The organism is Amycolatopsis sp. NPDC102522 (assembly GCF_055584485.1).
This window is the reverse complement of the sequence record NZ_JBVJLY010000007.1, coordinates 277,427-364,076: the sequence shown is the minus strand read 5'-3', so window position 1 is coordinate 364,076 and position 86,650 is coordinate 277,427. Positions and strand designations below refer to the sequence as shown.

General features: G+C 70.2%; 83 protein-coding genes (1 of these 83 only partly in view). 52 read left to right on the top strand and 31 right to left on the bottom strand.

Features of this window, described 5'->3' with window-relative positions; translation table 11 throughout:
- Positions 1-154 precede the first annotated feature (154 nt).
- From ACZ6YV_RS20110 to ACZ6YV_RS20090, 5 genes are all read right to left on the bottom strand, one after another.
- Positions 155-703 (bottom strand): hypothetical protein, encoded by a 549-nt coding sequence (locus tag ACZ6YV_RS20110; protein ID WP_465511016.1) that lies wholly within the window; start codon positions 701-703, stop codon positions 155-157.
- A gap of 68 nt (positions 704-771) precedes the next feature.
- A complete protein-coding gene (locus ACZ6YV_RS20105) occupies positions 772-2,307 on the bottom strand; it encodes an alpha/beta hydrolase (protein ID WP_465511015.1) in 1,536 nt (511 codons plus the stop codon).
- The gene (locus ACZ6YV_RS20100) at positions 2,307-2,612 is read right to left on the bottom strand and encodes a hypothetical protein (protein ID WP_378247678.1); all 306 of its coding nucleotides are present in this window, start codon (positions 2,610-2,612) and stop codon (positions 2,307-2,309) included. The genes ACZ6YV_RS20105 and ACZ6YV_RS20100 overlap by 1 nt, the downstream gene beginning before the upstream one ends.
- 70 nt (positions 2,613-2,682) lie before the next feature.
- Positions 2,683-3,297: an NAD(P)H:quinone oxidoreductase gene (wrbA, locus tag ACZ6YV_RS20095; protein WP_465511014.1), complete on the bottom strand. Its 615-nt coding sequence runs from the start codon at positions 3,295-3,297 to the stop codon at positions 2,683-2,685.
- A gap of 48 nt (positions 3,298-3,345) precedes the next feature.
- Complete coding sequence (locus ACZ6YV_RS20090) at positions 3,346-4,155, bottom strand: lysophospholipid acyltransferase family protein (protein ID WP_465511013.1); 810 nt, start codon at positions 4,153-4,155, stop codon at positions 3,346-3,348.
- Positions 4,156-4,453: 298 nt separating this feature from the next.
- Here ACZ6YV_RS20090 and ACZ6YV_RS20085 point away from each other — a divergent pair, with 298 nt between their 5' ends.
- From ACZ6YV_RS20085 to ACZ6YV_RS20070, 4 genes are all read left to right on the top strand, one after another.
- Positions 4,454-6,796 (top strand): FtsK/SpoIIIE family DNA translocase, encoded by a 2,343-nt coding sequence (locus ACZ6YV_RS20085; RefSeq protein WP_465511012.1) that lies wholly within the window; start codon positions 4,454-4,456, stop codon positions 6,794-6,796.
- A gap of 85 nt (positions 6,797-6,881) precedes the next feature.
- Entirely contained in the window at positions 6,882-8,120 is a 1,239-nt protein-coding gene (locus tag ACZ6YV_RS20080; protein ID WP_465511011.1) for an AAA family ATPase, read from the top strand.
- Positions 8,117-8,692 carry an RloB family protein gene (locus tag ACZ6YV_RS20075; protein ID WP_465511010.1) on the top strand — a complete coding sequence of 192 codons (576 nt, stop codon included), beginning with the start codon at positions 8,117-8,119 and terminating at the stop codon, positions 8,690-8,692. The genes ACZ6YV_RS20080 and ACZ6YV_RS20075 overlap by 4 nt, the downstream gene beginning before the upstream one ends.
- Positions 8,693-8,735: 43 nt before the next feature.
- Entirely contained in the window at positions 8,736-9,215 is a 480-nt protein-coding gene (locus ACZ6YV_RS20070) for a hypothetical protein (RefSeq protein WP_378237082.1), read from the top strand.
- On the opposite strand, the gene ACZ6YV_RS20065 is transcribed toward ACZ6YV_RS20070, so the two are convergent.
- On the bottom strand, positions 9,212-9,853 hold the full coding sequence (locus tag ACZ6YV_RS20065) for a nitroreductase family protein (protein WP_465511009.1): 642 nt from the start codon (positions 9,851-9,853) through the stop codon (positions 9,212-9,214). The genes ACZ6YV_RS20070 and ACZ6YV_RS20065 overlap by 4 nt on opposite strands.
- 10 nt (positions 9,854-9,863) lie before the next feature.
- A complete protein-coding gene (locus ACZ6YV_RS20060; RefSeq protein ID WP_465511008.1) occupies positions 9,864-10,712 on the bottom strand; it encodes an alpha/beta fold hydrolase in 849 nt (282 codons plus the stop codon).
- 58 nt (positions 10,713-10,770) lie between these two features.
- Here ACZ6YV_RS20060 and ACZ6YV_RS20055 point away from each other — a divergent pair, with 58 nt between their 5' ends.
- Positions 10,771-11,304: an ABATE domain-containing protein gene (locus tag ACZ6YV_RS20055; RefSeq protein ID WP_465511007.1), complete on the top strand. Its 534-nt coding sequence runs from the start codon at positions 10,771-10,773 to the stop codon at positions 11,302-11,304.
- On the opposite strand, the gene ACZ6YV_RS20050 is transcribed toward ACZ6YV_RS20055, so the two are convergent.
- Entirely contained in the window at positions 11,301-11,828 is a 528-nt protein-coding gene (locus ACZ6YV_RS20050; protein ID WP_465511006.1) for an amino-acid N-acetyltransferase, read from the bottom strand. The genes ACZ6YV_RS20055 and ACZ6YV_RS20050 overlap by 4 nt on opposite strands.
- 88 nt (positions 11,829-11,916) lie before the next feature.
- On the opposite strand from ACZ6YV_RS20050, the gene rimO reads away from it, so the two are divergent.
- The 4 genes from rimO (at position 11,917) to ACZ6YV_RS20030 (ending at position 15,009) form a co-directional block, all read left to right on the top strand.
- Positions 11,917-13,365 carry a 30S ribosomal protein S12 methylthiotransferase RimO gene (rimO, locus tag ACZ6YV_RS20045; protein ID WP_465511005.1) on the top strand — a complete coding sequence of 483 codons (1,449 nt, stop codon included), beginning with the start codon at positions 11,917-11,919 and terminating at the stop codon, positions 13,363-13,365.
- A complete protein-coding gene (pgsA, locus tag ACZ6YV_RS20040) occupies positions 13,362-14,003 on the top strand; it encodes a CDP-diacylglycerol--glycerol-3-phosphate 3-phosphatidyltransferase (RefSeq protein ID WP_378237089.1) in 642 nt (213 codons plus the stop codon). Before rimO ends, pgsA begins: the two co-directional genes overlap by 4 nt.
- The gene (locus tag ACZ6YV_RS20035; RefSeq protein ID WP_465511004.1) at positions 14,000-14,461 is read left to right on the top strand and encodes a CinA family protein; all 462 of its coding nucleotides are present in this window, start codon (positions 14,000-14,002) and stop codon (positions 14,459-14,461) included. Before pgsA ends, ACZ6YV_RS20035 begins: the two co-directional genes overlap by 4 nt.
- Positions 14,462-14,562: 101 nt before the next feature.
- Entirely contained in the window at positions 14,563-15,009 is a 447-nt protein-coding gene (locus tag ACZ6YV_RS20030; RefSeq protein ID WP_378237092.1) for a helix-turn-helix domain-containing protein, read from the top strand.
- 62 nt (positions 15,010-15,071) lie between these two features.
- Here the strand turns inward: ACZ6YV_RS20030 and ACZ6YV_RS20025 are convergent, their stop codons facing one another.
- The gene (locus ACZ6YV_RS20025) at positions 15,072-15,557 is read right to left on the bottom strand and encodes a carboxymuconolactone decarboxylase family protein (RefSeq protein ID WP_465511003.1); all 486 of its coding nucleotides are present in this window, start codon (positions 15,555-15,557) and stop codon (positions 15,072-15,074) included.
- Positions 15,558-15,728: 171 nt separating this feature from the next.
- Here ACZ6YV_RS20025 and ACZ6YV_RS20020 point away from each other — a divergent pair, with 171 nt between their 5' ends.
- The 4 genes from ACZ6YV_RS20020 (at position 15,729) to ACZ6YV_RS20005 (ending at position 21,074) form a co-directional block, all read left to right on the top strand.
- Positions 15,729-16,610: an RNA polymerase sigma-70 factor gene (locus tag ACZ6YV_RS20020; protein WP_465511002.1), complete on the top strand. Its 882-nt coding sequence runs from the start codon at positions 15,729-15,731 to the stop codon at positions 16,608-16,610.
- A gap of 220 nt (positions 16,611-16,830) precedes the next feature.
- The gene (locus ACZ6YV_RS20015) at positions 16,831-17,673 is read left to right on the top strand and encodes a PspA/IM30 family protein (protein WP_364036970.1); all 843 of its coding nucleotides are present in this window, start codon (positions 16,831-16,833) and stop codon (positions 17,671-17,673) included.
- A gap of 73 nt (positions 17,674-17,746) precedes the next feature.
- Complete coding sequence (pspM, locus tag ACZ6YV_RS20010; protein WP_465511001.1) at positions 17,747-18,727, top strand: phage shock envelope stress response protein PspM; 981 nt, start codon at positions 17,747-17,749, stop codon at positions 18,725-18,727.
- A 712-nt stretch (positions 18,728-19,439) separates the two neighbouring features.
- Positions 19,440-21,074: an amidase family protein gene (locus tag ACZ6YV_RS20005; protein WP_465511000.1), complete on the top strand. Its 1,635-nt coding sequence runs from the start codon at positions 19,440-19,442 to the stop codon at positions 21,072-21,074.
- On the opposite strand, the gene ACZ6YV_RS20000 is transcribed toward ACZ6YV_RS20005, so the two are convergent.
- From ACZ6YV_RS20000 to ACZ6YV_RS19980, 5 genes are all read right to left on the bottom strand, one after another.
- Positions 21,034-22,083: a quinone-dependent dihydroorotate dehydrogenase gene (locus ACZ6YV_RS20000; RefSeq protein ID WP_465510999.1), complete on the bottom strand. Its 1,050-nt coding sequence runs from the start codon at positions 22,081-22,083 to the stop codon at positions 21,034-21,036. The two genes, ACZ6YV_RS20005 and ACZ6YV_RS20000, sit on opposite strands and share 41 nt — an antisense overlap.
- A 23-nt stretch (positions 22,084-22,106) precedes the next feature.
- Positions 22,107-22,667 carry a GNAT family N-acetyltransferase gene (locus tag ACZ6YV_RS19995; RefSeq protein WP_465510998.1) on the bottom strand — a complete coding sequence of 187 codons (561 nt, stop codon included), beginning with the start codon at positions 22,665-22,667 and terminating at the stop codon, positions 22,107-22,109.
- 380 nt (positions 22,668-23,047) lie between these two features.
- Positions 23,048-24,097 (bottom strand): adenosine deaminase, encoded by a 1,050-nt coding sequence (add, locus tag ACZ6YV_RS19990; protein ID WP_465510997.1) that lies wholly within the window; start codon positions 24,095-24,097, stop codon positions 23,048-23,050.
- A gap of 124 nt (positions 24,098-24,221) precedes the next feature.
- The gene (locus tag ACZ6YV_RS19985) at positions 24,222-25,025 is read right to left on the bottom strand and encodes a DNA-formamidopyrimidine glycosylase family protein (protein WP_465510996.1); all 804 of its coding nucleotides are present in this window, start codon (positions 25,023-25,025) and stop codon (positions 24,222-24,224) included.
- Between the two features lie 5 nt (positions 25,026-25,030).
- Positions 25,031-25,897, bottom strand: a complete 867-nt coding sequence (locus ACZ6YV_RS19980; protein ID WP_378237104.1) for a ParA family protein — start codon at positions 25,895-25,897, stop codon at positions 25,031-25,033.
- A 109-nt stretch (positions 25,898-26,006) separates the two neighbouring features.
- Here ACZ6YV_RS19980 and ACZ6YV_RS19975 point away from each other — a divergent pair, with 109 nt between their 5' ends.
- The 3 genes from ACZ6YV_RS19975 to ACZ6YV_RS19965 all read left to right on the top strand — a co-directional run bounded on the left by ACZ6YV_RS19975 (position 26,007) and on the right by ACZ6YV_RS19965 (position 28,708).
- Positions 26,007-26,741, top strand: coding sequence for a methyltransferase domain-containing protein (locus ACZ6YV_RS19975; RefSeq protein ID WP_465510995.1), 735 nt, complete (start codon positions 26,007-26,009; stop codon positions 26,739-26,741).
- Between the two features lie 132 nt (positions 26,742-26,873).
- The gene (dinB, locus tag ACZ6YV_RS19970) at positions 26,874-28,091 is read left to right on the top strand and encodes a DNA polymerase IV (protein WP_465511035.1); all 1,218 of its coding nucleotides are present in this window, start codon (positions 26,874-26,876) and stop codon (positions 28,089-28,091) included.
- Positions 28,092-28,288: 197 nt separating this feature from the next.
- Entirely contained in the window at positions 28,289-28,708 is a 420-nt protein-coding gene (locus tag ACZ6YV_RS19965; protein ID WP_465510994.1) for a DUF3040 domain-containing protein, read from the top strand.
- A gap of 359 nt (positions 28,709-29,067) precedes the next feature.
- On the opposite strand, the gene ACZ6YV_RS19960 is transcribed toward ACZ6YV_RS19965, so the two are convergent.
- Genes ACZ6YV_RS19960 through ACZ6YV_RS19950 form a run of 3 tightly spaced genes read right to left on the bottom strand, consistent with a single transcriptional unit; the run spans position 29,068 to position 33,953 of the window.
- Complete coding sequence (locus ACZ6YV_RS19960) at positions 29,068-31,578, bottom strand: transglutaminase TgpA family protein (RefSeq protein ID WP_465510993.1); 2,511 nt, start codon at positions 31,576-31,578, stop codon at positions 29,068-29,070.
- Complete coding sequence (locus ACZ6YV_RS19955; RefSeq protein WP_465511034.1) at positions 31,575-32,849, bottom strand: DUF58 domain-containing protein; 1,275 nt, start codon at positions 32,847-32,849, stop codon at positions 31,575-31,577. Before ACZ6YV_RS19955 ends, ACZ6YV_RS19960 begins: the two co-directional genes overlap by 4 nt.
- A gap of 15 nt (positions 32,850-32,864) precedes the next feature.
- The gene (locus ACZ6YV_RS19950) at positions 32,865-33,953 is read right to left on the bottom strand and encodes an AAA family ATPase (protein ID WP_465510992.1); all 1,089 of its coding nucleotides are present in this window, start codon (positions 33,951-33,953) and stop codon (positions 32,865-32,867) included.
- 286 nt (positions 33,954-34,239) lie between these two features.
- Here ACZ6YV_RS19950 and ACZ6YV_RS19945 point away from each other — a divergent pair, with 286 nt between their 5' ends.
- From ACZ6YV_RS19945 to ACZ6YV_RS19850, 20 genes are all read left to right on the top strand, one after another.
- The gene (locus ACZ6YV_RS19945) at positions 34,240-34,593 is read left to right on the top strand and encodes a hypothetical protein (RefSeq protein ID WP_378237110.1); all 354 of its coding nucleotides are present in this window, start codon (positions 34,240-34,242) and stop codon (positions 34,591-34,593) included.
- A gap of 40 nt (positions 34,594-34,633) precedes the next feature.
- Positions 34,634-35,152 carry a DUF3558 domain-containing protein gene (locus ACZ6YV_RS19940; RefSeq protein WP_465510991.1) on the top strand — a complete coding sequence of 173 codons (519 nt, stop codon included), beginning with the start codon at positions 34,634-34,636 and terminating at the stop codon, positions 35,150-35,152.
- A gap of 11 nt (positions 35,153-35,163) precedes the next feature.
- Positions 35,164-35,742 (top strand): PE-PGRS family protein, encoded by a 579-nt coding sequence (locus tag ACZ6YV_RS19935; RefSeq protein WP_378237112.1) that lies wholly within the window; start codon positions 35,164-35,166, stop codon positions 35,740-35,742.
- Positions 35,739-36,491 carry an ESX secretion-associated protein EspG gene (locus ACZ6YV_RS19930; RefSeq protein WP_465510990.1) on the top strand — a complete coding sequence of 251 codons (753 nt, stop codon included), beginning with the start codon at positions 35,739-35,741 and terminating at the stop codon, positions 36,489-36,491. Before ACZ6YV_RS19935 ends, ACZ6YV_RS19930 begins: the two co-directional genes overlap by 4 nt.
- A gap of 53 nt (positions 36,492-36,544) precedes the next feature.
- Positions 36,545-37,072 carry a YbaB/EbfC family nucleoid-associated protein gene (locus ACZ6YV_RS19925; RefSeq protein WP_465510989.1) on the top strand — a complete coding sequence of 176 codons (528 nt, stop codon included), beginning with the start codon at positions 36,545-36,547 and terminating at the stop codon, positions 37,070-37,072.
- Complete coding sequence (locus ACZ6YV_RS19920) at positions 37,069-37,392, top strand: type VII secretion target (protein ID WP_465510988.1); 324 nt, start codon at positions 37,069-37,071, stop codon at positions 37,390-37,392. The genes ACZ6YV_RS19925 and ACZ6YV_RS19920 overlap by 4 nt, the downstream gene beginning before the upstream one ends.
- On the top strand, positions 37,389-38,447 hold the full coding sequence (locus ACZ6YV_RS19915) for a WXG100 family type VII secretion target (RefSeq protein ID WP_465510987.1): 1,059 nt from the start codon (positions 37,389-37,391) through the stop codon (positions 38,445-38,447). Before ACZ6YV_RS19920 ends, ACZ6YV_RS19915 begins: the two co-directional genes overlap by 4 nt.
- On the top strand, positions 38,447-39,019 hold the full coding sequence (locus tag ACZ6YV_RS19910; protein WP_465510986.1) for a hypothetical protein: 573 nt from the start codon (positions 38,447-38,449) through the stop codon (positions 39,017-39,019). The genes ACZ6YV_RS19915 and ACZ6YV_RS19910 overlap by 1 nt, the downstream gene beginning before the upstream one ends.
- A 486-nt stretch (positions 39,020-39,505) precedes the next feature.
- Positions 39,506-39,937 carry a division/cell wall cluster transcriptional repressor MraZ gene (gene mraZ, locus ACZ6YV_RS19905; RefSeq protein WP_091616769.1) on the top strand — a complete coding sequence of 144 codons (432 nt, stop codon included), beginning with the start codon at positions 39,506-39,508 and terminating at the stop codon, positions 39,935-39,937.
- Between the two features lie 204 nt (positions 39,938-40,141).
- The gene (gene rsmH, locus ACZ6YV_RS19900; RefSeq protein WP_465510985.1) at positions 40,142-41,101 is read left to right on the top strand and encodes a 16S rRNA (cytosine(1402)-N(4))-methyltransferase RsmH; all 960 of its coding nucleotides are present in this window, start codon (positions 40,142-40,144) and stop codon (positions 41,099-41,101) included.
- Positions 41,098-41,823, top strand: coding sequence for a cell division protein FtsL (ftsL, locus tag ACZ6YV_RS19895; protein WP_465510984.1), 726 nt, complete (start codon positions 41,098-41,100; stop codon positions 41,821-41,823). The genes rsmH and ftsL overlap by 4 nt, the downstream gene beginning before the upstream one ends.
- On the top strand, positions 41,823-43,751 hold the full coding sequence (locus tag ACZ6YV_RS19890) for a peptidoglycan D,D-transpeptidase FtsI family protein (protein WP_465510983.1): 1,929 nt from the start codon (positions 41,823-41,825) through the stop codon (positions 43,749-43,751). The genes ftsL and ACZ6YV_RS19890 overlap by 1 nt, the downstream gene beginning before the upstream one ends.
- Positions 43,752-44,255: 504 nt before the next feature.
- Positions 44,256-45,761: a UDP-N-acetylmuramoyl-L-alanyl-D-glutamate--2,6-diaminopimelate ligase gene (locus ACZ6YV_RS19885; protein WP_465511033.1), complete on the top strand. Its 1,506-nt coding sequence runs from the start codon at positions 44,256-44,258 to the stop codon at positions 45,759-45,761.
- On the top strand, positions 45,758-47,290 hold the full coding sequence (locus ACZ6YV_RS19880; protein WP_465510982.1) for a UDP-N-acetylmuramoyl-tripeptide--D-alanyl-D-alanine ligase: 1,533 nt from the start codon (positions 45,758-45,760) through the stop codon (positions 47,288-47,290). The genes ACZ6YV_RS19885 and ACZ6YV_RS19880 overlap by 4 nt, the downstream gene beginning before the upstream one ends.
- Positions 47,287-48,372, top strand: a complete 1,086-nt coding sequence (mraY, locus tag ACZ6YV_RS19875) for a phospho-N-acetylmuramoyl-pentapeptide-transferase (RefSeq protein WP_465510981.1) — start codon at positions 47,287-47,289, stop codon at positions 48,370-48,372. Before ACZ6YV_RS19880 ends, mraY begins: the two co-directional genes overlap by 4 nt.
- 3 nt (positions 48,373-48,375) lie before the next feature.
- The gene (murD, locus tag ACZ6YV_RS19870) at positions 48,376-49,779 is read left to right on the top strand and encodes a UDP-N-acetylmuramoyl-L-alanine--D-glutamate ligase (RefSeq protein WP_465510980.1); all 1,404 of its coding nucleotides are present in this window, start codon (positions 48,376-48,378) and stop codon (positions 49,777-49,779) included.
- Positions 49,766-51,253, top strand: coding sequence for a putative lipid II flippase FtsW (gene ftsW, locus ACZ6YV_RS19865; protein WP_465510979.1), 1,488 nt, complete (start codon positions 49,766-49,768; stop codon positions 51,251-51,253). Before murD ends, ftsW begins: the two co-directional genes overlap by 14 nt.
- Positions 51,250-52,377: an undecaprenyldiphospho-muramoylpentapeptide beta-N-acetylglucosaminyltransferase gene (gene murG, locus ACZ6YV_RS19860; RefSeq protein ID WP_465510978.1), complete on the top strand. Its 1,128-nt coding sequence runs from the start codon at positions 51,250-51,252 to the stop codon at positions 52,375-52,377. The genes ftsW and murG overlap by 4 nt, the downstream gene beginning before the upstream one ends.
- Positions 52,370-53,779 (top strand): UDP-N-acetylmuramate--L-alanine ligase, encoded by a 1,410-nt coding sequence (gene murC, locus ACZ6YV_RS19855; protein ID WP_465510977.1) that lies wholly within the window; start codon positions 52,370-52,372, stop codon positions 53,777-53,779. The genes murG and murC overlap by 8 nt, the downstream gene beginning before the upstream one ends.
- Before the next feature lie 26 nt (positions 53,780-53,805).
- On the top strand, positions 53,806-54,651 hold the full coding sequence (locus tag ACZ6YV_RS19850) for a cell division protein FtsQ/DivIB (protein WP_465510976.1): 846 nt from the start codon (positions 53,806-53,808) through the stop codon (positions 54,649-54,651).
- A 23-nt stretch (positions 54,652-54,674) separates the two neighbouring features.
- Here the strand turns inward: ACZ6YV_RS19850 and ACZ6YV_RS19845 are convergent, their stop codons facing one another.
- The gene (locus tag ACZ6YV_RS19845) at positions 54,675-55,424 is read right to left on the bottom strand and encodes a TetR/AcrR family transcriptional regulator (protein ID WP_465510975.1); all 750 of its coding nucleotides are present in this window, start codon (positions 55,422-55,424) and stop codon (positions 54,675-54,677) included.
- 96 nt (positions 55,425-55,520) lie between these two features.
- Here ACZ6YV_RS19845 and ACZ6YV_RS19840 point away from each other — a divergent pair, with 96 nt between their 5' ends.
- The gene (locus ACZ6YV_RS19840) at positions 55,521-56,354 is read left to right on the top strand and encodes an NAD(P)H-binding protein (RefSeq protein WP_465510974.1); all 834 of its coding nucleotides are present in this window, start codon (positions 55,521-55,523) and stop codon (positions 56,352-56,354) included.
- A gap of 271 nt (positions 56,355-56,625) precedes the next feature.
- Here the strand turns inward: ACZ6YV_RS19840 and ACZ6YV_RS19835 are convergent, their stop codons facing one another.
- Together ACZ6YV_RS19835 and ACZ6YV_RS19830 are read right to left on the bottom strand one after the other, a co-directional pair.
- Entirely contained in the window at positions 56,626-57,408 is a 783-nt protein-coding gene (locus ACZ6YV_RS19835; protein ID WP_465510973.1) for a hypothetical protein, read from the bottom strand.
- 129 nt (positions 57,409-57,537) lie between these two features.
- The gene (locus ACZ6YV_RS19830) at positions 57,538-59,592 is read right to left on the bottom strand and encodes a PASTA domain-containing protein (RefSeq protein WP_465510972.1); all 2,055 of its coding nucleotides are present in this window, start codon (positions 59,590-59,592) and stop codon (positions 57,538-57,540) included.
- A 184-nt stretch (positions 59,593-59,776) separates the two neighbouring features.
- Here ACZ6YV_RS19830 and ACZ6YV_RS19825 point away from each other — a divergent pair, with 184 nt between their 5' ends.
- On the top strand, positions 59,777-60,145 hold the full coding sequence (locus tag ACZ6YV_RS19825) for an Rv2175c family DNA-binding protein (protein WP_465510971.1): 369 nt from the start codon (positions 59,777-59,779) through the stop codon (positions 60,143-60,145).
- Here ACZ6YV_RS19825 and ACZ6YV_RS19820 read toward each other — a convergent pair.
- Complete coding sequence (locus tag ACZ6YV_RS19820; RefSeq protein WP_465510970.1) at positions 60,114-61,292, bottom strand: MFS transporter; 1,179 nt, start codon at positions 61,290-61,292, stop codon at positions 60,114-60,116. The two genes, ACZ6YV_RS19825 and ACZ6YV_RS19820, sit on opposite strands and share 32 nt — an antisense overlap.
- A gap of 22 nt (positions 61,293-61,314) precedes the next feature.
- On the opposite strand from ACZ6YV_RS19820, the gene ACZ6YV_RS19815 reads away from it, so the two are divergent.
- Positions 61,315-61,875 (top strand): CGNR zinc finger domain-containing protein, encoded by a 561-nt coding sequence (locus tag ACZ6YV_RS19815; RefSeq protein ID WP_465511032.1) that lies wholly within the window; start codon positions 61,315-61,317, stop codon positions 61,873-61,875.
- Between the two features lie 59 nt (positions 61,876-61,934).
- Here the strand turns inward: ACZ6YV_RS19815 and ACZ6YV_RS19810 are convergent, their stop codons facing one another.
- The 5 genes from ACZ6YV_RS19810 to ACZ6YV_RS19790 form a co-directional block, all read right to left on the bottom strand.
- Positions 61,935-62,720, bottom strand: a complete 786-nt coding sequence (locus ACZ6YV_RS19810; RefSeq protein ID WP_465510969.1) for an LLM class F420-dependent oxidoreductase — start codon at positions 62,718-62,720, stop codon at positions 61,935-61,937.
- Positions 62,717-63,646 (bottom strand): phytoene/squalene synthase family protein, encoded by a 930-nt coding sequence (locus ACZ6YV_RS19805; RefSeq protein ID WP_465510968.1) that lies wholly within the window; start codon positions 63,644-63,646, stop codon positions 62,717-62,719. The genes ACZ6YV_RS19810 and ACZ6YV_RS19805 overlap by 4 nt, the downstream gene beginning before the upstream one ends.
- The gene (crtI, locus tag ACZ6YV_RS19800; RefSeq protein WP_465510967.1) at positions 63,643-65,118 is read right to left on the bottom strand and encodes a phytoene desaturase family protein; all 1,476 of its coding nucleotides are present in this window, start codon (positions 65,116-65,118) and stop codon (positions 63,643-63,645) included. Before crtI ends, ACZ6YV_RS19805 begins: the two co-directional genes overlap by 4 nt.
- Positions 65,118-66,209 (bottom strand): polyprenyl synthetase family protein, encoded by a 1,092-nt coding sequence (locus ACZ6YV_RS19795; protein ID WP_465510966.1) that lies wholly within the window; start codon positions 66,207-66,209, stop codon positions 65,118-65,120. The genes crtI and ACZ6YV_RS19795 overlap by 1 nt, the downstream gene beginning before the upstream one ends.
- 68 nt (positions 66,210-66,277) lie before the next feature.
- Positions 66,278-66,826 (bottom strand): CGNR zinc finger domain-containing protein, encoded by a 549-nt coding sequence (locus tag ACZ6YV_RS19790; protein ID WP_465510965.1) that lies wholly within the window; start codon positions 66,824-66,826, stop codon positions 66,278-66,280.
- Between the two features lie 48 nt (positions 66,827-66,874).
- On the opposite strand from ACZ6YV_RS19790, the gene ACZ6YV_RS19785 reads away from it, so the two are divergent.
- Together ACZ6YV_RS19785 and ACZ6YV_RS19780 are read left to right on the top strand one after the other, a co-directional pair.
- Positions 66,875-67,543, top strand: coding sequence for an AzlC family ABC transporter permease (locus tag ACZ6YV_RS19785; protein ID WP_465510964.1), 669 nt, complete (start codon positions 66,875-66,877; stop codon positions 67,541-67,543).
- Positions 67,540-67,845: an AzlD domain-containing protein gene (locus tag ACZ6YV_RS19780; RefSeq protein ID WP_465510963.1), complete on the top strand. Its 306-nt coding sequence runs from the start codon at positions 67,540-67,542 to the stop codon at positions 67,843-67,845. Before ACZ6YV_RS19785 ends, ACZ6YV_RS19780 begins: the two co-directional genes overlap by 4 nt.
- Here the strand turns inward: ACZ6YV_RS19780 and merB are convergent.
- Entirely contained in the window at positions 67,842-68,519 is a 678-nt protein-coding gene (gene merB, locus ACZ6YV_RS19775; RefSeq protein ID WP_465510962.1) for an organomercurial lyase, read from the bottom strand. The genes ACZ6YV_RS19780 and merB overlap by 4 nt on opposite strands.
- Positions 68,520-68,656: 137 nt before the next feature.
- Here merB and metF point away from each other — a divergent pair, with 137 nt between their 5' ends.
- From metF to ACZ6YV_RS19760, 3 genes are all read left to right on the top strand, one after another.
- The gene (gene metF, locus ACZ6YV_RS19770) at positions 68,657-69,541 is read left to right on the top strand and encodes a methylenetetrahydrofolate reductase [NAD(P)H] (RefSeq protein WP_465510961.1); all 885 of its coding nucleotides are present in this window, start codon (positions 68,657-68,659) and stop codon (positions 69,539-69,541) included.
- Between the two features lie 42 nt (positions 69,542-69,583).
- Positions 69,584-71,269 carry a DUF885 domain-containing protein gene (locus tag ACZ6YV_RS19765; protein ID WP_465510960.1) on the top strand — a complete coding sequence of 562 codons (1,686 nt, stop codon included), beginning with the start codon at positions 69,584-69,586 and terminating at the stop codon, positions 71,267-71,269.
- Between the two features lie 304 nt (positions 71,270-71,573).
- Positions 71,574-72,455 carry a DMT family transporter gene (locus ACZ6YV_RS19760; RefSeq protein WP_465510959.1) on the top strand — a complete coding sequence of 294 codons (882 nt, stop codon included), beginning with the start codon at positions 71,574-71,576 and terminating at the stop codon, positions 72,453-72,455.
- Here the strand turns inward: ACZ6YV_RS19760 and ACZ6YV_RS19755 are convergent.
- Positions 72,452-73,015 carry a GNAT family N-acetyltransferase gene (locus ACZ6YV_RS19755; RefSeq protein WP_465510958.1) on the bottom strand — a complete coding sequence of 188 codons (564 nt, stop codon included), beginning with the start codon at positions 73,013-73,015 and terminating at the stop codon, positions 72,452-72,454. The two genes, ACZ6YV_RS19760 and ACZ6YV_RS19755, sit on opposite strands and share 4 nt — an antisense overlap.
- Complete coding sequence (locus tag ACZ6YV_RS19750; RefSeq protein WP_465510957.1) at positions 73,012-73,542, bottom strand: YbaK/EbsC family protein; 531 nt, start codon at positions 73,540-73,542, stop codon at positions 73,012-73,014. The genes ACZ6YV_RS19755 and ACZ6YV_RS19750 overlap by 4 nt, the downstream gene beginning before the upstream one ends.
- A gap of 232 nt (positions 73,543-73,774) precedes the next feature.
- On the opposite strand from ACZ6YV_RS19750, the gene ACZ6YV_RS19745 reads away from it, so the two are divergent.
- From ACZ6YV_RS19745 to ACZ6YV_RS19730, 4 genes are all read left to right on the top strand, one after another.
- A complete protein-coding gene (locus ACZ6YV_RS19745; RefSeq protein ID WP_465510956.1) occupies positions 73,775-74,257 on the top strand; it encodes an SAV_6107 family HEPN domain-containing protein in 483 nt (160 codons plus the stop codon).
- A gap of 187 nt (positions 74,258-74,444) precedes the next feature.
- Positions 74,445-75,209, top strand: a complete 765-nt coding sequence (locus ACZ6YV_RS19740; RefSeq protein ID WP_378246112.1) for a maleylpyruvate isomerase family mycothiol-dependent enzyme — start codon at positions 74,445-74,447, stop codon at positions 75,207-75,209.
- A gap of 124 nt (positions 75,210-75,333) precedes the next feature.
- Positions 75,334-76,017, top strand: coding sequence for a VOC family protein (locus tag ACZ6YV_RS19735; protein ID WP_465510955.1), 684 nt, complete (start codon positions 75,334-75,336; stop codon positions 76,015-76,017).
- Positions 76,018-76,128: 111 nt separating this feature from the next.
- A complete protein-coding gene (locus ACZ6YV_RS19730) occupies positions 76,129-77,214 on the top strand; it encodes a GNAT family N-acetyltransferase (protein WP_465510954.1) in 1,086 nt (361 codons plus the stop codon).
- 46 nt (positions 77,215-77,260) lie between these two features.
- Here ACZ6YV_RS19730 and def read toward each other — a convergent pair whose 3' ends face one another.
- Positions 77,261-77,764, bottom strand: a complete 504-nt coding sequence (gene def / locus ACZ6YV_RS19725) for a peptide deformylase (RefSeq protein WP_378246118.1) — start codon at positions 77,762-77,764, stop codon at positions 77,261-77,263.
- A gap of 201 nt (positions 77,765-77,965) precedes the next feature.
- A complete protein-coding gene (locus ACZ6YV_RS19720; protein ID WP_465510953.1) occupies positions 77,966-82,588 on the bottom strand; it encodes an ATP-dependent helicase in 4,623 nt (1,540 codons plus the stop codon).
- Between the two features lie 172 nt (positions 82,589-82,760).
- Between ACZ6YV_RS19720 and ACZ6YV_RS19715 the strand changes: the two genes are divergently transcribed.
- The 4 genes from ACZ6YV_RS19715 to ACZ6YV_RS19700 all read left to right on the top strand — a co-directional run.
- Positions 82,761-84,659 (top strand): Hsp70 family protein, encoded by a 1,899-nt coding sequence (locus tag ACZ6YV_RS19715; RefSeq protein WP_465510952.1) that lies wholly within the window; start codon positions 82,761-82,763, stop codon positions 84,657-84,659.
- Between the two features lie 164 nt (positions 84,660-84,823).
- Positions 84,824-85,018 (top strand): DUF3046 domain-containing protein, encoded by a 195-nt coding sequence (locus tag ACZ6YV_RS19710; protein ID WP_093938916.1) that lies wholly within the window; start codon positions 84,824-84,826, stop codon positions 85,016-85,018.
- A gap of 206 nt (positions 85,019-85,224) precedes the next feature.
- Positions 85,225-86,265 carry a recombinase RecA gene (gene recA / locus ACZ6YV_RS19705; RefSeq protein WP_061984048.1) on the top strand — a complete coding sequence of 347 codons (1,041 nt, stop codon included), beginning with the start codon at positions 85,225-85,227 and terminating at the stop codon, positions 86,263-86,265.
- A gap of 81 nt (positions 86,266-86,346) precedes the next feature.
- A protein-coding gene (locus ACZ6YV_RS19700) for a regulatory protein RecX (RefSeq protein WP_378246175.1) crosses the window boundary here: on the top strand, positions 86,347-86,650 show its 5' portion. The gene runs 224 nt beyond the window's last position; the window shows 304 of its 528 coding nt (coding positions 1-304); the start codon lies at positions 86,347-86,349; the stop codon falls past the right edge of the window.

Below are 86,650 nucleotides of genomic sequence, written 5' to 3'. Positions count from 1 at the left end.
TTTTGGGGGCCTTTCTAGTTTTTTGGGGGGGCCGGGGCCGCGGCGGTTGGGGGGGGGGGGGGGGGGGTGTTGTGTTCGGCCCATCAACACCCAAAAAACCCCCCCACGACCCAAGTGAGGGGCGCGGCCTGGAGCCACGTCCGGAACCCCGCGGTCAGTAGGAGGTGCCGCCGTCGGTCCAGTCGGTCTGGGCGAAGTCCTCGTCGTCGACGGGAGCGCGACGCGGCTTCGGCGCCGGGGCCGGTTCCGGGGGTGCGGCGACTGGCTGCTCGGCTTCGGTGGCTTCGAGCGCTTGGGGCTCGGGTGTGCCGTTCGGCCACACGCAGGGTGAGGTCGCGCCGACATAGAACTTGCCGAGATCGTTCGCCTTGATCGACATGTCGAAGGCGTCGCCGGTGTTGCGCGCGAAGACGTACTGATCCGTCGGCCGGGAGTCGGTGAGCACCTTGAACGCGTGCGATTCCCACCATTGGATGACAGCCGTGAAATTCTCGGCGAAGTGGGCCGGGTCCAAGCCGGTGATCTCGTAGGTCGCGGAGATCTCGAACCGGCCCTGCGGGCCTTTGTCGGTCGGGTCCGTGCACTCCGAACGGTTGCGGGTGAACGGCTTCAGTTCGGCTGCGGCGGGCAGCGCCGACAGCGCACCCTGGATGTACTGCTCGACCTTGTCGCGAGCCTGCCGTTCGGTGATCGTCGCTTTCATGTCGTCTCCAGATGAGCAGGCCGCCGAGAGCATCAGCAGGACGAGGATCGAGGGAAGTGCCCGGCGATTCACGTCGTCGGTTTCCCGGCGATGATCTGGCCGAGATTGTTCAGCGACGGGTTGTTGTCTTCCCAGTATTCGCTGTGCGCTTCGGTGCTGTACCCGCCCCACCCGTCCGTGCCCGGCGCCGACGTGAACACCTGCCCGCCGAAGTCCTTGTCGGTCGGGTCCTGGCCGAGGATCGGGTCGTAGCCGGCGATCTCGACATTGGCCAGGTTGATCACGTCGTGTTCGGCCACGGTCGAGTGCACATGCTTGCCGGTCTCGCCCGGATCCACCCCGTCGAGGTGCAACTGGCTCACGTCGTGCGCGCCGACGCCGGGGCTCGCCACGAAGACGAGTTCGTCCGCGGCGAGACCGCCGTCGCGGGCCGCGTGGCCGACGACGGTGGTGCCGTAGCTGTGGCCCATCACCGTGTTGTGCGAAGGCGGTCCTTGGTGTGTTTCCCGCAGCCCGTCTTGGAATCCGGCGAGCGCGGCCTTCCCGCCGTCGGCGTACTTGTCGTTCGCGGCGTCGGTGATCTCGTTCGGCGCGTCGTAGCCGAGCCAGGTGATCACGGCGGTCGACGGGGAGCCCGAGGTCGTCGCCGCGGCCCACATCTTGTCGGAACGGTTGAGATCGCCGCCGATCTTCGACAGTTCCGAACCTGTCCCCGGCACGTACGTCGCGACATTCGCCGCCGTGTCGGGATTCCCCGCGGAAACGATCGCCTTCCCGTCGCCGCCGGTGTCCAGCCCCAGCAGGAACGCCTGGGGTTCCGTGCGTTCGAGCCGGTCGCGGATGGCTTCCAGGCCCTTGAGCTTGGGATCACCTTGCAGCCGTGCGATCTCGCGGGCGAGGACGGCGCGGTTGGCGGCGTCGCGATCGGTCGCCGGGATGCCGTCGAGGTTGCCGACGAGCCCTGGGTTTCCTTGCAGCAGAGCGACTTTCGCCGTGTCCGACAGGCTGGCCCACCAGGCCTTGTTGTCGCTGGGGGAGCCGTTCTCCGGCGGGCCGATGATCGACAGGCCGCTTTGCGCGGCTCCGGCGTCCGCGGCCTGGGCGAGGGTGCCGCCACCTTGTTCGGTGATCTCGCCGCGGAGGGCCCGACGCATGATGGCGGCGAAATCGGCGTCGACGTCGGTCGCGCGGCGCAGGATCTGTTCGACCCGGTCGGCGAGTTCCGCTGTCACACGCGGCTGGTCGGGCAGGACGGGGCCGGATAGCCGGATATCACCCCCGGCGCTGATGAGAAGGCCGTGCCGCGAAGCGAGTTCGTCGGTCTCGCGCACGAACGCGACGATCCGGTCCAGCGCGATCTGCACCTCGTGCGCGCCCCGCCGGACAGCGGACGCCTCGGCGACGAGCTGTTCCAAGGTGGAGGTCAGCGATCCGCCCCGCGTCGAGGCGGCGGTGGCGGCGTCGCCCGCCCAGCCCGTGAAGCGGGCCATGGCTTCGACGTCGTCGTTCGCGGCGATGATCCGGGAGCAGCCGTCGTTGAGCGCGTCGGCCACCCGGCCGATCGCGGCCGGATCCCACCGGCGCACGTCACCCCAGGTGAGCATCAGACCGGCGTCCCGGCGGCGCGCAGATCCCGCGACGCCTCCTGCTCGTTCGAGCGGTAGCGGACGGCCGCTTCGCCGAGCCGCTCGGCGTAGTCCGAGGTGTTCGCGGCCCAGCCCGGCACCGCGCGGCCCCAGGCGTCCGCGAGCAGCCGGGCCGCTTCGCCGGACACGCCACCCGGCAAACCCGCCGCGACGCCGGCGAGCGTGACCGCGAGGTCCACTTGCCCGACGTCGTCCGAAGCCCGTTTCGCCGCGCTTGACGCGGAGCCGATCGCTTCCAGGACCACCTCGTACCCGCCGGCCATCCCGCTTCCTCCCCGTGGAGTGACGCTGTGTGACCACTCTACGACGCGGGAGACGGCCGCGCGGTTCCCTTCACCCGTCCTTGAAAAGGCCGTCGGCGATATAGCGCGAGACGGTGGCGAGCCGCCGCCCCTGCAGCCGGAGCGCGTCCAGGGCGAGCTCGTCGGGTTCGGCGGATTTGCGCGAGACGAACGAGCCGCCGTACGGATTGCCCGATTCGAGCAACCGGGGGTCGGTGTAGCCGAGCGGCAGGACGATGGCGCCCCAGTGGTAGAAGATGTTGTTCGTCGCCAGCAGCGTCGCTTCGAGGCCGCCGTGCGCGGTGGACGCGGTGGTGAACGACGTCGCGACCTTGTTCGCCAGCTTTCCCTTGGCCCACAGGCCGCCAGTACTGTCCAAAAAGGACTTCAACTGGGCGGCGGGGCCACCGAAGCGGGTCGGGCTCCCGGCCGCGAAACCGTCGGCCCACTCCAGGTCTTCGAGCGTCGCCGTCTCGTGGTGCGGCCCCGCGTCCACCCACGCCTGCCAGCGCGGATTGCTCGCCACCGCACCGGGCGGGGCGGTTTCGGGAACCGTGCGGACGCGGACGTCGGCTTCGGCCTCACGCGCGCCGTCGGCCAGCGCCGACGCCAGTTTCGCGGTGTTGCCTGTCGCGCTGTAGTAGACGACGAGGATGCGGGTGCTCACGTCCGCCGACCCTAGGCGAGCGTGAGCACCCGTCTCAGAATCCGGGACTCAGTACTTCTTCCAGGGACTGACCGTGTCCGTCGGCCGCGTCGGGTCGTGGAACCGCGGCTTGTCCAGCTCGCCGCGGCGCAGCGGGACCATGCCGTCGGTGATCGCCTGCATGATCTTGGCGTGCGCGCGGACCCCGGCGCCCGGGCGCTCCGGCTCGACCTCCGACAGGTCCACCGGGTCGCCGAAGTGCACCTGGAACCGCGGCCGTCGCATGGGCGCGCTCAGCCCGGACTTGGCGAGCGGCAGCAGGTCGGCGGGCCCGTTGACGGTCTCCGTCCCCCAGTACACGGCCTCGTGCGCGCCCCACTGGCTGATCGGGATCACCGGCACCCCGGCCGCCAGCGCGAGCCGTGCGGCGCCGGTCTTGCCCCGCTCCGGCCACAGACCGGGATCGTGGCTGATCCGGCCCTCGGGATAGACGATCAGCGGGTCACGGGTGGTCCGGAGCGCTTCGGCCGCTTCGGCGAACTGGCCGATGGCCGTCGAAGACTCCTTGCGGTCGACCCGAAGGTGGCCGCTGACCCGCAGCGCGGGGCCGATGACCGGCGCGTCGAGGATGCCGCCCGCCAGCATGAACCGCGGGTTGATGCCGATCCGTTTACAGGCCGCCATCAGCACGAACGCGTCGAACACGCCGATGTGGTTGGCAGTCATGAGCAAGGGCTTCCGGCGCAGTTCCGCCGGCACACCGCCGGTCACGGTGAGTTTGCCGACGAAGTTGACCAGCCCCCGGTCGATGTTCAGCATCGTGCGCCAGATTGCCGGGGCGCGGCGAGCCGAATTTTCATCCTGATGCAGCGCGAACATGGGGCAGAGCATGTCATGAACCGCTTTTCACCCGGATGGCCGCTCAAGCTGTGACCTGAGACGAATGTTCCGCATGTGCTCCGAGTGGCAGCCGGGGCTGGAGGGTCGAGGCGGTTACCGTGGAGACATGGCTAGCGGGTCGACGACCAGGAAGCGGAGTACGGCGCGAAGCGGCGGCAGTAAGGGGCCGGCGCGAAAGCCGCGTACCCCGGCGAAGCCCAGGTCAACGGCTGCGAGGAAGCCCGCTCCACGGCGTCCGGCACCCCGGAAGAAGTCGTCCGGCACATTCTCCAAGGGCGTGCGCGGCACCTGGAACCTGCTCGCGAAGGGTCTCGGCACCCTGGCGCGGACGGTGGGCCGCGGCCGCGAACTCGAACCCGAACACCGCCGCGACGGTCTCGCGCTCGGTCTGATCGCGCTGGCGCTGGTGATCGCGTTCGGCGTCTGGTGGCGGGCCGCGGGCCCGATCGGCGGCTGGGTGGAGGTCGGCACCCGCTCGCTGCTGGGGGCGGGGGCGGTGACGTTGCCGCTGGTGCTCACCGTCGTCGCCGTCGCGCTGATGCGCTCGGAACCGGTGCCGGAGGCCCGGCCGCGGATGGTCATCGGCACCATCCTGGTCATCCTGGCCGTGCTCGGCATGCTCCACATCTTCACCGCGCTGCCCGAGACCAACGACGGGCGCATGTACGCCGGCGGGGTGATCGGCGCGTTCTCCGGCGGCCTGCTGACCATGGGCGTCACGACGTGGGTCGCCGTGCCGCTGCTGGTGCTGGCGCTGCTGTTCGGCACGCTCGTGTTCACCGGCACCCCGGTCCGCGAGATCCCGCACCGGCTGCGCAACTGGGGCCTCGACCCCGAAGAGATCGAAGAGGCCGAGGCCGAGCGCCAGGCCATCCACGACGAACGCAACGCCGTCACCGAAGCCGACCCGAAGGCGGTGCGCCTGCGGAAGCCGTCGCGGCGCCGTCAGGCCTCAGGCGACCAGGAGGGCGAGCAGCTCGACATCGAGGCCGCGCTGGCCGAAGCGCCGACGCCGCTGCGCCCGCCGAAGCCCGCACCGCAGAGTTCATCCAAAAACGCTGTCGAGGAGAAGAAGCCGAAGAAGGCCGAGGCGCCGCTGGCGGTCACCAGGACCGTCGAGGGCGACTACAAGCTGCCGTCGCCGGATCTGCTGAAGCTCGGCGACACGCCGAAGTCCCGCAGCAAGGCCAACGACGCCATGATCGAGGCGATCACCGGCGTGCTGGAGCAGTTCAACGTCGACGCGCAGGTCACCGGCTTCACGCGGGGCCCGACGGTCACCCGGTACGAGGTCGAACTCGGCCCCGGCGTGAAGGTCGAGAAGATCACCGCGCTGACCAAGAACATCGCCTACGCGGTGGCGACCGACAACGTCCGGCTGCTGGCGCCGATCCCCGGCAAGTCCGCGGTCGGCATCGAGGTGCCGAACTCCGACCGCGAGATGGTGCGCCTCGGCGACGTGCTGCGCGCGCCGTCCACGGTCAAGGACAACCACCCGATGGTCATCGGGCTCGGCAAGGACATCGAAGGTCATTTCGTCACCGCGAACCTGACGAAGATGCCGCACCTGCTGGTGGCGGGGTCCACCGGTTCCGGTAAATCGAGCTTCGTGAACTCGATGCTGGTGTCGCTGCTCGCGCGGGCGACGCCGGACGAGTGCCGGATGATCCTGATCGACCCGAAGATGGTCGAGCTGACCCCGTACGAGGGCATCCCGCACCTGATCACGCCCATCATCACCCAGCCGAAGAAGGCCGCCGCCGCGCTGGCCTGGCTGGTGGAGGAGATGGAACAGCGCTATCAGGACATGCAGGTCAACAAGGTCCGGCACATCGACGACTACAACAAGAAGGTGCGCTCGGGCGAGATCACCGCGCCGCCCGGCAGTGAACGCGTCTACGCGCCGTATCCGTACATCATGGCGATCGTCGACGAGCTCGCCGACCTGATGATGACCGCCCCGCGCGACGTCGAGGACGCGATCGTCCGGATCACCCAGAAGGCGCGTGCCGCCGGTATCCACCTGGTGCTGGCGACGCAGCGGCCGTCGGTCGACGTCGTGACCGGCCTGATCAAGACCAACGTTCCCTCGCGGCTGGCGTTCGCGACGTCTTCGCTCACCGACTCGCGGGTCATCCTCGACCAGCCGGGCGCGGAGAAGCTCATCGGTATGGGTGACGCCCTGTACCTGCCGATGGGCGCCGGGAAACCGGTCCGTATCCAGGGCGCCTTCGTCGGCGACGAAGAGATCGCCGCCGTGGTGAACTTCGCGAAGGAGCAGGCGCAGCCGGATTACCAGGACGGCGTCACCGCGGCGAAGGCGGGCGAGAAGAAGGAGATCGACTCCGACATCGGCGACGACCTCGACGTCCTGCTGCAGGCCGCCGAGCTGATCGTCACCTCGCAGTTCGGCTCGACGTCGATGCTGCAGCGGAAGCTGCGGGTCGGCTTCGCCAAGGCCGGGCGCCTGATGGACCTGCTGGAAAGCCGGGGGGTCGTCGGACCTTCGGAAGGTTCGAAAGCGCGGGACGTGCTGATCAAGCCGGAAGAGCTGGAGTCGGTGCTGTTCATGATCCGCGGTGGCGGGGACGCGAACGGTGGGGACGTTTCCGGCGACTGAACCCGGCCCTGGATGATGCTTCAGGCCGTTCTGTGCGGTTTACTGGTACGGAATGGCCTGAAACTTTGCCAGGGAGGTGGCCAGGATGCTGCGCAGCTTCCGGCTGGGCAACCATCGCTCGTTCCGTGACGAGCAGGAGCTGCTCCTGATGCCCGCCATGCCGGGGGACGACCGCCAGGCGGTTCCGGTGGCCGCGATCTACGGGGCGAACGCTTCCGGCAAGTCGAACCTGCTCGACGGGCTCGCGTTCATGTACGGACTCGTCGTGGCGCCGGAGTCGTGTGGTGTGGCCGACCGAGACGGCTTCCGGCTGGGTGGGCACGATGCGGAGCGGCCGTCGACTTTCGTGGTGGAACTCGTCGCGGAGGGAGTTCGCTACACCTACGGCTTCACGATCGACGACCGCACGGTCTCGGAAGAATGGCTGTACTCGTACCCGGAGAAGCGTCGGCGGGTGATCTTCGAACGGCGCCCTGAAGAGGTCAAGTTCGGCTCGACCACGACCGAACTGGCGAACAAGTTCACGGCATTGGAAGAGTTGATCCGGCCGAACGTCCTCTTGCTGAGCTTCGGTTCCACTCTGGACCTGGGGCCTCTGATGCCCGTTTTCCGCTGGTTCGAGTCAGCGTTGCGGATCACGCAGTCCGACGGTTTCTGGTCCTCGGACGGCCTCGCCGATCGAGTCGGCGAGTATCTCCAGCGCGATCCGCGCAACGCCCGGCGACTGGTGACGCTGTTGTCGGCCGCCGATGTCGGGATAACCGACGTTTCCGCCGAACTGATCTCCGCGGACGTCCGTTCGGAGTTCCGGCTGCGCCGGGCAAGGCCCATCCCGCATCCGTCCCGGCCTCCGCGGGGCATGCGGTGGCGGCTGCGGTTCCAGCACCATGATTCCCGAACGCCGTTCGAACTGAGCGACGAGTCCGCGGGCACGCGTAACTGGCTCGAACTCGTCCCGACCGTCCTGGACGTCCTCGACGGAGGTCAGGTGCTCCTGGTCGACGAGATCGACTCGAGCCTGCATCCGATGCTGACCGCGAAGCTCGTCGGTCTCTTCCGGTCCGAAGAGACCAATCCCAACGGCGCTCAGCTGATCTTCACCACCCACGACACGAGCCTTTTGGGCACCATGCTCGGCGACGACGTGCTGGATCGTGACCAGATCTGGTTCGTCGACAAGAACGCCGAAGGCGCCAGCGAGTTGTACCCGCTCACCGACTTCAAACCGCGCAAGGACCAGAACACCGAACGGCGCTATCTCGCCGGTGGTTACGGGGCCGTTCCGGTGCTGGGCGACTTCGCCGAGGCAGTGCTGGCCAGATGACCCGCCGGGAGAACAGCGGCCGAAGGCGGCCGGCGTTTCGGGAACAGCGAACGTCGATCCTCGTCGTCTGCGGTGCCGAGGCCACGGAGCCCGCGTACTTCGAAGGACTCAAACGGGCTCGTCGGAATCCGGCCGTGACGATCAAGATCAAGGCGAAACGTGGCGACCCGGCCGCGGTGGTGAAGTACGCGGCGGGGATGCGCGACCGCGCCGAGGGAACGCACGATGACGTGTGGTGCGTGGTCGACGTGGACGAGTTCGACCTCGACAAGGCGGTGGCGACCGCTCGCGAACTCCGCGTCGACCTGGCGATCTCGAATCCCTGTTTCGAGTTCTGGTTGCTGCTGCGTTTCGAGGCCTGCGCGGCGCCGTTGACATGTTACGGCGACGTGGTGAAACGCCTGGTCAAGCACGTGCCGGGGTACAGCAAGACAGGCTTGCGTTTCACCGACTACGAGAGCGGGGTCGGGGCCGCGGTCGAGCGGGCACGAAGGCAGAACCGCGAGCCGGGGGCGGAGCACGGCCGTAACCCGTCCACCGGCGTCTGGGCCCTGGTCGAAAAGATCACCTGAAACCCGATGCAACGGACCGGAGCCTCCGTTACGTCCAGACTCCGTGGACCCCAAGAAGCTGCTCGTCGTCCTCTGCGCTCTGGTCGGCCTCGCCTGCGGAGCGGGCAGCTCCGCCGCGCGCGAAGAACCCACGGCGACCCTGCCCACTTCGGTCCAGCCCGCGCCGGCGCAGCAGCCGGTCCCCAAGCCTCAAGAAACGCCCCAGAGCACCGTCGAGCTGGGGGAGACCGTCGTCCTCAAGGCCGGTGACACGACCGAGGTCGCGTCGAAGGACGTCAGTATCCGCTTCGCCCGCCTGGTATCCGATTCCCGCTGCGCGGAGGGCATGGTCTGCGTCTGGGAAGGGGAGGCCGTGGTCGAGCTGACCTTGGCCGAACCAGGGCGCGGTGAGCGGACGTCGGCGGAAGTCGCCTCCACCGCACGTGGCGGCAGGCAGTCCGTCGAGTTCGCCGCCTGCCGGGTGGACCTGGTCGCCGTGAGTTCGGGGGGCGACCAGGTCACCCTGCGGGTGTCCAAGGCCTAAAGCGCGTTGCCCCAGCCGTCGAGATACGCGACTTCCGGCAGCGGCACGCGCGACGCGGGTTTGAAGTCCGGCACCGTCGTGTAGGCGACCGGCAGCAGCCCGACCTGCGTGACGTCCGCCGGGATGCCGAGGATCTCGGCCGCCTCCGCCTCGTGGGTCAGGTGATACGTCGTGAGCGTCGAGCCGAGGCCCCGCGACCGCAGCGCCAGCTGGAAGTTCCACACCGCCGGGAAGATCCCGCCGTAGAACGCGGCGTCGGTCGCGTTGTCGCCGCTCGGCCTGCCGGTCAGGCACGGGATGACGTACACCGGCACCCGGTCGATCACGTCGATCAGGTGCTGTCCCGAAGCGAAAGCCCGCGCCACGGAAGGCTGGTTGATCGCCTCACCCAGCGCGGCCGCGTTCGTCTCCAGGTACGCCTTCCCGACCCGGCGGAACAGCTCGGCCAGCCGGTCCTTCACACCTTGGTCACGGACGACGAGCCAGCGCCACGACTGCGCGTTGCCCGGCGTCGGCGCCTGCAGCGCGAGCCGCAGGCACTCGTCGAGCACCTCCGGCTCGACAGGCCGGTCCAGGTCGAGTTTGCGCCGGACCGACCGTGTCGTGCTGAGCAGGTGGTCGGTGACCGAGGTGTCCATGTCCCGCCTTTCAGTGCCGCGCCGCCAGGAAGCGGTCGATCAGCTCGCTGATCGGTTCGACGTCCTCCTCCAGCGCGAAATGCCCGGTGTCGAAGAAGTGAACCTCCGCCGAGGGGACATCATTCCGGAAGGCTTCGGCTCCCGCCGGGACGAAGAACCGGTCGTTGCGGCCCCAGACGGCGAGCACCGGCGGCTGCGTCTCCCGAAGCCACGCCTGGAACTTCGGGTACACCGGCGGATTGTTCCGGTAGTCCCACAGGAGGTCCTGCATCGCCTCCGTCCGGCCGGGACGGTCGAGGAAGTACCGGTCCAGCAGGTAGTTCGACGGATCGATGGTCTCCGGATCGCGGGCGCCTTCGGTGTACTGCCACTTGATCTGGTCCAGCCCGAGGATCTCCGCGAACCCGCACCGCGCCTCGGTCTCGTCGGTCAGGGAAGCGAAGTCCGGCATCGCCGGGCCGAGGCCTTCGACGTAGGCGTTGCCGTTCTGGGTGATCAGCGCCGTGACCTCGGACGGCCGCGAGACGGCCAGCCGCAGGCCCGCCGGGGCACCGAAATCGAAGACGTAGAGCGCGTATCGGCGCAGCTCCAGCGCCTCGACGAAGTCGCCGAGCACCTCGGCGAGCCGGTCGAAGGTGAACGTGAACCCCTCGGGGGTCACGGTCTCGCCGAAGCCCGGCAGATCCGGAGCGATGAGCCGCCATCTTCCGGCGAGCCGCCGCATCAGCCGCGTGAACTGGTGCGACGACGTCGGGAAGCCGTGCAGCAGGAGCAGGACGGGCGCGTCGGGATCGCCGGCCTCGCGGTAGAAGACGTCGACGTCGCCGAGCTGGACCGAACGGTGCCGGATGGTCGCCATGAACACTCCCTAATGGTTTGAACTGTTTCTAACCATTAGTACCTGATAGTGTCAAGTCATGCTCGATCTCGACTCGCTTCCCGGTGACGATCTCGCGGTGAACCTCGCCGACACCGTCCTGCTGGCCGTCTCGCCGTCGATCGACCTGCTCGACGACGGTCACGACAGGTTCTGGTCGGCGCAGGCGTCCCGGCTGCCCGAAGGCGCCCTCCCTCCGTCGCCCGAGCGGACGAGGCGGCTGCGGTCCGCGGTGCGTGAGGTGCTGGAAGCGCTGGTGGCCACCCGGGAGCCCGAGGCGTGGGCGGTCGAGCGGGTCAACGCGGCCGCGGCCGCCGTCCCGGTCAGCCCGCGGCTCACCGCGCGGGGAGCCGAGACGATCTGGCATGGCGAGGACGGCGGTGAGATCGCCCTCGCCGCGGTCGCGACGGCCGCGATCGAGCTCGTCTCGGGGCCGCGCGCGGAACGGCTCAGGCGCTGCGGCGCGCACGACTGCTCGATGCTGTTCGTGGCGGCCAACAGCAGGCGGGTCTGGTGCACGCCGTCGCTGTGCGGCAACCGCGTGCGGGTCGCCCGCCACGCGAAGAAGGCCTAAAGCTCCAGCAGCATCCGGCTGTTGCCCAAGGTGTTGGGCTTCACGTACGGCAGGTCCAGGAACTCCGCGACCCCCGGATCGGCCGAGCGCCGCATTTCCTCGTAGACCTCCTGCGACACCGGGGTCCCGTCGATCTCGACGAACCCGTGGCCGGCGAAGAAATGGGTCTCGAAGGTCAGCACGAACAGCCGCTTCAGGCCGATCTCGCGGGCGAAGTCGATCAGCTGCCCCACCAGCGCGTGCCCGATGCCACGCCCCCGGGAGGTCTTGTCGACCGCGATGGTGCGCAGCTCGGCGATGTCCTCCCACAGCACGTGGAGCGCGCCGCAGCCGAGCACGTCGTCACCGTCTTCGACCACCCAGAACTCCTGGACGTTCTCGTAGAGGGTGACGAGGTCCTTCTCCAGCAGCACCGTCCCCGCGTCGGAGTCGACCAGCGCCTTGATCTTGCGGACGTCCGCGATCCGCGCCCGGCGGACGGTGGGGCGGCGGTGAAGGAGAGGGTCTGACGGCACGTCCACCATTAAGCCATCCCGGGGGCCGCGGCCGGTCGAGGGCTCGCCCGAGCGAGCGATCGCCGACCCCGAGAGCAGGCCAGCTACCCTAAGGCACGTGTCTTCTCCCACCACTGATCCTGTCGCCACCCGTCGCGTTTCCTTGCTGACCCTCGGTTGCGCCCGCAACGAGGTCGATTCCGAGGAACTCGCCGGACGGCTGGCGGCGGGCGGCTGGGAGCTCGCCGCCGAGCCCGAGGACTCCGACGTCGTGGTCGTCAACACCTGCGGCTTCGTCGAGTCCGCCAAGAAGGACTCGGTCGACACCCTGCTCGCGGCGGCCGACACCGGCAAGAAGGTCGTCGCCGTCGGCTGCATGGCCGAGCGCTACGGCAACGAGCTGGCCGAGAACCTGCCCGAGGCCCACGCGGTCCTGGGCTTCGACCACTACGCCGACCTCGCCGACCGCCTCGACGACGTCGTGGCGGGCCGCAAGGTCGAGTCCCACACCCCCTCCGACCGCCGCAAGCTGCTGCCGATCAGCCCGGTCCAGCGCCCGACCGCCGCCGAGTCGGTCGAGGTGCCGGGGCACGCGCAGCACGGCTGGGGCCCGCGGGTGCTGCGGACCAGGCTCGACACCTCCCCGGTGGCCGCGCTGAAGATCGCCTCCGGCTGCGACCGCCGCTGCTCGTTCTGCGCGATCCCGTCGTTCCGGGGTTCCTTCGTGTCCCGGCAGCCGGACGAGATCGTCGCCGAGGCCATGTGGCTCGCGGAGAACGGCGTCAAGGAGGTCTTCCTCGTCTCGGAGAACTCCACCTCCTACGGCAAGGACTTCGGCCGTGACGGTGCCCGCGCGCTCGAACTGCTGGTCCCGCGCCTGGCCGCGGTGCCCGGGATCGAACGCGTCCGCGTCTCCTACCTGCAGCCCGCCGAGACCCGCCCCGGCCTGGTCAAGGCCATCGCGACCACCCCGGGTGTCGCCGACTACTTCGACTTGTCGTTCCAGCACTCCAGCGAGACCGTGCTGCGCCGCATGCGCCGTTTCGGGTCCACGGACTCGTTCCTCGCGCTGTGCGACCAGATCCGCGAGTACTCGCCCAACGCCGGCATCCGCACCAACGTCATCGTCGGGTTCCCCGGCGAGACCGAGGAGGACGTCGCCGAGCTGGAGCGCTTCCTGAACGGCGCGCGGCTGGACGCGGTGGGCGTCTTCGGCTACTCGGACGAGGACGGCACCGAAGCCGAGACCTTCGACGGCAAACTCGACGAGTCCGTGGTGAACGAGCGGGTCGCGCGGATCTCCGCACTGGTCGAGGAGCTGACGTCGCAGCGGGCCGAGGACCGCATCGGCGACTTCGTCGACGTCCTGATCGAGCAGGCCGAGGACGGCGAAGACCCGATCGGCCGCGCCGCGCACCAGGCCCCCGAGGTCGACGGCGAATGCGTCCTGATCGAGACGGACGACCTGCCCTCGCTGGCGGTGGGTGACTTCGTGCGCTGCGAGGTCGTCGATTCCGAGGGCGTCGACCTGATCGTGCGGCCCGCACCTCCCGAGGCCGACCGGTGAATGCCGCCCCGAGCGACGCCGGGGCCGGTGAGGGGACGGGCGGTGAGCACGCCCGGGTGCCCGAGGCCACCCCGGTCCCGACCCTGAACCTGGCGAACCTGCTCACGATGTCGCGGCTGGTGCTGGTGCCGCTGTTCGTGATGGCGCTGTTCACCGGGGACGGGACGGACACCTTCTGGCGCGCGATAGCCACCGCGCTGTTCGCGATCGCGTCGTTCACCGACCAGGTCGACGGCTGGGTCGCGCGCAAGTACGGGCTGATCACCGACTTCGGCAAGATCGCCGACCCGATCGCGGACAAGGCCCTGATCGGCGCCGCGCTGATCGGGCTGAGCGTGCTCGGCGAACTGGGCTGGTGGGTCACCATCGTCATCGCGATCCGCGAGATCGGTGTGACGCTGCTGCGGTTTTGGGTGATCCGGCACGGCGTCATCCCGGCCAGCCGAGGCGGCAAGGCCAAGACGCTCGCGCAGATCGCGGCCATCACCGCGTACCTGCTGCCCCTGCCCGCCTCCGCCGAGCCGGTGCGGTGGATCCTGATGGGTCTCGCGCTCGTGCTGACCGTCGTGACCGGCCTCGACTACGTCGTGCGCGCGGTGCGGCTGCGCTCGGCCGGACGGCGTGCCGCGGGCGCATGAAAGCTGAGACCTTGATCACTCACCTGATCGAGCGAGGGGAGACGGTGGCGACCGCGGAGTCGCTGACCGCCGGGCTGGTCTGCGCGACGTTGACCGAGGTCCCCGGATCGAGTGCCGTCGTCCGGGGCGGCCTGATCGTCTACGCCACCGACCTCAAGGCGTCGCTCGCCGGGGTCGACGCGGACCTCCTCGCCACCCATGGCGCGGTGCATCCCGAGGTCGCGGCGCAGTTGGCCGCCGGCGCCAGGGACCGCTGCGGCGCCACTTGGGGCCTCGGCCTGACCGGGGTCGCCGGTCCGGCCGGACAGGACGGCGTCGCACCCGGCACCGTCCATGTCGGGCTCGCCGGGCCGGACATGCTCACCGTCCGTACGCTGGGCTTGAGCGGCGATAGAGCCTCGGTCAGGGCGGGTGCCGTCGGTGGCGCGTTCGCCCTGCTGGGGGAACATCTCGCATGATCGCCGCGTTCGCCCTTGGCGTATTGCCGTGTCAACACCTGCGCCCGGGGCACCGCTCTGGGTAACGTAGGGGGTAGTCAGTCCTGGAAGGGAGGCGCGTGATGACCGTGCTGTTGCGCGAGGCGATCGGCGACCGGCTCCGACACGCCCGCACGAACCAGCGTCGAACGCTGCGGGACATCTCCCGCGCCGCCAGGGTGAGCCTCGGCTACCTCTCCGAGGTCGAGCGTGGGCAGAAGGAGGCGTCCAGCGAGCTGCTGGCGTCCATTTGCGATGCCCTGGAGCTTCCGTTGGGCGAACTCCTGCACAAGGTCGCGGCGGACGTTTCGGCGATGGACAACGTCGAGGTCGCCCCGGTGAACGAGAAGGTCGAGGCGGGCAAGCGGCGCGCTCCGGAGCGGGAGAGTGCCGAAGCGGGCCTCGAAGGTGGCCGTCTGGTGTCCGAGCTGATCGGCAACGACCTGGCCGACCTGCGGATCTCGCCGCCGCCGCGGATGAGCCCCGCGCTGCGGACGACGATCTCCGCACCGAAGATGGTCGCCGCTTAGCGAGTCGTGAACGCCGAGAGGCCCCAGGCAGTCCGCCTGGGGCCTCTCGGCGTTTCGCCGGATCAGTTCGCGGCGGCGTCGAACGTGCCCGCCTGGTAGGAGCCGCCCTTGGTGCGGGTGATCACCAGCAGGCGGTTGGCGGCGTTGATCATCGCGACCAGGTAGATCAGCGCGGCGACCTGGTCGTCGTCGTAGTGCTTCCGCACCTGGGACCAGGTCTCGTCGGAGACGCCCTGGTGCGCGTCGGCGAGGCGGCTGCCTTCCTCCGCGAAGGCCAGCGCTGCCTGCTCGGCCTCGGTGAACACGGTCGATTCGCGCCAGGCGGCGACCAGGTTGACGCGGACCGCGGGTTCGCCCACGGCCGCCAAGTCCTTGGCGTGCGCGTCGACGCAGTAGCCGCAGCCGTTGAGCTGGCTGGCCCGCAGCGACACCAGCTCCTGGACGACCTTCGGCAGTGTCGAGCCTTTGATACCGACACTGACTGCTGCGAAGCGCTTGCCGAGCTTGGCGCCGAGTTCGTTGCTGTTCAGGTCGAAACGGGAATCCATGATCTCGCCCTCATTCGTGGTCGTGTGCTGAACCGGACGACCACCAGATGCCGGTGGGCGGGAAGCGCTGACAGTACGAGGACGTGACGTGCGCCACGCTCGCGAAGTGTCAGAAACCGGCGAGGTCCGGTGTCTGGTGGGGGACACCGTCCCCAGGAACAGGAGCAGTCCATGTCCGACACCGCCGCGGAGGCGTTCGTCGCCCACCGGAACCTGCTCTTCACCGTCGCCTACGAGATGCTCGGCTCGGCCGCCGACGCGGAGGACGTCCTCCAGGAGACCTGGCTGCGCTGGGCGGGCGTCGACCTCGGCGTCGTGGAGAACCCGCGGGCCTACCTGGTGCGCATCACGACCCGGCAGGCGCTCGGCAGGCTGCGCACGCTCGGGCGCCGAAAGGAGTCCTACGTCGGCCCGTGGCTGCCCGAACCGCTGCTCACCACACCCGACGTGGCCGACGACGTCGAACTGGCCGACAGCGTCTCGATGGCGATGCTGCTGGTGCTGGAGACGCTCACGCCGACCGAGCGCGCGGTGTTCGTGCTGCGCGAGGTGTTCGACGTGGCCTACGCCGAGATCGCCGAAGCCGTCGGCAAGACCCCGGCCGCGGTCCACCAGATCGCGCACCGGGCCCGGGCGCACGTCGCGGCACGGCGGCCGCGTGGCGCCGCGACCCCGGGCGAGACCCGGGACGTGCTCGACGCGTTCCACCGGGCGGTCCGGACGGGTGACCTGCAAGGGCTGCTCGACGTCCTCTCGCCCGACGTCGTCTTTCTCGGCGACGGGGGCGGCGTGGTGCAGGCCGTGCTGGAACCCCTGGTCGGCGCCGCGGTGGTCGCGCCGCTGCTGGCCGCGAGCCGTCCGATCCGGGACGACGCCGCGACGATGCGGACGGCACAGGTCAACGGCCATCCGGCGCTGATCCTGCGGCTGGGCGGCGAGGTCGACACCGTCATCGCGCTGCGCGTCGAGGACGGCCTCATCACCGGGCTCTACGCCGTGCGCAACCCCGAGAAGTTGTCACGCATGGAAGAGGAGACCGCTCTGCGCCGCTGACTCCGGCCGTTTTCACCCAGGGTCACCGGCCGGTGAACCCGAAAGGTCGTGGACATCACAGTCAGGGGGATCCCTGAATTCCGTCGGGGTCGCCTGGAACGCGGGACGCCGACCTGACACGATGGAACTCAACGCCGGGGTCGGGACGTTGCAACATCACAGAGGGGACGCCCCACCTCGAGGTAACAGCCCGTGGGATGCGAGAAGGCAGGCGGAGGAGATGGCCAACCCGTTCGTGAAGTTCTGGAAGTACATGATGGCGGCGTTCTCGTCGAAGATCGACGAGCACGCTGACCCGAAGGTACAGATCCAGCAGGCCATCGAGGAGGCACAGCGCAATCACCAGGCGCTGACCCAGCAGGCCGCCTCGGTGATCGGTAATCAGCGTCAGCTGGAAATGAAGCTGAACCGCCAGCTCGGCGACGTGGAGAAGCTTCAGGCTTCGACCCGCCAGGCGCTGGTGCTCGCCGACGAGGCGCGTGCCAAGGGCGATGAGCAGAAGGCGACCGAGTTCGAGAACGCGGCGGAGAGCTTCGCCGCGCAGCTCGTCACCGCCGAGCAGAGCATCGAGGACCTGAAGACCCTGCACGACCAGTCGCTTCAGGCTGCGGCGCAGGCGAAGAAGGCCGTCGAGCGCAACGCGACCATGCTGCAGCAGAAGCTGGCCGAGCGCACCAAGCTGCTCTCGCAGCTGGAGCAGGCGAAGATGCAGGAGCAGGTCTCCGCTTCGCTGAACCAGATGAGCCAGCTGGCCGCACCGGGCAACACCCCGTCGCTGGAAGACGTTCGCGACAAGATCGAGAAGCGCTACACCACGGCGCTCGGCTCGGCCGAACTCGCACAGAACTCCGTCCAGGGCCGGATGATGGAGGTCCAGGCCTCCACGACGCAGCTCGCGGGACACTCGCGGCTGGAGCAGATCCGCGCGTCCATGAAGGGCGACTCCGTCGCTCAGGTGACCGACGGCAAGACCGCCGCCGCGCCGAAGGCGTCGGGCGGTGCGGACATCCAGCGTGAGATCCAGGCACGGGTTCAGGCCGAACAGGGCAAGAACCCCGCCTGAAACACCACTCAGAGCCGGTCCCGCACCCTCGCGGGTGCGGGGCCGGGCTCATCTGACGACAGGGGCGAGGGCAATGGGTCAGGGCAGGCGCAAGGACTTCGGGGAGTTCACCGCCAAGCTTGAGAAGCACATCGAAAAGCTTCCCGACTACGCCCAGCGCGCGCAGGAGAAGCTGCAGCGCTACATCCCGCCTTCCGAGCAGGGTTCTTCTCCGCGACCCGCTCGGCCCTCGCGGCCGCGTCCGCAGATGCCCCAGATGCCGCCCATGCCGAAGATCTCGCAGCAGCTGTCGTCGATGGCGACGGGGCAGATCCCGGTGGTCGCCGAGGCGAAGGCCAAGTGGGCCCGCTGGAACGAGCCCGCCGCCAAACTGGAGAGACAGAAGCGCCGCACGTCCCGTGCGCTGACCTTCTGGATCCTCCTCACCATCCTTTGTGGACTGTTCGCCTTCGTCGCGGGCGCCGGTCTGCTGAAGTCGGGTCAGGCCGACGTCCTCCAGGCCATCGCGGGCGGCGCGTTCACCGTCGTCTTCGGCACCTTCGGGGTCAAATCGGGACTGCGGCTTCGGTCGCTCAAGCGCACCGTGCTGCCCGCCGCGCCCGCCGCCCCGGCGCCGCTTCCCCCGGCGCGGTCCGTCGCGCGGGAGCCGATGGAGCGCCTCGCCGAGAGTGAGGCTTCGCTGGCGGAGCTGCTCCGCCAGCTTTCGCAGCCGACGTCGCTCGGCACCATGCCGGTGTCGGAGATCGCCGTCGCGGACGCCCGGACCACCGCCGGCGAGGCGGCACAGGCCCTGCGCGGGCTGGCGGGCCGCATCCAGGCCATCGAACGCGGACGCGACGCGGCGCCCGAGCGGGAACGCGGCGCCCTCGACGCCGCCATCAAGCAACTGCGCGAGCAGCTCGACGACGGACTCGACGGCTACGGCGGTCTCGTCGCGGCAGCCGGGCACACCGTCGCCGCCAGCTCGGACGGCATGACGTCGTCCAAGGAATCGCTCTCCGACGCGACCGACAAGCTCGCCGGGCTCGCGATGGCACTCCGAGAGCTGTCTTAGCCACGGGGCGGGCGCAAAGGGCGTCCGTGCCGCGTGGGTCCAGCTGGTCGTGAGTGGCGATTCGGGTTCTAACCGTGCTTGCCACTCACGAGGCCCTTGGCCCGCTACGGTCCGGCACCTTGGTCGTCTGAAGTACGTGAAGGCCCTTCGCGACACCGAGCCCACCGACCCCTGAAAGTCTCCAATGTGGCGTTGGGGACGCTCAACGTCCCCAACGCCACATTGGGCGCACAGCTCAACGACGTGACACGGTTGCCCTACCCGCCAATAGTCCGAATCGCCACTCACGACCAACGCGCCCCAGCACAGTCCGGCACTTGGTCACCTGAAGTACGTGAAGGCCCCCTTCATTGCGCTAGGCGCAATGAAGGGGGCCTTCACGGACTTGCGACCACCAGGACCGACCCAGGCGTAGAGTCCGCAAGTGGACTGTCCTGAGCAGGCGCTTTCCTGGACAATCGTCCCATTCGTGGTCGCTAATACTCCATTGAGTAACGACTCTCTCACTGTGCGGTACCGAAACGCTCGCATAACCCGAAACCGCTGGTTACGGCAACCCGCGATGCCTAACGTTTCTCTCATGCACGCAGTGCTTTTCCCAGCTCGGGCCTGAACCCAGCCCGCGTGAGCGGGCGTCCCAGGGTGGCGGACCGGACACAGTGGATCTCGCGCAGTGGTCTTTCTCGTCCCCCCACCGAGGAAAGGACGCCCAGTGACGACGCTTCCCCCGGAACCAGAGCCGATCCCCGCACCGCCTCCCAGCTCCTACCAACGTGTCATCGCGGCCTACGACAGGATCTCCGAGGTCGACCGGCCCGATGTCTGGATCACCCTCCGTCCCGTGGAAGACGCCCTCGTCGAGGCGAAGGCGGTCGATGAGCGGGTTCGCGCGGGCGCGGATTTGCCGCTCGCCGGAATCCTGGTGGCGGTCGCCGACGTCATCGACGTCGCCGGTCTTCCCACGGCGGGGGGCGAGCCCTGCTGCGCCGGTGCCCCGGCCGTGTCCCGGCTGGCCGAGGCCGGGGCGGTGGTGATCGGCAAGACCAACTGCGACAGGTTCGGCAGCGACCTCGAACACACCCACAGTCCGTACGGCGTCGTGAGCGCCGCGCTGAACACCGCCCGCGTGTCCGGGAGCGCGAGCAGCGGGGCGGCCGTCGCCGTCGCGCTCGGCCTGGCCGATCTGGCGGTGGCCACGGACACGGCGGGAGCGGGCCGGGTGCCCGCGTCGCTCAACGGGATCGCCGGCTTGAAGCCGACCTTGGGCCTCGTGCCCAAGACCGGGGTCGCGCCGTGCGGCGGTGTCGCCTTGTTCGCGCGCAGTCTCACGCTGGGGCAGCGCGCGCTGGGGCTGATGACCGGTCCCGACGGGGCCGACCCGCTCGCGCGTGACTGGCCTCCCGACGTCCGGCTTTCGGCGGGGGACCGGCCGCGAGTGGCGATCCCGGGCTCCGAAACACTCACCGCCCTTTCGCTGCAGTCCCGGTCCGCTTTCCTCGGCGCGGTTTCGGCGCTGCGGGCGTCCGGCGCCCTCGTGGAGACGGTGGAGGTCTCGGCACTGTTGTCGGTGGGTGAGCTGATCCACGACGACGGCTTCACCGCCGACAGGCAGCGCGTCGCCGAGGCCGGGATGCTCGCGCTCCGGACGCTGTCCGAGTACGACGCCCTGGTCCTCCCGACCGTCGCGGACCATCCCGAGGTCTCCGAGGCACTGTCCGATCCCGACGGTGTCACGAGACGGCTGGAGCGGTTCACGGCGTTCGTCAACCTGCTCGACCTCGCCGCGGTCACGGTGCCGTCGTCGCCGTCGGATCTCGGGCCGTACGGGGTGTCGGTGGTGGTCCGGCCGTTCGACGACCAGGTCGCCATCGACCTCGCCGCGGTGCTCACCGACGAACAGGCCGATTTCCCTTACCCCGCACCAGGGGCGGATCTCGTGGTGTTCGGTGCGCATCTGCGCGGGCAGCCGTTGAACGAGGGGCTGGTCACCGCGGGGGCACGGTTCACCGGGCTGGTCCAGACCGCCGAGGGCTATCGGATGCTGTTGCTGCCGACCGATCCGCCCCAGCCGGGCGTGGTGCCGGTGAGCGCCGCGGGCGAGCGCACGATGCTGTCGGGCGAACGTTGGCGGCTCTCACCCGCCGCTCTCGGTGCCTTCGCGGCGACCTTGCCCGCTCCGTTCGTCCTCGGCCGGATCCGGCTGGAGAACGGGGAGACACCGCTGGCCGTCCTTTGTGACCAGGCGGCCACGGCGACGGCGACTGAGCTGACGCGCTACCAGTGCTGGCGGGCCTACCTGAGGTTCGTCAGTACGGCCGGGCCGCGAGACCTCGGGCGACCCGCTTGACCAGACCGGGACCGTGCAGGGCGAAACCGGTGTAGAGCTGGACGAGACCGGCGCCGGCGTCGAGCATCCGGGCGGCGGCGCCGGCGTCGAAGACACCGCCGACGCCGATGATCGGCAGCTCGCCGCCGGTTTCGTCGTGCACGAATCGCACCACTTCGACCGAGCGCGCCGTGAGCGGGCGGCCGGAAAGCCCGCCCGCCTGCTCGCCGACGGCGGCCTCGGGCGGCGCGATCCCTTCGCGTGACAGCGTCGTGTTGGTCGCGATCAGCCCGGCGACACCGTGATCCAGGCAGACCTGAAGCAGTTCCGCGAGCGCCTCGTCGGTCAGGTCGGGGGCGACCTTCACCAGCACCGGCGTCGGCTTCGCGTCCCCGGCGAGTTCGGCCGAGGTCTTCCGGAGCTCGCCGAGCAGTTCGGCCAGCGCCGACTTGTCCTGCAGTGCCCGCAGTCCCGGCGTGTTCGGCGAACTGACGTTGATCGCGAAGTAGTCGGCGTAGGGGTACAGCGCCCGCAGCGAGAACCGGTAGTCCTCGACGGCCTCGCCGAGCGGGGTCACCTTGGACTTGCCGATGCTGACGCCGAGCGGCACCGGCGGCTTCCCGCTCGCGGCGAGGCGGGCGGCGAGCGCTTCCGCGCCTTCGTTGTTGAAGCCCATCCGGTTGATCACCGCGTCGGTCTCGGCGAGGGTGAACAGCCGCGGTTTGCCGTTGCCCGGCTGCGGATGCCGGGTGACCGTGCCGACTTCGACGAAACCGAAGCCGAGCGCGGGCCAGGCGTGCAGCGCGCGGCCGTTCTTGTCCATCCCCGCGGCGAGGCCGACCCGGTTCGGGAAGCGGAGCCCGAGGAAGGTGACCGGATCGTCCGTCCGGTAGACGCGGCCGAGCGCGCCGAGAACGGGGGAGACCCGGCTCAGCCTGGCGAGCGTGCCGATGGTGCGTTCGTGCACGGTTTCGGGGTCGCTGCCGGAGACCCGGTAGAGAGCGGGGCGGACGATCTTGTCGAAGAACACGCGCCCATCATGCCCGGTGAGCTCTAGCGGCTCGCCTTCCACTCGTCTTCGAGCATCGCGAAGACGAGTTCGTCGGTCCATTCGCCCTTGACGACCTCGTTCTCGCGCAGATGCGCTTCCTTGCGCATGCCCAGGCGCTCCATCAGCGTCGCCGACGCGGTGTTGCGTCCGTCACAGCGGCCGATGATCCGGTGCAGTCCCAGCTCTTCGAAGCCGAGCCGCAGCAGTTCGGTGGCGGCCTCCGCGGCGAACCCCTTGCCGTGGTGATCGGGGTGGAAGACGAAACCGATCTCGCCCTGGCGGTGCTCACTGCTGAGGTATTCGAGGTTCAGGTCGCCGATCAGCTGTCCGGTCTCGGTCAGTTCGACGGCGATCGCGAGGAGCTGGCCTTCCTTCGACAGGCTGCTGCTGTGCACCCGTTTGGCGAGTGCCGCGGCGGATTCGGCCCGGCTGCGCGGCCCCCAGTAGAGATAGCGGGCGACGTCGGCGCGGGACTGGAAGGAGTTGAGTTCGTCGAGATCCGCCGAGGTGAAGGCGCGGAGGGTCAGGCGCTGGGTGGTGATCGGGAAGTCGGGACTCAACATGGCGTCAGGTTATCCAGTCGGCGGGGTTCCCGGGGCGGGAACGGCGGCGGACGGTCATCCGGGGCGGCGGGTGGTACCCGCCGAGCTCGCAAAAGGGCCCATAACCCGGAAATGAGGGTACCCCGAGGTGGCTCCCGGACGCCGGAATCGGCGGCCGGGCCCGAGCCGGACCGGTGCTCGGGAACCTCGGGGGCCCGGTGACTGCCTGGTATTCGCTATCAGGCATCACGCGAAGCAGAGACGACGAGCCGAAGGTGGCTCCAACTTGCGTTGTATCGCTGCTCGAAAGTCCTACGCGTGCCGTCCGCTAGCGGACAGTCACCTCACGAGTCCTGTTGGAATACAACTTTGGACCACCTCCTCTCTCGTGTACCGCCACGCTAGGCGAGGAGTTCGGGGTCCTGCAACAAGATTTCTTCGATCTCCGCCAGCAGGACGTTCTTGTCCGCCGAGGGCAGAAAAGACGCTTCCACCGCGTTCGTCGCGAATCGGGCGATTTCGGCCGCTGTCAGGCCCAGTGTTTCGGCGACCGCCAGGTACTCGCCGTCCAGGGTGGCGCCGAACATCGGCGGGTCGTCGGTGTTGAGCGTGACCACCACACCATGGTCGAGCAGCCGTCGCACGGGATGCGCCGCGATCGACAAGACCTGCCCTGTGCGTAGATTCGACGTAGGGCAGACCTCCAGCGGAATCCGGTGCACGGCAAGGTGTTCCAGGAGTGCCGGATCGGTGTGCGCGCCGACGCCGTGCCCGATCCGCTCGGCGCCGAGATCGTGCACCGCAGACCAGACGGTGGCGGGCCCGGTGGTCTCGCCCGCGTGCGGGACGCTGTGCAGCCCCGCCTCCCTGGCCGTGGTGAAGAACGGGGCGAACTGCGCGCGGCCGACACCGACCTCGGGGCCGCCGAGCCCGAAGGACACCAGGCCCTCGGGGCGTTCGCGGAGCGCGAACACGACCGTCTCGCGTCCGGCGACGATCCCCTTCTCGCCGGGAATGTCGAAGCACCAGGCCAGTTCCACGCCGTGGTCCGCCCGTGCCGCCGCCCGGCCGGTGGCGAGCCCGGTGAGGAGATCATCCGGCCGCATGCCGTCGAGGACGTGGTTGTACGGCGTCACGGTCACTTCTGCGTAGCGGGCGTTCTGCGCGGCCAGATCGGCCGCCAGCCCGGTGACGAGGGTGTGGATGTCGCGGGCGTCGCGCACCAGCGACGTCACTGCCAGGTAGTTGCGGAGGAAATGCGGGAAGTCGCGGAAGGTGAAGAAGTCAGCGAGTGCCGCGGGCTCGGTCGGCACCCCCGCGGCGGGACGGCGGCGGGCCAGTTCCAGCACCGTGGGCAGGCTCGCCGAACCGACGAGGTGAACGTGGAGTTCGACCTTGGGCAGGGCGTGCACGAACGCGCGCAGCACCTCGCCCGTGAGGATTCCGGGCATGACAAAGCTCCCTGGGAAAGAAAGTGAAGGGTGACGTGCGGAGCGGACGACTCAGGGAGCGAGGTCGCCGCGTTCGGTGTCGGCCCCGTAGAGCGGGAGCTTGAACAGCGTCACGCGGCCCAGTCTAGCGGCTGGGAGCGGGCCCTGACTGGCATTTCGGGCAGAACCAGGTCGGCCTCGCTTGGTGCCCGGGGCCCTGGGAAGCGACCCTGAGCCGCCCACCGCAGCGGAAACAGCCCTGTTTGGTCCGCTCGTACACCCAGTGTTCACGGCCGCGGCCCAGATCCCCGGTGGTGGTCTGCGAGGTACGCCAGGCGTTGGCCTTCAGCAGTTTGCGGCCGAGCGCGACAGCCTTGGCCGTGTCCACTTCGGACACCGGCGTCCATGGCGTGACCCCGAGCAGGAAGCACATCTCGACCTTGTACATGTTCCCGACGCCCGCCATGATCCGCTGATCCAGCAGGGCGTCACCCAGTTCGCGATCCGGATCCGCGGCCAGCGCGGCCGCCGCCCGCTCCGCGAGTTCGTCCGTCCACTGTGGATCGAGTAGATCCGGGCCGAGGTGGCCTACCAGGCGGTCTTCTTCGTCCGTGGGCACGAGTTCGAGGTCGTGCACGCGGAAACCGATCGCCTGCAGGTCCTCGGTGGTGAGGATGACGCGGGCCTGGTGCGCCGGATGCCGCCAGCGCGCGCCCGCCCGGTAGACGTCCCACTTGCCGTCCATGCGCAGGTGACTGTGCAGGGTGAGATCGCCGGAGAACCGCGTCAGAAGATGTTTGCCGACCGTGCCGACGCCGAGCACGTCGCGGCCCGCGAGATCCGTCGTCGCCAGCTGCGGGACCCTGAACTCGCCTCGCAGCAGGGTCTTCCCGGCCAGTGCCTTGTCGAGGACCTTGCCGGCGAGGAAGACGGTGTCGCCTTCGGGCATCGGCGCTAACCCGTGCCGGTGTCGCTCAGCTTGGCGGACTCTTCGGTGGTCTCGGGTCCTTCGTCGCCGCGGACGCGATGGCGCCCGGCCCGGCTCGAGCGGAGGACCTTCGCCAGCACCATGTTGAAGGTGAGCGCGATCTCCTGCGCGCCGGGGGAGTGCCACTCATGGATCGGGCTGCACGCGCCCTGCGCCTGCTGCACCGCGAGCCTGTCCGGGATGGCCGTCGGCATCACCAGCGGGCCGAAGTTCTCCCGCAGCTCCGCCACGCGGAACTGGTGCTCGTAGGAGCGCACGCGGAGCTTGTTGACCACGACGCCGATCGGCCGCAGCCCCGGGTTCTGCTCCTCGCGGATCTTCTCGATCGCGTCGAGGGCGCGGCGGGCGCCGGAGACGGCGTACATCGTCGGCTCGGTGACGATCAGGGCGCTGTCCGCGGCCACCAGCGCGGAGCGGGTCAGCCTGCCGAGTGACGGCGGGCAGTCGAGGATCACCAGTTCGTACGGTTCCTCGCGCAGCGGGTTCGTGTGCAGTTCGTCGAGCGCGCGGGAGAGGTTCTCCAGGCGGCGGATGTCGGCGTCGGGCTCGTTGAGCATCTCCAGCTCTTCGGCGCCGACGAGGACATCTATCTGGTCGCTCCACACGCTGGGCGCGATCGCGCGTTCCAGCACCGAGCGCACCGGCGTCTCCAGGACGTCGGCCAGCGTGCGGTCGGTGAGGGGCGGGTCCAGCGAGGTGGTGGCGTTGCCTTGCGGGTCGAGGTCGGCCACGAGAGTCCGGGCGCCCCTACGCAGCGCGGCGGACGCGACACCGAGGGCTACCGTCGTTTTACCGACGCCACCCTTCAGGCTGAGAACAGCGACCGTGTGCACTCGATACAGCCTACGGGCAGTCGGCGGGGCGGCTCCTTGGCAAGGTGTCGAACACCGCATCGGACTACACCCGGCGGCGCCCGGACGGCGGGCATTACGCTGTGCGTTCATGAAGACGGACACCGTGGCCACGCGGGGATCGGGGGCGGTTCGCCGGGTTCTCGAAGCAGAACTCCGGGCCGCACGGGCGCGAGGCGCACAACAGCCGCACGTCGTCGACGTCGGCGGCGGCAGCGGGGGCTGGGCGGTACCGCTGGCCTCGGCGGGTTGCCTGGTGACCGTGGTCGAACCGAACCCCAACGCGCTGGCGACCCTGCGCCGCCGCGCCGAGGAAGAGGGCGTCTCCGGCAGCATCAAGGTGATCGCCGACGACTCCGACGCGCTCGGAGCCCACGTCGCGGCCGGGTCGGCGGACCTCGTGCTCGCGCACGGGCTGCTCGAGGTCGTCGACGACCCGGAGCTGGTGCTCGCCGCGCTGGCCGCCGCGGTCAAACCCGGCGGCGCGGTCTCGGTGCTGGTGGCGAACCGCCACGCCGCGATCCTGCAGCGCGCGCTGGCCGGACGGCTCGGCGAGGCGCGGGAACTGCTCGCGGCCGAGAGCGGCGTGCTCGGCGGCGGCCGGGAGACCGTGCTGCGGCGCTTCGACGCCGAAGCCCTTCGCGCGCAGCTGACCGAAGTGGGCCTCGAGGTGACCTCGCTGCAGGGCGACGGCGTCGTGGCGGACTTCGTGCCCGGTGGGGTGCGGGAAGAGGACCTGGCGGAGTTCGAGTTGGCGGCCGCGTCCGTTTCGCCGCTGCGGGACATCTCCAGCCGGCTGCACGTGCTGGCCCGCCGTCCTGCCTGAGCGCTGCTATGAAAGGCCCGTTACTTGCACAATTTGCAAGTAACGGGCCTTTCATGTCACGCGGCGGAGGGAACTGTCGGTGGTCCCGGCTAGCGTCCACCCGTGGGACGAAATGCTGAACTGCCCGGTGGGATGGCCCGCTACCGGGTGACCACCGGGGCCACCACCTGGCCCGACGACACCGGGTGCGGTCTGCTGCACGTCGACATGGACGCCTTCTTCGTGTCCTGTGAACTGCGCACGCGCCCGGAACTGGAGGGCAAGCCGGTGGTCGTCTCCGGCGGCGGCCCGAGGTCGGTCGTGGCGGCCGCGAGTTACGCGGCGCGCGAGTTCGGCGTGCGGTCGGCCATGCCGTTCTCGACCGCCAAACGGCTCTGCCCGCAGCTGATCTGCATCACCCCGACATTCGGCCTCTACGGCGAGGTGTCCCAAGGTGTCATGGCGATCTTCCGCGAGCTGACGCCTCTGGTGGAGCCGCTGAGCCTGGACGAGGCCTTCCTGGACGTCAGCGGGGCGCTCAAGCGGCTCGATTCCTCGCCCGCGCGGCTCGGCGCCTGGATCCGGGAGCGGGTGGCCGCCGACTTCGGGATCAGCTGCTCGGTCGGCGTCGCGAAGGTCAAGTTCGTCGCCAAGCTGGCGTCCGGGATGGCGAAACCGGACGGCATGGTCGTCGTCCCGGCGGCCGAGACGCTCGCGTTCCTGCGGCCCTTGCCGGTGTCGGCGCTGTGGGGCGTCGGCAAGCGCACCGAGGAGCACCTGCGGCAGCAGGGCCTCGACACCATCGCCGACGTCGCCGCCGCGCCGCTGGCCCGGCTGCGGCGCTCACTGGGCCGGGCGCTGGGGGAGCACCTGTGGGCGCTCGCGAACGGGCACGACGAGCGCGAGGTGATCCCGGAGACGCCGGACAAGTCGATCGGTGCCGAAGTGACCTTCGACGTCGACCTCCACGACCGCTCCGTGCTCGGGCTGGAGCTGCTCCGGCTGTCGGAACGTGTCGCCGCCACCCTGCGCCGTCGCGGGCTGCGCGGGCGGACGGTGTCGATCAAGGTCCGGTTCGCGGATTTCAAGACCATCACCCGCGCCAGGACGACCGCCGTCGGGGTGGACGTGGCCCGAGACATCCACCGCACCGCCGTCGAACTCCTCACCGAGCACGCGCCGGCGGGCGCAGTCCGCCTGATCGGCGTAAGAGTCGAGGGATTGGACACGGAGAGTAGCGGAGAGCAGCTACTTTTCGACTCACCCGAACCCCGTTGGCGGGATGCGGAAGTTGCCGCCGACGTCGCGAGGTCGAAGTTCGGCGCCGCCGCGGTGCGGCCCGCGTCACTGCTGACCCCCCGTGACCAGTGACATTGCCTGTTCGGCCGTCTTCGAGAGAGCCGAGTCGGGTGGTTTCGGCCAATTCGATCCCTTCTGGATACGGGATCGGGTAGTCGGACGAGCGCGGGGCTCGTATCCTGGACAGAGACACCCCGCCTGGGGTTGTCTGTTGGGTCCATGACGTTGCGCGGCCCGGCGCCCGCGACAGCTGTGCCGGAGGAGGAAAGATGCCACTCTCCGAGCATGAGCAGCGGCTGCTCGATCAGATCGAGCGCGAGCTCTATGCCGAGGACCCCAAGTTCGCATCCACGGTGCGAGGCACCCGGTTGCGCCGCCCCGCTCGCCGACGGCGTTTGCAGGGCATCGCCCTGTTCGTAGTGGGCGTCGCACTGTTGGTGCTCGGCGTGGTGGTCAACATCCGGGTGGCCGAGATCCCAGTGATCAGCGTGCTCGGGTTCCTCGTGATGTTCTTCGGAGTCATGATGGCCGTCACGTCGATTCGGCACGGAGCCGAATCGGAAGGCGGTAAGGACAGCGGTGGCCAAGGAGCAGGCGGAGGTGGTGGCGGCGGCAAGTCGTCGCCGCGCCGGAGCTCCTTCACCCAGCGCATGGAAGAGCGCTTCCGGCAGCGCTTCGAGGAGCAGTAGCTCTCACACACGCGAACATGCCGACGGGGCCATGCCCCGTCGGCATGTTCGCGTTGTCATGCGCGTCGGACGGCCACGCACGAGGCCGGTGGTCGTGAGTGGCGATTCGCGTTAGGGCCGAGAGTGTCTTAGGTACCTACTGCCGGGCGGTTTCGTGTGTCGTCCACTCGGTCATACGGCACCACCGGCTCGGGTCCAGGTGGTCGTGAGTGGCAAGTGGGGTTAGAACGACACTTGCCACTCACGACCAACCCGACCCACTCGCCACCGCCGCCCTGGTCGCCTGAGTACGTGAAGGACCCCTTCATTGCGCTAGGCGCAATGAAGGGGTCCTTCACGTACCTCGGCAAACCCGTCGGCTACTTGTCCCGTCGCCGAAGCGATCGCGGGAACAGCCGGCCCTTCCACGACATCGGCGCGTTCCGCTTCAGGCTCTTGCGGACCTCGTCGAAGGCCGGGCCCAGCGCCTGGTCGTCCGCCGGCTTGTCGGAGTACCAGGACGTCTCCACGACGCCGATGACCGTCCGCAGCCCGGAGCGGCCTTCCTCGTCCAGACGGTGCTTCTCGACGACCTTCCGGCCCGCGACTCGCACCGTGTCGCCGTCGGAGAGCGGCAGGCCGCGGTCCGCGCACTCGTCCAGCAGCTCGCGCCACGCCGCGTCGGCTGCGGCGGGGGAGTGGGACGCGATCTTCTGCAGCCGCAGCCGTCGCTTGACCTCCCGGATCGCCGTCGGCGTGCCGAGCCCGCCGAGGACGACCACCAGCACGAGCGCGAACCACCACGACACCCACGCCGCCAGGAACGCGAACGCCGCCACCCACAGCCCGATCGCGATCAGCGGCAGCCAGTTCGTCACGTTCTGGTTGTCCAGGAACCCGTGATCCGAAGCGGGTGAGTCCGGCGAAGGCGCCGAGCGCATCAGCGCCCGGTATCTCAACCGTGACCGCACGATCGCGACCACGGTCAGCGCGGCCGCCAGCCCGCCGAGGATCCCGGCGAGGATCGCGGGCCACAGCGGCTCCTCGTCCTGTTGGTCCCCGTTGCCGTCCGCGCCGGAGTCCGCGCCCGGGTCACGGGGTGTACCGGTCGCGGGGATGCTCGACGCGGGCGCGCTCGGCACTTCCTGGGTGTCGTTGGCCGCGGAGCTGCTCGTGTCGCCCTGCAGGTACGGCGGGACGACCGCGCGGCCGTCGACCAGCGGGGTCGGGTCGAAGCTGACCCAGCCCTTCGTCTGGAAGTAGACCTCGACCCACGCGTGCGCGTCTTCGGAGCTGATGGAGAGGTGATCGCCCTTCGGCGTACCGGAGGTGAAGCCGATGGCGACCCGCGACGGGATGCCGACCGCCCGCAGCATCACGGCCATCGCGGACGCGAACTGCTCGCAGAACCCGCGTTTGCCGTTGAGGATGAAGTCGGCGAGCGCGTCGGGGTCCTTGGAGTCGGCGGTCTTCGTGTCGTAGACGAAGCCGTTCTGCGCGGTGAAGAACGACCAGAGCGCCTGGGCCTTGTCGAAGTTGTTGGTCTCGTTCTCCGTCAGCTGCTTGGCCTTCGCGGCCACCCGGGGGTCGACGCGGTCGACCTGGACGAACTGCTGAGGTACGTCGCCCGGGAGGGCGTCGTCGTTCCGGAGTTCGTTCTTCGACGGTTCCTTGATGGCCGCGGTCTCGGTGTAGGCGGGCGCGTTCTGCTTGGTCGTGGTGAACACGGCCCCGCCGACGGGGTCGTACAGCCAGTTTTCGGCCAGCCCGTTGAGCGTCCGGGGCACCCCGTAGATCGGCAGCCAGTTGTCGACCCAGTTCGTCGGCTCGATCCGGATCTCGCGGCTGGGACCGGTGCCGTCGTCACCCGTGACGGGCGGGAGCGGCTGGTTGGCCTGCACACCCTGCTGGGCGCGGCCGTTCTGCGCCAGGCCCCAGCCCTTGTTCGGCGTGTAGGTGTCGAGGGTGAACGCGCGCAGCAGCCGCTTGTCCGCGCCCATCCCGTAGACCTTGAACAGCTCGACCTTCTCGCCCTGGTCGAGCAGGCCGCGAAGCTGCGTGAACGGCTCGACGCCGAAGCCGCCCGCCCCGCCGCGGCCGGATCCATCGGCGCCGGGGAGCCTGCCGACCGTGCCGACGCCGGTGACGGCCGTGCCGATGACCAGGCCCATCGCGATCGCCGCGGCCACCACGCCGACGGGGGCGGACAGCGTGCTCGCCGAGTTGCCGAGTCCGGGCGCGTCCCGGTTGCGCCAGCGGCGATGCCGGTGGTTCCCGTCGACGGCGAGCAGCCCGGCGAAGGCACCCGCGCCGAGCAGGAACGTCCACCACGGCAGCATGTCCTCGGCCAGCGCGGCGGGGACGGCGTACACGCACAGCAGCACCAGACCGGTCGCGGCGGGCGCGGCCGCGGCCACGGCCAGGGTGTCGACCAGGACCGCGACCAGGCCGATCGCGATGGTGATCAGGCAGAGGATCGGCGGCGTGCCCTCGACCGGCGGCAAGCCGATGCGGATCTGCTCGGCCGCCGCGGCGAGCACGCCGCGCAGTTCGTCGAGCGCGGCCGGGCCGGGGATGATCTTCAGGATCCCGCTGGTGGTGAACGCCCCGGTGATCAGGAACAGCAGCACCAGCAGCTGTGCCAGGCCGACGACGATGGTCGGCGCGCGCAGCGAGCGCAGGGCGAGCCCGGTGGAGGCGATCAGCACGACGGCGACCAGCAGGTAGCCGAACCACGCCCAGCCGGAGACGACGCCGGTGAGCGAAGTCGAGGCGAACAGCGTGGCGAGCCCGGCGGCGACCGGCGCGAGCACGCTGCTCGTCCAGACCGGGGGCTGCGCCGCGGGACGGGGCTGGGGGGTGTGCGGCCGGGGTGGCGCGGTCGCGGTCACAGGCCGCCTCCGATCAGCGTGCCCCGGCGGGTGGCGGTCTGGCAGAGCTCGGCCCAGACCTGCGGCATGGGCGAACCGGGGCCGGCGACGACGACGCCCCAGCCCGCGGCGCGCAGCAGCGCCACCGATTCTTCGGTGGCGGCGGCGCGGTTTTCGGGCCGGTTGACGCCGGAGGACCAGCCGGGGGTGTCGAGCAGCACGGCGAGGCTCCGGATCCCGCGCGGGCGGTACCGGGACAGCTCGTGCACGGATTCGTTGCTGACGGTGCCGAGCACCGCGATGAGTTCCTGTCCCTCGGCCGGGTCGTGGCCGAGGGTGATGTCGCGCTGGTGCGCGGGCTGGAGCGCGGCGAGGACGTCGAGCACGATGTTGTCGTAGTGCTCGCCGCCCTCACCGGGGGTGTCGGCCAGGGTCTGGCCGTGTTCGGTGATCAGCCGGACGCGGTGACCGGAGCGGCGCAGGTGCAGCGAGACGGAAGCGGCGAACGAGACGGCCCATTCGAGGCTCGCGGCGGGACCGGTGCCGTGGTGCGCGGCCGCGCGGTGGTCCAGCAGCACCGTGGTGCCGCCCCGCCACGGCCGCTCCTCGACGCGGACCATGATCTCGTCGCGGCGGGCGGTCGAGCGCCAGTGGACCTTCCGCAGGTCGTCGCCCTGGCGGTACTGCCGGACGATCACGTCCGACTCGCCCTGCCCGGCGTGCAGGCGGATGCTGCCGTCGTCGCCCGCGCCGATCCCGGCGCCGCTGGGCAGGCCCCACAGGCCGACCGCTTTCGGCACGACGACCAGCCGGGAATGCGCGATGAGCTCGCGTTCGAACTCGCACAGCCCGAACGGGTCGGTGATCGTCGCCCGCAGCGGGCCGACCTGCTGGATCCCGCGCAGCACCGGCTGCAGCGGGTACCGCAGCACGACCCGCCTGTCGTGGGGCAGCCGTTCGACGACGAACCGCGGCCGTGAGCCCAGCGCGTAGGGCACGCCGTCTTCGAGCAGCACCTCGCCGGCCGGGAGCCTGCCGTTCCGCCAGAGTTCGAGCTGGACCTCCCCGGGCGAGCCGACCGAGACCCGGTCCGGGCGCAGCGTGCGGGCCGCGCCCAGCTTCAGCCGGGTCGCCGAGATGAAGTAGGCGACCAGCAGGGGCAGGGCGATGACGAACACCGCGACCCGCAGCAGGTCCCGTTCGTTGAGCACGAACGAGCAGACCGCCGCGGCGACGCCGGCGGCGAGGAGGCAGCGGCCGCGTGTGGTCAGGCCGGACAGAGCACGCAGCATGGCGCCGGAATCCAATCAGCGATGGTTCGTGCCCGAAGAGCCCTGCGGAACGGGAACACGGTGCAGGATCGCGCGGACCACGTCCGTGGCCGAACGGCGGGCGGCGTGCGCCTCGGTGGTGAGCACCATGCGGTGCGCCAGCACCGGGACCGCGACCGTGTGCAGGTCGTCCGGGACGACGAACTCACGACCGGACAGCGCGGCCTGCGCACGGGCGGCGCGGACCAGCTGCAGGGTCGCCCGCGGCGAGGCACCGAGCCGGATCTCCGGCACCTGGCGGGTCGCGGAGACCAGGTCGACGGCGTACCGGCGGACCTCCGGCGACATGTGCACCGACCGCACCGTCTCGATCAGCCGCTGCACCGCCTCACGGTCGGAGACGGGCTCGAGATCGGCCAGCGGGTTGTGCCCGGCGTGCTCGTCGACCATGGCCAGTTCGGCCTGCTGGTCGGGGTAGCCGATGGACACCCGCGCGGTGAACCGGTCCCGCTGGGCCTCGGGCAGCGCGTAGGTGCCCTCCATCTCGATCGGGTTCTGGGTGGCGATCACCATGAACGGCTCTTCGAGGTGATACGTCGAGGTGTCGACGGTGACCTGGTGCTCTTCCATGCATTCGAGCAGCGCCGACTGTGTCTTCGGCGAGGCGCGGTTGATCTCGTCGCCGACCACGATGTTCGCGAACACCGGGCCGGGCCGGAACTCGAACCCGCCGCTCTGCCGGTTGTAGATGGACACCCCGGTGACGTCGCTGGGCAACAGGTCGGGGGTGAACTGGATCCGGCTGACGGTGCAGTCGATCGAGCGGGCGAGCGCCTTCGCGAGCGAGGTCTTGCCGACCCCGGGGACGTCTTCGACGAGAAGGTGGCCTTCGGCGAGGAGGGTCACGAGCGCGATGCGGATGACTTCGGGTTTTCCGACCAGTACCCGCTCGACGTTGGCGGCGATCCGCCGCGCCGTCTCGTGCAGTTCGTCCAGCGACGCACGGCCAGCACGGCCGTTCTGCGCTTCGCTGACCGAGCCCGCGGCCGTGGGGTACGGCGCTTGCCCGGTTGCCTGCTCGCCCTGCTGTTCGCCGGGCGTCGCAGACTGGATTCTCGACGTCACTCGACCTCCTGATGCCGCGTGGCTGGATGTCCGCTTTGGTCCGCTGAAGGCCAGCATTTCCACACCCGAGCAGTCCCTCGGGCAGCGGTCAGCCTCCCACGAAGTGTGTCAAACTCGGGCGAACTCGTGGGGGGAACCCCGCCAACCCCAGTCGATGACTCTGTGCAACCAGAGACCTTACCTCGATCGGGTGAGTTGAGCGTGTTTTCAGGTGCTCCCGCTGACACCGGGTTTTATCGTATGCTCCGTTGCGAGATCGTCCGACTACGGAGAGGCGTAATCGCATATGAGCGAGGTGAGTACCGCCAAACCCCGGTTCGATCTGAGCGGCTTCGCGGTCGCGCCGGAACTGGCGTCCGATGCCCACGTGAAGATCTCCGCCCTGCAAGACGTGGTCGGCCAGATGGTCCGTGAGGCCAAGGTCCTCGGCCGCACGGTTCCCCTCGGCGGGGGATACGCGGACGAGGTCGGCAAGTTCATGGCGCAGTACGGGATCGGCGCCGACGGCTCCGCTGTCGAAGCGCTCACCGCGTTCGGCAGGGAACTCGAGGCGCTCAAGAACCGGATCGAGAAGGCGCTGGCCCGCTACACCCGACAGGATGAACAAGCGGCGGCGGACGTGGACTGTGTCGGCGGCTGATCCCATGCGCTCACGCCTCCCTCTTCCGGCCCTCTTCGGCGTGCTCTCCCTCCTTACAGTGTCCGCTTGTGGGCAAGGGGCCGCAGGCCAGGCCCGGATTCCCGCCGCCGACGACGGTGCGGGCCCGGCTCCCTCGGCTTCGGCGTCTTCGGCGGCCGTGCCGGACGACAGGGTGGACCCCTGCTCGCTGCTCGACCCGCAGGACCGGTCGACGGCCGGGCTGAACGTGCTCGGCGTCCCGAAGGAGATCAACGGCGCCCGCGCCTGCGACTGGACGGTGCCCGCGACCTTCGGCCTCACCATCACCGTGGACGAGCGGAACGGGCTGGCGGACCTCGAGATCGCGCGGAAGACCGCCACCAAGACCAAGGTCGGTGACCGGGAAGCGCTCAAGGTCGCCGACAAGAAGGCCGCCGACGGGACCTGCGCGGTCCTGCTCGGCATGGGGAAGAAGGCGAGCGTCCAGATCGACGTGAGCAACACGAACTTCACCGACACCCCGCTCGCCTGCGAGCGCGCGGTGAAGGTGGCGGGACTGGCCGAACCCAAACTGCCTTAGGAGAAGGTGCCGTGCCTGAAGGAGAAACGCCGGGCCGCGAGATCCCGGTCGCGGCCACGCGGTACGAGGCCTACAGCCATGAGGCGCTGGCCGCCGAAGTCGAAGCGGGCAACGACCCCGAGGCGGCGGGCGGCATCGGCGCCGCCTGGGACGCGCTCGCGGGACGCATGCACGACGCGACGTCCGAGCTGGCCGGGCTCGTCGGCAGCAGCGAAGAGAACTGGCGGGGCGAAGCGGGTGACGCGCTCCGAGGCGTGCTGGCCACGGCGTCCGGCTGGCTGACCTGGTCCGCCGACCTCTCGTCCGCGCTCGGGCAGGCGGTCTCCGGGCAGGCCGAGGCCGCGGCGCGGGCCCGTGCGGACATGCCGCCGCCGGTGGACTACGACCCCGGCTCGATGATCCGTGGCGCGGCCGCGGGCGGGAACCTCGCGCTTCTCGCCGCGCTCGCCGACGAGATGGAGGCCAAGCACGCGGAGGCCGAGGCCGCCCGGCGCAAGGCCGTCGACGTGATGAACACCCGAGATGCGTCGCTGCACTCGCTGACCCCGCAGGTCTCCTTCGGGAAGCCACCCGAGCTGGGGCGGTCTTGATCCGCGTTTCCGCGTCGGCGTTCGACGTCCTCTGGTCCGACCTGGGGCACGGGCCCCCGCCTTGGCCCCTGTCCGTCCGCAGCGTCGGAATCACGGAAGCGGAACGCGCCGAGATCCGCGGCGCGGTCTACGAAAACCTCGCCGAACGAGGCCTCTACGACGGGGACCGGCTCGACGCCGCCCTGGAAGCGCGGCTGGACCTGCTCGCGCGTGCCGAGGTCTACGTCGAATGCGAGGCGCTGGCCGACATGACGGCCGAAGCCCCGTTCCGCGCGGTCGCGGCCGCGCGCGGGCGGCACGGCGTGCTGGCCACCCAGCCCGAGCAGACCATCGCGCTTTCCGGGATCGGCGACGGCGAGGTGTTCGCCGCGATCGTCGACGTCCTGCCGGAACTGCGGCCCGGCCCGGGCTACGGGATCAGCCTGCCCGCGGCGCGCTTCGGCGGCGACCTGGAGGATCCGGTGTTCGGCGACGGCGGACGGTCGTCGGCCTCGGACAATCAGCTGCGCGAGGTGCTCGCGATCCAGGCGAGGCCGGTCTACAGTGCGGGCCAGTTCACCGTGCGGACCCGCGACCGCGACGGCCGGGCGCACCGGGCAGGCGGCCTGACCTGGTTCGACACCGACGTCGGCGCGTACTGCGCGGCGCGGACCGAGGGCCGCGGCGGGCAGGCGTGGGTGAACGTGTCCCCTGTGGACGGTCCCAGGCTGGCCGCGCGCCTGGCTTCGCTGCTGGACGCGGACCGCTAGGTTTTGACGAGTCGAGTGCCCGAGGGGGGACTTCGGGAGGAGGGGGTTACGGGATGACCGTGCCGTTCGGTGGCCAGGTGCGCGATCCGCAGGAGTGGATGCGCGAACAGGAACAGCGCAGTGCCGCGCTGCTCGCCAAGGCGGAACAGGCGAAGGCCGACCTGGAGAACAACGTCGTCACCTTGAGCAGCCCGGACCGGATGGTCACGGTGACGGTCAACCCCGGCGGTGGCCTGACGTCGCTCGCGCTTTCCCCGCAGGCGCAGGAACGGCCGCCCGCCCAGCTCGCATCGCTGATCATGAGCACCTACCGCAAGGCGACGACGAAGGCCGCGGACCGGACCCTGGAGATCATGGCCGGGCTGACCGGCGAAGACTCCGACGCGGTCGACTTCATCAAGAGCACGCTGCCGCCGCGGGAAGAGCCCCAGGCCGCTCCGGAACAGAACGACTCCGCGCGCTTCGTGGTCCCCGAAGAGGAACCCGCGCCCGAAGCGCCGAAGCGCCGGCCTTCCCGTCCCGCGTCCGGTGAGGACGACGGCGAAGACTTCCAGAACGTCGACTGGACCGGCCGCTCGTGAGCGGGCCGGGATACGGCGTCTCGCCGGACCGTCTCAAAGCACACGCGGACCAGGTCTCCGACCTCGCCGAGCGCATCCGCGGCGCGGCCTCGGCGGCGAACCAGGTCGGGATGGGCGGCTTCGCGGGCTACGGCCTGCTGTGCGCGGTGCCCGTCGGAGGTGTGCTGCAGATCGCCCAGGGGGACGCGGACGAACTGATGACCAGTGCGGCGAACCTCGGCGACGCGTTGTCCGATGCGCTGAAAAAGGCGGGCACGGACTACGCGAAGATCGACGACGACGCGGCGCAGCTCAGCCGGGATCTGGGGAAGAAGCTGTGAGCGAAGACCTGATCGCGCAAAAGGAAGACAAGTCCGAGCCGTTCAAGGGCGGAGGCGTCTTCGACAGCGGCTCGAGCGTGGTCGGCGACATCTACAAAGGGGCGAAGGGCGAAGATCTCGACGCGTTCGCGGTCGCGATGGACGGCGTCTCCTTCGGCCTGGACGTCTTGTCCATGGTCCTGAACCCGCTCGGTGAGCTGGTGAAGGCCGGCGTCGGCTGGCTGATGGAGAACCTGGACTTCATCCGCGAACCACTGGAGATCCTCACCGGTGATCCCGAGCTGGTCCAGCAAGCGGCTCAGACCTGGAACAACATCGCGGCCGAACTCGAAGCCGTGGCAGGCGACTACGAAGGCTCCCTGAGCACGACATCCGGATGGGACGGTGACGCGGCCATCGCCTACCGCCGTGTCGCGCTGCAGTACACCCAGTCTTTGCGTGACGTCGCCGCCGAAGCGAAAGACTCGGCACAGTGGATCACCACCGGCGGCATGGTGGTGGCCACCGCGCGGGCACTGATCTTCGACATCATCGCCGGTTTCATCAGCGATGTGATCACCCGCGCGCTGCTGGCCCTGGCCTCGTCGTGGTTCACTCTCGGCGGTTCGGTCGCCGCGTTCACCGCGAGCATCTTCGCCGACGCGGTCAAGGTCATGGCGAAGATCCAGAAGAAACTCGGCAAACTGCTCGGCGCCATCCAGCGGTTCGTGAAGCGGTTCGAAGGTTCGAGCGGGCGTGCCAGGGAAGCGACACGGGCACTGGGCCGGAAGTCGTCCGAGCTGGGACGCGAGGCGAACAAAGCGATCAAGGCCGGCGACAAGACGCTGGACGGACTCAAGGGCGACAACCTCAAGTACCTCCGTGGCGCGAAAGACCGGTTGGAGAACACCGTCGGCGGCAAGATCGCGGAGAACGCCGGCCTCAAGGTCGCCAAGGAAGCGGGGAAGGCGGCCGCCGCGGACCACGATCAATACGACGGCGGCTCGCCCGGGCGCGGCCAGGTCGTCCCGCCCAAGACCGGCCGGATCAGCGGCTCGCTCGACGACGATGACTGATGACCGGACAAGGTGACAGTGCCCGCCGCACGCGATGGTGGCCTCCTGGCGTGATGGGCGCCCTCGGCGTGCTTCTCACGCTGTGGCTGATGTTCTCCCTGCAATGGGTGGCCGGTTTCGAGCCGTGGGGCACGCTCACCAGGACCGGTACCGCGCAGGTCGGGCAGTGCGGGAGGAGCGCGGTCCACACCTGGATGACGTACTCGTGCGAGGCGGAAGTCCGGTGGGACAACGTTTCCCCTGGTGAAGCACAGGTCTCGACCACGACCGTCACCTCGGTCTCCGCGTTGGCGGGCAGCGTGGCTGTCGAGGAATTCAAGTACCGGAAGAAGAACAGTTCGCGGGGTGGATCTTCCGTGGTCCCGGTCGACCGGCCGTCGTGGCCGGTCGCCGACGGCTGGTGGATCCTTCTCGTCTTCGTGAGCGTGATCCCCGGCTGGCTCGCCGGGTTCTGGGCAGGCGGCCGTCTCGGCCGGTTGCTGCCCGAGCCGAAGGAGAAGCCCAAGGACTGGCGCGGCGTCAGCCGTCGTGCCACGTCCGGCATGAACGGACGCCGCAAGCGCAAACGCTGAGGTGTCCGATTAGGACAGCCGGATACCTGGGATGAATCGACGCGCCGTGGCTGGATAGCTCGTGAGTGAAGAGGACGGTAAGAACCGTCATTACCACTCACGAGGCTCGTTGGGAAGTACCGCCAGGTACGGAATCCGTCGCGGATGACGCTCCACAATGCCCCCACCGCGCCCCACCGGATTCCCCACTTTCACCCCCACTCCGCCCCACAGCAGGGTTCCGGCTGCCGTTATCCGGACGCATCAGGCATGGATGAGGTTGCTTCGATACCCGCCCAGGGGGATCTTGGCCACCGTCCCCCACCGCGCCCCCACCTGGCCCCACCTGGCTGACCAGCGAAAACGTCTGACACGACGGAGTGGTCGCGGCTTTTGCCGCGTTGACTGTGGTGAAAAGTGGGGTACGGTGGTGCGCAGTGGGGCAGAAGGGAGCCCCGTGGCCGACCTTGGTTGTTCACAGCCAGGATCGGTAGGGAGGTGGAGCCGATGTTCCTCGGCACCCACACCCCGAAACTGGATGACAAGGGGCGGCTCACGCTGCCCGCGAAGTTCCGCGACGCGCTCGCCGGTGGGCTGATGATCACCAAGGGACAGGATCACTGTCTCTTCGTCTTTCCCCGGGCCGAGTTCGAGCAGATGGCGAGGAAGGTCGCCGACGCCCCGTTCACGAACGAGGCGGTCCGGGCCTATCAGCGCTACCTCTTCGCCGGGACGGACGAACAACGCCCGGACGGGCAAGGACGTATCGCGATCGCGTCCGAGCTCCGACGCTATGCCGGGCTGAACAAGGAATGCGTGGTGATCGGGGCGATCACCAGGCTGGAGATCTGGGACGCCCAAGCGTGGCAGGGCTACCTGGACGAACACGAAGACAGCTACGCGAAGGCTCGAGAGGAAGTTCTGCCGGGCGTCTTCTAGACGTGACCGAGGAAGCACCCACGCCGTCGGGGGGCGCGGGTTCACGCTTCGGGAACGCCGGAAACCGCCCACACGGATGCCGTGAGGCCTCTGTCCGCTCAGTGGCCCTGGTACACCTTCCCCGGTACCAGGTCAGCAGGCGGGCGGACAGGGACCTGACGGCATCCGGCATCTTCCCCGGCACTACAGGAAAGGGGGGAAGACATGGCAGGCGAACACGAGCACGTACCGGTGCTTCTCGACCGCATCGTCGAGTTGTTCGCGCCGGTCTTCTCCGACCGCGAGGCCGTGCTGGTCGACGCGACCGTCGGACTCGGCGGTCACTCGGACGCGCTGCTCACCGCGTTCCCCACGCTGCGCTTGGTCGCGCTCGACCGCGACCCCAACGCGCTGGAACTCTCCGCGAAACGCCTTGCGCCGCACGGTGATCGCGTCGACTTCGTGCACGCCGTCTACGACGAGATGCCGTCCGCGCTGCAGGATCTCGGACTGTCCAGAGTGGACGGGATCCTGTTCGACCTCGGTGTCTCCTCGATGCAGCTGGACCGCGCCGAGCGTGGGTTCGCCTATTCCAAGGACTCCCCGCTCGACATGCGGATGGACCCGACCACCGGGATCACCGCGGGCGACGTGCTCAACACCTACACCCCGGGCGAGCTGATCCGGATCCTGCGTGACTACGGCGAGGAACGATTCGCCCAGCGGATCGTCAAAGCCGTTGTGGCGGAACGAGAGAAGGAACCCTTCACACGCAGCGGGCGGCTGGTGGAACTGCTGTACGACGCGGTCCCCGCGGCGAGCAGGCGCACCGGCGGGCATCCGGCGAAACGCACCTTCCAGGCGTTGCGGATCGAGGTCAACGGCGAACTGGAGGTCCTGCGGAGGGCGATGCCGCGGGCACTGTCCTCGCTCGCCGTCGGCGGCCGCATCGTCGTCGAGTCCTATCAGTCCCTCGAAGACAGGCTGGTCAAGCAGGCCTTCGCGGAACTGGCGAAATCCCGGACCCCGGAAGGGCTTCCGGTCGAACTGCCGGGCCACGGCCCGGAACTGAAACTGCTCACCAGAGGGGCCGAGAAGGCCGGCGAGGCGGAGACCGAGCAGAACACACGGGCCGCCTCCGTGCGGCTGCGAGCCGCCGAACGGATCGGAGACCGAGCACGATGACCGCTCCCGCGAAGTCCCGCGGCCGCCGGACACCGGCGCCCGGACGGCGTGCCCGCGCGACCGGCACGGTCGAGGAAACGCCGGACACCACCGAGACCACGAAGTCCACCCGCGCCTCCCGCGGCCGGACGTCGGCGGCGGAACGCGCCTACGCCCGTCGCGCCCAGCGCGCCGATCTGCTGCAGCGAGACCAGCAACGCAACCGTCCTGACGCCGAAGGCGGCGCGGGCAAGGAAGAGCCGAGGAAGAAGCTCAAGCTGCGCTGGCCGCGCTCGCGCGCGTCGTTCGTGCTGATGATGATGGGCATGCTGGCCGTCGGCGTGGCGTGCACCCTGTGGCTGACCACGCAGGCCATCGCCGACTCCTACCGGCTCGAACAACTCCGCACGACCAACGCCGGACTCGCCGAGTCGAAGGAACGGCTGCTGCGCGAGGTCGCGAAGGCCGAGTCGCCCGCTTCGTTGGCGCCCAAGGCCAGGGAACTGGGCATGGTGCCCGGCGGTGACCCCGCGCACATCGTGGTCGGGCCGGATGGGCAGTCCACTGTGGTCGGTGACCCGAAGAAGGCCACGGGCGACGCCCCGGTCGCCCAGCCCCAGCCCGTGCCGCCCGCCGAGGGCACCCAGCAGGGCGCGCCGATCGAGGGCGACCAGCCCGCGGTCCCGCAGGAGAACGCGCCGCCGCCGGCGCCTCCCGTACCCCCGGCGCAGGGAGGACAGTGATGTCCCCCGGCCGTCCGGCGCAGGCCCGGTCCCGATCGGCGGGGAGCGCTCGGCGGACCTATGCCGCCGGGACCCGTCGTGCCACCGCCCGGCGGGGCAACGGCGGGAATCCGAGCCGGTTCACCGGCGTCCGGATCCTGCTGATCATCGTGATGGTGCTCGCCGGCCTCAAACTGGTGCAGGTGCAGTGGTTCGAGGCCGGTGCGCTGTCCGAAGCCGCGGAACGGCAGCGGGCGTCGGTGATCGAAAGCCCCGCGCAGCGCGGGTCCATCCTGGACCGCAACGGGACGAAGATCGCGTTCAGCGTCGAGGTGCGGACCCTCTCGGTGAGCCTGAACTGGCTCCACAAGACGATGGACGACCTCGCCGCCAAGAACCCGGCCAAGGGCAAGAACTTCGAGACCGAGGTGGCGGGCGCGGCGAAGCTGATCGCGGCCAAGCTGCCCGGGGTGATCACCGAGCAGGAGCTGCTGGACAAGCTCCACAAGCCGGACGGGTTCACCTACCTGGTCCACGACATCGAACCGTCGGTCGCCGACGCGATCGTCAAGGTGTATCCGTGGATCAGCGTCGAGAAGCGCTCGAAGCGGGAGTACCCCGGTGACTCGGTGGGCGCGAACATCATCGGTTACGCGAACTGGCGCACCGACGACAAGGACCTCTCCAAGCACAACCTGCACGGTGGCTACGGGCTCGAAGCCTCCCGGGACTACGACCTGGCCGGAACGCCGGGCCGCAAGATCGTCAACACCCGCAACGGCAACGACAACCTCGTCATCCCCGGTACCGAGCGGGACATCCAGAACGCCGTCCCGGGTTCGGACCTGCAGCTGACGATCGACACCGACCTGCAGTACGAACTGCAGCGGCAGCTGAGCGAGTACGTCGTCAAGTCGAAGGCCAAGGGCGGCCAGGCCGTCATCATGGACGCGAAGACCGGCGAGGTCTACGCGCTGGCCAACGACAAGACGGTCAACCTCAACGACCCGGCTTCGCGCAGTGAGACGGAGAACCTCAACAACCGTGCGGTGACCACGCCGTTCGAACCCGGTTCGGTGAACAAGATCGTCACCGCCGCGGGCGCGATCGACGACGGCATCACCACCCCGGAGTCGTCACTGGCGGTACCGGGATCGCTGCAGGTCGCGGACAAGATCGTCAAGGACGCCTGGCACCACGGCACGCAGCAGTTCACCACCACCGGCATCTTCGCGAAGTCGTCGAACGTCGGGACCCTGTTGCTGGCGCAGAAGCTCGGCGAGGACAAGTACGCGGACCTGCTCAAGAAGTTCGGCCTCGGCCAGCGCACCGGTCTCGGCCTCCCCGGCGAGAGCCCGGGCGTCGTGCCGCCCCGGAACCAGTGGTACGCCACGACTTTCGGGAACCTGCCGATCGGACAGGGGCTTTCGATGACCGTCGTGCAGATGGCCGGGATGTACCAGGCCATCGCGAACGACGGACTGCGCGTGGAACCGCGGGTGGTCAAGGCGAAGGTCAACCCGGACGGGACCGTCGTCCCCGAGCCGGCGCCGAAGACCGTGCAGGTCATCAGCCCGCAGGCGGCGAAGACGGTGCGCGACATGATGCGCGCGGTGACGCAGAGCGGCCGCGGGCTGCAGAGCGGCACCGGACCGAAGGCCGCGCTGGAGGGCTACCAGATCTCGGGCAAGACGGGCACCGGCCAGCAGGTCGACCCGCAGACGAAGAAGTACAGCAACCAGCTGTACAACATCACCTTCGCCGGGATCCTGCCCGCAGACAACCCGCGTTTCGTGGTCGGCATCCGGCTCGACGCGCCGGACACCTCCCTGCCGGGCGGGGGCTCGTCCGCGCCGCTGTTCCACTCGGTGGCCGCCTACCTGGCGCAGCGGTTCCAGATCCCGCTTTCGAACGGTCCCACGCCCCAGGTCCCGCTGGTGCTTTCCTGACGTACCACGCGTGCTTGAAGCCGGAACTCGCGTGCTTGAAGCCGGAACTCGCGTGTCTGGAGCCGGATCTCGCTCATCCGGCCCGAGACACGCGAGATCCGGCTCCAGACACAGGAGATCCGGCTTCAAACACGCGAGATCCGGCTCCGGGCACCGCGCTGGAACGTGATCGTCGCTGTCCGTGAACGGTTCTCCGCGCCGAGCCGTGTCCGGAAACCCGGGACCGCTCGCCCCCGAAGTCCTCAAGCGACAGTCGGAAGCCCTTGTGTGCCAACGAGAGCTCATGAAACCCATTACCACGAGCATGATCGCCGCGCTCACACCCCGCACCGCTTCAGTCACCCGAATGCCACGCCGGTAACCTCCTTTGCTGTGTCGGTGCCTACTTCAGATCCCAGCAGCGGTCCCGCCGTCGAAAGCGGGTCCGGCGGGACGGCTGCCCAGGTCCCGGACAGTCCGGTCAAGGCCGTCGCCGCGCCCCCTCGTCCGGCCAGGATCGAGCCGATGCCACTGGGCACGCTGCTCGCCAGGGCGGGCGCGCGGCTCGTGGTGGACGGCGACGACTATCCGGCCGCGGCCGAGCTGACGGTCACGGGCAGCACGCTGCGCGCGCAGCACGTCCTCCCCGGCGACCTCTTCGCCGCGCTTCCCGGAGCCCGTGCCCACGGCGCGGACTTCAGCGACCAGGCCATCGCCGCCGGCGCGGCCGCCGTGCTCACCGACGAGGCCGGCGCCGAGCGCCCGGTGCTCCGGGACGCCGGCGTGCCGATCCTGGTGCACCAGGACCCGCGTGCCGCCCTCGGCGAGATCGCCGCCTGGATCTACGGCGAGCCGTCGCTGGAGCTGTCCGTCCTGGGGATCACCGGCACCTCCGGCAAGACCACGACGTCGTACCTGGTCGACGCCGGGCTCAAGGCGGCCGGGCTCACCACCGGGCTGATCGGCACGGTCGAGACCCGGATCGCGGGCGAGCGGCTGGCCAGCGGGTTCACCACTCCCGAGGCGCCGGATCTGCAGGCGCTCCTGGCGGTGATGGTGGAACGCGGGGTCACGCACGTCCCGATGGAGGTCTCCAGCCACGCGCTGTCGCTGGGCCGGGTCAACGGCACGCGCTTCGCGGTCGGGGCCTTCACCAACCTTTCCCAGGACCACCTGGACTTCCACAAGGACATGGAGGAGTACTTCGCCGCCAAGTCGCTGCTGTTCGACGGCCGCTCCACCGCCGAGGTGGTCGTCGTCGACAGCGCCTGGGGCCAGGCGCTCCTCACCCCGCACACGGTGACCGTCTCCACCGAGCCGGGCACGGACGCGCTGTGGCGCGCCACCGACCTGACGCCGACCCCGGCGGGGGAGCAGACCTTCACCCTCCACGGCCCCGACGGCCTCGCCGCGTCGGCGAAGATCCCGCTGCCGGGCGAGTTCAACGTGGCGAACGCCGTGCTCGCCGCCGCGATCCTCACCACCGCCGGTGTCCCGCTTGAAGCCATCGTCGCCGGGCTCGCCTCGGTCGAGGTGCCGGGCCGGATGGAGCGGGTCTACCTCGGCCAGCCGTTCACCGCAGTGGTCGACTACGCGCACAAGCCCGCCGCGGTCGCGCAGGGGCTCGACGCGCTGCGTGCCCGCACCGAGGGCCGGATCATCACCGTCCTCGGTTGCGGCGGTGACCGTGACACCGCGAAGCGCCCGGTGATGGGCGAGGCGGCGGTCCGGCGCAGCGAGGTGCTGATCGTGACCGACGACAACCCGCGGTCGGAGGATCCGGCCGCGATCCGGGCGGCCATGCTGGCCGGTGCCCGCAACGCCGGACCGGCCCAGGGCGGCGAGATCCTCGAGATCGCCGACCGCCGGGACGCCATCGTCCACGCGGTCGAACTCGCCCGGCCCGGCGACATCGTGCTCATCGCGGGCAAGGGCCACGAAACCGGTCAGGAGATCCAGGGTGTCGTGCACCCGTTCTCCGACCGGGAGGAGCTGGCCTCCGCCATCCGCAGACGTCTGGAGACAGTGTGATCGTGCTCAGCCTGGCCGAGATCGCCGCCATCGTCGGCGGCAGGCTGCATCGGACCGACGGGACCACCGAGGTCACCGGAAGCGTCGAATTCGACACCCGTGAGATCACGCCCGGCGGCCTGTTCGTCGCGCTGCCCGGGGCGAAGGTCGACGGCCATGACTTCGCCGCGCGGGCCGTCGAGTCCGGCGCCGTCGCGGTGCTCGCGGCCCGTGAGGTCGACGCCCCGGCCGTGATCGTGCCGCCGCTCGACGCCGGTGTCGCCCACGACCGGGCGTTCGCGCTGGTCTCGGACAAGGACGGGGCGGGTGCCGCGGTGCTGGCCGCGCTGGCGAAGCTCGCCCGGCACGTGGTCCGGAAGCTCTCCGGTGACCACCTGACCGTCGTCGGGGTCACCGGCTCGGCCGGCAAGACCTCGACCAAGGACATCATCGCCCAGCTGCTGGAGCCGCTCGGCCCGACGGTGGCGCCGCCGGGATCGTTCAACAACGAGCTGGGCCACCCCTGGACGGCGCTGCGGGCCGACGACTCGACCCGGCAGCTGGTGCTGGAGCTGTCCGCCCGCGGGCCGGGCCACATCGCCGAGCTGGCGGCCATCGCGCCGCCGCGGATCGGGGTGGTGCTCAACGTCGGCACCGCGCACGTCGGCGAGTTCGGCTCACGCGAAGGCATCGCGAAGGGCAAGGGCGAGCTCGTCGAGGCCCTGCCGAGCGCGGAAGACGGCGGTGTCGCCGTCCTCAACCTCGACGACCCGTACGTCGCGGCGATGGCGAGCCGGACCACCGCGCGGGTGGTGTTCGTCGGCGAGAGCGCGTCCGCGCAGGTCCGCGCCGTGGACATCACCCTCGACGACGAAGCGCGCGCGTCGTTCCGCCTGGTCACCCCGGACGGCGAGGCGCCGGTGAAGCTGCCGCTCTACGGCGAGCACCAGGTCGGCAACGCGCTCAGCGCCGCCGCCGTGGCCCTGGAGATGGGCTCGTCGGTCGAGGAGGTCGCGGCCCGCCTGTCGAGCCTCGAACGGCGCTCGGACCGCCGCATGGAGGTCACCACCCGCGCCGACGGCGTCACGGTGCTCAACGACTCCTTCAACGCCAGCCCCGAGTCGATGCGGGCCGCGCTCAAGGCGCTCGCGTCGATGAGCGCGACGCGCCGTTCCTGGGCCGTGCTCGGCGTGATGGGCGACCTCGGCGAGGACTCGGTCACGGCGCACGACGGCATCGGCAGGCTCGTCGTCCGGCTCAACATCGACAAGCTCGTGGTCATCGGCCAGGCGGCCGCGGCCACGCATCAGGGCGCCCAGCAGGAGGGTTCCTGGGGCGAGGAGTCGGTACTGGTACCCGACGTCGAGGCCGCCATCGCCCTGCTGCATGATCAGCTCCGCGCGGGAGACGTGGTGCTGGTGAAGGCGTCCAAGGCCGCCGCACTGTGGCGAGTGGCCGACGCCGTGCTCGCCTCCCCCGAAACGAACGCAGAATCCCCTGTAGTACCCCCTTCCCCCTCTCAAGAACGCTCGAACGGTGGTGACGCGTGATCAGCATTCTGATCGCGGCCGGCGCGGGCCTGCTGGTCTCCATCCTCCTCACTCCCTATCTGATCCGGGTCTTCTCCCGGCAGGGCTTCGGCCAGGAGATCCGGGAGGAAGGACCGCAGGGACACAAATCCAAGCGCGGTACCCCGACGATGGGTGGTGTCGCGATCATCGTCGCGATGGTCGTCGGGTATTTCGTGGCCCATCTGATCAGCGCGCTCAGCGGCGGCAACGGCACCGGCGGCCCGTCCGCTTCGGGCCTGCTGGTCCTTGCCCTGGCGGTGGGCCTCGGGATCGTCGGGTTCCTCGACGACTTCATCAAGATCCGCAAGCAGCGCAACCTCGGGCTGAACAAGACCGCGAAACTGGTCGGCCAGCTGGTGGTCACGATCGCCTTCGCGATCCTGGCGCTGCAGTTCGCCAACGAGAAGGGGCTGACCCCGGCGTCGGAGAGCCTGTCCTACGTGCGGGACCTCGCGCTGATCACCTTCCCGTCGGTGTTCTTCGTGATCTTCTGCTACATCGTCATCTCGGGCTGGTCGAACGCGGTGAACTTCACCGACGGCCTCGACGGTCTCGCCGGTGGCACCGCGGCGATGGTCCTGGCGACCTACGTCGTCATCGCCTTCTGGCAGACCCGCCTCTCGTGCGCGGTCTCCCCGCAGACAGCCTGTTACGACGTCCGTGACCCGCTGGACCTGGCCGTGGTGGCCGCCGCGGCGACCGGAGCCTGTGTCGGGTTCCTGTGGTGGAACGCGGCCCCGGCGAAGATCTTCATGGGTGATACCGGTTCGCTGGCCCTCGGTGGCCTCGTCGCCGGTCTGTCGATGACCACCCGCACCGAACTGCTCGCCATCGTCATCGGCGGTCTGTTCATGGTCGAGATGATCTCGGTGGTCGCGCAGATCGCGGTGTTCCGCACGACCAGGCGGCGGCTGTTCCGGATGGCCCCGTTCCATCACCACTTCGAGCTCGCGGGCTGGGCGGAGACCACGGTCATCATCCGGTTCTGGCTGCTCTCGGCCATCTGCTGCATGTTCGGTCTCGGCCTGTTCTACAGCGAACAGCTCAGCTTCGGGGGTTAAGAAGTGGAGCTAGCCGGGCGTCACGTCCTAGTCGCCGGAGCCGGGGTCACCGGTAAATCCATCGTCCCCGTCCTGGCCGACCTGGGTGCGCGGATCACCGTCACCGACGGCGACGCCGAACGGCTGGCGGAACTCGAAGGGCTCGGCGCGGAACTCGTGCCGGGCCTGTCGGAGCCGCCCGAAGGTGTCGAGCTGGTCGTGACCAGCCCCGGCTGGAAGCCGACGTCGCCGCTGCTGGTGGCGGCGGCCGACGCGGGCATCGAGGTGATCGGCGACGTCGAGCTGGCATGGCGCGTCGGGCAGCTGCGCGACAGGCCGCCGGTCTGGCTCGCGATCACCGGCACCAACGGCAAGACCACCACCGTCGGGATGCTGGAGTCGATCCTGCGTTCCGCCGGGGTCGACGCCGTGGCCTGCGGGAACGTCGGTTTCGCGGTACTCGACGCGGTGCGGGCCGGGCACGAGGTGCTCGCCGTGGAGCTGTCGAGCTTCCAGCTGCACTGGTCGTCGACGCTGGCCCCGCTCGCCTCGGTGGTGCTGAACCTGGCCGAGGATCACCTCGACTGGCACGGCTCGATGGAGGAGTACGCGGCCGCGAAGGGACGGGTCCACACCCACTCCCGGAACGTGGTGCACAACGTCGGCGAAGAGTGGTCCATCCGGCTCGCGGACCAGCACGCGCCCGCCGACGCTCGCCGCGTCGCGTTCGGCATGGACACCCCGCGCCCCGGTGAACTCGGGATCGTGGAAGACCTGCTGGTCGACCGCGCCTTCGTCGCCGACCCGGCGAACAGCGCCGACGAACTCGGCACACTGGCCGACGTCCGTCCCGCCGGTCCGCACAACGTCGCCAACGCGCTGGCCGCGGCCGCGCTGGCCCGCGCGTACGGCGTCACCGGCGAGGACGTCGCCAAGGGCCTGCGCGAGTACCGGCCCGCCCCGCACCGCGCCGAGGAGATCGGCGAGATCGACGGCGTCCGGTACATCAACGACTCCAAGGCGACCAACCCGCACGCGGCGAGCGGTTCGCTGCGCGCGCATCTGAACGTCGTCTGGATCGCCGGTGGCCAGCTCAAGGGCGCTTCCGTGGACGAACTCGTCGGCTCGATCGCCGCGAGGCTGCGCGGAGTCGTCCTGTTCGGTGTGGATTCACCCGTGATCGCCGCCGCTGTTGCGCGACACGCGCCGGATGTCCCGGTCAACAGCCTCCCTTCGGGTGACGATGACACCATGACTGCGGCGGTGAAGGCGGCCCGCGCCCTGGCGCGCCCTGGAGATGTGGTGCTGCTGGCCCCCGCCGCGGCGTCGTTGGACATGTACCGCTCCTACGGCGAGCGCGGCGACGCGTTCGCCGCTGCGGTCCGTGTCCTGCGCGACGGTGCGGGGGAGACCAGTGACGGCGGTTGAGGACAGGAAGAGCGAGCCTTCTCCGAGGCCGCCTCGTAAACGGCGGGAGCACAAGGAAAGCCCGTTCGTCGCTTTCCGCACCGCGCTGACGGCGTGGCTTTCGCGGCCGCTCGCCTCGTTCCACCTGGTGCTGGCGCTCACCGGCGTGCTGACCGTGATCGGCGTCGTGATGGTGCTGTCGGCCTCGTCGGTCGCTTCGTACAACCCCAAGACCGGTACCGGGGTGTACGCCCAGTTCAGCAAGCACATCATGTTCGTCGCGATCGGCGCGGTGGTGTTCTGGGTCGGGCTGCGGGTCCCGCTGGAACGCGTCCGGCGACTGTCGGCGACGGCGACCGTGGTCTGCCTCGGGCTGCTCTTCCTGGTGCTGACCCCGCTCGGATCCGAGTTCAACGGCTCACGGGGCTGGTTCCGGCTCGGCGGGTTCGCCTTCCAGCCGGTCGAAGCGGCCAAGGTCGCGCTGGCCTTCTGGGGCGCGCACATCCTGGTGATCAAGTACAACATCATCAACCAGTGGCGCCACCTGCTCGTCCCCGTCGTGCCGATCGCGCTGCTGATGTTCGCGCTGGTCATGATGCAGCCCGACCTCGGCGGCACGGTCACCCTCGCGGTGGTGCTGATGGCCCTGCTGTGGTTCGCGGGCGCGCCGAAACGGCTGTTCGGCGTCATCCTCGCGGGTGGTCTCGCCGGGGTCCTGGTGCTGGCCATCATCGAGCCGTACCGGCTCGCGCGGGTCTTGTCGTTCGTCTCCGGCGACCCGGACACCAGCGCGGACGGCTTCCAGGCCAACCAGGCGAAACTCGCGCTCGCCGACGGCGGCCTGTTCGGCAAGGGCCTCGGCCAGGGCCAGTCCAACTGGGGCTACCTGCCCAACGTGCAGAACGACTTCATCTTCGCCCTGATCGGCGAGGAACTCGGCTTCATCGGTTGCGTCGTGGTGCTGGGGCTGTTCGCCGGGGTCGCCGTCGTGGGCCTGCGGATCGCCACCCGGAACCTCGACCCGTGGATCCGCATCGTGTCCGGCACGCTGACCGTCTTCCTGGTCGCGCAGGCGGGTATCAACATCGGTTACGTCGTCGGCCTGCTGCCGGTCACCGGGGTCACGCTGCCGCTGATCTCCTACGGCGGGACGTCGCTGGTGATCACCATGCTCATCATGGGGATCCTCGCGAACGCCGCCCGGCACGAACCGGAGGCGGTGGCCGCACTGCGCTCACAGGGGCCAGGTAAATTCGGACGCCTGCTGAGGCTCCCCGCCCCCGAGCCGTACCGCCCGCCCGCCAAGCGCAAGGGTGCCGCGGCCAGGGGCGGTGCCGCCAAGGCGGCGAGGCCCGCGCCGAGGACGGCGAGGCCTTCGACCGCCCAGGAACGGCGCCGTTCGGTGCGGGAACCCGGCAGGAGGACGGCCGCGCGAACCGCGGTGAACCGCGGTACCGCGAAACGGGGTACCGCAAACCGGAGAGGTCATAGGTGAACAACCCCGTCAGAGGCGGCGCCGCAGCCGAGGTCGAAGGCAAGGCGCCGGTGGTCGTGGTCGCCGGCGGCGGTACCGCAGGGCACATCGAACCGGCTCTCGCCCTCGCCGACGCGGTGATGCGCCTGCGTCCCGACGCGAAGGTGATCGCGCTGGGAACCCAGCGCGGGCTGGAGAACAAGCTCGTCCCGGCGCGCGGCTACCCGCTCGAGCTGATCCCCCCGGTCCCGATGCCGCGCAAGCCGACACCGGAACTGCTGAAGATGCCGCTGAAGGTCCGCGACGCGGTCAAGCGCACCCGCGAGATCCTGGAGCGGGTCGGCGCGGACGTCGTCGTCGGCTTCGGCGGTTACGTCGCGCTTCCGGCGTACCTCGCCGCGCGCGGGCGTACGCCGATCGTGGTGCACGAGGCCAACGAGAAGCCGGGCCTGGCGAACAAGGTCGGCGCGCGGTTCGCTGTCCGCGTCGCCGTCGCCGTCCCGGGGACGCCGCTGGCGAAGGCCGAGGTCGTCGGTATCCCGCTGCGCCGTTCCATCACTTCGCTCGACAGGGCCGCGCTGCGCGCCGAGGCCCGCGAGTTCTTCGGGCTCGACCCGGACGCCCCGACGCTGCTGGTCTTCGGCGGCTCGCAAGGAGCGGTGTCGATCAACGGCGCCGTCTCCGGCGCGGCCAAGGAGTTCGCGGACGCCGGCGTCGGTGTCCTGCACGCCCACGGGCCGAAGAACACGCTGGTCGTCCAGGAGTTCCCCGGACGGCCCGCGTACGTCCCGGTGCCGTACCTGGAGCGTATGGACCTGGCCTACGCCGCCGCCGACGCGGTGCTGTGCCGGTCCGGCGCGATGACCGTCGCGGAGGTCTCCGCCGTCGGCCTGCCCGCGGTGTTCGTCCCGCTGCCGTACGGCAACGGCGAACAGGCTGTCAACGCCCGGCCCGCGGTCGACGCGGGTGCCGGGCTGATGGTCGCCGACGCCGACCTCACTCCTGCCAAGGTCGCGGAACTGGTGATCCCGCTGGTGTCCGACGCCGACCGGATCGCGAAGATGAGCGCGGCCGCCGTCGGTCTCGGCCACCGAGAAGCCGACGAGACCCTTGCCAAGATCGTGCTGGAGGCCGCCGGTGCCTGACAACCTTCCCGACACGCTCACGCGTGCCCACCTGATCGGGATCGGCGGTGCCGGGATGAGCGGCATCGCCCGCATCCTGCTGGCCCGCGGGGCCCAGGTCTCCGGTTCCGACGCCAAGGAGTCGCGCGCGTTCCTTTCGCTGCGTGCCCAGGGCGCCGAGATCGCCGTCGGCCAGAGCGCCGAGAACCTCGACGCGTTCCCGGAGGGCCCGTCCTCGGTGATCGTGTCGACCGCCATCAAGGACGACAACCCGGAACTGGTGGCCGCACGGGAACGCGGGATCACCGTGCTGCACCGCGCGCAGGCGCTGGCCGGGCTGATGGAAGGCCACCGCGTCGCTTGCATCGCCGGGACGCACGGCAAGACGTCGACGACGTCGATGCTGACCGTCGCGCTGCAGCAGTGCCGTCTCGACCCGTCGTTCGCCATCGGCGGCGACCTCAACGAGTCGGGCGCGAACGCGCACCACGGCGAGGGTGGCGTCTTCGTCGCCGAAGCCGACGAGAGCGACGGGTCGTTCCTGGCCTACTCGCCGTCGGTCGCCGTGGTGACCAACGTCGAGCCGGACCACCTGGACCACCACGGCACGGCCGAGGCGTACGTCTCGGTGTTCACCGACTTCCTCGGCCGGATCGAGCCGGGCGGGCTGCTCATCGTCTGCGGTGACGACGAGGGGGCCGACGCGCTGGGTGCGCGGGCCTCGGCGCAGGGCATCCGCGTCCGCCGCTACGGGCGTTCGGTCACCGGACCGGACGACGCCAAGATCCTGGACTTCGTGCCTGCCCCGGACGGCGGTGTGGTCCGGATTTCCTTGCAGGGCGAGGAAATCGTCCTCCGGGTCGCGGTGCCGGGCGAGCACATGGCGCTGAACGCGGTCGCCGCGCTGCTGGCCGGGATCGAGCTCGGCGCGCCGGTCGAAGGACTGGCCGAAGGGCTCGCCGCGTTCGGCGGTGTCCGGCGGCGGTTCGAGTTCAAGGGCCGCTCGGGCGACGTCCGGGTGTACGACGACTACGCGCACCACCCGACCGAGGTCGACGCGCAGCTGCGCGCGGTGCGGACGGCCGCCGGCACGGGCCGGGTCATCGTGGTCTTCCAGCCGCACCTGTACTCGCGCACGAAGACGTTCTCGACGGAGTTCGCGGCCGCGCTGGCGCTGGCCGACGAGGTCGTCGTGCTGGACGTCTTCGGGGCCCGCGAGAAGCCGGAGCCCGGGGTGAGCGGCGCGCTCATCGCCGACCAGATCTCCGGTGTCCCTGTGCACTACCAGCCCGCTTTCGACGTCGCGGCGAAGCTCGCGGCGGATCTGGTCAAACCCGGCGACCTGCTGGTGACCATGGGCGCCGGTGACGTCACGCAGCTCGGCCCGGAGATCCTGGCCGAGCTGGACCGGCGGGCGGGCTAGCGCATGACATCGGCCGGCGGGCAGCCATGACACAGACCGGGGAACGCCGCCGCCCGGCCGAACCCGGTCGGCGTCCGCGCTCTGAACGTTCCGAACGGGTCAAGCGGACTCCGCGGGCCGAACGGACTCAACGGCTGAAGGAGCGGCGCGGCAGGCGGTCCGTGTACGACCGCCGCCGCACCAACCGGCCGTCGCGGCACAAGGAGATGCGGCGGCGCTGGGTCGCGCTGCTTTCGGTGCTGACCGCGGCCGCCCTCGTCTACCTGCTGTGGTTCAGCTCGATGCTGGGCGTGCAGCAGGTCGACGTCATCGGGGCGAACTCCGTGCCCGCGGAGCAGATCCGCGGCACGGCGGCGGTGCCGGACCAGAAGCCGATGCTGCGCCTGGACACCGACGAGATCCGTGACCGGGTGGCGCAGATGCCCGGCATCGCCACCGTCGACGTCTCGCGGTCGTGGCCGGACACCCTCGAGATCACCGTGACCGAACGCGCCGCGATCGCGTTCTTCGACAGCGGGCCCGGCGGCGACGGCATGCACCTCGTCGACGGCGCGGGAGTGGTGTTCAAGACGGTCAAGGAGCGGCCCGCCGGGCTGCCCGAGCTCAAGCTGCCCTCGGTGTCGGCCGACGACCCGGTGACCCGCGCGGTGACCGGCGTCCTCGGCGTGATCCCGCAGCAGCTGCTCAAGCAGGTCACCACCGCGACGGCGAAGACGCCCGGCAGCGTCGAGTTCGCGCTGGCCGACGGGAAGACCGTGCGGTGGGGGACCTCGGCCGACACCGAACGCAAGGCGAAGGTCCTGGCCGCGCTGCTCACCCGCGAGGGCAAGGTCTTCGACGTCTCCGCTCCCGATCTGCCCACCGTCTCCTGACGCGTTTCGTCCTCTGAACGTGCTCAGAGGGAGACGAGGGCTTCGATGCCGTCCAGCATGCGCTCCAGGCCGAAGGTGAAGGTCTCGTCGGCGGCTTCGCAGGTCTCGGCCTCGTAGCCGCCGCTTTCCCACATCCGCGTCATCGCCGGATGCCGCTCCACGTCGAAGTACTTCTCCCAGAACACCGACCGCTGTCCCCACCAGGCGTCCGTCGACTGCCCGGTCTCCTGTTCGACCTGCGCGGTCTCGGCGAACAGCGTCGCGTTCGCCTGGACGTAGATCTCGATGCTGTTCGCGGCCGCGGCCGCCTTGCGCGGCACCAGCCCGATGTCCGACACCGCCGCGATCAGGTACTCCTGGCCCGCCATCAGCCCGGGACCGAGCACCGGCCGCACCATCGACGTCGAGCGCAGCCAGGGATGCGCCCGGAAGACGGCCAGGGTGCGCTCGGCGTAGAGCCGCACCTGCTCGCGCCAGCCGTCCGGCCGGGGATCGCCGGGGCCGGGGAGGTCCCGTTCGGCGAGCACCGAGTCCACCATGAGGTCGAGCAGTTCCGTCTTGCCCGGCACGTAGGTGTACAGCGTCATCGTGCCGACGCCGAGCTCCTCGGCGATCCGGCTCATCGACACGGTCGCCTCGCCCGCGCCGTCGGCGAGCGCGACGCCGGTGGCGATCACCTGGTCGAGGGTCAGTTTCGGCTTCCGCCCCCTGGTCGGTTGCCGGGCCTCGCCGCGGTCACGCCACAACAGATCGAGACTGCGCTCGAAGTCCATCCACACTCCCACTCGGCCGTGAAGCTGGATTCTACATTCTCGTATCGGGTACGGTTAAACTATTCCCGTAGGACGTACGAAAAGGAGTGGGGAATCGTGACGATCCTGGTGACCGGTGCGACCGGAAGCGTCGGCAGGCTGCTGGTCGACGAGCTGGTGAAGGCCGGAGCGCCGGTGCGGGCGCTGACCGTCAACCCGGCGAAGGCGGCGCTGCCCGAGCAGGTGGAGGTCGCCAAGGGCTACCTCGGCAAGCCGGAGACCCTGCCGGAAGCCCTCGAAGGCATCGAGACCGTGTACCTGGCGCCGCTGGCGGACACGGTGGACGACTTCGTGAAGCTCGCGAAGGAGGCCGGAGTGCGCCGCGTGGTGGCGCTGTCGGGCAGCAACGCCGACGACCCGGTGGAGAACTCGAGCGGGGTGGCTTACGCGATCATCGAGAAGGCGATCCTGGCGGCGGACTTCGACTGGACGTTCCTGCGGCCGGGCGCGTTCATGAACAACACCCTCGGCTGGGCCGAGATGATCAAGGCCGAGCGGGTGGTCCGCGAGGCTTACGCCGAAGCACGCATGACGCCGATCGACCTCGGGGACATCGCCGCCGTCGCGGCGCACGTCATCCTGACCGAGGGGCACGTCGGCAAGAAGCACACGCTGAGCGGGCCGACGGCCATCAGCCAGCGCGAACAGGTCGCCGCCATTTCGGCCGCGCTCGGCGAAGAGGTGACCTTCCAGGAGCTCACCCGGGAGGAGGCGAACCGGCAGTGGGCCGGCGCCGGTATCCCGGTGGAGATCGCGGAGTGGCTGCTCGACGGCTTCGCGTACTTCACGGAGAACCCAGACAAGCCGACGGGTGTCGTCCAGGAGCTCACCGGACGGCCGGGTGTCACCTATGCGGAATGGGCCGCGGCGAACGTCGACTCGTTCCGCTGAGTCGGTCCGGTTAGGCACCGGCCTGGTTCGGTCCCGTAGTCGCCTGAAGTACGTGAAGGACCCCTTCATTGCGCTAGGCGCAGTGAAGGGGTCCTTCACGCGCGGCCGCTGTGACTGCTGGTGCGTGTGGGGCGCATGTGGCGATCTTGGAGGTAGTGAAGGCCTCTTTCTCTACCTTCAGGGTAGGCAAGGAGGCCTTCACGGACCGGACCCGCGATCAACTGCGGCCAGAATCCGGCAGGTACCGAAGACGCCCTCGGCGCGACCGGCGTCAGCGCGCCCGGCGGGGAAGGCGCGTAGGCAGCGGCGCGCCCTTCCGCGGCTGGTCCGCCGTAGCCGGAGCGGGTGGTTGGGGCTGTCGTTTCGGCTGGGGCAGCGGAGGCGGGGCCTGCGACTCGCGGGGCCAGGCGGGGGTGATCATCGCCTGCGCCCCGACCCGGCGGACCGGCAGCCCGTGCGCCTCCCTGGCGCGCAGGCCGGGCCAGATCTCGCTCGCCTCCTTGGCGGCGTCGCGGAGCGCGGTGCCGTCGAGCGAGGTGTGCGTCTCCTCGATGTCGCGGTCGAGCCACTGGACGACGAACTCCAGCGGCCCGTCTGGCGGCAGCGGCCACAGGAAGATCTCGTGGTCGACGTGGAACGCCGAGCCGCCCGAACCCTGCGCGCGCAGCACCGGCTGGTCCGGTTTGGTGGCGGACGGCACGGAGATGGTCTCCGAACTGGCCCGCCTGCCGTCGGGGAAGAGCACGCCGACCAGCAGCGCGTTGTAGTCCGGGACCCGCCGGTGGTCGATGAGGCCTTCGCCGGGTTCGTCCAGCAGGAGATCCCGCGAGTACACCGACAGCTGGAAGGCCACCGACTCCGGCCACACCTCGATGCCGCGCAGCGCCACGATGGTCCGCTCGGCGCGGCCCAGCGGCATCGACCACGGCAGGATCGCCGGGACGATGTACTCGTGCGGCGGTTCCACCCAGGGGCGGCCGTTGTAGCCGAACAGCTCCTGCTCCGGCACGGGGAACAGGGGACGGCTGCGCGGACCGTCGGTGAAGAAGCTCATCGCGGACCGGTCGTGGCAGCACGTGGAGCGAACTTGTCCGACCTGCCGCTCACGCCGTCGACGACCACCATGCGGTCACGGTATCCGATGACCACGCCGGTACTGAACGGTTTCAACGCACCTTTCGCGTCACCCGAAGCCCTTGAGCCGCACTTTCGAGCCCTTCGGCACCTTGGTGCCCGGCTGCGGATCCTGCTGCAGGACGAAGTCGAAACCACCGTTTCCGCCGCCGTGGCCGTTCCCGTTTCCGCGACCCTCACGGTCGGCATCCAGACCCGCTTGGCGCAGGATCTGGATGGCCTCTTCCATCCGCTTGAAGGTCACGTTCGGTACTTCGACGGCGTTCGAAACGAACACCCCGATCCGGCGGTTGCTCGCCTTGCCGCCGCCCTTCGGGTCGGTGCGGATCACCTGGCCGGCGGCGAACTGGTCGGAGAACTCCTCGCCCGCCTGGAACGGCTGGAAACCGGCCTGCTGCAGGATCTGGAAGGCGGCGTCCTTGCTCTGGCCCGTGACGTCCGGGACCGGCGGCAGCGGTTCGGGACCCTTCGACAGGATCAGCGCGACCTGCCCGCCGATGTTCAGCTGCGAACCGGGGCTCGGGTCGACGCGGATCACCTTGCCCTTGGCGACGTCGCTGTACTCCTGCTCGCCCTGGGCCGGGGTCAGCTGCGCGGCCTTGATCGCCGTCTCCGCGTCCTGCTGGCTCGTCCCGGCCTGGATGTCCGGCACGACCGGACGGCCCTTGGACAGCACCACGTTGACCGTGGCACCCGGCGCGACCGCCGCGCCCGCCGCCGGGTCGGACCGGATCACCGTGTGCTGCGCGGCGGTGTCGCTGTACTCCTCGGTGTAGGCCGGGGTCAGCTTCGCCGACCTGAGCGCGTCACCGGCGGCGGCCTGGTTCATCCCGGCGAGCTTCGGCACCGACGACGAGGTCGGGCCGGAGTCGTTGAGGATGAAGGCGAACGCGCCGATCAGACCGCCGAGGATCACCACGGCGGCCGCGATCATCAGGTAGAGACGCTTGCGCGATCCCGGCTTCTCCTCGTCCGCGGCCGGCGTGGGCCGTGGGGGAGGCGTCCGGGGCGGCTGGGCGCCGGAGAACTGCGGCTCCCGGTGCAGCGCCTGCGTTCCGCGCGGCCCGGAGACCGGCATGGTCGCCTCGGCGACCGGGGTCAGCACAGTCGTCGCCTGGGCCGGGTTCACCGCCGGGACGGCCGGGATGCCGGGGGTGGTGCGCTCGGCGTCGGTCTCGCGGTCGGCGTCCGCGGGCAGCGGCACGGGGACGCCGACCGCCGGGATGCCGAGGACGGTCCGCAGGTGGTTCAGCTCGGCGAGGAACACCGCGGCGTCGGCCGGGCGCTGTTCGGGATCGCGGCGCGTGGCGCGCAGGATCAGCTCGTCCAGCGCTGGCGGGATCCCCGGACGCAGTTCGCTCGGGCGCGGGACGTTGTCGTTGACATGCCGGTACGCCACCGAGATCGCGGTGTCGCCGGTGTAGGGCGCGCGGCCGGTGAGCATTTCGTACAGCAGGATCCCGGCCGAGTAGACGTCGCCGCTCGAGGTGGTCGAGCCCTTGGCGACCTGTTCGGGGGAGACGTAGGCGACGGTGCCGAGGATGACGCTCGAACTCGTGGTGCCCGCGCTCGCGATCGCGCGGACCAGGCCGAAGTCGCCCACCTTGACCACGCCGCCCGAAAGCGCCGTGCCGCCCCGGCCGATGAGCACGTTCTCCGGTTTGACGTCGCGGTGCACCAGCCCGGCGGCGTGCGCCGCGGCGAGCGCGGAGAGCACCGGTTCGGTGATGCTCAGCGCGAGCGCGATGTCCAGCGGGCCGCGTTCGGACAGCAGTTCGCGCAGGGTCCCGCCGTCGACGAGTTCCATGACCAGGAACGCGCGGCCGGACTCCTCGCCGTCGGGGGTGTCGAAGCCCTGGTCGTGCACCGCCACCACGTGCGGGTGGTGCAGCCGGGCCGCCGAGCGGGCCTCCCGCTCGAAGCGCTCGACGAACGACCTGTCGTCGGCGAACCGTGGGTCCATGATCTTGATGGCGACCTGGCGGTCCAGGCGGGTGTCGACGCCGCGGTACACCGACGACATCCCGCCGCGTGCGAGCAGCTTGTCCACCCGGTAGCGGCCCTCGAGCAGAGTGCCCACCGGTGTGGGGTCCGTGCGTGTCACGGCTATGGATCGTACGGAAGTGCCCATGTTCTGGTGTACGGGACCTGGCTCGCCGGGGATCACGATTTCCGGCGATTCGTCGAATCGGTGGTATGCGTGACAATTCGAGCACTCTCCGTCATGGTGAAGCCGTCACCCGTGCGCACTAACGGAGCGGAAGGCGGAATGTGGCACAGTGTCACCTGTGAGTGGTATTCCCGTCGCCGACGACGTTCTCGAAGCCGATGTGGCCGTTCTTCCGATTCCGGAGGTCGCGACCGCGCTGAACGTTTCGGCCAACAAGGTCCGCCAGATGCTGCGCGACGGGCATCTGATCGCCGTCCGGCGCAAGGGCGAGCTGTACGTCCCGGCCGGGTTCCTGGTGAAGGACGGCGTGGTCAAGGGCCTGGCCGGCACCATCACCGTGCTCGCGGACTCCGGTTTCAGCCGCACGGAGATGCTGCGCTGGCTCTTCGCCGAGGACGAGACCCTGCCGGGGGCCACCCCGGTCAACGCGCTCCGCACCAGCCACGGCACCGAGGTCAAACGGCGCGCGCAGGCGATGGCGTTCTAGGCCGCCTGGACGTTCTGACCAGTACATACGTCGCAGCCGCGAGCAGCTGAAAGCCCGCCGCGGCGCCCAGGGCGGCGGTTACGGAGAGTGCGCTCAACGGCCCCGCCGCTGCCGCACCCGCCGCGAGTCCGGTGATCTTCACGCTCGCCGCCGTCGTGAAAACCTGAGCCCGCACGTCCGCGGGCGCTTCGCGATGCCGGATGGCGAAAAGAGCCGAAAGTTGTGGTCCTTCGGCGAAACCGGCGAGTACGGCGGCGGCCAGCAGGGTCACCACGTCGTGGCCCACCGCCGCCAGCAGGAAGCTCGCGCCCAGCAGGACGGTGGTGGCGAGCACGGTGCGGTCCGGCGGGGGCGGCTTGCGGGCCAGCACGGCGTTCGCGACCAGTGACGCGGCGGCCAGCACGGTGAGCAGGAGCGCGCCGAGCCCCGGGTTTCCCAGCCGTTGGGCGCCGAGCAGCGGATAACAGACCACGGCGATCCCGATCCCGACGAAGGACACCGTGGACGTCGCGGTGGCCCGCAGCAGCGAGCGGTTGCGGAAAAGGACCGAGAACCCGTCGGCGAGCCGTCGGCGGAGCGGTTTCGCGGGCTTCGCTTCGACGGCGGGCAGCGACCAGGCCGCGGGGAAGGCCGCCACGACCAGCGTGATCGCGACGGCCACCGCGGCCGGAGCCCCGGCATACGCGGCCACGAGCCCGGCGAGTCCCGGCCCGGCGAGGCTCGCGGCGGTGAACGTCATGGCGTCGAGCGCGCTCGCCTTCGGCAGCGGTGTCGCGCCGCGGACATGGGGCAGTTGTGCCGTCCAGCCGCCCGCCAAGGCCGGGTTGAGCAGCCCGGCCGCGACGGCCACCGCGATCGCCGCGGGGACCTCGACGAGCGCGAGCACAGCGCCGAGCCCGCCCGCGTAGGCGAGCAACGCCCACGCCAGCAGCCGTCCCGGCAGGGGACTGCGGTCGAGCAGCGCGCCGAGCAACGGCCCGCCCGCCGCGGCCGAGATCGTCAGCCCCGCGAGCAGCGCGGACCCGGTGGCGGCCGAGCCGTCGACACTGAGCCCCAGCAGGAGCAGCGCCGGCCCGGACAGCTCGTCCCCGGTCCGGGCGATCGTCGCGCCGGTGAGGTAGACGGCGAGTCCGTAACGGCTTCTCATGAGAAAGACGTTACAGTGGGGCATGACTTCGGCGCAGCAGGATTTCGTGCCCGGTGGTTCGGCGCGGGCGGCGGCTCAGCGCGCGGTGGATCTGCTGGAGGTCCTGCTCGTTCTGGAGCCCTCGGTCTCTTCGGTCCGTACCGTGCTGGAGGCGCACGGCGAGACCGCTGTCGAGTTGAAGCCTTCGGACGTGGCGTCGTTGCGCGAGGCGGCTTCGGAGCTGCGTGAGGTGTTCGCGGCGCAGGATGCTTCGGAGGCGGCCGGGGTGCTCAACCGGCTTTTGGCTCGCTATGCGCATCCGCCACGGCTGACCGACCACGCCGACGGGTTCGGCTGGCATCTGCACGTGGACGCCGACGACGACGGCTCGTGGGGGGCGTGGCTGGTGACGTCGTCCGCGCTGGCGCTGGCGGTGCTGCTTTCGGACCGTCAAGCGCCGCCAGGTGGGCTTTGCGCCGCTTCGGGCTGCGGGAAGCCCTTCGCGCACCTGGGTGGGGGGAGTCCGCGTCGGTACTGCTCGACGCGGTGCGCTACCCGGGAGCGGGTCGCGGCTCATCGTCGTGGCGGGTCCCGAATGTTATGAGTGCGGCTTTCATCGCAAAAATTGCGATGAAAGCCGCACTCATAACACGTGAAAGAGACTCAGCCCTGCTTGTCGCGCCAAGCGATCCAGGCCCGCAGCTTGTCGAGGTTGTAGTCCGGTCCGCCGGTCGCCACGGTGAACAGCGAGACACCCAGCTCCAGCAGCTTCGGGCCCAGCTCCTCGGGGTCGCCCTCGACGGCGACCGAACGCTCGATCTCCTTCGGGTCCCGGCCGACGTCGGCGCAGTGCTGGTCGAGGATCTTGACCTTGCGCTCCACGACCTCCGGGTCGCCGAAGCCGTGCCAGATGTCGGCGTGCTTCGCGACCAGGCGCAGCGTCTTCTTCTCGCCGCCGCCACCGATCAGCACCGGGATCTTGCGGGTCGGCGCCGGGTTCAGCTTGCCGAACCTCTCCTCGATCCGCGGGAGCGCCTCGGCGAGGTTGTCGAGCCGCCCGCCGGCGGTGCCGAACTCGTACCCGTACTCGTCATAGTCCTTCTCGAACCAGCCGGAGCCGATGCCGAGGATCAGCCGCCCGTCGGAGATGTGGTCGACGGTGCGGGCCATGTCGGCCAGCAGTTCGGGATTGCGGTAGCTGTTGCACGTCACCAGTGCGCCGATCTCGACCCGCGACGTGGACTCCGCCCAGGCGCCCAGCATGGTCCAGCACTCGTAGTGCAGCCCGTCCGGCTCGCCGAAGAGCGGGTAGAAGTGGTCCCAGTTGAAGACGATGTCCACACCGAGGTCTTCGGCTTCCGCGGCCGCCTGGCGGATGGCCTTGTACTCGGCGTGCTGAGGCTGCAGCTGGACGCCGATCCGGATCTTCCTGTTCGCAGCAGTCGTCATGATCGCACCCTAAGCCTGGAGTTGCTCCACGTGCTCGCCAACAGCCTCGGAAGGGCGACCGCCAGCCGACGCCGGCGGGGGACGACGGCGCGGGTGTTCAGCACGTCGTAACCGAAGGCCGCGATTTCGTCGAGAATGCCTTCGTAGAGCCCGAGCGCGGTCCGCACGCAGTCGCGGGATTCCGCGCGCAGCAACGGGATTCCCGCTTCGGCGCGGCGATACACCGCCCGGTTGCGTGCCACCGCGACGGCGAGCGCGCGCCGCACCCGCCGGTCGGGCAGTCCGCGCGCGCGGGACCATTCGAGCAGTTCGCGGTCGACGCCGAACGCGGCCAGCTCCCCGGTGGGCAGGTACAGCCTTCCCCTGTCGAGGTCTTCGCCGACGTCGCGCAGGAAGTTGGTCAGCTGGAACGCTTCGCCCAGTGCGGCCGCACCGGGCATGGCGTCGGCGACCGGGACGACGGTGCCGAAAACCGGCAGCATCTGCAGCCCGATCACCTCGGCCGAACCGTGGATGTACTCCTGGAGATCGGCGTAGGTCGCGTATTCGGTGACCTTGAGGTCCATCGTCATGGACCGCAGGAAAGCGTCGAACAGCTCGCGGTCCAGGTCGTGGCGCCGCACGGTGTCGGCGAGCGCGGCCAGTACCGGATCGGCGGGGGTGTCCCCGTCGAAGACCTGCCCGACCATGACGGCGACCTCATCCAGCGCGACGGCGGGATCGGTGCCGGGCAAGGGGTTGTCGACCACTTCGTCCGCCATCCGCGCGAAGCCGTACAGCGCGTGCGCGAACGGCCGCGTCCGCGGCGGCAGCAGCCGGGTCGCGAGGAAGAAGGTGCGGCCGTAGTGCGCGTTGATGCGGCGGCATTCGATGTACGCGGCCCGCAACGCCGGCTCGGTGATGCCCGCGGCGTCGAGTTCGTTCATCGGCCGGTGACTCTTCCCGCCGCGAGCCTGCCGGAGATCACCACCGGCGGGATGCCGACGCCCGGTGTCGTCCCGCAGCCCGCCAGGACGACGTTGTCCGCCGCCCGCACCAGGTTCCCCGGCCGGAACGGGCCGGTCTGGGCGAAGGTGTGCGCGAGCGAGAAGGGGGTGCCCGCGGTGAGCCCGCGCTCCGCCCAGCCCGCCGGGGTGATCGACTCGTCGACGGTGAAGCCGTCCGCGAAGCCGGTGAGGCCGCGTTTTTCCAGTGTGCGCAGGAGTTCCGTGCGATAGGCGGGTCCGACCCGGCCCCAGTCGATCTTGCCGCGGCGCAGGTTCGGCGCCGGGGCCAGCACCGAGATCACCTGGTCGCCGCCGGGGGCGAGGCCCGGTTCGGTCGCGGTCGGCCGGGTCACCAGCAGCGACGGATCGCTCATCAGCCTGCCCTCGCGGATGATCTCCGAGAACGTTTTTTCCCAGGCGTGACCGAAGAAGATGGTGTGGTGACCCAGTTCCGGCCACGATTTCGGCGCGTGCCCGTGCAGCACGACGGCCGACGGCGAGTACCGCAGCGGCAGCGGACGCCGGGGGCGCGCGCCGAGCAGCCGGTACGCGGTGCCGAGTTCGGTCGCGAGAACCACGGTGTCGCAAGGGATCCGCTCGCCCGAGCGGGTCCGCACCGCGCGCACCCGCGAGGAAACCCTTTCCAGCCAAGCGGCTTCGGTGCCGAAGCGCACTTCGGCACCGGCGCGCTCGGCCGCGTTCGCCATCGCCCGCGCGATTTCGCCCATCCCGCCCGACGGGTAGTAGACCCCGCCGACGGTGTCCATGTAGGAGATGACGCCGTACGCGCCGATCGCGCGGGCCGGGTCGAGTCCGGCGTAGAGCGCCTGGAAGGAGAACAGGCGGCGCACCCTGTCGTCGCGCAGGAACCCGTCGATCTTCGGGCCGAGCCTGCCGAAACCGCCCAGCGCGGCCAGTTTCGCCAGTTCCGGGCGTACGAGATCGAGCGGGGAGTCGAAGTTCGCGCCGATGAAGTGGTCCTTCTGCACCGCGTACAGCTCGGTCAGCCAGCGGCGCAGACGGCGGTAGCCCTCGGCTTCGGCGGGCCCGGCGGCCGCGCGGATCTCGGCCTCCATCGCCGCCGCCTCGGTGTGCACGGCGATCGTGCTGCCGTCGGCGAACCTCGCGCGATAGGCGGGGTCCAGCCGTGTCAGCGTCAGGTTGTCGGCAAGGGATTCCCCGACCGCCGAGAAAGCCTCGTCGAGCAGTTCCGGCATGGTCAGGACACTGGCCCCGGTGTCGACGGTGTTACCGCCGAAATCCGCCTGCCCCGCCCGGCCTCCGGGCGTCTTGTCCTGCTCCAGCAGGGTCACCCGGCGTCCGGCGCCGAGCAGGTGCAGCGTCGCCGAAAGCCCGGCGAGCCCGCCACCGATCACCACCACGTGATCACTCGGACCGGTGACGGTGCGCATCAGTACGTCCGCTGGGTCGCCTTGACGACCAGCCCGGTCAGCGCGGCGGGGGCGGGCTCGGCCAGGTGAGCACGGTCCAGCGCCGCCATCGCGGACTCGGTGAGTTCGTCGATGCGGCGTTCCACCGCGTCGACGGCGCCGACGTCCTGCAGCGCCTCGCGCACGGTCTCGACGGCGTCTTCGGACAGGTGCGCGTCGCCGATGGCGTCGGAGATGACCTTCGACGCGGCGTCCTTGCCCTGCTCCGCGGCCCGCTGGAGACCCAGCGCGACCAGCAGCGTCCGCTTGCCCTCGCGCAGGTCGTCGCCCGCGGGCTTGCCGGTGACCGAGGGGTCGCCGAACACGCCGAGCAGGTCGTCCCGCAGCTGGAACGCCACGCCGACCTCGTCGCCGAACTCGCGCAGCGTCGCGATCAGGGCGTCGTCGGCGCCGCCGAGCGCCGCACCGAGGTGCAGCGGGCGCATGACGGTGTATGCGGCCGTCTTGAGCTTGCAGATGTGCAGCGCGGCCTCGGGGGAGGCGTCGCCGGTGGCCTGGGTGCGGACGTCGAGGTACTGACCGGCGAGCACTTCGGTGCGCATCGCGCGCCACGCCGGCCGCGCCGCCGCGAGGGCCGCGGGCGGAAGCGGGGCCTCGCCGAACATGTCGTCGGCCCAGGCCAGCGCGAGGTCGCCGACCAGGACGGCGGTCGCGAGCCCGAACGTACTCGGCGAACCGAGCCAGCCGCTGTCGGCGTGCAGCTTCGCGCCCGCGATGTGCACCGTCGGCGAACCGCGGCGCGAATCGGAGGAGTCGATGAGGTCGTCGTGGATCAGCGCGCACGCCTGGATCAGCTCCAGGCTCGCCACCGCCTGCAGCACGCCTTCGACGTCCGGCCCCGCCGGATCGCCGCCCGCGCCGCGCCAGCCCCACCAGGCGAACGTCGGGCGCAGGCGTTTGCCGCCGCCCAGCACGAATCCGGCCAGCGCGTCGATCCCGACGCCCACGGTCGGTTCGGTGCGGCGGATTTCGGCTCCGGCGCGCTCGAGGAACCCGGCCAGCGCCCGCTCGACGTGGGCGGGCAGATCGGCGTCGTAGGCGGACGTGTCCATGGGCACATCTTCCGGGAAGGAGGCCGCCGTGACCCAGTCGGGTGCCTCCGAATGTGGTGAAACAGACGTCAGCCGCGGCCCTTGTCGTAGTGCCGCTTCGCCCGCGCCCGGTTTCCGCAGTCCGACGAGCTGCACCAGCGCCGCGACCGGTTGCGGGTGTGGTCGGTGAACATCCAGCCGCAGCCGGGCCCTTCGCATTCCCGGACCCGCGCGAGCTCCTCGGAGCGCAGCAACGACTCGGCCTCCAGCGCGAGGAAGTGCGGCAGCGCGGCGTCGTCCTTCAGCGGCACCGTCCACTGCAGCGGGAGAGCGGGCGTGAGTTCGGCGTACCGGTACGCCGCGATCAGGGGCTTTCGCAGCGCCGCGACGTCCGGTGGATCCGACACGAGCACCCGGTAGAGCGTCTCGCGGAAGGACTTCACCGTGTCCAGGACGGCCTCGGAGATCTCCAGCCGTTCGGTACCCGCACCGGCCAGGACGACCCATTCGGACAGCCGCACCGGGTCCGAAAGCCGGTCTTCCCGCCTGGCCGGATCGCGGCGCCAGGAAACGGTGTTGACCAGGTCCAACGGCACGCTCCCGCCGATGCTGTCGTACCCGTGCCAATGGCCGTCCACGATTCCTCCTAATGGTCAAACTGAGTTTAGCTTGTTAGAGTCGCCGGTATGACAACGCTCCGGCGGCACTATCTGGCCGGCGCCCGCGTCGGGCTCGGGCTGGGTGTCGCGACCTTCGTCCTCGGCGTCACCTTCGGCGCCTACAGCCAAACTCTGAACTGGGGGATCGCGGCCCCGATCGTGGCGTCGCTCGTCGTGTTCTCCGGCTCGGCCCAGTTCGCGATGGCCACCGCGCTCGCGGACGGCGGCAACCTCGCCGTCGCGGTCGGCGCCGCGGCCCTGATCAACGCCCGTTTCCTGCCGATGGGCGCCGCCGTCGCCGCGGATCTGCGCGGCGGGCGGCTGCGCCGCGCGTGGGAGGGCCAGGCCGTCGTCGACGGTTCGTGGGTCGCCGCCCATCTCGGCGGAGGACGCTTCGACCGCGAGAAACTCATCGGCTGCACGCTCGTCCAGCTGCCCGCGTGGGTGCTGGGCACGGTGCTCGGTGTCGTGGCCGCGCCACCGCCGGACGTCGTCGCGCGCTTCGGGCTCGATGTCGTCTTCCCCGGCTTCTTCCTGGTCCTGCTCATCGACGAGCTGCGCCGCTCGCGCGAAGCGGTCCGGACAGCGGCGCTCGCCGCCTGCCTGGCCGGGGTCCTGGTGCTGTTCGTGCCTGTCGGGCTCGCGCTGATCGGCGCGTCGGCCGCCGCGCTGCTGGGCCTGGGGGTGCGGCGATGACGCTCTGGATCGCGATCGTCCTCGTGGCGCTGGTCAGCATCGGGTTCAAGGCGGCGGGCCCGGTCCTGCTCGGCGACCGGGAGATGCCGCCGCGCCTCGCCGGGGTGATCGCCCTGCTCGCGCCCGCCCTGCTGGCCGGTCTCGTGCTCACCGAGGTGACCGGCCCGGCCTGGTCCGGGGTCGATTGGACGCTCTGTGCCGGGCTGGCCGCGATCGCGGTGACCTACGTGCTGCGCGTGCCGGTGCTCGCCGCGATCCTCTGCGGCGTCGTCGTCACGGCGGCCTTGCGGTTCCTGCTCTAGGACCAGAACGGGCCGCTCAGCCCGGCTCGCGTGAAGTACGCGGCCGCGGCGGCCGGGGTCCGGCGGGTGTAGCCGTGGTCGAGCCTGCCGTCGTACCAGCCGGCCGCGAGCCGCCACAGCGTCGCCAGATCCATGACGTAACCCTTGTCCTGTCCCGTTTCGGTGAGCCATTCGTCCACACAGGACTCGCCGCAGAACAGCCGCTGGTTGCCGCAGGTGTGCACGACGTCGTCCCACATCCGCGCCGCCGGGACCAGGAAGTGCGCGACCAGATCACCCGCTGGCGGGGTCTGGTCGTTGACCATCAGGGCCTGCGGTTCGCCACAGCCTCGACAGCGCGTGGACACCAGCACCTCGGGTTCGGCCTTGACCAGATGCGGGATCGCGAACGCGTCCCACGCGCAGCCGCCCCACCACAGCGTGCCGGCGCCCATGACGGAGAACCCCAGCGGGATCGCCGCGAACGGGTGAGCCATCACGACGTGTTCGCATTCGTCGAGCACCAGGTGTCGTTGCTCCGCGAGCCTGTGCAGCGCCTGCTTCGCCACCGCGAGCGATCCGTGGGCGGCATCGGCCAGCTCAGGGGCCGTCGGCGGCCTCCCGTGCTCGGCGAACGCGCGGTAGACCGCGACGCGGACGTCCTCGTCCCAGCTGGTGTCGTATTCGGCGCTCATGGCAGCTCCCTGTGCTCGTCTTCGAAGTCTCCCCAGCCGAGCGCCGCTCGGCAACCGCTCGGGTCCGGCTGGAGTCGCACGTCCACAGCCTGAGAGGGGGCTCCCGGCCAGCGGACTTTCCCCCTTAACATGGCGGTATGACGTCGGTGGTCGAGCGGTTGCAGGGTGATGGTCCCGTGTTCTCCATCGAGTTCTTCCCGCCTCGCGACGCGGCCGACGAGGCCGTGTTGTGGAAGTCGATCCGGGAACTCGAGCCGTTGGACCCGGCGTACATGTCGATCACGTACGGCGCCGGCGGCTCCAGCCGGGACGGCACGATCCGCAGCATCGCCCGTGTCGCCACCGAGACCACGCTGGTGCCGATGGCGCACCTCACCGCCGTGAACCACTCGGTCGCGGAACTGCGCAACGTCATCGGCTGGTACGCCGCCGTCGGCGTGCGGAACATCCTCGCGCTGCGGGGCGACCCGCCGGGTGACGTCTACGGCGACTGGGTCCCGCATCCGAACGGGCTCAACTACGCCGAAGAACTCGTCGAACTGGTGCGTTCCCTCGGCGACTTCTGCGTCGGCGTCTCGGCCTTCCCGTACGGCCACCCGAGGTCGGCGAACCTCGAAGCCGACACCGAGTACCTCGTGCGCAAGCTCCGCGCGGGCGCGGACTTCGCGATCGCGCAGCTGTTCTTCGAGCCGGAAGACTTCCTCCGCCTGCGTGACCGGGTGGCGGCCACCGGCTGCGAGGCGCTGGTCATCCCCGGCATCATGCCGCTGACCACGCTCCGGACGCTGCACACGTCGATCAAGCTGTCCGGCGCGCCCGCGCCGCGGCGGCTGCTGGACCGGCTCGAACCGCTGGCCGACGACCCGAAGGCCTTCCGCGCGGCCGGGATCGACGCGGTGACCGAACTGTGCGAGCGGCTCATCGCCGAAGGCGTCCCCGACCTGCACTTCTACACGTTCAACCGGTCCAAGGCCACGCGTGAGGTGGTCAGCAGGCTCGGGCTGGTCCCGGCCCGGGCGTAACTCCGTACCGAAGTCGCCCGCGGTCCGGGTAGCGTTCGCCGCATGGCTTCAACTGCGCTGGGTGTACACCAGATCTGTGACCGGTACGTCGACGAGATCGCGGCGGCGGACCCGGTCGAGGCGACGATCCTCGGTGTCGCCGGATACGACGATCAGCTGACCGACTTCTCGCCTGCCGGGCACGCGGCGCGGGCCGCGATCGCCGCCCGCGCGCTCGCCGACATCGAGGCGGCCGAACCCGCCGACGACGCCGAGCGCGCGGCCAAGGCGGTCTTCGCCGAGCGGATCGGGCTGATGCTGGAGATCCACGAGGCGGGGCTCGACCTTTCGTCACTGAACGTGATCGAGAGCCCGGCGCAGAACCTGCGGATGGTCTTCGACCTCATGCCCGCCGAGACCGAGTCGGACTGGGCGACGATCGCCGCCCGGATGGCGCAGCTTCCCGAGGCGCTCGGCCAGCTGCGGGCGTCGCTGCTCGCCGGCGCGGACGCGGGCCACGTCTCCGCGTTGCGCCAGGTCAGCAAGGTCGCCGACCAGGCGGAGACCTGGGCGGGGCTCAAGGAGGACACCGGGTACTTCAGCACGCTGATCTCGGGTGCGAAGGACGTCGACGACAGGCTTCGCGAGGAACTCGACCGGGCCGCCCACATCGCCCAGGAGGCGTACGCGGAGTTCGCCGGGTTCCTCCGCGCCGAACTCGCCCCGCTGGCGCCGGTCAAGGACGCCGTCGGCGCCGAGGTGTACAAGCTGTGGTCCCGGGTGTTCACCGGCGCCACCCTCGACCTGGACGAGGCCTACGCCTGGGGCTGGGCCGAATTCACCCGCATCGAAGCGGAAATGCACGAGGTCGCCGGCCGGATCAAGCCCGGTGCCACCCTCGCCGAGGCGGCCGCCGTCCTCGACGCCGACCCCAAGTACGTCGTGCGCGGCCGGGCGGAATTCCAGGCGTGGATGCAGAACCTGTCCGACAACGCGCTGAAGTTGCTGCGCGGCAAGCACTTCGACATCTCCGACCGGGTGATGGAGCTGGAGTGCAAGATCGCCCCGCCCGGTGGCACAGTCGGCGCGTACTACACCGGCCCCAGCGAGGACTTCTCTCGCCCCGGCCGCATGTGGTGGTCGCTGCCGCAGGGCCGGGACGAGTTCACCACCTGGCGCGAGGTCAGCACCGTCTACCACGAGGGCGCGCCGGGCCACCACCTGCAGATCGCGACCGCGGTCGACCAGTCGGGGTCGCTCAACAAGTACCAGCGGATGCTGGCGTTCACCTCCGGGCACGCCGAGGGCTGGGCGCTGTACTCCGAGCGGCTGATGGAGGACCTCGGGTTCCTCGCCGACGACGGCGAACTGCTCGGCATGCTGTCCGAGCAGCTGTTCCGCGCCGCGCGCGTGATCGTCGACATCGGCATGCACCTGGAGCTGGAGATCCCGGCGGGCACCGGCTTCCACGAGGGCGAGCGGTGGACGCCCGAACTGGGCCTGGAGTTCATGCTCACCCGGACCGTCACCGACCCGGCCCACGTGCACGACGAGATCGACCGCTACCTGGGCTGGCCAGGGCAGGCGCCGTCGTACAAGCTCGGCGAACGCCTCTGGCTCGCCGCGCGCGACGAGGCCCGTGCCCGGCAGGGTGACGCCTTCGACATCAAGCAGTTCCACACGCGGGCGCTGGCGCTCGGCGGGATGGGGCTGGACACGCTGCGGGAAATGCTGGCGGCCCTGGACTGAGCCGCTGATCCGCTCCCGGTAGTGCCATGAAAGGTCCTTTCCTTGCAAATTTCGCAAGGAAAGGACCTTTCATGGCACTCGGAGGGGCCCTCCGAGTGCCGCAATTCACGTGTCTCCGCCGCCGAGGCCTTGATACGTTCCCCCTCGTGCACCGGATCTTTCTCGTCACCCCACCCCCGGCTTCCTGAGCGGGGTGTCTCCGGCCGCGCGGCGTTCCCGCCGCCCGGCCGATCCGTGATGCGCTGAAGCACCCCGCGTCGTCGCCGCCCTCAGACACCGACACCAGACGCAGGAGCGTTTCCCCATGTCCGTTGCCGTACCCACGCGTGCCCGATCGTCGGCCGCGCTCGTCCTCGCCGGCGTCCTCTGGGGGACCGGCGGCCTCGCCGGATCCCTGCTCGCCTCCCGCACGGGACTCCATCCGCTGAGCGTCGCCGCGTACCGGCTGCTCGTCGGCGGCGTGATCGCCATCGGCTACCTCTGGCTCACCGGAGGCCTCCGCGGCCTTCCGCGCACAGCAGCGGTCCGCCGTCGCCTTCTGCTGGTCGGCGGCCTGTTCGCCCTCTTCCAGACCAGCTATTTCGTCGCGGTCTCGCTGAGTTCCGTGAGCGTCGCGACCATGACCACCATCGGCAGCACCCCAGTGCTGCTCGCCGTCGCGACGGTCGTCAAGACCCGCCGCCTGCCCGGAGCGTGGACGGCGGTGTCCCTGGCCGGATCCCTCGTCGGGCTCGGGCTGCTGCAGTGGACGCCGGGGGAGCGGGTCAACGCCGCCGGCGTCTTCTTCGCACTCCTCGCCGCGGCCGGGTTCGCCGCCCTGACCCTGGTGACCGCGACCCGCGTCGAGGGGCTGAATCCCTTGCCCACCACGGCTTTCGGTTGCCTGATCGGCGGCGCCGCGCTCACTCCCGCCGCGCTGTGGTTCGGGATGGCCGTGCCGCTCCAGGCCGACGTGTTCGCGCTCGTCCTCTACTTCGGCGTCGTGCCCACGGCGCTGGCGTACGCGGCGTACTTCCGCGGCCTCGAAGGCGCGCATCCCGTGCTCGCGGCGTTGTCCGCGCTGCTCGAACCGCTGACCGCGGCGCTGCTGTCCATGGCCGTGCTCGGGGAACGGCTCGGGGCCGTGGGCTGGTGCGGCGCGGCGGTGCTCATCGCCGCGCTCGCCATCGCGTACTCGAAGCCCTAAAGCGGCAGCGTCCGGCCGAGGATCGCGAACGCCCTCGGGTCCCCGGCGAAGTGGTAGTCCCGCAGCACGTCGAGGAACCCGACGCGCCGGTACAGGTTCCAGGCCCGGCTGGTGCCTTCCGGCGTGGAAAGGAGCACGTGGGCGTGGGGCACGCCGTCGAGCAGCCGTCGCAGGAGGTCCTCGCCGATCCGCTTCCCCTGGCTTTCGGGGCTGACGTGGATCTCGGTGAGCTCGAAGTAGTCGGACATCCACTGCTCGGCGGCATCCTGGCCCTCACGACGGGTCAGGCCGTGGCGGACCTGTTCGTGCCACCACTGGCCACCGCGGCCCTTGTAGCCGTAGGCGAGCCCGAGCAGGACGCCGTCCGCGTCGAGCGCGGCCATGCAGCGCCAGCCTTCGCGCAGCGCGTGCGTGAGCCACATCGGCGCGCGCTGTTCCGCCGTGCCTTCGGGGTAACGCATGGCGTTGACGTAGATGGTCAGCGCCTCGGGGAGCCGGGCGCGGAACTCGTCCGCGGACAGCTGGACGTAACGGGTGCATTCCGAGGACATCGCGGTCACGGGCGCCCATCCTGCCCGTCGCCCGCGACGTCCGCGGGAGTGCCCCCGGTCAGCGAGACGAGCCCGGCGAACGTCGTGGGGTACACCGACTTCGGATGTCCGGCGGCGGCCCAGACGACGTCGTGACCGCTTAACGCGGTGTCGACGAGGGTGGTCAACGCCTTCGGGTGACCGACCGGGGCGACGCCGCCGATCGGCTGCCCGGTGTGCGCTCGGACGAAATCGGCGTCGGCCTTGCCGATCTCGCCGGCGCCGGTCAGGGAGGCCAGGAGATCAGTGTCGGCGCGGTGCGCGCCCGAGGTCAGGGCGAGCAGGGCCGTTTCCGTGCCGCCGGTACTGCTGCGGAACACGAGGCTGTTCGCGATCGCGCCGACCTCGACACCGAGCGCTTCGGCGGCTTGCGCGGCCGTGCGGACTTCGGCGGGGAGGATCCGGATCCCGTCCGCGGCGGCCTGCTGACCCGCTTCGGCGAGCGCGGCCGCGACCTTGGCCACCGAGGGATGACCGGACTGGTCGATGGTGCTCATGAGTCTATGAGATCACGTGGCCGATCCCGTGTCCCGCACCACATGCGGCGATCACCCGGCTACGGGTCGAGCTGCGGGGTTGAAGAAAGGGGCACTCGGGGTTACATTGGACTTGTTCGAACAGACGTTCGACATTCGGTGAGCGCGCACCGGTAGGTGCCCGGCGCGGGGGCGGGGGAAGCGCCTCGGCACCGGGCACCGGCCGGCGCTCACGTACAGGAGGAGGGTCGCCATGTCCGTTTCGGTCGTGTCCCCCGACGAAGCCGAGAGGCCGGGGGGCACCGCGCAGCCCGCCCTGCCGATGTCGTTGCGCCCGCCGGCACCACCCGCGGCGGTCTCCTTGTACGCACAGGCGAGGCGGGGTCTCGCCGAGGCAGAGCGGGAGAGCGATCCCGCGGAGCGGTTCATCGGGGCCTATCTCGCCGCGCTGCGGGGCGCGGCGGCGGTCCTGGAGGCCCGCGGACGTCCGCACCGGGGCCGGGCCCGGCCGGCGAGCGGCTGGGTGCTGCTCGATTCCGTCGCGCCCGAGCTGAAGGAGTGGGCGGCGTTCTTCGCGGCCAACTCGGCGACGCGCGCCGCCGCACAGGCGGGGATCACCGGCAAGGTCACCGTCGAACTGGCGGACGAGCTGACGCGGGCCGCCGCGGTGTTCCTGGAACTGGTGCGACGGGTGGTGCACGGGCTGCCGATAGGTGATGCGGCGCATGTCGCTTAGCGCGCTGTCTCTCGGGCGCGCTTGCGGATTTCCGTAGCCGGGCCGCGGTATCGGCTGGTCACGCACTCAGCCGTGTCGGCGGCCCGCCTTCGTGAATCCGAGGCCGTTAGCCGAACGCGCGCCTGGATCCGGCCGGCCGGATCCAGATGAGAGACACGTTCCCAGTCGCACGGAGAGGGGGTGCCCGATGGCCGGGCAGGCCATGATCGACCAGAGCAGGTTCCTGGAGGTGATCGGCGCCGAAACCGAGCTCATCGCTCAGGTGGCGCACACCGCGTCCGCCGACGCGCCGGTCCCGACCTGCCCCGGCTGGACGCTCGGCGAGGTCCTGAGGCACGTGGGCAGCGTGTACCGGGTCACCCACCGCTGGATCGTCGACGGACGGCGTCCCGAGCACTGGCAGCGCAAACCGGGGCCGCGGCAGACCCTGGAGGAGTACTTCCGCGAGGGCCGGGACGAACTCGTCGCCGAACTGTCCGCGCACGATCCGGACGAACTGGCGCCGACCTGGTGGCCGGCGGACCGCAGCTACGGGTTCTGGCGGCGGCGGATGGCGCACGAGGCGACGATCCACCGGATCGACGCGGAGAGCGCGGCCGGACGAGACGTGTCGGAGATCCCCGAGGACGTGGCACTCGACGGGATCGACGAGGCGCTGGTGCTCTGGTTCGGCCAGCGGCTGCCGTTGCTGGGGCTGTCCGGTACCAAGACCGGCTCGGTCGGGGTGCGCACCGCGGGCCACACCTGGATCGCCAGAGCAGGGCCCACGGAAACGATCGCCTGGCGATGCTCGGCCGAAGAGGCCCAGCGCGCGGACGATCTGATCACCGGGCAGCCGGACAAGATCTACCGCTGGCTCTGGGGCCGGGCGGGTCCGACGGCGGTGACGGTCAGCGGAGACCAGGACATGGCGGGACAACTCTGGGCCCTTTTGCGGCTCGCGACCCGATGACCGGTCGGTGGGGAAGCCAAACCGGTCAGCGCCAGTCGGCGGAGCTGAATGAGGTGCCTGGGAAGCGGCCGCGGGTTCACCCGAAACACCCAAAGTGTCGGTGGCGCCGTCTAGGTTCACCGGGGTGACTGCACGCCTGGTGAACCTGGTCTTCGACTCGGCCCTTCCCAGAGATCTGGCGGGTTTCTGGGAAGGGCTGTTCAGCTGGGACGCCCCGTTCGAACCGGCCTTCCGCTCCGAGGCGGGCCCCAAACACGGCAAGAACCGGCTGCATCTGGATCTGGCGAGCCGGTCGCCCGAGCACCAGGCCGCGCTGGTGGATCGTGCGCTGTCCCTCGGCGCACGGCACATCGACGTCGGCCAGGGCCCGCCGGAGGAGAAACGGGTGCCGTGGGTGGTGCTCGCGGATCCCGAGGGCAACGAATTCTGTGTCCTCGAGCCCCGTGAGCAGTACGAGGGCTCCGGTGCGATCGCGTCGGTCGTCACCGACGCCCTCGACCCGGAGCGGCTCGCGCGGTTCTGGTCGGCCGCGCTGGGCTGGGAGATCGGCGTCCGGGAAGAGGCGATCGTGGGGCTGCGGCCACCGGGCGGCCGCGGCCCGTGGGTCGAGTTCCTGGCCTCCGAGGACCAGAAACGGCACAGGAACCGGCTGCGGTTCGAGATCGCGCCACGGCGGGGCATGAGCCGGGCGGCCGCGGTCCGGCGCCTGCGGGAGCTGGGCGCGACAGGGCTGGGTTCGACGAAACGGGGCGGCGAGGCCATGACGGACCCGGAGGGCAACGAGTTCAGCGTGCTCTCGCCGCGCTGAGTTTGTTCGCCTGGGGTTGTTTCGCCTGAGTTGCGCGGCGGCGCCGATCGCTGACCTGGGCGAAACACCGGCGCCGTTGGCAGGCAACAACCGGCCGGGACCGTGGAGGTCATGGAGACCTCTCGAGTCCGGCCCACCGCTGTCCAGCCCGATGAAGAGACAACGGCCGCGTCGGCCTGGCGTGTCCGGATCCGCGTGGACGACCGGCCGGGAACCCTGGCCAGGATCGCGATCCGGCTGGCCGACCTCGAATGCAACATCCTCGGGCTGTCGGTACTCCCGGTCCCCGGCGGCGTGCTCGACGAGATCGTCCTGCGGCCGGCCACCGGCCTGCCTCGGCAACTGCTCGTCGACGCGATCCGCGACGAAGGATGCGAATGCTCCGCCGTCGTCGACACGGATCTGGCCGAACTGGTCGATCCGGCCACCGCGACGCTCACCGCGGCCAAGAGAGCCGTCGAGGACCCTGGTGGCCTCGCGGAGGTGCTCCGCGGCGTTCTCGCGGCCGACGTCGTCACGAAGGTCCCGTCGATCGAGGCGAACCCGGCCCGGACCGAAGGCGGGCACCGGGCGGTGTTCCCGGCGGGGGACGGCGGCGCGTTCGTCGCCCGCCGCCGGTGGTCGCCGTTCGTAGAACTGGAACTGAGCCGGGCCGTCGCGCTGACCGGCCTGATGACCGCCGTCCGCGACAACGTGACCGGGCCGATCGTGCTCGACCGGCCCGACGGCGCCGCGATCGTCCTGCGCAAGGGGGTTCCCGGTGACGCGGAAGCGGTGTCCGCGCTGCACCAGAGATGTTCGATGACCACGCTTTTCCACCGCTACCACACCGGGATGCGCACCGTGCCGCGTCGCTGGCTGCACCGGCTCCTGATGCCGCCGCGCGGGATCAGCCTGCTCGCGGTCTGCGGCCGCGAGGTGATCGGCCTCGGCCAGCTGATCCCGTCGGCGGACGGCGACGCGGCCGAAGTCTCGCTCCTGGTCGAGGATTCCTGGCAGCGCCAAGGCATCGGCAGTGCTTTGCTGACCAGGCTCGCCGTCCTCGCCGTGGCCAAAGGGGAGCGTGAACTCGCCGCCGTCTGCCTGCCCGGCGACGACTCCCTCTACCGCACCGCCTCCCGCGTGGGGCTCCGCCCCGAGCGCGTCCCCGGTGACTCCGGCACCCTGCGCTTCCGGCTCCCCGACCCCCGCGTTTAGTCCTCTGGATGCGGTACTCGCGCGTGCGACGACCGCATCCAGAGGACTACTTGCGGTTCCAGAACCAGTCCTTGCCGCGGGCCTCGCCCAGCGCGCGCTTCTTGCGTTCGGGGGTGAGCCGCTCCAGGTACAGCTTGCCGTCGAGGTGATCGGTCTCGTGCTGCAGGCACTGGGCGAGCACTTCGACGCCTTCGACCTCGACGGGCTCGTTGCGCAGGTCGACACCGCGCACCACGGCGTGTTTCGCGCGGACGACCGGGAACCGCAGCTCCGGCACGGACAGGCAGCCTTCGCTGATCTCGTGCGTCTCTTCGGACAGTTCGACGATCTCCGGGTTGATCACGTACCCGCTCAGCCCGTCGACGTCGTAGCTGAACACCCGCAGGCCGACCCCGATCTGCGGCGCCGCGAGACCCGCGCGCCCGGCCGGTCGCACCCCGTCCATCAGATCCGTCACCAGCGACTCGATCCTCTTGTCGAATGTCGTGACCGGGTCGCATACGGTCTTGAGCACGGGATCCCCGAAGTAGCGCAGGTCGCGCATCACCATGTTCGAACGTCCTTCTCCACTGGCCTGAGCGACGAGTCTAGGGCGTGTTTCACAAATCATGTTCGCGGCCTTCGCGCCCAGGCGGCCCCTGATGGCACAGGCGGATGCGCCCGAGTACGGACCCGGTACGAGGCCGATCCGCCCGCACCGTCAGGAACCACCTGGATCACGAAGCCCATCGAACAGACTTGTGAAGCACTACTAGGCCCGCAGGCGCAGTCCCTTGGGGGTCGCCCGGAATCCCGCCTCCTGGAGAACGGCCGAAAGCTCCGAGGTGAGCGCCGCCTCGCCGTCGGCCTTCTGCACCGCGAGCTGACCCAGCCAGCCTTCCCGCACCGCCGTGGACAGCGCCCGCGCGGCCGACCGCAACGTCTCCTGATCCTCGGTGAAACTCAGCAGCGACCGGCCGCCGCGTTCGACGTACATCGCCGGGACACCGTCCACGAGTACCGCCAGCGCGCCCGCCTTCCTCGCCGGACGGTGCTTCGTGTCACCCGTCGCGGCGGGCCACGACAACGCGGCACCGTAGGGCTGGGCCGGGTCGGCGGCGGCGAGCACGACCGCGCCTTCGGTGGTGGTGCGCTGGTTCCCGGACTGCGCGCGCAGCCTGTCGACAGCGCCCTTCGCCGCGAACTGCGCGGCGCCGAGCCCTTCCACCACGTAACCCCGGACCACCTGGCCCGAATCCTCCATCCCGCGCAAAACCTTGTAGATCCCGGAAAAACCGCCCGTCACCCGCTCGGTGTCGAGCGCTCCTCTGGTGAGAACGCCATGTCGCTCCAGGAACGCCTCTGTCCGCGCGTGCGCGCGCCTGGTCGGATCCGGCTCGCGATCCGGGGTCAGCGCCCAGCGCCCCGCCACCGTCGGCGGCCCGGTGCGCGACGGCATCGCGGGCCGCCCCGCCCGAAGCCGCGCGTACCGGCCGCGAGGAGCCTGCCGTCGGGGCTTGTGCGCCGCGCCGGAACCGGAGACCTGGGCCCGCAGCGGGCCCAGCGTGTCCCCGGTGACCAGGCCTGCCCATACGAGATCCCACAGCGCGGCAACGACTTCGCCGTCGTTGGGCGGGGTTTCGACCAAAGGGGACGCGCGCTCCACGAGCTGGCGGAAGAACTGCGCACCACCCTCCAAAGTGGACAGGATGGCTTCGTGGAGCGGGCTGGAGGGCAGATCGTCGTCGAGGTCAGGCAGCAGCAGATCGGCGACGTCCGTCGGCGCGAGCGCCAGCCAGCCGTCCCCGCCGGACAGGGAACCGCAGCCGCACCAGGTGACCTCGCCCGCCGTGGTGAGTTCGTCCAGCAGCGACGGCGTGTAGCCGGGAAGCCTGCTCGGCAGGATCAGTGACTCGACCGCGCTCGCCGGCAGCGGCGCCCCGGCCAGCTGCTCGACCACGGACAGCACGTCGTCCGCCGTCGGCGCCGACCGTACCCGTGCTCCGATGCCGTGCCACGACGGCAGGAACCGGCCCAGCGCCGCCGGTTCGACCGGCTCGACCTCGGCCCGCAGCCGGGCCAGCGACGCCCGCCGGAGCCTGCGCAGCACCGACGCGTCGCAGAACTCCATCCCGACGCCGTGGGTCTCCGGATGCCCGACCGGGCTCAGCTCACCCCGGACCAGCCTGCCCTGCGCGGTCAGCCTGTCCAGCACGCCGGTGACCACGGCCGTCCCGAGCCCGAACCGCTCGGCGGCCTGGCGGGCACTGAACGGGCCGCGGCTGCGCGAATAGCGGGAAAGCAGGTCTCCCACCGGATCCTCGACCGGTTCGGTGAACGCCTCCGGCACGCCGACCGGCAGCGCGGCGCCCAGCGCGTCCCGCACCCGGCCCGCGTCCTCGATGGCGATGAAGCGTTCACCGCCGCCGATGCGGACCCGGATCACTCGCCGTGCGGCTTCCAGCTCCTCCAGCCATTCCCGCTGGATGCCCCGCGCGGCGGCTTCCTCGATGGAGAGATCTCCGAGGAACCGCAACAGATCCGCGGCCTCCTCGGCGTTGCGGGCGTGCCTGTCGGGTTCGAGGCGCTGCAACGAGCGCTCGACCTCGCCGACGACCTCGGCGTCCAGCAGTTCCCGGATCGCTTCGGTGCCGAGCAGTTCGGCCAACAGCGTCGAATCGAGTGCCAGTGCCGCCGCGCGCCGTTCCGCGAGCGGTGCGTCGGTCTCGTACAGGAACATCCCGACGTAGCCGAACAGCAGACTGCGCGCGAACGGGGACGCCGACGGTGTCTCGACCTCGACCAGCTTGACCTTCCGCGACCGCACGTCGGCCATCAGTTCGCGCAGCCCGCCGACGTCGTACACGTCCTGCAGGACTTCCCGCATCGCTTCCAGCACCACGGGGAAGCGCTCGTACTTGGCCGCGACCGAAAGCAGCTGCGACGCGCGCTGACGTTGCTGCCACAGCGGTGTGCGGCGGCGCGGATCCCGGCGGGGGAGCAGCAGCGCCCGTGCCGCGCATTCCCGGAACCGCGCCGCGAACACCGCCGAACCACCGACCTCGGCGACGATCAGCTGCTCGACCTCTTCCGGATCGAGCAGCACGTCGTCGACGCCGATGGTGACTTCCGAGCCCTCGGCGTCCAAAGCCTCCGGCAGCCGCAGCACGATGCCGTCGTCGGAATGCGCCACCTGCGCGTCGACCCCGCGGTTCTCCCTCAGCCGGGCCGCGATCGCGAGCGCCCACGGCGCGTTGACCTGCGCCCCGAACGGCGAATGCAGGATGACCCGCCAATCGCCCAGTTCGTCGCGGAACCGTTCCAGCAGAACGGTCTTGTCGTTCGGCACATGCCGCGTGGCGGCCTTCTGCTCTTCCAGGTAACCCAGCAGGTTGTCGCACGCGTACTCGTCCAGCCCGGCGACGGCGGCGCGTTCCCTGGCCGCCGACGGCTCCGAAGTGGACAGTTCGCGGACGAACGCGCCCAGTGCCCGCCCCAGTTCCAGCGGGCGGCCGGGGGCGTCGCCCTTCCAGAACGGCATCCGGGCGGGCTCACCCGGCGCGGGCACCACGATCACGCGGTCGTGGGTGATGTCGGTGACCCGCCAGGAAGAGGTGCCGAGCAGGATCGTGTCCCCGACTCGGGACTCGTAGACCATCTCCTCGTCGAGTTCGCCCACCCTGGAGCCGGGTTTGCCTTCGGCGCCCGGCGTCATCACGGTGAACAGGCCGCGGTCGGGGATCGTGCCGCCGGAGGTCACCGCCAGCCGCTGTGAACCCGGACGGCCGTGCAGTTCGCCGCTGACCCTGTCCCAGGTGATCCGCGCGCGCAGTTCGCCGAATTCCTCGCTGGGGTACCGGCCGGCGAGCATGTCGAGCACGGCCAGCAGCGCGTCGTCCGGCAGGGACGCGAACGGCGCCGCGCGGCGGGCGAGGGCGGCCAGTTCGTCGACCGTCCACGATTCGAGCGCCACCATCGCCACGATCTGCTGGGCGAGCACGTCCAGCGGGTTCCTCGGGTACCGAACGGCTTCGATCGCGCCGGACGCCATCCGTTCCGCGACCACCGCGCAGGAGACGAGGTCGCCCCGGAACTTCGGGAACATCACCCCGCTCGACACCGCGCCGACCTGGTGCCCGGCCCGGCCGACCCGCTGCAGTCCCGAAGCGACCGTCGGCGGCGCCTCGATCTGCACGACGAGATCGACGGCGCCCATGTCGATGCCCAGTTCCAAGGAGGACGTCGCCACGACGCACGCGAGGCGGCCCGTCTTGAGCTCCTCTTCGACGTGGGTGCGCTGCTCCCGCGACATCGACCCGTGGTGCGCCCGCGCGATCACCGGCGCCGCGCCCGTGGTGAGCCCGGACTGGCCGATCGCCTCGGCCGGATAGCGTTGGTCGGGCTCCAGTTCGGTCTGTTCCGCGGCGAGTTCGTTGAGCCGGGCCGTCATCCGCTCGGTGAGCCGCCGCGAGTTGGCGAACACGATCGTCGACCGGTGCGCCTGGATCAGTTCGAGGACCCGCTCCTCCACCGCGGGCCAGATCGACGGCCGCCGCGGGGTGCCGTCGACCTCCTCCAGCGAGCCGGGAAGCCGCGCGAGACCGGCGTCGAGGTCTTCGTTCTGCTTCGGCCCCTGAGGACCGTCGAGATTGGACATGTCCTCGACCGGGACCTCGACGCGGACCTCGATCGTCTTCGCGAGCTTCGGCTGGACGATGGTGACCGGCCTGCCACCGGCCAGGAACGAGGCGACCTCGTCGATCGGCCGGACCGTCGCCGACAGCCCGATCCGCTGGGCAGGCTTCTCCAGAAGGGCGTCGAGCCGCTCCAGGGACAAGGCCAGGTGCGCGCCGCGTTTGCCGCCCGCGACCGCGTGCACCTCGTCGATGATCACCGTCTCCACGCCGCGCAGCGAGTCCCGCGCGGACGAGGTGAGGATGAGGAACAGCGACTCCGGTGTGGTGACCAGCACGTCCGGCGGCGTTTTGCCGAACGAGCGCCGCTCGGCGGCGGTGGTGTCGCCGGTGCGCATGCCGACGCCGATGTCCGGCACCGGCAGCCCCAGCCGCCGCGACGCCTGCGAGATACCGGCCAGCGGTGCCCGCAGGTTGCGCTGCACGTCGACAGCCAGCGCTTTCAGCGGCGAGACGTAGAGGACGCGGCAGCGTTTCCGCGGCTCGGCAGGGGGCGGCTCGACCGATAGCCTGTCCAGCGCCCAGAGGAAGGCCGAGAGTGTTTTGCCCGACCCCGTCGGGGCCACGACCAGCGCGTGTTCCTTCGCGTGCGCGGCACGCCACGCCCCCTCCTGCGCGCGGGTGGGCGCGGCGAAGGCCCCGGTGAACCAGTCCCTGGTCGCGGGGGAGAAGAGGTCGAGTACGTCTGCCACGCTCCCCATAGTGCGCCGGACCACCGACAGTTTCGCTCCGGGCCCTGTGACACGGCACCCGGTCGGGGAGGAGTTCGGCGGGTTCCGCACGTACGGTGACCTCGCTCGTGGGAGCATCACGGCCAGCGCGGCCGGATCGGTACTGGGGCGGCCGCCGTTCGTCTGTGAAGGGGTAAGAGCTGTGCGGATCCTGTCGGTGGACCTCGGGACGTCCAACACCGTGGCCGTCCTTTCGGCGCACGGGAGGCCGCCGCGGGTGGTCGAGGTCGACGGTTCGGCCAACATGCCGTCCGCGGTGTTCGCCACCGAAGAAGGCACGATCATGGTCGGCCGGGACGCCGAGCGCCGCGCCCGCCTCGACCCGACTCGCTTCGAGCCCAACCCCAAGCGCCGCATCGACGAGCAGACGCTCCTGCTGGGCACGGACGTCATCCCGGTCAGCGAGGTGCTGGCCGCGATCCTGCGCCGCGTCCTCGACGAGACCACCCGCCAGCTCGGCGGCGAACTGCCCGATGAGGTCCGGCTCACCCACCCCGCGCAGTGGGGCCCGACCCGCCGCAACGTGCTGCTGTCCGCCGCCCGGCTCGCCGGGATGGGCGGCAACCTGGTGCTCGTCCCCGAGCCGGTCGCCGCGGCGGCGCATTTCGCGTCGTTCCCCGGCAAGACACTCGCGCCGGGACAGGCGCTCGCCGTCTACGACCTCGGCGCCGGCACCTTCGACGTCGCGATCGTCGGAGCGACCCCGAACGGCGGCTTCACCGTCGTCGCCGAAGACGGCCTTCCCGACCTCGGTGGCCTCGACGTCGACCAGGCGCTTCTGGTGCACGTCGGCCGCGAGGTGTCGCACAAGGATCCCCAGCGCTGGCAGCGGGTCCTGCGGCCCGAGTCCACTCCGGACCGTCGTACGCGACGCGCGCTGCAGGAGGACGTGAAGGCGGCGAAGGAGGCCCTGTCACGGCACCCGCAGACCGAGGTCCCGATGCCGGAACCGTTCGAAGACGTGCTCGTCACGCGAGGCGAACTCGAAGCGCTCGTGCGGCCGTCGATGCTGCGCAGTGTCGAGCTGATGGCGCGCGTGGTCCGCTCCGCCGGGATGACCCCGGACCGGCTCGCCGGGATCTACCTCGTCGGCGGTTCGAGCAGGCTTCCGCTGGTCGGCAGCCTGATCGCGGAGAAGCTCGGCGTCGTCCCCGGCAGCCTCGACCAGCCCGAGACCGCGGTCGCCCTCGGCGCCCAGCACGTCGCCTCCGACGGCATCAGCGCGCGTACGCAGGGCGTGGAAGGGCAGGTCGCGGCGGGAACCGGCGCGCACCCCGGCGTTTCGGGCCCGTACGCGCCGCCGCAGCAGGTCGCGTCGATCCCCGGCTATCAGGGAGGGCCCGGGCAGTCCGGCGGCTTCCCGCAGTCGGGTTACCCGAACAGCGGCCCGCAGCAGGTGCAGCAGCCCGCGCCGACGAACTTCCCGACGTACTCCCTCGCCGGGCAGACCACCGCCGAGAAGGCGCCCGCGAGCAAGAAGAAGCCGCTCGTCATCGGCGCCATCGTGGCCGTCGTGGTGCTGATCGCCGCCGGGCTCACGTACTTCCTGACGTCCTCGTCGGTGACGACCTACACGGCAGACGAATGCAAGACGCCCAGCACGGCCGACGACAAGGGACTCACCGGCTGCTTGCGCCAGCTCGCCGGGAAGATCGCCGACACCGGCGACTGCAAGCCGGGAATGGGCAACGGGCCGGCGAAACCGGCGGAGGACCTCGGCGTGACGTCGACCTGCTCCGCGCCGGGCCGCGCCGGCACCCAGGTGACCTATCTGCAGAGCGGCGCGGCGGACAAGCTCAAGGCCTACACCGACGGACTGCTCAAGTCGGCGGGCGGGGACCGCACCGAAGCCAAGTGGGTGGGCAACGGCCTGGAAGGCCAGTACTCCTCGGCCGCCGGGCGGAACGCCGCCGTCCTGGTGTTCACCGTGACCGACCGGCCGCTGGTCGGCTTCATCTACCAGGTCCCGGCCGAAGGACAGACCCCGACGCCGGGCGAGCTGGCGGATTACTTCGAGAAGAGCGTCCAGCCGGGCGAGTAGCACCCCGGTCGTTCGCCCCACCGGCGCGCGCCATGAACGGTCCGTTCCTTGCGAAATTTGCAAGGAACGGACCGTTCATGGCATCCGGGAGCGTGTAGTGAGCTGGACTCCGTGAAGGGGGCCTTCACGGACTTCCCGCCGGATGCCGGGCTAGACTCCGCCCGATGCGTATCACGGTCTTCCGGCGGCTGATGGCCGACGAATTCGGTCCCGGACGTGCGGAAACCCTCTCCAGGGATCACGTCTTCGGCGAACTCGGGGGCCGGACCGTCGAACAGGCCCTCGACTCGGGAACCTCGGCCAAGGACGTCTGGCGTGCGGTCTGCGACGCCTTCGAAGTCCCGCCGGAGCGACGCTGACCTCGGAACAAGGGCAAGGACCCTAGCGCAACGGCGTGTCGGCCACAGGCTCGAACACACGTTCGTCTAGGGTGTTGTCCACAACGGGGTCAGCGATCCACAGCTTGGGCGCGAGGCCTGGAATTGTCGGTGGTCGCCCGTAGCGTCGGACCCGACAGCTCAGAACTGAATCAAGCCCTACCGGCTCAACCAACGAGGTGGACTCCATGGCACCAGCAGCACCCGACAAGGACAAGGCGCTCGAACTGGCCCTCGCCCAGATCGACAAGCAGTACGGCAAGGGCTCGGTCATGCGCCTCGGCGAAGAGGGCAGGGTGCCGATCGAGGTCATCCAGACCGGTGCCATCGCCCTCGACGTCGCGCTCGGGATCGGCGGCCTGCCCCGCGGCCGGGTCATCGAGATCTACGGTCCGGAGTCCTCCGGTAAGACCACCGTGGCGCTGCACGCGGTCGCCAACGCGCAGCGGAACGGCGGCATCGCCGCGTTCATCGACGCGGAGCACGCGCTGGACCCGGATTACGCCAAGAAGCTCGGCGTCGACACCGACGCGCTGCTGGTCTCCCAGCCGGACACCGGTGAGCAGGCGCTCGAGATCGCGGACATGCTGATCCGCTCCGGCGCGCTCGACATCCTGGTCATCGACTCGGTCGCCGCGCTCGTGCCGCGCGCCGAGATCGAGGGCGAGATGGGTGACAGTCACGTCGGTCTCCAGGCCCGGCTGATGAGCCAGGCGCTGCGGAAGATGACCGGTGCGATGAGCAACTCCGGCACCACCGCGATCTTCATCAACCAGCTGCGCGAGAAGATCGGCGTCATGTTCGGCTCCCCGGAGACCACCACCGGTGGTAAGGCGCTGAAGTTCTACGCGTCGGTCCGCCTGGACGTCCGCCGCATCGAGACGCTGAAGGACGGCGGCGAGCCCGTCGGTAACCGCACCCGCGTCAAGGTCGTGAAGAACAAGGTCGCGCCGCCCTTCAAGCAGGCCGAGTTCGACATCCTGTACGGCAAGGGAATCTCGCGCGAAGGCTCGCTGATCGACATGGGTGTCGACCAGGGCATCCTGCGCAAGTCCGGCGCCTGGTACACCTACGAGGGCGACCAGCTGGGCCAGGGCAAGGAGAACGCGCGCAAGTTCCTGCTCGAGAACCCGGACATCGCCAACGAGGTCGAGAAGCGCATCAAGGAGAAGCTCGGCATCGGCGCCGTCGTCGACGCCGAAGCCGCCCCCGCGCCGGTCGACTTCTAGAAGCCCCGGGACCCCGGCCGTCGTCGCGAGGCCGGGTGGATGACTTTCGACTGGAGTGAGAGCTGAATGCGTGCGCCCAAGGTGGATCCGGCGGAGCTGCCGCCGGACGAGCGGAGGAAGAAGGCCAAGGAGATCTGCTTCGATCTCCTGGCCGCGCGCCCGCGTTCCACGGACGAACTTCGTCAGGCGTTGAAGCACAAGGGCTTCGACGAGGAGACGACGGAGACCCTGCTCGGTAAGCTGGACCAGGCAGGGCTCATCAACGACGCCGAGTTCGCCGAAATGTGGGTTCGTTCCCGGCATGCCAACATGGGCCTGTCGCGGAACGCCCTCGTGACGGAACTCAAACGCAAAGGAATCGATGGGGATATCGCCGTCCAGGCCG

Coding starts and splice junctions, on each gene's coding strand:
- ACZ6YV_RS20110 (WP_465511016.1), bottom strand. CDS start 703: ATGAAAGCGACGATCACCGAACGGCAGGCTCGCGACAAGGTCGAGCAG.
- ACZ6YV_RS20105 (WP_465511015.1), bottom strand. CDS start 2,307: ATGCTCACCTGGGGTGACGTGCGCCGGTGGGATCCGGCCGCGATCGGC.
- ACZ6YV_RS20100 (WP_378247678.1), bottom strand. CDS start 2,612: ATGGCCGGCGGGTACGAGGTGGTCCTGGAAGCGATCGGCTCCGCGTCA.
- ACZ6YV_RS20090 (WP_465511013.1), bottom strand. CDS start 4,155: ATGTTCGCGCTGCATCAGGATGAAAATTCGGCTCGCCGCGCCCCGGCA.
- ACZ6YV_RS20080 (WP_465511011.1), top strand. CDS start 6,882: ATGCTGCGCAGCTTCCGGCTGGGCAACCATCGCTCGTTCCGTGACGAG.
- ACZ6YV_RS20075 (WP_465511010.1), top strand. CDS start 8,117: ATGACCCGCCGGGAGAACAGCGGCCGAAGGCGGCCGGCGTTTCGGGAA.
- ACZ6YV_RS20065 (WP_465511009.1), bottom strand. CDS start 9,853: ATGGACACCTCGGTCACCGACCACCTGCTCAGCACGACACGGTCGGTC.
- ACZ6YV_RS20060 (WP_465511008.1), bottom strand. CDS start 10,712: ATGGCGACCATCCGGCACCGTTCGGTCCAGCTCGGCGACGTCGACGTC.
- ACZ6YV_RS20055 (WP_465511007.1), top strand. CDS start 10,771: ATGCTCGATCTCGACTCGCTTCCCGGTGACGATCTCGCGGTGAACCTC.
- ACZ6YV_RS20050 (WP_465511006.1), bottom strand. CDS start 11,828: ATGGTGGACGTGCCGTCAGACCCTCTCCTTCACCGCCGCCCCACCGTC.
- ACZ6YV_RS20035 (WP_465511004.1), top strand. CDS start 14,000: ATGAAAGCTGAGACCTTGATCACTCACCTGATCGAGCGAGGGGAGACG.
- ACZ6YV_RS20030 (WP_378237092.1), top strand. CDS start 14,563: ATGACCGTGCTGTTGCGCGAGGCGATCGGCGACCGGCTCCGACACGCC.
- ACZ6YV_RS20025 (WP_465511003.1), bottom strand. CDS start 15,557: ATGGATTCCCGTTTCGACCTGAACAGCAACGAACTCGGCGCCAAGCTC.
- ACZ6YV_RS20020 (WP_465511002.1), top strand. CDS start 15,729: ATGTCCGACACCGCCGCGGAGGCGTTCGTCGCCCACCGGAACCTGCTC.
- ACZ6YV_RS20015 (WP_364036970.1), top strand. CDS start 16,831: ATGGCCAACCCGTTCGTGAAGTTCTGGAAGTACATGATGGCGGCGTTC.
- pspM (WP_465511001.1), top strand. CDS start 17,747: ATGGGTCAGGGCAGGCGCAAGGACTTCGGGGAGTTCACCGCCAAGCTT.
- ACZ6YV_RS19995 (WP_465510998.1), bottom strand. CDS start 22,667: ATGTTGAGTCCCGACTTCCCGATCACCACCCAGCGCCTGACCCTCCGC.
- add (WP_465510997.1), bottom strand. CDS start 24,097: ATGCCCGGAATCCTCACGGGCGAGGTGCTGCGCGCGTTCGTGCACGCC.
- ACZ6YV_RS19985 (WP_465510996.1), bottom strand. CDS start 25,025: ATGCCCGAAGGCGACACCGTCTTCCTCGCCGGCAAGGTCCTCGACAAG.
- ACZ6YV_RS19975 (WP_465510995.1), top strand. CDS start 26,007: ATGAAGACGGACACCGTGGCCACGCGGGGATCGGGGGCGGTTCGCCGG.
- dinB (WP_465511035.1), top strand. CDS start 26,874: ATGGCCCGCTACCGGGTGACCACCGGGGCCACCACCTGGCCCGACGAC.
- ACZ6YV_RS19965 (WP_465510994.1), top strand. CDS start 28,289: ATGCCACTCTCCGAGCATGAGCAGCGGCTGCTCGATCAGATCGAGCGC.
- ACZ6YV_RS19955 (WP_465511034.1), bottom strand. CDS start 32,849: ATGCTGCGTGCTCTGTCCGGCCTGACCACACGCGGCCGCTGCCTCCTC.
- ACZ6YV_RS19945 (WP_378237110.1), top strand. CDS start 34,240: ATGAGCGAGGTGAGTACCGCCAAACCCCGGTTCGATCTGAGCGGCTTC.
- ACZ6YV_RS19925 (WP_465510989.1), top strand. CDS start 36,545: ATGACCGTGCCGTTCGGTGGCCAGGTGCGCGATCCGCAGGAGTGGATG.
- ACZ6YV_RS19910 (WP_465510986.1), top strand. CDS start 38,447: ATGACCGGACAAGGTGACAGTGCCCGCCGCACGCGATGGTGGCCTCCT.
- mraZ (WP_091616769.1), top strand. CDS start 39,506: ATGTTCCTCGGCACCCACACCCCGAAACTGGATGACAAGGGGCGGCTC.
- rsmH (WP_465510985.1), top strand. CDS start 40,142: ATGGCAGGCGAACACGAGCACGTACCGGTGCTTCTCGACCGCATCGTC.
- ftsL (WP_465510984.1), top strand. CDS start 41,098: ATGACCGCTCCCGCGAAGTCCCGCGGCCGCCGGACACCGGCGCCCGGA.
- ACZ6YV_RS19890 (WP_465510983.1), top strand. CDS start 41,823: ATGTCCCCCGGCCGTCCGGCGCAGGCCCGGTCCCGATCGGCGGGGAGC.
- ACZ6YV_RS19885 (WP_465511033.1), top strand. CDS start 44,256: ATGCCACTGGGCACGCTGCTCGCCAGGGCGGGCGCGCGGCTCGTGGTG.
- ACZ6YV_RS19850 (WP_465510976.1), top strand. CDS start 53,806: ATGACACAGACCGGGGAACGCCGCCGCCCGGCCGAACCCGGTCGGCGT.
- ACZ6YV_RS19845 (WP_465510975.1), bottom strand. CDS start 55,424: ATGGACTTCGAGCGCAGTCTCGATCTGTTGTGGCGTGACCGCGGCGAG.
- ACZ6YV_RS19835 (WP_465510973.1), bottom strand. CDS start 57,408: ATGAGCTTCTTCACCGACGGTCCGCGCAGCCGTCCCCTGTTCCCCGTG.
- ACZ6YV_RS19820 (WP_465510970.1), bottom strand. CDS start 61,292: ATGAGAAGCCGTTACGGACTCGCCGTCTACCTCACCGGCGCGACGATC.
- ACZ6YV_RS19815 (WP_465511032.1), top strand. CDS start 61,315: ATGACTTCGGCGCAGCAGGATTTCGTGCCCGGTGGTTCGGCGCGGGCG.
- ACZ6YV_RS19810 (WP_465510969.1), bottom strand. CDS start 62,720: ATGACGACTGCTGCGAACAGGAAGATCCGGATCGGCGTCCAGCTGCAG.
- ACZ6YV_RS19805 (WP_465510968.1), bottom strand. CDS start 63,646: ATGAACGAACTCGACGCCGCGGGCATCACCGAGCCGGCGTTGCGGGCC.
- crtI (WP_465510967.1), bottom strand. CDS start 65,118: ATGCGCACCGTCACCGGTCCGAGTGATCACGTGGTGGTGATCGGTGGC.
- ACZ6YV_RS19795 (WP_465510966.1), bottom strand. CDS start 66,209: ATGGACACGTCCGCCTACGACGCCGATCTGCCCGCCCACGTCGAGCGG.
- ACZ6YV_RS19785 (WP_465510964.1), top strand. CDS start 66,875: ATGACAACGCTCCGGCGGCACTATCTGGCCGGCGCCCGCGTCGGGCTC.
- ACZ6YV_RS19780 (WP_465510963.1), top strand. CDS start 67,540: ATGACGCTCTGGATCGCGATCGTCCTCGTGGCGCTGGTCAGCATCGGG.
- merB (WP_465510962.1), bottom strand. CDS start 68,519: ATGAGCGCCGAATACGACACCAGCTGGGACGAGGACGTCCGCGTCGCG.
- metF (WP_465510961.1), top strand. CDS start 68,657: ATGACGTCGGTGGTCGAGCGGTTGCAGGGTGATGGTCCCGTGTTCTCC.
- ACZ6YV_RS19765 (WP_465510960.1), top strand. CDS start 69,584: ATGGCTTCAACTGCGCTGGGTGTACACCAGATCTGTGACCGGTACGTC.
- ACZ6YV_RS19760 (WP_465510959.1), top strand. CDS start 71,574: ATGTCCGTTGCCGTACCCACGCGTGCCCGATCGTCGGCCGCGCTCGTC.
- ACZ6YV_RS19750 (WP_465510957.1), bottom strand. CDS start 73,542: ATGAGCACCATCGACCAGTCCGGTCATCCCTCGGTGGCCAAGGTCGCG.
- ACZ6YV_RS19745 (WP_465510956.1), top strand. CDS start 73,775: ATGTCCGTTTCGGTCGTGTCCCCCGACGAAGCCGAGAGGCCGGGGGGC.
- ACZ6YV_RS19740 (WP_378246112.1), top strand. CDS start 74,445: ATGGCCGGGCAGGCCATGATCGACCAGAGCAGGTTCCTGGAGGTGATC.
- ACZ6YV_RS19730 (WP_465510954.1), top strand. CDS start 76,129: ATGGAGACCTCTCGAGTCCGGCCCACCGCTGTCCAGCCCGATGAAGAG.
- def (WP_378246118.1), bottom strand. CDS start 77,764: ATGGTGATGCGCGACCTGCGCTACTTCGGGGATCCCGTGCTCAAGACC.
- ACZ6YV_RS19720 (WP_465510953.1), bottom strand. CDS start 82,588: ATGGGGAGCGTGGCAGACGTACTCGACCTCTTCTCCCCCGCGACCAGG.
- ACZ6YV_RS19710 (WP_093938916.1), top strand. CDS start 84,824: ATGCGTATCACGGTCTTCCGGCGGCTGATGGCCGACGAATTCGGTCCC.
- recA (WP_061984048.1), top strand. CDS start 85,225: ATGGCACCAGCAGCACCCGACAAGGACAAGGCGCTCGAACTGGCCCTC.